The 113,425-nt window shown below is 71.8% G+C and carries 96 protein-coding genes and 1 pseudogene (1 of these 97 cut by a window edge); 42 read left to right on the top strand and 55 right to left on the bottom strand.

All coding sequences use genetic code 11. The features are described from left to right. Positions 1-51: the beginning of a bifunctional lysylphosphatidylglycerol synthetase/lysine--tRNA ligase LysX gene (gene lysX, locus ACWGKQ_RS21125; protein WP_453293458.1), read on the bottom strand. The gene continues 3,222 nt to the left of window position 1, outside the view; the window shows 51 of its 3,273 coding nt (coding positions 1-51); its start codon is at positions 49-51; the stop codon falls past the left edge of the window. Positions 52-319: 268 nt separating this feature from the next. Here lysX and ACWGKQ_RS21120 point away from each other — a divergent pair, with 268 nt between their 5' ends. Continuing rightward, the gene (locus ACWGKQ_RS21120; RefSeq protein WP_453293457.1) at positions 320-775 is read left to right on the top strand and encodes a universal stress protein; all 456 of its coding nucleotides are present in this window, start codon (positions 320-322) and stop codon (positions 773-775) included. On the opposite strand, the gene ACWGKQ_RS21115 is transcribed toward ACWGKQ_RS21120, so the two are convergent. Further along, positions 711-1,958, bottom strand: a complete 1,248-nt coding sequence (locus ACWGKQ_RS21115) for an MFS transporter (protein WP_453293456.1) — start codon at positions 1,956-1,958, stop codon at positions 711-713. The genes ACWGKQ_RS21120 and ACWGKQ_RS21115 overlap by 65 nt on opposite strands. 102 nt (positions 1,959-2,060) lie before the next feature. Here ACWGKQ_RS21115 and ACWGKQ_RS21110 point away from each other — a divergent pair, with 102 nt between their 5' ends. Next, positions 2,061-3,011: a LysR family transcriptional regulator gene (locus ACWGKQ_RS21110; RefSeq protein ID WP_453293455.1), complete on the top strand. Its 951-nt coding sequence runs from the start codon at positions 2,061-2,063 to the stop codon at positions 3,009-3,011. A gap of 60 nt (positions 3,012-3,071) precedes the next feature. Beyond that, positions 3,072-4,484 carry an amino acid permease gene (locus ACWGKQ_RS21105; RefSeq protein WP_453293454.1) on the top strand — a complete coding sequence of 471 codons (1,413 nt, stop codon included), beginning with the start codon at positions 3,072-3,074 and terminating at the stop codon, positions 4,482-4,484. On the opposite strand, the gene ACWGKQ_RS21100 is transcribed toward ACWGKQ_RS21105, so the two are convergent. Next, a complete protein-coding gene (locus ACWGKQ_RS21100; protein WP_453293453.1) occupies positions 4,481-5,296 on the bottom strand; it encodes an alpha/beta fold hydrolase in 816 nt (271 codons plus the stop codon). The genes ACWGKQ_RS21105 and ACWGKQ_RS21100 overlap by 4 nt on opposite strands. Before the next feature lie 98 nt (positions 5,297-5,394). On the opposite strand from ACWGKQ_RS21100, the gene ACWGKQ_RS21095 reads away from it, so the two are divergent. Next, a complete protein-coding gene (locus tag ACWGKQ_RS21095; protein ID WP_453293452.1) occupies positions 5,395-5,868 on the top strand; it encodes a MarR family winged helix-turn-helix transcriptional regulator in 474 nt (157 codons plus the stop codon). Between the two features lie 6 nt (positions 5,869-5,874). Here ACWGKQ_RS21095 and ACWGKQ_RS21090 read toward each other — a convergent pair whose 3' ends face one another. Beyond that, entirely contained in the window at positions 5,875-7,023 is a 1,149-nt protein-coding gene (locus tag ACWGKQ_RS21090) for a CapA family protein (RefSeq protein WP_453293451.1), read from the bottom strand. Positions 7,024-7,245: 222 nt separating this feature from the next. Here ACWGKQ_RS21090 and ACWGKQ_RS21085 point away from each other — a divergent pair, with 222 nt between their 5' ends. The 3 genes from ACWGKQ_RS21085 to ACWGKQ_RS21075 all read left to right on the top strand — a co-directional run bounded on the left by ACWGKQ_RS21085 (position 7,246) and on the right by ACWGKQ_RS21075 (position 9,259). After that, positions 7,246-7,794, top strand: coding sequence for a sigma-70 family RNA polymerase sigma factor (locus tag ACWGKQ_RS21085; RefSeq protein ID WP_453293450.1), 549 nt, complete (start codon positions 7,246-7,248; stop codon positions 7,792-7,794). Positions 7,795-7,938: 144 nt separating this feature from the next. Beyond that, a complete protein-coding gene (locus ACWGKQ_RS21080) occupies positions 7,939-8,454 on the top strand; it encodes a hypothetical protein (protein ID WP_453293449.1) in 516 nt (171 codons plus the stop codon). Positions 8,455-8,602: 148 nt separating this feature from the next. After that, positions 8,603-9,259: a zf-HC2 domain-containing protein gene (locus ACWGKQ_RS21075; protein ID WP_453293448.1), complete on the top strand. Its 657-nt coding sequence runs from the start codon at positions 8,603-8,605 to the stop codon at positions 9,257-9,259. A 7-nt stretch (positions 9,260-9,266) separates the two neighbouring features. On the opposite strand, the gene ACWGKQ_RS21070 is transcribed toward ACWGKQ_RS21075, so the two are convergent. Together ACWGKQ_RS21070 and ACWGKQ_RS21065 are read right to left on the bottom strand one after the other, a co-directional pair. Then, positions 9,267-10,130, bottom strand: a complete 864-nt coding sequence (locus tag ACWGKQ_RS21070) for an Fpg/Nei family DNA glycosylase (protein WP_453293447.1) — start codon at positions 10,128-10,130, stop codon at positions 9,267-9,269. A gap of 159 nt (positions 10,131-10,289) precedes the next feature. Then, entirely contained in the window at positions 10,290-12,389 is a 2,100-nt protein-coding gene (locus ACWGKQ_RS21065; RefSeq protein ID WP_453293446.1) for a SpoIIE family protein phosphatase, read from the bottom strand. A gap of 155 nt (positions 12,390-12,544) precedes the next feature. Between ACWGKQ_RS21065 and ACWGKQ_RS21060 the strand changes: the two genes are divergently transcribed. Next, on the top strand, positions 12,545-13,966 hold the full coding sequence (locus ACWGKQ_RS21060) for a lipase maturation factor family protein (protein ID WP_453293445.1): 1,422 nt from the start codon (positions 12,545-12,547) through the stop codon (positions 13,964-13,966). On the opposite strand, the gene ACWGKQ_RS21055 is transcribed toward ACWGKQ_RS21060, so the two are convergent. From ACWGKQ_RS21055 to ACWGKQ_RS21020, 8 genes are read right to left on the bottom strand one after another with little or no spacing between them, the layout of a single operon-like run. After that, positions 13,954-14,784 (bottom strand): amidohydrolase family protein, encoded by an 831-nt coding sequence (locus ACWGKQ_RS21055; protein WP_453293444.1) that lies wholly within the window; start codon positions 14,782-14,784, stop codon positions 13,954-13,956. The genes ACWGKQ_RS21060 and ACWGKQ_RS21055 overlap by 13 nt on opposite strands. Then, complete coding sequence (locus ACWGKQ_RS21050; protein ID WP_453293443.1) at positions 14,781-15,095, bottom strand: L-rhamnose mutarotase; 315 nt, start codon at positions 15,093-15,095, stop codon at positions 14,781-14,783. The genes ACWGKQ_RS21055 and ACWGKQ_RS21050 overlap by 4 nt, the downstream gene beginning before the upstream one ends. Continuing rightward, positions 15,092-16,078 (bottom strand): aldo/keto reductase, encoded by a 987-nt coding sequence (locus tag ACWGKQ_RS21045; RefSeq protein ID WP_453293442.1) that lies wholly within the window; start codon positions 16,076-16,078, stop codon positions 15,092-15,094. Before ACWGKQ_RS21045 ends, ACWGKQ_RS21050 begins: the two co-directional genes overlap by 4 nt. After that, entirely contained in the window at positions 16,075-16,830 is a 756-nt protein-coding gene (locus ACWGKQ_RS21040) for an SDR family NAD(P)-dependent oxidoreductase (protein WP_453293441.1), read from the bottom strand. The genes ACWGKQ_RS21045 and ACWGKQ_RS21040 overlap by 4 nt, the downstream gene beginning before the upstream one ends. After that, positions 16,827-18,176 carry an L-fuconate dehydratase gene (locus tag ACWGKQ_RS21035; RefSeq protein WP_453293440.1) on the bottom strand — a complete coding sequence of 450 codons (1,350 nt, stop codon included), beginning with the start codon at positions 18,174-18,176 and terminating at the stop codon, positions 16,827-16,829. Before ACWGKQ_RS21035 ends, ACWGKQ_RS21040 begins: the two co-directional genes overlap by 4 nt. 39 nt (positions 18,177-18,215) lie before the next feature. Further along, positions 18,216-19,241: an ABC transporter permease gene (locus ACWGKQ_RS21030; RefSeq protein WP_453293439.1), complete on the bottom strand. Its 1,026-nt coding sequence runs from the start codon at positions 19,239-19,241 to the stop codon at positions 18,216-18,218. Further along, the gene (locus tag ACWGKQ_RS21025) at positions 19,234-20,748 is read right to left on the bottom strand and encodes a sugar ABC transporter ATP-binding protein (protein ID WP_453293438.1); all 1,515 of its coding nucleotides are present in this window, start codon (positions 20,746-20,748) and stop codon (positions 19,234-19,236) included. Before ACWGKQ_RS21025 ends, ACWGKQ_RS21030 begins: the two co-directional genes overlap by 8 nt. Continuing rightward, the gene (locus tag ACWGKQ_RS21020; protein ID WP_453293437.1) at positions 20,745-21,830 is read right to left on the bottom strand and encodes a sugar ABC transporter substrate-binding protein; all 1,086 of its coding nucleotides are present in this window, start codon (positions 21,828-21,830) and stop codon (positions 20,745-20,747) included. Before ACWGKQ_RS21020 ends, ACWGKQ_RS21025 begins: the two co-directional genes overlap by 4 nt. Positions 21,831-21,993: 163 nt before the next feature. Between ACWGKQ_RS21020 and ACWGKQ_RS21015 the strand changes: the two genes are divergently transcribed. Next, entirely contained in the window at positions 21,994-22,695 is a 702-nt protein-coding gene (locus ACWGKQ_RS21015; protein WP_453293436.1) for a FadR/GntR family transcriptional regulator, read from the top strand. A gap of 91 nt (positions 22,696-22,786) precedes the next feature. On the opposite strand, the gene ACWGKQ_RS21010 is transcribed toward ACWGKQ_RS21015, so the two are convergent. Genes ACWGKQ_RS21010 through ACWGKQ_RS20985 form a run of 6 tightly spaced genes read right to left on the bottom strand, consistent with a single transcriptional unit; the run spans position 22,787 to position 32,196 of the window. Further along, positions 22,787-25,801 carry an alpha-mannosidase gene (locus tag ACWGKQ_RS21010; RefSeq protein WP_453293435.1) on the bottom strand — a complete coding sequence of 1,005 codons (3,015 nt, stop codon included), beginning with the start codon at positions 25,799-25,801 and terminating at the stop codon, positions 22,787-22,789. Positions 25,802-25,829: 28 nt separating this feature from the next. Beyond that, complete coding sequence (locus ACWGKQ_RS21005) at positions 25,830-27,854, bottom strand: endo-beta-N-acetylglucosaminidase (protein WP_453293434.1); 2,025 nt, start codon at positions 27,852-27,854, stop codon at positions 25,830-25,832. Further along, positions 27,851-29,098: a glycoside hydrolase 5 family protein gene (locus ACWGKQ_RS21000; protein ID WP_453293433.1), complete on the bottom strand. Its 1,248-nt coding sequence runs from the start codon at positions 29,096-29,098 to the stop codon at positions 27,851-27,853. The genes ACWGKQ_RS21005 and ACWGKQ_RS21000 overlap by 4 nt, the downstream gene beginning before the upstream one ends. A 26-nt stretch (positions 29,099-29,124) precedes the next feature. Beyond that, entirely contained in the window at positions 29,125-30,012 is an 888-nt protein-coding gene (locus ACWGKQ_RS20995) for a carbohydrate ABC transporter permease (protein ID WP_453293432.1), read from the bottom strand. Beyond that, on the bottom strand, positions 30,009-30,896 hold the full coding sequence (locus tag ACWGKQ_RS20990) for a carbohydrate ABC transporter permease (protein ID WP_453293431.1): 888 nt from the start codon (positions 30,894-30,896) through the stop codon (positions 30,009-30,011). Before ACWGKQ_RS20990 ends, ACWGKQ_RS20995 begins: the two co-directional genes overlap by 4 nt. A gap of 7 nt (positions 30,897-30,903) precedes the next feature. Beyond that, entirely contained in the window at positions 30,904-32,196 is a 1,293-nt protein-coding gene (locus tag ACWGKQ_RS20985; RefSeq protein ID WP_453293430.1) for an ABC transporter substrate-binding protein, read from the bottom strand. A gap of 263 nt (positions 32,197-32,459) precedes the next feature. Here ACWGKQ_RS20985 and ACWGKQ_RS20980 point away from each other — a divergent pair, with 263 nt between their 5' ends. Further along, positions 32,460-33,470: a LacI family DNA-binding transcriptional regulator gene (locus ACWGKQ_RS20980; protein WP_453293479.1), complete on the top strand. Its 1,011-nt coding sequence runs from the start codon at positions 32,460-32,462 to the stop codon at positions 33,468-33,470. Positions 33,471-33,609: 139 nt separating this feature from the next. Then, positions 33,610-34,104: a hypothetical protein gene (locus ACWGKQ_RS20975; protein ID WP_453293429.1), complete on the top strand. Its 495-nt coding sequence runs from the start codon at positions 33,610-33,612 to the stop codon at positions 34,102-34,104. A gap of 91 nt (positions 34,105-34,195) precedes the next feature. On the opposite strand, the gene ACWGKQ_RS20970 is transcribed toward ACWGKQ_RS20975, so the two are convergent. Further along, positions 34,196-36,589 (bottom strand): alpha-L-fucosidase, encoded by a 2,394-nt coding sequence (locus ACWGKQ_RS20970; protein ID WP_453293478.1) that lies wholly within the window; start codon positions 36,587-36,589, stop codon positions 34,196-34,198. Between the two features lie 288 nt (positions 36,590-36,877). Here ACWGKQ_RS20970 and ACWGKQ_RS20965 point away from each other — a divergent pair, with 288 nt between their 5' ends. Continuing rightward, positions 36,878-38,221: an amidase gene (locus tag ACWGKQ_RS20965; RefSeq protein WP_453293428.1), complete on the top strand. Its 1,344-nt coding sequence runs from the start codon at positions 36,878-36,880 to the stop codon at positions 38,219-38,221. A gap of 169 nt (positions 38,222-38,390) precedes the next feature. On the opposite strand, the gene ACWGKQ_RS20960 is transcribed toward ACWGKQ_RS20965, so the two are convergent. After that, the gene (locus ACWGKQ_RS20960; protein ID WP_453293427.1) at positions 38,391-38,969 is read right to left on the bottom strand and encodes a TetR family transcriptional regulator; all 579 of its coding nucleotides are present in this window, start codon (positions 38,967-38,969) and stop codon (positions 38,391-38,393) included. Positions 38,970-39,083: 114 nt separating this feature from the next. Here ACWGKQ_RS20960 and ACWGKQ_RS20955 point away from each other — a divergent pair, with 114 nt between their 5' ends. Beyond that, entirely contained in the window at positions 39,084-40,067 is a 984-nt protein-coding gene (locus tag ACWGKQ_RS20955) for an aldo/keto reductase (RefSeq protein WP_453293477.1), read from the top strand. A gap of 46 nt (positions 40,068-40,113) precedes the next feature. Beyond that, positions 40,114-41,073 (top strand): SDR family NAD(P)-dependent oxidoreductase, encoded by a 960-nt coding sequence (locus tag ACWGKQ_RS20950; RefSeq protein WP_453293426.1) that lies wholly within the window; start codon positions 40,114-40,116, stop codon positions 41,071-41,073. A 16-nt stretch (positions 41,074-41,089) separates the two neighbouring features. Here the strand turns inward: ACWGKQ_RS20950 and ACWGKQ_RS20945 are convergent, their stop codons facing one another. Next, the gene (locus tag ACWGKQ_RS20945) at positions 41,090-41,572 is read right to left on the bottom strand and encodes an N-acetyltransferase family protein (RefSeq protein ID WP_453293425.1); all 483 of its coding nucleotides are present in this window, start codon (positions 41,570-41,572) and stop codon (positions 41,090-41,092) included. A 59-nt stretch (positions 41,573-41,631) separates the two neighbouring features. After that, positions 41,632-41,805, bottom strand: coding sequence for a hypothetical protein (locus tag ACWGKQ_RS20940; protein WP_189267454.1), 174 nt, complete (start codon positions 41,803-41,805; stop codon positions 41,632-41,634). Positions 41,806-42,290: 485 nt separating this feature from the next. On the opposite strand from ACWGKQ_RS20940, the gene ACWGKQ_RS20935 reads away from it, so the two are divergent. Then, entirely contained in the window at positions 42,291-42,668 is a 378-nt protein-coding gene (locus ACWGKQ_RS20935; RefSeq protein WP_453293424.1) for a hypothetical protein, read from the top strand. A 25-nt stretch (positions 42,669-42,693) separates the two neighbouring features. Beyond that, positions 42,694-43,464: an SDR family oxidoreductase gene (locus ACWGKQ_RS20930; protein WP_453293423.1), complete on the top strand. Its 771-nt coding sequence runs from the start codon at positions 42,694-42,696 to the stop codon at positions 43,462-43,464. Between the two features lie 203 nt (positions 43,465-43,667). Here the strand turns inward: ACWGKQ_RS20930 and ACWGKQ_RS20925 are convergent, their stop codons facing one another. From ACWGKQ_RS20925 to ACWGKQ_RS20915, 3 genes are all read right to left on the bottom strand, one after another. After that, positions 43,668-45,170, bottom strand: coding sequence for an SDR family NAD(P)-dependent oxidoreductase (locus ACWGKQ_RS20925; protein WP_453293422.1), 1,503 nt, complete (start codon positions 45,168-45,170; stop codon positions 43,668-43,670). Positions 45,171-45,273: 103 nt separating this feature from the next. Next, positions 45,274-46,605 carry a wax ester/triacylglycerol synthase family O-acyltransferase gene (locus ACWGKQ_RS20920; RefSeq protein WP_453293421.1) on the bottom strand — a complete coding sequence of 444 codons (1,332 nt, stop codon included), beginning with the start codon at positions 46,603-46,605 and terminating at the stop codon, positions 45,274-45,276. 149 nt (positions 46,606-46,754) lie between these two features. Continuing rightward, positions 46,755-49,088, bottom strand: a complete 2,334-nt coding sequence (locus tag ACWGKQ_RS20915) for a GH92 family glycosyl hydrolase (protein ID WP_453293420.1) — start codon at positions 49,086-49,088, stop codon at positions 46,755-46,757. 345 nt (positions 49,089-49,433) lie between these two features. Here ACWGKQ_RS20915 and ACWGKQ_RS20910 point away from each other — a divergent pair, with 345 nt between their 5' ends. Further along, positions 49,434-50,306 carry a menaquinone biosynthetic enzyme MqnA/MqnD family protein gene (locus ACWGKQ_RS20910; RefSeq protein ID WP_453293476.1) on the top strand — a complete coding sequence of 291 codons (873 nt, stop codon included), beginning with the start codon at positions 49,434-49,436 and terminating at the stop codon, positions 50,304-50,306. 97 nt (positions 50,307-50,403) lie between these two features. Here the strand turns inward: ACWGKQ_RS20910 and ACWGKQ_RS20905 are convergent, their stop codons facing one another. Together ACWGKQ_RS20905 and ACWGKQ_RS20900 are read right to left on the bottom strand one after the other, a co-directional pair. Beyond that, positions 50,404-51,381: an aldo/keto reductase gene (locus ACWGKQ_RS20905; protein ID WP_453293419.1), complete on the bottom strand. Its 978-nt coding sequence runs from the start codon at positions 51,379-51,381 to the stop codon at positions 50,404-50,406. 191 nt (positions 51,382-51,572) lie between these two features. Then, positions 51,573-52,175 carry a TetR/AcrR family transcriptional regulator gene (locus ACWGKQ_RS20900; protein ID WP_453293418.1) on the bottom strand — a complete coding sequence of 201 codons (603 nt, stop codon included), beginning with the start codon at positions 52,173-52,175 and terminating at the stop codon, positions 51,573-51,575. A gap of 164 nt (positions 52,176-52,339) precedes the next feature. On the opposite strand from ACWGKQ_RS20900, the gene ACWGKQ_RS20895 reads away from it, so the two are divergent. From ACWGKQ_RS20895 to ACWGKQ_RS20875, 5 genes are all read left to right on the top strand, one after another. Beyond that, a complete protein-coding gene (locus ACWGKQ_RS20895; RefSeq protein WP_453293417.1) occupies positions 52,340-53,539 on the top strand; it encodes a cytochrome P450 in 1,200 nt (399 codons plus the stop codon). 12 nt (positions 53,540-53,551) lie between these two features. After that, positions 53,552-53,749, top strand: a complete 198-nt coding sequence (locus ACWGKQ_RS20890) for a ferredoxin (RefSeq protein ID WP_453293416.1) — start codon at positions 53,552-53,554, stop codon at positions 53,747-53,749. After that, positions 53,746-54,918 (top strand): NAD(P)/FAD-dependent oxidoreductase, encoded by a 1,173-nt coding sequence (locus ACWGKQ_RS20885; protein WP_453293415.1) that lies wholly within the window; start codon positions 53,746-53,748, stop codon positions 54,916-54,918. The genes ACWGKQ_RS20890 and ACWGKQ_RS20885 overlap by 4 nt, the downstream gene beginning before the upstream one ends. Beyond that, a complete protein-coding gene (locus ACWGKQ_RS20880; RefSeq protein WP_453293414.1) occupies positions 54,915-56,258 on the top strand; it encodes an MFS transporter in 1,344 nt (447 codons plus the stop codon). The genes ACWGKQ_RS20885 and ACWGKQ_RS20880 overlap by 4 nt, the downstream gene beginning before the upstream one ends. A 108-nt stretch (positions 56,259-56,366) precedes the next feature. Further along, entirely contained in the window at positions 56,367-57,686 is a 1,320-nt protein-coding gene (locus ACWGKQ_RS20875) for a carboxylesterase family protein (protein WP_453293413.1), read from the top strand. Positions 57,687-57,785: 99 nt separating this feature from the next. On the opposite strand, the gene glgC is transcribed toward ACWGKQ_RS20875, so the two are convergent. From glgC to ACWGKQ_RS20860, 3 genes are all read right to left on the bottom strand, one after another. Further along, complete coding sequence (gene glgC / locus ACWGKQ_RS20870) at positions 57,786-59,006, bottom strand: glucose-1-phosphate adenylyltransferase (RefSeq protein WP_453293412.1); 1,221 nt, start codon at positions 59,004-59,006, stop codon at positions 57,786-57,788. A gap of 130 nt (positions 59,007-59,136) precedes the next feature. Beyond that, a complete protein-coding gene (gene glgA / locus ACWGKQ_RS20865) occupies positions 59,137-60,288 on the bottom strand; it encodes a glycogen synthase (protein WP_453293475.1) in 1,152 nt (383 codons plus the stop codon). A gap of 38 nt (positions 60,289-60,326) precedes the next feature. Next, entirely contained in the window at positions 60,327-61,130 is an 804-nt protein-coding gene (locus ACWGKQ_RS20860; protein ID WP_453293474.1) for a (2Fe-2S)-binding protein, read from the bottom strand. Positions 61,131-61,371: 241 nt separating this feature from the next. On the opposite strand from ACWGKQ_RS20860, the gene ACWGKQ_RS20855 reads away from it, so the two are divergent. Continuing rightward, entirely contained in the window at positions 61,372-62,520 is a 1,149-nt protein-coding gene (locus tag ACWGKQ_RS20855) for a DMT family transporter (protein ID WP_453293411.1), read from the top strand. Here the strand turns inward: ACWGKQ_RS20855 and ACWGKQ_RS20850 are convergent. Beyond that, complete coding sequence (locus ACWGKQ_RS20850) at positions 62,510-63,706, bottom strand: transglycosylase family protein (protein ID WP_453293410.1); 1,197 nt, start codon at positions 63,704-63,706, stop codon at positions 62,510-62,512. The two genes, ACWGKQ_RS20855 and ACWGKQ_RS20850, sit on opposite strands and share 11 nt — an antisense overlap. Positions 63,707-64,061: 355 nt before the next feature. On the opposite strand from ACWGKQ_RS20850, the gene gndA reads away from it, so the two are divergent. Continuing rightward, a complete protein-coding gene (gene gndA, locus ACWGKQ_RS20845; RefSeq protein WP_453293409.1) occupies positions 64,062-65,504 on the top strand; it encodes an NADP-dependent phosphogluconate dehydrogenase in 1,443 nt (480 codons plus the stop codon). A gap of 466 nt (positions 65,505-65,970) precedes the next feature. On the opposite strand, the gene ACWGKQ_RS20840 is transcribed toward gndA, so the two are convergent. From ACWGKQ_RS20840 to ACWGKQ_RS20815, 6 genes are all read right to left on the bottom strand, one after another. Continuing rightward, complete coding sequence (locus ACWGKQ_RS20840; protein WP_189267465.1) at positions 65,971-66,315, bottom strand: GNAT family N-acetyltransferase; 345 nt, start codon at positions 66,313-66,315, stop codon at positions 65,971-65,973. A 21-nt stretch (positions 66,316-66,336) separates the two neighbouring features. Continuing rightward, a complete protein-coding gene (panD, locus tag ACWGKQ_RS20835; RefSeq protein ID WP_453293408.1) occupies positions 66,337-66,756 on the bottom strand; it encodes an aspartate 1-decarboxylase in 420 nt (139 codons plus the stop codon). A gap of 85 nt (positions 66,757-66,841) precedes the next feature. Further along, the gene (locus tag ACWGKQ_RS20830) at positions 66,842-67,726 is read right to left on the bottom strand and encodes a TIGR03619 family F420-dependent LLM class oxidoreductase (RefSeq protein WP_453293407.1); all 885 of its coding nucleotides are present in this window, start codon (positions 67,724-67,726) and stop codon (positions 66,842-66,844) included. Between the two features lie 268 nt (positions 67,727-67,994). After that, complete coding sequence (locus tag ACWGKQ_RS20825) at positions 67,995-68,441, bottom strand: ATP-binding protein (RefSeq protein ID WP_453293406.1); 447 nt, start codon at positions 68,439-68,441, stop codon at positions 67,995-67,997. Positions 68,442-68,530: 89 nt separating this feature from the next. Next, on the bottom strand, positions 68,531-68,890 hold the full coding sequence (locus ACWGKQ_RS20820) for an STAS domain-containing protein (protein ID WP_453293405.1): 360 nt from the start codon (positions 68,888-68,890) through the stop codon (positions 68,531-68,533). Positions 68,891-69,403: 513 nt separating this feature from the next. Then, on the bottom strand, positions 69,404-69,838 hold the full coding sequence (locus tag ACWGKQ_RS20815; RefSeq protein WP_453293404.1) for a MarR family transcriptional regulator: 435 nt from the start codon (positions 69,836-69,838) through the stop codon (positions 69,404-69,406). A gap of 215 nt (positions 69,839-70,053) precedes the next feature. Here ACWGKQ_RS20815 and ACWGKQ_RS20810 point away from each other — a divergent pair, with 215 nt between their 5' ends. After that, on the top strand, positions 70,054-71,226 hold the full coding sequence (locus tag ACWGKQ_RS20810; protein ID WP_453293403.1) for a PP2C family protein-serine/threonine phosphatase: 1,173 nt from the start codon (positions 70,054-70,056) through the stop codon (positions 71,224-71,226). Between the two features lie 49 nt (positions 71,227-71,275). Here ACWGKQ_RS20810 and ACWGKQ_RS20805 read toward each other — a convergent pair whose 3' ends face one another. From ACWGKQ_RS20805 to ACWGKQ_RS20795, 3 genes are all read right to left on the bottom strand, one after another. Beyond that, complete coding sequence (locus tag ACWGKQ_RS20805) at positions 71,276-71,722, bottom strand: MarR family winged helix-turn-helix transcriptional regulator (RefSeq protein WP_453293402.1); 447 nt, start codon at positions 71,720-71,722, stop codon at positions 71,276-71,278. Positions 71,723-71,939: 217 nt separating this feature from the next. Then, positions 71,940-72,167: a DUF5133 domain-containing protein gene (locus tag ACWGKQ_RS20800; RefSeq protein WP_453293401.1), complete on the bottom strand. Its 228-nt coding sequence runs from the start codon at positions 72,165-72,167 to the stop codon at positions 71,940-71,942. A 69-nt stretch (positions 72,168-72,236) separates the two neighbouring features. Next, positions 72,237-72,686 (bottom strand): ATP-binding protein, encoded by a 450-nt coding sequence (locus tag ACWGKQ_RS20795; RefSeq protein WP_453293400.1) that lies wholly within the window; start codon positions 72,684-72,686, stop codon positions 72,237-72,239. A gap of 250 nt (positions 72,687-72,936) precedes the next feature. Here ACWGKQ_RS20795 and ACWGKQ_RS20790 point away from each other — a divergent pair, with 250 nt between their 5' ends. From ACWGKQ_RS20790 to ACWGKQ_RS20770, 5 genes are all read left to right on the top strand, one after another. Beyond that, the gene (locus ACWGKQ_RS20790) at positions 72,937-73,260 is read left to right on the top strand and encodes an STAS domain-containing protein (protein ID WP_453293399.1); all 324 of its coding nucleotides are present in this window, start codon (positions 72,937-72,939) and stop codon (positions 73,258-73,260) included. A gap of 325 nt (positions 73,261-73,585) precedes the next feature. After that, entirely contained in the window at positions 73,586-77,569 is a 3,984-nt protein-coding gene (locus ACWGKQ_RS20785; RefSeq protein WP_453293473.1) for a HAMP domain-containing protein, read from the top strand. Positions 77,570-77,646: 77 nt separating this feature from the next. Next, complete coding sequence (locus ACWGKQ_RS20780; protein WP_453293398.1) at positions 77,647-80,058, top strand: SpoIIE family protein phosphatase; 2,412 nt, start codon at positions 77,647-77,649, stop codon at positions 80,056-80,058. A gap of 44 nt (positions 80,059-80,102) precedes the next feature. Continuing rightward, a complete protein-coding gene (locus ACWGKQ_RS20775; protein ID WP_453293397.1) occupies positions 80,103-80,459 on the top strand; it encodes a PRC-barrel domain-containing protein in 357 nt (118 codons plus the stop codon). Between the two features lie 27 nt (positions 80,460-80,486). Next, the gene (locus ACWGKQ_RS20770; protein ID WP_453293396.1) at positions 80,487-80,660 is read left to right on the top strand and encodes a hypothetical protein; all 174 of its coding nucleotides are present in this window, start codon (positions 80,487-80,489) and stop codon (positions 80,658-80,660) included. Between the two features lie 22 nt (positions 80,661-80,682). On the opposite strand, the gene ACWGKQ_RS20765 is transcribed toward ACWGKQ_RS20770, so the two are convergent. Beyond that, a complete protein-coding gene (locus ACWGKQ_RS20765; RefSeq protein ID WP_453293395.1) occupies positions 80,683-81,483 on the bottom strand; it encodes an acetoacetate decarboxylase family protein in 801 nt (266 codons plus the stop codon). Between the two features lie 123 nt (positions 81,484-81,606). Here ACWGKQ_RS20765 and ACWGKQ_RS20760 point away from each other — a divergent pair, with 123 nt between their 5' ends. From ACWGKQ_RS20760 to ACWGKQ_RS20750, 3 genes are all read left to right on the top strand, one after another. Further along, on the top strand, positions 81,607-82,236 hold the full coding sequence (locus ACWGKQ_RS20760; RefSeq protein WP_453293394.1) for a TetR/AcrR family transcriptional regulator: 630 nt from the start codon (positions 81,607-81,609) through the stop codon (positions 82,234-82,236). A 110-nt stretch (positions 82,237-82,346) separates the two neighbouring features. After that, a complete protein-coding gene (locus ACWGKQ_RS20755; RefSeq protein ID WP_453293393.1) occupies positions 82,347-82,811 on the top strand; it encodes a MarR family winged helix-turn-helix transcriptional regulator in 465 nt (154 codons plus the stop codon). Positions 82,812-82,927: 116 nt separating this feature from the next. Further along, positions 82,928-84,586: an MFS transporter gene (locus ACWGKQ_RS20750; RefSeq protein ID WP_453293472.1), complete on the top strand. Its 1,659-nt coding sequence runs from the start codon at positions 82,928-82,930 to the stop codon at positions 84,584-84,586. Positions 84,587-84,649: 63 nt separating this feature from the next. Here the strand turns inward: ACWGKQ_RS20750 and ACWGKQ_RS20745 are convergent, their stop codons facing one another. The 3 genes from ACWGKQ_RS20745 to ACWGKQ_RS20735 form a co-directional block, all read right to left on the bottom strand. Then, entirely contained in the window at positions 84,650-86,836 is a 2,187-nt protein-coding gene (locus tag ACWGKQ_RS20745; protein ID WP_453293392.1) for an RICIN domain-containing protein, read from the bottom strand. 38 nt (positions 86,837-86,874) lie between these two features. Beyond that, positions 86,875-88,239, bottom strand: coding sequence for a lectin (locus ACWGKQ_RS20740; RefSeq protein WP_453293391.1), 1,365 nt, complete (start codon positions 88,237-88,239; stop codon positions 86,875-86,877). A gap of 196 nt (positions 88,240-88,435) precedes the next feature. Continuing rightward, the gene (locus ACWGKQ_RS20735; protein WP_453293471.1) at positions 88,436-90,301 is read right to left on the bottom strand and encodes an ABC transporter ATP-binding protein; all 1,866 of its coding nucleotides are present in this window, start codon (positions 90,299-90,301) and stop codon (positions 88,436-88,438) included. 210 nt (positions 90,302-90,511) lie between these two features. On the opposite strand from ACWGKQ_RS20735, the gene ACWGKQ_RS20730 reads away from it, so the two are divergent. Then, a complete protein-coding gene (locus tag ACWGKQ_RS20730) occupies positions 90,512-91,480 on the top strand; it encodes a lysylphosphatidylglycerol synthase transmembrane domain-containing protein (protein ID WP_453293470.1) in 969 nt (322 codons plus the stop codon). A 42-nt stretch (positions 91,481-91,522) separates the two neighbouring features. Then, positions 91,523-92,287, top strand: coding sequence for a crotonase/enoyl-CoA hydratase family protein (locus tag ACWGKQ_RS20725; protein ID WP_453293390.1), 765 nt, complete (start codon positions 91,523-91,525; stop codon positions 92,285-92,287). Position 92,288: 1 nt separating this feature from the next. Here ACWGKQ_RS20725 and ACWGKQ_RS20720 read toward each other — a convergent pair. The 3 genes and pseudogenes from ACWGKQ_RS20720 to ACWGKQ_RS20710 form a co-directional block, all read right to left on the bottom strand. Continuing rightward, a pseudogene (locus ACWGKQ_RS20720) lies at positions 92,289-93,275 on the bottom strand (NAD(P)/FAD-dependent oxidoreductase); the annotation flags it as partial. Continuing rightward, positions 93,272-94,654 carry an FAD-dependent oxidoreductase gene (locus ACWGKQ_RS20715; RefSeq protein ID WP_453293389.1) on the bottom strand — a complete coding sequence of 461 codons (1,383 nt, stop codon included), beginning with the start codon at positions 94,652-94,654 and terminating at the stop codon, positions 93,272-93,274. The gene ACWGKQ_RS20715 and the pseudogene ACWGKQ_RS20720, both read right to left, overlap by 4 nt. Then, a complete protein-coding gene (locus tag ACWGKQ_RS20710; protein ID WP_453293388.1) occupies positions 94,651-96,114 on the bottom strand; it encodes an FGGY family carbohydrate kinase in 1,464 nt (487 codons plus the stop codon). The genes ACWGKQ_RS20715 and ACWGKQ_RS20710 overlap by 4 nt, the downstream gene beginning before the upstream one ends. A 139-nt stretch (positions 96,115-96,253) precedes the next feature. Between ACWGKQ_RS20710 and ACWGKQ_RS20705 the strand changes: the two genes are divergently transcribed. Continuing rightward, entirely contained in the window at positions 96,254-97,345 is a 1,092-nt protein-coding gene (locus tag ACWGKQ_RS20705; protein ID WP_453293387.1) for a mechanosensitive ion channel family protein, read from the top strand. Between the two features lie 22 nt (positions 97,346-97,367). On the opposite strand, the gene ACWGKQ_RS20700 is transcribed toward ACWGKQ_RS20705, so the two are convergent. Beyond that, positions 97,368-98,951 (bottom strand): M1 family metallopeptidase, encoded by a 1,584-nt coding sequence (locus ACWGKQ_RS20700; protein ID WP_453293386.1) that lies wholly within the window; start codon positions 98,949-98,951, stop codon positions 97,368-97,370. A gap of 225 nt (positions 98,952-99,176) precedes the next feature. Here ACWGKQ_RS20700 and ACWGKQ_RS20695 point away from each other — a divergent pair, with 225 nt between their 5' ends. Next, entirely contained in the window at positions 99,177-101,393 is a 2,217-nt protein-coding gene (locus tag ACWGKQ_RS20695) for an NADP-dependent isocitrate dehydrogenase (protein WP_453293385.1), read from the top strand. Between the two features lie 82 nt (positions 101,394-101,475). On the opposite strand, the gene ACWGKQ_RS20690 is transcribed toward ACWGKQ_RS20695, so the two are convergent. Both ACWGKQ_RS20690 and ACWGKQ_RS20685 read right to left on the bottom strand, forming a co-directional pair. Further along, the gene (locus ACWGKQ_RS20690) at positions 101,476-102,582 is read right to left on the bottom strand and encodes a DNA glycosylase AlkZ-like family protein (RefSeq protein ID WP_453293384.1); all 1,107 of its coding nucleotides are present in this window, start codon (positions 102,580-102,582) and stop codon (positions 101,476-101,478) included. Positions 102,583-102,692: 110 nt separating this feature from the next. Then, entirely contained in the window at positions 102,693-103,274 is a 582-nt protein-coding gene (locus ACWGKQ_RS20685; RefSeq protein ID WP_453293383.1) for a hypothetical protein, read from the bottom strand. Positions 103,275-103,658: 384 nt separating this feature from the next. On the opposite strand from ACWGKQ_RS20685, the gene ACWGKQ_RS20680 reads away from it, so the two are divergent. The 4 genes from ACWGKQ_RS20680 to ACWGKQ_RS20665 all read left to right on the top strand — a co-directional run bounded on the left by ACWGKQ_RS20680 (position 103,659) and on the right by ACWGKQ_RS20665 (position 108,370). Next, positions 103,659-105,023 carry a bifunctional o-acetylhomoserine/o-acetylserine sulfhydrylase gene (locus tag ACWGKQ_RS20680; protein WP_453293382.1) on the top strand — a complete coding sequence of 455 codons (1,365 nt, stop codon included), beginning with the start codon at positions 103,659-103,661 and terminating at the stop codon, positions 105,021-105,023. Beyond that, positions 105,020-106,171, top strand: a complete 1,152-nt coding sequence (gene metX / locus ACWGKQ_RS20675; RefSeq protein ID WP_453293469.1) for a homoserine O-acetyltransferase MetX — start codon at positions 105,020-105,022, stop codon at positions 106,169-106,171. The genes ACWGKQ_RS20680 and metX overlap by 4 nt, the downstream gene beginning before the upstream one ends. 74 nt (positions 106,172-106,245) lie before the next feature. Then, positions 106,246-107,037, top strand: coding sequence for an N-formylglutamate amidohydrolase (locus ACWGKQ_RS20670; protein WP_453293381.1), 792 nt, complete (start codon positions 106,246-106,248; stop codon positions 107,035-107,037). Positions 107,038-107,095: 58 nt separating this feature from the next. Further along, positions 107,096-108,370, top strand: coding sequence for a cytochrome P450 (locus ACWGKQ_RS20665; protein WP_453293380.1), 1,275 nt, complete (start codon positions 107,096-107,098; stop codon positions 108,368-108,370). 6 nt (positions 108,371-108,376) lie between these two features. On the opposite strand, the gene ACWGKQ_RS20660 is transcribed toward ACWGKQ_RS20665, so the two are convergent. Genes ACWGKQ_RS20660 through ACWGKQ_RS20650 form a run of 3 tightly spaced genes read right to left on the bottom strand, consistent with a single transcriptional unit; the run spans position 108,377 to position 110,978 of the window. Then, positions 108,377-108,904, bottom strand: coding sequence for a hypothetical protein (locus ACWGKQ_RS20660; protein WP_453293379.1), 528 nt, complete (start codon positions 108,902-108,904; stop codon positions 108,377-108,379). Continuing rightward, the gene (locus tag ACWGKQ_RS20655) at positions 108,901-109,500 is read right to left on the bottom strand and encodes an RNA polymerase sigma factor (RefSeq protein WP_453293378.1); all 600 of its coding nucleotides are present in this window, start codon (positions 109,498-109,500) and stop codon (positions 108,901-108,903) included. Before ACWGKQ_RS20655 ends, ACWGKQ_RS20660 begins: the two co-directional genes overlap by 4 nt. A 35-nt stretch (positions 109,501-109,535) precedes the next feature. Continuing rightward, on the bottom strand, positions 109,536-110,978 hold the full coding sequence (locus ACWGKQ_RS20650) for a S8/S53 family peptidase (protein WP_453293377.1): 1,443 nt from the start codon (positions 110,976-110,978) through the stop codon (positions 109,536-109,538). 149 nt (positions 110,979-111,127) lie between these two features. On the opposite strand from ACWGKQ_RS20650, the gene ACWGKQ_RS20645 reads away from it, so the two are divergent. Continuing rightward, the coding region (locus tag ACWGKQ_RS20645; protein ID WP_453293468.1) for a CHAT domain-containing protein at positions 111,128-113,425 on the top strand (2,298 nt) is incomplete at its 3' end.

The raw sequence follows: 113,425 nt of genomic DNA, 5'->3' as shown, positions 1-113,425 counted from the left end.
TATCGGCCCCGCCGGCTCCCGGCCCGCGGCGGGCTCCACGGCGGCACTCATGTTCCGACTGTAGGAAGCGCCCGCCCGGCCCGCCCGTCGAGCGGCCTGGGCCCGGCCGGACCCAGCTCGCCCGGCGTACGGGTGCGGGCTGTGGGTGGTTGCTCGCGCAGTTCCCCGCGCCCCTTTCAGGGGCGTACACCTGGCGCCCCTTCAGGGGCGCGGGGAACTGCGCGACCAGCCCCCACCGGCCCGCACCCTACGGCGCGCGGTCGGGACCGGCGGGGCCCCTGACACCCACCGGACCTGCGTATTCCGATAGCCTCGGACCGTGGCGGAACAACATGAGTTCGAGCGGGGCACGGACGGCCCCAAGGTCATCGTGGTCGGCATGGACGGCTCGGACTCCTCGTGGCGGGCGGCCTCCTATGCCGCCGGTCTGGCCCGGCGGCAGCACGCGCTGCTGGCCGTCGTGTACGTCCAGCCGCTGCTGGCGGCCGGGGCGGCGCTCGGGGCGCCGGTCGCGGAGACCACCGACGAGATCGCGGAGGAGCTGGTCACGCAGATCCGGGACGCGGCCGAGCGGCTCCGGGGGATATTCGAGGTGCGCTGGGAGTTCCACACCTTCCGCGGCGACGCCTACAGCGGACTGGTGAAGGCGGCGGACGAGCTGAAGGCCGACGCGGTCGTGGTGGGCGCCTCCGAGCAGGCCGGCCACCGGTTCATCGGCTCGGTCGCGATCCGTCTGGTGAAGGCGGGACGGTGGCCGGTGACGGTCGTACCGTAGCGGTCTCCCGCAGGAGCAGCAGCGGAGTCGCAAGGAGCAGGATCCCGGCGAGGGCGATCGCGGTGCGCGGGCCGGTGAGGCTCGCCAGCAGGCCCCACAGGGCGGTCATGGCGGCCGTGGTGGCCTTGCCGGTGATCGACCAGGCGGACAGGGTGCGGGCGACCCGGTCGTCCGGGGTGTGCTCCAGGCGGCGGGTGGCGTACACCGGGCTGTAGACGGCCGAGCAGGTGATCACCCCGAACTCCAGGAACATCACCAGCAGCAGTCCGGGCAGCCCCGGCCCGATGAAGGCCAGCCCGAGGGGCCAGACCGCGCGCAGGGCGCTCGCGGTGCGCAGCACCCGCCACTGCCCGTACCGGGCGACCAGCGGCCGGGCCAGCCGGGAGCCGAGGAGGCCGCCCAGGCAGGGCACGGCGAAGGCGAGGCCGTACTGCCAGGGGGTGAAGCCGAGCGGGCCCAGCATCAGGACGGCCAGCGGTGGTGCGGCGACCATGATCAGGGCGTTGCCCGCGAGGCTGTTGAAGAAGAGGGGCCGCAGGGCCGGGCTGGTGAGGATGTACCGCCAGCCGTCGAGCAGGTCGCCGGCGCGCAGGCGCTGCGTGTCCCTGGGTGCGGGGCGGGGTTCGCCGCCGCCGACGGCCCGGATGCCGAGCGCCGACAGCAGGAAGCTGACCGCGTTGGCCGCGACGGTCGTGACCGGGCCGAACAGGCCGATCGCGGCGCCGCCGAGGGGCGGGCCGAGGACCAGCGCGGTCCAGTTGGCGGATTCGAAGCGGGCGTTCGCGGTGAGCAGCCGGTCGGCCGGGACGAGGGACTTCAGGAAGGCGCCGGAGGCCGCGCCGAAGGTGATGTCGGCGGCCGCGACGATCACCGAGACCAGCAGCAGCTGGCCGACGCCCAGGGCGCCGAGCGCGTAGGCGGCCGGGACGGTGAGCAGTGCGGCGAACCTGATCAGGTCCATCGCCATCATCACCGGCCGCTTGCGCCGGAACTCCACCCACGGCCCGAGCGGCACCGCCGCCACCGCGCCCACGGCCGGCCCGGTCGCGGCGATCAGCGCCACCTCGGCGGAACTCGCGTGCAGCGCGATGACGGCGATCACCGAGAACACGTCGAAAGCGAGCCAGGTGCCGAGCGCACTCACCGAGTACGCGGCCCACAGCCACCCGAACCGCCGTCCCATGCACAACCTCCCGTTGACCCGGGACATGAAAACGTGCAGGTGGCCCCCGGATCAAACAACTTCCGGGCCCGCTGCCACAACCACTGGTTGTACGGTGTGGACGTGGACCTCACCGCCGTGCGCACCTTCGTCACCGTGGCCGAATCCGGACAGTTCCAGGAGGCCGCGGCCGTGCTGGCGGTCACCCAGCAGGCCGTGTCCAAGCGGATCGCGGCGCTGGAGAAGGAGCTGGGGGTGCGGCTGTTCACCCGGACCGCCCGGGGTGCCGAGCCGACCGTCGACGGCCGGACCTTCCTGCCGTACGCCCGCGAGCTGCTGCTGGCCGAGGAGCGGGCGGCCGCCTCGGTACGGCGCGGGCGGCGCCCCCTGCGGGTGGACGTGGTCGGCGCCCGGCTGGCCCCGGCGGCGCTGCTGCGCGGCTTCCACGAGGCGCACCCGGACCTTCCGCTGGACGTCGTCACGCTCTTCGACGTGGACTCGGCGCTGACCGCGCTGCGCTCCGGTGCGGTCGACGCGTCCTTCCGGGCCGTCGCCATGCCCGGCCGACCGCTGCCCAGGGGCGTCGAGGCAGCCCGGGTGTACGACGAGCCGGTCCAGCTGCTCACCGGCCCGGGGCACGCCCTGGCCGGCCGGACCTCGGTCACGCCCGGGGAGCTGGCCGGGCACCGGATCTGGATCCCGGGGATCGTGGACGGCACCGAGTGGGCGGCGTACTACGCCTCCCTCGCGGACGAGTTCGGGCTGGCCATCGACTCCTCCGGCGCCAACTTCTCCGGGGCGTTGCAGGACGCGCTCGCGGGCTCCGACACCCTGGCGACCCTCGTCAGCGAGCAGACCGGACTCGGCTGGCCGGACGGCCACGATCTGCGCCGGATCCCGCTGCTCGACCCGACCCCCCTCTACCCGCACTCGCTGCTGTGGGCCGCCGCCAACCCGCACCCGGCGCTCACCGCCCTGCGCGCCCATCTCGCGGACACCCGACCGCCGCGCACCGCGGCCCGTACCTGGATGCCGGGCTGGGCCGAGACCGTGCGTGGCGTCTTCCGTCCTTGACGCCCCTGGGCCATCATGATCGGCCGTCAGCCGTTCGCGATCGGCGAAGAGGTGAGGCACATGGCCAAGCTCCGTATGGGTGAAGGAATTCTCCGTCGCAAACCCATCGAACACTTCGAGGAGACCGAGGTCACCGAGGGACCCCGGCTGGACAGGTCGCTGGGGCTGTGGCAGCTGACCGCGATCGGCGTGGGCGGGATCATCGGCGCGGGCATCTTCACCCTCGCCGGCACGGTGGCCAACGAGACGGCCGGACCCGCCGTCCTGGTCTCGTTCCTCATCGCCGGGCTGGCGAGCGCCTGCGCCGCGCTGTCGTACGCCGAGTTCGCCGGGCTGATCCCGAAGGCGGGGTCGGCGTACACGTACGGCTATGCGGTGCTCGGCGAGTTCGCGGGCTGGTTCATCGGCTGGGACCTGCTCCTGGAGTACACGGCGATCGTGGCGGTGGTCGCGATCGGCATCTCTGGGTACTTCGGCTTCCTGGTCGAGGAGATGGGCGCGAACCTGCCGCACTGGATGCTCGGCGCCCCCGGCACCGGGTCCGGCCACCGGGTCGACCTGTTCGCCGCGATCCTCTGTCTGCTGATCGCCTACCTGCTCAACCTCGGCATCCGCAGCGCGGCCCGCTTCGAGACGTTCGTGGTGGCACTCAAGGTGCTGGTGGTACTGCTGGTGATCGGCGTCGGCGTCTTCCACATCAGCTCGGCGAACTACCACCCCTTCTTCCCGTTCGGCATCAGCGGCGCGTTCACCGGTGCGGCGACCGTGTTCTTCGCGGTCTTCGGGTACGACGCGATGTCGACGGCGGCCGAGGAGTCGAAGGACGCGCAGCGGCACATGCCGAAGGCGATCATCTACTCGCTGGCGATCTCGATGGTGCTGTACGTGGCGGCCTGTCTGGTTCTGACGGGCATGCAGAACTACAAGGACATCGACCCGGAGAGCGGCTTCTCGACGGCGTTCAAGTCGGTGGGGCTGAGCGGTCTCGCGGACGTGATCGCGGTGGGCGCGATCATCGGCATCCTCACGGTCATGTTCACGTTCATGCTGGGCGTCACCCGGGTGTGGTTCGCCATGTCCCGGGACGGGCTGCTGCCCGCCTGGTTCGCGAAGACGCACCCGACGCGGCACGTGCCGACCCGGGTGACATGGATCGTCGGGGCGGCCTCGGCGCTGCTCGCCGGGTTCGTGCCGATCGGCGAGGCGGCCGAACTCACCAACATCGGCATCCTGCTGGCGTTCGTGGTGGTGTGCGCGGCGGTGATCGTGCTGCGCTACCGGCAGCCGGACCTGCCGCGCACCTTCCGCACCCCGTGGATGCCGTTCCTGCCGGCGCTGGGTGTCGTCTTCTCGGTCTGGCTGATCACGTTCCTGAAGTGGGAGACCTGGGTGCGGTTCGCCGTCTGGTTCGTGGTCGGGTGCGTGATCTACTTCGGCTACTCGTACAAGAGGTCGCGGCTGGCCGGGCGTTAGAGGCCGCGCAGGAAGCCGAGCAGGATCGAGTTGAAGATCTCGGGCTGCTCCAGGTTCGGATAGTGGCCCGTGCCCTCGATGATCTCGGCGCGGCCGTTCGGGACCTCGCGGGCCAGGCGGTCGGCGGCGGCGAGCAGGTCGGCGGGTTCCAGGTCGCCGTTGATCGTGAGGACCGGCACGTCGGTCTTCGGCACCCGGGACCAGGAATCGGTCACGCGCACCAGCCGGTCGGGCTCGTCGGGCGTGTGCTTGGAGATGGAGTGCAGGGCCAGCTCCCGCAGCCGGCGCGGGATCTCCGGGTCGACGGCGTCGAGGGTGCGGTGCGCGCCCGGTACGACCTTCACGAAGGCGTCGAGCCAGCCCTCGATGTCACCGGCGCCGAGAGTACGGGCGTACTCGGCCTGGAGTTCGGTGTGCCAGGGGTCGGTGAACCGGAAGTCGCCGGTGGCGGCACCGCAGGTGACCACCGCGCGGACCAGCTCGGGGTGTTCGAGCACGGTGTCGGTGGCGATCACCCCGCCCATGGAGACGCCGACGAGGACGGCGGGTCCGGCGCCCAGGTGGCGCAGGAGTCCGGCGAGGTCGTCGGCCCAGCGGAACGGCTCGCTCGCGTTGGCGGAGAAGCCGTGGCCGCGCGCGTCCGGGGCGATCACCCGGTACTCGGCGGCGAGCGCCGGGATCTGCGGGTACCAGAAGCGGTGGTCGACGTACCCGGAGTGCAGCAGGACCACCGGGTCACCGGAGCCGGTGTCGAGGTAGGCCAGGTCGCCGTCGGAGGACGGGAAGAAGCGGACGTCCGCAACATCGTTCATGACAACCAAGGTGTCATCTCGTGTGAACTTTGACAACTGGGTTGTCATGATGGGTTCGACACCCCGGTTGCCATGACGGCCCGGTGCATGATGGCCGGGTGAACGACATCGACAAGCCCCTCGCCCCCGACGAGCTGGGCGAGCGCATCACCGAGGTGTTCGATCTGATCGGCCCGCTCTACCGGCGCGCCTTCCGCAAGATCGAGCAGGGCGAGCAGATCGAGGGGGCCTCGGTCGGGGTGCGCTCGGTGCTGGACCTGCTGCGCCGGTACGAGCCCATGACGGTGCCCCAGATGGGCCGGATCATGGCGTTGAGCCGGCAGTTCGTGCAGCGCATGGTGAACGACGCGGTGGCGCGCGGCTGGGCCGAGGTCACCCCCAACCCGGCACACCAGCGCTCCTCCCTGATCCGGCTCACGGACGAGGGACGGTCGACCGTCACCGCGGTCCTGGCCCGCGAGCACGCCCTGAACCGGCAGGTCGGCGGCGACCTGACCGACGCCGAGATCACCGCGTGCGTACGGGTGCTGAAGCAGTTGCTGGTGACCTTCGACCACGTCGACGTCGAGTGACCGCCGCTACTCCCCCATGGTCAGCCCGTCCTTGGCGGCGCCGCGGCTGAGCACGACGTCCCGGATGGCGTCCCGGTCGGCGGTGTAGTCGGCGCCCTGACCGATGGCGGCGTTCAGGTCGACGACCCGGCCGGCGTCGAGGTCGTAGAGCTGGGGGATGAACTCGGCCTTGGCCACCTCCCAGCGGCCGCCCGGCCGGGCGGGCGGGGTGAAGGTGAAGCGGGCGAGGGTGGACTGGTTGCCGCGCGGGTCCAGCCGGCCCTGGCTGTTGTGCATCTCGCCGGCCAGCTGGTCGCCGAGGCCGTAGACCACCCAGGTGCCGTTGATCTTCTCGTACGCCTGCGGGATGTGCGCGTGGGTGCCGAGCAGCAGGTCGATGTCGGGGCGGCCGCCGGTGCGCGCGGCGGTGAGGCTTTTTGCGAGGCTGAGCTGCTGCTGGTCGGGGGCGTCCGTGCCCTGGGTGCCCCAGTGCACGGAGACGACGACCACGTCGGCGCCGGCCTGCCGGGCGGCGCGGGCGTCGGCGAGGATGCGGTTCTCGTCGAGGAGGCCGACCGCCCAGGGCTGGCCGGGCGGCAGGGAGTTGCCGTTGACGTCGTAGGTGTAGGAGAGCTGGGCGACCTTGGCGCGGCCCGCGTTCATCAGGGTGAGCGTGCCGGCCTCGGCGTCGGTGCGGGCGGTGCCGGAGTGCCTGAGGCCCGCCCGGTCCAGGGCGTCGAGGGTGCGCTGGATGCCGGCGGCGCCGTCGTCGAGGGCGCGGTCGGAGGCGGTGGAGCAGCCGTCGTAGCCGGTGGCGGCGAGGGCCTCGGCGAGCTGCGGCGGGGAGGTGAGGCCGGCGTGGCCGCCGTCCGCGCCGGTGACGGTCGCCAGGTGACAGAGCGCCAGATCGGCGCGGGAGACCACGGGTGCCACGCCGGCCAGCATCGGGCGGAAGTCGTAGCCGTTGCCGCCCGCGTCGAAGTTCGCGTGGTCGATCGCGGAGCTCAGCGGCATGACGTCACCGGAGGCGACGAGGGTGAAGCCGGTGGCGGGCACGGCGGGCGCCGGCTGGCCGGGCGGGGCGGCGTTCTCCGCCCGCACATGGTTCTGACAGGCGGCCGCGGCGGCGAGCAGGGCGGTCAGGGCCAGGGCCGCCTGGCGTCTGCGATTGATCATCAGGAGCACCCCACAGTCGCAAGCCTTGTCCGATTTACAGATCAATGGGTACGAAGGTGAGGGCGACCGCAAACAACTCAGGCGCCTCGATTGACCCATCCGGGTCGGGTTCGGGGTGTGACGGACCGTTCGTCGTACCGTTCGCCGACGCGATCGACCGTCCGCCGCACCATCTCTGTGCGCCCCCTGTCCCCCGGCCCGCCCCTGCGATGCCATACGGCCATGACGGCCGGAACCACCCTTCCCCACGGGACGACGACCGCCGAGCACGAGCTCGTCGCACTCCAGCGCGAGCACGGCCGACCGCTCTTCGCGCTGCTGCTGCGGCTCAGCGACGGGGACCGGCAGCGGGCCGAGGACCTCGTCCAGGAGACCCTCGTACGCGCCTGGCAGCACCCCGAGGCGCTGCGCGCCGACGCCTTCGACTCCGTGCTGCCCTGGCTGCTGACCGTCGGCCGGCGGCTCGCCATCGACGCGCGGCGGGCCCGGCAGGCGCGGCCCGCCGAGGTGCACGACGCCGTCCTGGAGAACACCCGCGCGATCGGCGACCACGCCGAACGCGCCGCCGCCACGCTCGACGTCCGGGAGGCTGTGAAGACTCTCACCCCCGAACACCGTGAAGTCCTGGTGCTGGTGTATTTCCAGGGGGCGAGTGTTGCGGAAGCCGCCGAAGCCCTCGGGATTCCACCCGGTACCGTGAAGTCGCGCGCTTACTACGCGCTGCGCGCCCTGCGCCGGGTTCTGCCCGGTTATGCACCCGACCTGCGATGAAACCGTAAGCCAGGTCAAACCTCGGTAAAGCGCCTTGCTGAGTACCGTGTTTGGGCCATCAGCTGTCTTCATCCGTGTTCCGCACCGGGAGAGGGACGGACCCGGGGTCGGGGCCACGCGCGCACCGGAGGAAGGCAGGACGGGATGCTGCACAGAGGTCAAGAGAGCACGGGCGGGGCCGGGAGCGGGGAACTGGCGGTCCCGATGGCGTGGTTGTACGCCGAGTACATCGCCGACGAGCTGCTGCGCACCGGCGATCTCATGCCACCGACGTCCTTCGAGTTCCGGGCCGGCCGCGACGCGCTGGCGCTGACCATCTTCCTCTCCGACACGGACGGCGAACTGTCGGGCATCCGGGTCGTGTCCCAGTTGGAGACCTGGCTTTCGCTGACGGCGTACGACCAGCCGTGGCAGGACTGGGTTCGGGAACGTATGGCTGTACTGGGTGCCGAGGCGACCCGGTCGGGCGGGCCGTCACCGGACCTGGATCTGGCCGCGGCCGCCTGGCGCTGGCTGGAGGAGACCGAGCTGCTCGCGCCCGACCTGGACGCGGTACCGGGCGGCGGTTCGGTGTTCGGCGAGGACGACGGACCGAAGGTGTGGACGGCCGCCTGGCGGCTCGGTCTGCCCCTCGGTCATCTCGCCATCCATCTTTTTTGATTCAGGACCAATCCGCGGGCCCGGCCGCTCCGAATCCGTTGATTACGATTCTGTACGTGGCTTGAGTGAAACGGCTGCCGACTGCGTACGGGTGGGAGCAAGGAACAACGAGTAACCCCCACCCGCACCTTCGGCACGAGGATTCGGCATGAGGTCCCTGGAACGGCATCGCGACGTCGGCGCGTACGCGCTCGGCGTGCTGGACGAGGCGGAGGCGTTCCGCTTCGAGGACCATCTCATGGAGTGCCCCAGCTGTACGGCACACGTGACCGAGTTCGGCCCCGCGGCACGGCAGTTGATGCTGTACCGCAGGGCCACGCCGCGCTTCGTGCACCCCATGGCCCAGCCCGGCCCCCGGCTCCTCGACCGGCTGCTCGCCGAGGTCGCGAGCAGGCACCGCGCCAAGCGCCGCAAGCTGCTCTACGGCCTCGCCGCCTCGGTGGTCTTCGCGGTCGCCGGCCCCGGCATCGCGGTCTACGCCGGTCACGACGCGGCGCCGACCGTGCAGGTCACCGCGGCCACCGACGCGCAGTCGGGCATCTGGGCGCAGGTGAAGTCGGAGGACACCGACTCGGGCAGCTCGATCGTGCTGGAGGTCAAGGACCCGAACGGGCCGCGCTCCTGCCGTCTGGTCGCCGTCGGCCAGGACGGCTCCGAGCAGGTCGTCACCACCTGGGCGGAGCGGGACCACGACGGCCGGATGAGCACCATGACGGGCGGCTCCTCGATGCACCCGGACGAGATCGACCGCTACGAGGTGCGCAACTCGGACGGGCAGCGCCTGGTGACGCTGGACCCCAAGTGACCGCCGGCTACCGGAGCAGCCGCGACATCCGGCGGTCCGCGAGCGGCTTGCCGCCGGTCTGGCAGGTCGGGCAGTACTGCAGCGAGGAGTCGCTGAAGGACACCTCGCGGATGGTGTCGCCGCAGACCGGGCAGGGCTCGCCGGTCCGGCCGTGGACGCGCAGCCCGCTCTTCTTCTCGGCCTTGAGCCGCCCCGCCGCCAGGCCGTGGGAGCGCTCCACCGCCTCGGTGAGGGTGGCGCGCAGCGCCTCGTACAGGCGGTGCAGCTCCTCGGGCGTCAGGGACGCGGCCAGCTTGAACGGGGACATCTTCGCCGCGTGCAGGATCTCGTCGCTGTAGGCGTTGCCCACCCCGGCGATCAGGCTCTGGTCGCGCAGGGCGCCCTTCAGCTGCCGTCGCTCGGCCTTCAGCAGGGCCCCGAGGCGGTCCTCGTCGAAGTCCGCGGCGAGCGGGTCGGGGCCGAGCCGGGCGATACCGGGGACGTCCCGCGGGTCCCGGACGATGTACACGGCCAGCTTCTTCTGGGTGCCGGCCTCGGTGAGGTCGAAGCCCGCACCGGTCTCCAGAGCCACCCGCAGCGCCAGCGGTCCCTTGCCGGGACGCGGCAGCCCGTCCGGCAGCCGGTCCTTCCACTGGAGCCAGCCCGCACGGGCCAGGTGCGTGACGAACCGCAGTCCGCGGTCCCCCTCGATCTCCAGGAACTTGCCGTGCCGGTGCACGGCGACGACCTCGCTGCCCTCGAAGGCGCCGACCGGCGGGTCGTACGTCTTCAGGACGCTGATGGCGACCGGCAGCACGCGCACGGCCTGGTGGCCGACCAGGTTCTCGGTCAGGAAGTCCCTGAGCGCTTCGACCTCGGGCAGTTCGGGCATGCGTCCAGGGTGCCACCCCGGGGCCCGGACGCTCCGCCGGAAGTGCTGCATCAGGTCGTCCGGCGTCTGCGGCGCCGTGGGGGCTGGCCGCGCCCACGCGGCGGAGCCGCACATGTCTCGGCCCCGCGCCCCTTCGGGGCGCTGCCGCTTGGCCAGGGATCAGGTCCCGTCCTCCTTCTCCGGCATCCGGAACTCGCACCAGACCGCCTTGCCGCCGCCGCGTGCCTCCACGCCCCACACGTCGGCGATCTCGTCGACGAGCAGCAGCCCCCGGCCGGACACCCCGTCCTCGCCCGCCTCGCGGCGGCGCGGCAGGGCGCTGGAGGAGTCCTCGACCTCGACGCGCAGCCGGCGGTCGCTGCCGCCGAGGACCCGGAGGGTGACGATCGCGGAGCCCTCGGTGTGCATCAGCGCGTTGGTGATCAGCTCGTCGGCGACCAGCTCGATCTCGTCGGCGCGGTCCCCGGCGCCCCAGGCGCGGACGGCGGCGCGGACCATGTGCCGGGCCAGGGCGAGCGCCTCCGGGTCGCCGGAGGCCACGTGCTGCTGGAGGCGGCCGACGGCCTGCGCGGGGTCGGTGCCGCGGCGGCGCAGCAGGAGCAGGGCCACGTCGTCGTCGCCGCCGCGCTCCTCGGCGATCTCGATCAGCCGGTCGGCGAGGTCGCGGACGTCCTCGGGCCCCTCGGCGACCTGCTCGATCAGGGCCCGCATGCCCTCCCCGAGGTCGGTGCCGGGCTGCTCGACGAGCCCGTCGGTGCACAGCAGCAGCGTCTCGCCGGGGTCGAGCTCCAGGGTGGACACCGGGTATTCCAGGCTCTGGAACTCGGCGGAGAGACCGAGCGGGAGCCCGCCCTCGACGGGGACCCGGCGGCAGCCGCCGTCGGCGGCGCGGACCAGCGGGTCGATGTGCCCGGCGCGGACCACCTGGAGGACGCCGGTGGCCAGATCGGCCTCGGCGTACAGGCAGGTGGCGAAGCGGTCGGTGTCGAGCTCGTCCAGGAAGACGGAGGCGCGGGCCATCACGGTGGCCGGGGCGTGGCCCTCGGCGGCGTAGGCGCGCAGCACGATGCGGAGCTGGCCCATGACGGCCGCCGCGTGCGTGTCGTGCCCCTGGACGTCGCCGATGACCGCGCCGACCCGGCCGCCGGGCAGCGGGATCAGGTCGTACCAGTCGCCGCCGATGTCCCGGCCCAGGACACCGCCGGCGGTCGGGGAGCGGTAGCGGACGGCGATGTCGGCGCCGCGCACGCTGGGGATGGTGCGCGGCAGCATCGCCTGCTGGAGGCCCTGGGCGAGGTCTTTCTCCTGCTCGTAGAGCATGGCCCGCTGGAGGCTCTGCGCGATGCTGCTGCCGAGGGCGACCAGCACGGCGCGCTCCTCGGCGGAGAAGCCGTGCCGGTCGTTGTAGAGCAGGCCCATGGCGCCGATCGGGCGGGCCTGCGCGATCAGCGGCAGGTAGGCGGCCGAGGTGATGTGCAGGTCGGTGATGTGCGGCCACAGTATCGGGTAGCCCTCGGCGAACTCCTCCGGTGACTCGATGAAGCACGGGCTGAGGGTCCGCACCACCTCGCCCATCGGGTACGGCTCCTCTATCCGGGTGATCCGGGTGCCGGGCACGAAGCTGCCGGCCGGCCCCTCGGCGACCAGCCGGATCCGGCCGGCCTCGACCAGGCCCATCACCAGGCTGGTGGCGCCCAGGTTGGGGATGCCGTGGGTGTCCTTGAGGACGTCGATGACCTCCTGGACGCTGCGGGCGTGCGCGAGGGCGGCGGTGACCGCCTGGACGACCCCGGTCTGCCGGCGCAGCGCCTGCCCCTGGGCGTCCCGCAGGTTCCGCGCCTCGCCGTCCTCCAGCTCCTGGGTGGCGTCCCGGACGATCCCGACGACCCGGCGCGGGCGGCCGGTCTCGTCGCGCCGGATGTAGCCCTGGGTGTGGGTCCAGCGCGGGGTGCCGTCGCGGCGCCGGATGCGGAAGTACGTGCCGTAGTTCTCGCTGCCGTCCTTGATGGCCTGGGACACCACCGCGTCCAGTCTGCTGGACTCCGCGGGGGGTACCCGGGCGGCGAGGGTCTCGGGGCGGCCGTCGTACTCCTCGGGGGTCAGGTCGAACACCTCGTACGCCTGGGCGTCCATGTGGAAGAGGCCGGCGTCGAGGTCCCAGTCGAAGGTGCCCAGGTGGTTGAGCGCCAGGATCGGGTGGTCCGGGTGGGCGGGCCAGTCGTCCGGGAGAGACGGAGCGCGCGCTCCCCGATCAGCCATGGGGCCACCATGCCAGGGGAACCGATAACGGGCAATTCCTCCCTTATTGTCTGCTTCACTCGCTCGGGTTACGCAACCGGGGAGGCGCGGTACACAGGGTGACAGGCCCTGCCGATCCGGGGCCGCACAATGGAGACAGGCAGGAGCGCACGGCCGTGGACTGGTTCACCGCACCCGGGTACTGGCTGAGCCGGCTGGTCTTCCAGCGGGCCCTGGCCGGCGTGTACCTCGTCGGCTTCCTGGCGGCGGCGCTCCAGTTCCGGGCCCTGCTGGGCGAGCGCGGGATGCTGCCGATCCCGCGGTACGTCGCCCGGGTCCCGTTCCGGCGGGCCCCCAGCCTCTTCCACCTGCACTACTCGGACCGCTTCTTCGCGGGCTGTGCCTGGGCGGGCTGCGTGGTGTCGGCCGCGCTGCTCGCGGGAGCGGACGCCGAACTCCCGCTGTGGGCCGGGATGGTGCTGTGGCTGATCCCCTGGGCCCTGTACCTGTCCATCGTGAACGTCGGGCAGACCTGGTACGCGTTCGGCTGGGAGTCGCTGCTCCTGGAGACCGGCTTCCTCGCCGCGTTCCTGGGCAACGACGAGGTGGCCCCGCCGGTCGTGGTGCTCTTCCTGCTGCGCTGGATCCTGTTCCGGGTGGAGTTCGGGGCGGGCCTGATCAAGATGCGCGGGGACGCCTGCTGGCGCAAGCTGACCTGCCTCCACTACCACCACGAGACCCAGCCGATGCCGGGCCCGCTGAGCTGGTTCTTCCACCACCTGCCGGGGCCGGTGCACAAGGCGGAGGTGGCCGCGAACCACGTCACCCAGCTGCTGGTCCCCGTGCTGCTGTTCACCCCGCAGCCGATCGCGACGGCGGCCGCGTCCCTGATGATCCTCACCCAGCTGTGGCTGGTGGTCTCCGGGAACTTCTCCTGGCTGAACTGGATCACCATCGTGCTGGCCCTGTCGGCGCTCCGGCTGCCCACCGACCACACCGGGGCGCCGCCCGCCCCGCTCTGGTACGAGGTGGTCGTGCTCACCGTGGCCGCGCTGCTCCTCTACCTGAGCTACCACCCGGTGGTGAACATGGTCTCCCGCCGCCAGGTCATGAACCGCTCCTTCGACCCGCTCCACCTGGTCAACACCTACGGCGCGTTCGGCAGTGTCAGCCGGATCCGCTACGAGGTGGTGGTCGAGGGCACGCTGGACGGCACCCCGCGCGAGGACTCGGACTGGCGGGAGTACGAGTTCAGGGGCAAGCCGGGCGATCCCCGGCACTGGCCACGCCAGTTCGCGCCCTACCACCTCCGCCTGGACTGGCTGATGTGGTTCGCCGCGCTCTCCCCCGCGTACGCCGGCGACTGGTTCGGCGGCCTGGTGGAACGCCTCCTGGAGAACGACCGGGACACGCTGCGGCTGCTGCGCCGCTCCCCCTTCCCGCCCGACGAGCCCCCGCGCTTCGTCCGCGCCCGCATCTTCCGCTACCGCTACACCAGTTGGCGGGAGCTTCGGGAGACGGGCGCGTGCTGGGAGCGGACCTACGTACGGGAGTTCCTGCCGCCGACGCGGCTGGCGGGGGCCGCTCAGAGGCCGTAGACGCGGGTGGCGGTGGTCTCGAAGACGGCGGTGCGGTCGGCCGGGGCGATCAACTCCGTTGCCGCGTCGAAGACTTCGCCGTACGTCCCGGCCAGGACGCACACCGGCCAGTCCGAGCCGAACATCAGGCGGTCCGGGCCGAAGGCGTCCAGGACCGTCTCGGCGTACGGGCGCAGGTCGTCGACGGTCCAGGAGGCGGCGTCGGCCTCCGTGACCATGCCGGAGAGCTTGCACACGGTGTTGGGCAGGGCGGCGAGGGCGCGGACGGCGGTGGCCCAGGGTTCGAGGGTGCCGTCGGCGATGGGGGGTTTGCCCAGGTGGTCCAGGACGAAGGTGAGTTGCGGGTGGGTCTCCGCGGCCTTGGCGGCGGCCGGGAGCTGGTGGGCCTGGACGATCAGGTCGTAGACCAGGCCCGCGTCCGCGAGCGCGGCCAGGCCGCGGCCGACGTCCGGGCGCAGCAGCCACTCCGGGTCGGGTTCGCCCTGGACCTGGTGGCGGATGCCCTTCAGGTAGGAGCCGCCGGGGAGTGCGCGCAGGCGGGCGAGTTCCTCGGTGACGTCCGGGCGGGTCAGGTCGGTCCAGCCGACCACCCCGGCGACCAGGTCGTGGGTGTCGGCGAGGGCGAGGAACTCGGGGGTCTCCTCGGGGACGGTGATCGTCTGGACCAGGACCGTGCCGGTAACCCCGGCCGCGGCCGCCTCGGGTTCGAGGTCCTCGACGGTGAAGTTCCGCCTGAGCGGCTGGAGTTCGGGTCCGGCGATCCAGTCCTGGTCGCGTACCGAGAGGTCCCAGACGTGGTGGTGGGCATCGACGGTCATGGCAGCTCCCATACGACGGGCAGACCGGCCTCCGAGCCCGCCTCGGAGTAGTCGTGGACGCCGTCGAGAAGCTCGGCCATCCGGGCCTGCCAGGCCACGTTGACCGGGAGCTTCTCCAGTTCGGCGAGGAGGTGACCGTAGTCCGCGCAGTCGAGGACGTGGAAGAGGTCGGTGCCGCTGCGCCAGATGGTCCAGGAGGTGGCGCCGGCCGCGCGGATGGCGTCGGTGAGTTCGGCGGGGACCTCGCGGTGGGCGGCCTCGTACGCGGGGATGCGGTCGGCGTGCACCTTGGTGTGCAGGGCGACTCTCATGACGGGTCCTCCGTGGGCACGGGGACGTCGGCGGGCAGCAGGCCGGTGGCGTGCAGCTCCTGCCAGAAGGCGGCGGGGACGTGGGTGGCGAACTGCCTGGCCCCGTCCTCGATCTCCGCCGCGGAACGGGCCCCGACCAGGACGCTCGCCACGGCCGGGTGGGCCGCGCAGAAGGCGAGGGCGGCGGCGCGCAGGGTGGTGCCGTGCTGCTCGGCGAGTTCCTTCAGACGCAGGGCACGGGACAGCAACTCGCCCGACACCTGGGCGTAGTTGTAGGTGGCGTCCGGCTTCGGGTCGGCCAGCAGGCCGGAGTTGAAGGCCCCGCCGATCACCACCGAGGTGCCGCGTTCCTCGGCCGCCGGGAGGAGGTCGGCGAGGGCGCTCTGGTCGAGGAGGGTGTAGCGGCCCGCGCACAGCACCACGTCGATGTCGGTGTCCCGGACGAACCGGGTGAGCATGGCCGTCTGGTTCATGCCGGCGCCGATCGCGCCCACGATCCCCTCGGCGCGGAGCTTCTCCAGGGCCGGGTAGCCCTCGCGGAAGGCCTCTTCGGCGTGTTCGTCGGGGTCGTGCAGGTAGACGACGTCGATCCGGTCGAGGCCGAGCCGCTCCAGGCTCCCCTCCAGGGTGCGGCGGATACCGTCGTCGGTGAAGTCCCAGACCCGGCGCAGCGTGTCGGGCACGGCGAAGCCGTTGGCGAGGTCGTCACCGTCGCCGGGCCCGGGCTCCAGCCGGCGGCCGACCTTGGTGGAGAGGGTGTACGCGTCCCGGTCGTACGGGCTCAGGGCCTCGCCCAGCCGCCGCTCCGACAGCCCCAGGCCGTAGTGCGGAGCGGTGTCGAAGTAGCGGATGCCCTGCTGCCAGGCGGCGGTGACGGTGTCGTGCGCCTGCTGGTCGGGGATTTCGGTGTAGAGGTTGCCGATCACGGCGGCGCCGAGGCCCAGCGGGCCGACCTGGACGCCGCTGCGGCCGAGGGCGTTCACTGGCCCACCGGGCGCAGCCTGAGGCCCTGCATGCCGCCATCGACGGCGAGGGAGGTGCCGGTGGTGGCGCCGGACAGCGGGCTGGCGAGGTAGGCGATGGCGCCGGCGACCTCGGCGGCGGAGACCAGACGCCCGGCGGGCTGGCGGGCCTCCAGGGCGGCGCGTTCGGCGGCCGGGTCGGACGCCCTGTCGAGGAGCCGGCCGATCCACGGGGTGTCCGCCGTGCCGGGGTTGACGCAGTTGACCCGGATGCCCTCGCGGACGTGGTCGGCGGCCATGGCCAGGGTGAGCGAGTACACGGCGCCCTTGGTGGCGCTGTACAGGGCGCGCTGCGGCAGGCCCGCGGTGGCGGCGATGGAGCAGGTGTTGACGATCGCCGCGTGCTCCGAGCGGCGCAGGTGCGGCAGGGCGGCGCGAGCGGCGCGGACCATGCCGAGGACGTTGACGTCGAAGACCCGGCGCCATTCGTCGTCGTCGTTGTCCTCGACCGTGCCCTGGGCGCCGATGCCGGCGTTGTTGACAAGCACGTCGAGGCCGCCGAGCGCTTCCACGGCGCTCGTCACGGCCGTCCGCACGGACGCGTCGTCGGTGACGTCTGCCTGGAACCCCAGCAGCGGCTTCTCGACGGAGGACGGGTCGAGGTCGAGGACGGCGACCTGCGCGCCGCGCTCGGCGAGGAGGTCGGCCGTGGCCCTGCCGATCCCGGAGGCCCCTCCGGTGACCAGGGCCTTCAGCCCCTCGAAGTCGGTCATGCCGCCTGTCCCTTCTGCGTTTCCGGATCGGCGGCCCAGAAGGTGCCGCCCGGATAGGTGTACTCCGCGACGGACTCCGGTCGCATGGCGGCCGAGTAGCCCGGTGCGGTGGGTGCCGTGTAGTGACCTTCGCGGATCACCACCGGATCGAGGAAGTGGTCGTGCAGATGATCGACGTACTCGATCACCCGGTCCTCGGTGGTGCCGGAGACGGCCAGGTAGTCGAACATCGAGAGGTGCTGGACGAGTTCGCACAGTCCGACGCCGCCCGCGTGCGGGCAGACCGGGACACCGAACTTGGCCGCGAGCAGCAGGATGGCGAGGTTCTCGTTGACGCCGGCGACCCGGACCGCGTCGATCTGGACGACGTCGATGGCACCCGCCTGGAGCAGCTGCTTGAAGATGATCCGGTTCTGGACGTGCTCGCCGGTGGCGACCTTGACCGGGGCGACCGCCCGGCGGATCGCCGCGTGGCCGAGGATGTCGTCCGGACTGGTGGGCTCCTCGATCCAGTACGGGTCGAACTCGGCGAGGGCCTTGGTCCAGCGGATCGCCTCGTCGACGTTCCAGCGCTGGTTGGCGTCGACGGCCATCCGGATGTCCGGGCCGACGACCCGGCGGGCGACCCGGCAGCGCCGGATGTCGTCCTCGATGTCGGCGCCCACCTTCAGCTTGATCTGCTTGAAGCCGTCGGCGACCGCCTGGGCGGCGAGCCGGGTGAGCTTCTCGTCGTCGTAGCCGAGCCAGCCGGCGGAGGTGGTGTAGGCGGGGAAGCCGCGCTCCAGGAGCCGGGCCCGGCGTTCGTCCGCGCCCTCGCGGCCCCGGCGCAGGATGGCCAGGGCCTCCTCGGGGGTGAGGGCGTCGGTGAGGTAGCGGAAGTCGATCTGGCTGACGATCCACTCGGGTTCGGCGTCGGCGAGCAGCTGCCACAGGGGTTTTCCGGCGCGGCGGGCGGCGAGGTCCCAGACGGCGTTGGTCACCGCGCCGATCGCCATGTGCATCACGCCCTTCTCGGGGCCGAGCCAGCGCAGCTGGCTGTCGCCGATCAGGTCCCGGTAGAGGGATCCGGGGTCGTCGCAGATCTCGTCGACCGCGCGGCCGAGCACATGGTTCCGCAACGCGTCGATCGCGGAGACCTGGACGTCGTTGCCCCGCCCGATGGTGAACGTGAACCCGTGCCCCGCGTGCCCGTCGCCCGCGTCGGTGCGCAGCACCACGTAGGCCGCCGAGTAGTCGGGGTCCGGGTTCATCGCGTCGGAGCCGTCGAGCTCGCGCGAGGTGGGGAAGCGGATGTCGTAGGTCTCGAGCGCGATGACGCGACTGGAGGGGCCGGGGCTCGGGGACACGGATTGCCTTTCCGTCGGGGGATTTCGGACGCGGACCGGTCAGTCCTGGGCCCGTCCCGTGGTGACACGGGCGATCATGAGGGCGACGAGGATGATGCCGCCGTAGATGGCCTGGATCCAGAACGACGGCACCTGCGCCAGGGTGAGCAGGTTCTGTACGACCCCCAGAAGGAGTACGCCGGTCAGGGCGCCGAACATGGTGCCCTTGCCGCCGTCCAGGCTGATGCCGCCGATCACCGCCGCGGCGAAGACCGTGAAGATCATGTTGTTGCCCTGGTTGGCGCTGATCGCGCCCACGTACCCGGTCTGCATGATCCCGCCGACGGAGGCGAGGACCCCGGCCACCACGAACACCCCGAGCATCACCCGGTCGACGCGGATGCCGGCGGCGCGGGCCGCGTCGGCGTTGCCGCCGATGGCGTAGAGGGCGCGGCCGACCCGGTGGTACTTCAGCACAAGGCCGGTGACCGCGAAGGCGACCGCGGCCAGCCACACCGACATGGGGACGCTGAGGAACGTGGAGGTGGCCAGGGTGAAGAAGCTGTCGGGCATCCCGAACAGGGTCTTGCCCTTGGTGGCGCCGACCAGCACACCGCGCAGCACGATCAGCATCGCGAGCGTCACGATGAACGCGTTGAGCTTGAACTTGACGACCAGGATCCCGTTGAAGGCGCCGACCGCCGCGCCGACGACCAGGATCGCCACCATGGCGAGGGCGGCGGGGAACTCGGTGCCCCAGCCGGACTCGGCCGACGGCAGGACGAGCAGGGCGCCGACGGCGGGGGCGATGCCGACGACCGACTCCAGGGAGAGGTCGAACTTGCCGGTGATCAGGACCAGCGACTCAGCGAGCACCACCATCGCGAGCGCGGCGGAGGCGCCGAGGATGGAGATCAGGTTGCGCTCGGTGAGGAACGAGTCGTTGACCACCGCGCCCAGCACCATGAGCAGCAACAGGGCCGGGACGAGGGCGAGTTCACGGGCCCGGCGCAGCAGGACGGTACGGGCCGCGCGCGGGTCCGGGGAGCGCACCGGGGTGAGCGGCGGGGCCTTGGTCTCAGCCATGGTTCACTCCTTCGGGCATGGAGTCCACTCCTTCTATGGAGGCGATCAGCTCGTGGTCGTGCCAGCCGGCCGGGTGCTCGGCGACGATCCGGCCGTGGAAGAGGACGAGGACGCGGTCGCAGCGGCGCAGGTCGTCCAGTTCGTCGGAGACGACCAGCACGGCGGTGCCGTCCTCACGGGCGCTGTCCACGCGGGCCAGCAGCGATTCCTTGGACTTCACGTCGACGCCCGCGGTGGGGTTGACCAGGACCAGCAGCCGGGGGTCGGAGGCGAGCGCGCGGGCCATCACGACCTTCTGCGCGTTGCCGCCGGACAGGTCGGAGACGGGCTGGTCGGGGCCCTCGGCGTGGATGTCGAGGCGTTCGATCAGGCCGGTGGCGAAGCCGCGCTTGCGGTCGGTGCCGACGAACCCGCCGCGGCCGAGCCGGTCAAGGACGGTCATGGTGGCGTTGTCGCCGATGCTCATGCCGGGGACCAGGCCCTGGTCGTGCCGGTCCCGGGGCACGAAGCCGACACCGGCCTTCAGCGCGGCGTGCACATCACCGAACGGGAGCTTCCCGTCGGCCAGTCGAGCCGAGCCACCGGTCGGGGTGCGCAGGCCGGCGATGGTCTCGGCGAGTTCGATCTTGCCGCTGCCGCTGGTGCCGGCGAGGCCGACGACCTCGCCGCCGCGGACGGTGAGGTCGATCCCGTCGTACGACTCGGAGGTGAGCCCGCTGGTGCTGAGGACGACGGGCGCCTCGGCGGCCACCGCGTCCCGTGCCGCCTGTTCCTGCCGGGTCACGGCCTCCCCCGCCATCGCCTCCACCAGGGCGGCCCTGGGCAGGTCGGCGACGGGGGCGGTGGTGATCCAGCGGGCGTCGCGGAGCACGGTGACGGTCTGGCAGACCTCGTAGACCTCCTGGAGGTGGTGCGAGATGAACAGGAAGGTCACGCCCGAGTCCTGGAGCGCCCGCATCCGGCCGAACAGCCGCTCGATCTCCCGGTTGTCGAGCTGGGCGGTCGGTTCGTCGAGCACGATGAACCGGGCGCCGAAGCTCAACGCCCGGGCGATCTCGACCATTTGGCGGTCCTCGACCTTGAGGTCGGCGGTGCGCGCCTCGGGGTCGACGCGGACGTCCCAGGTGTCGAGGAGCGCGGCTGCCTCGCCGCGCAGCCGGCGCCAGCTGATGAAACCCCGGTGCAGGGGCTGCCGGTTGATGAACAGGTTCTCGGCGACCGTCAGCTCCGGTACGACCGTGGGCTTCTGGTAGACGCAGGCGACCTTGCGCCGCCAGGCGTCCCGGTCGGCGAGCGGGGGCGCGGGTTCGCCGTCGAAGCGGACCGTGCCCTCGTCCGGGGCCTGGAGGCCGGTGAGGACGTTGACCAGGGTGGACTTGCCGGCGCCGTTGCGGCCGACGAGGGCGTGGGACTCGCCGGGCAGGACGGTGAGCCGGCCGTCGGCGAGGGCGACGGTGGGGCCGTACCGCTTGACGATGTCCCGGGCCTCAACTAGTGGCGTGATCATTTGACCGTGTTGCCCCACAGCTTCGGGTCGTCCACGTTGTCCTTGGTGACCAGGGGTGCCGGGAGCTGGTCCTCCAGGATGCCGCTCGCCAGCTTGACGATCGTGGAGTCGTGGTCGGTCGGACCGGGCTTGAAGGTCTTCCCCTCCATCGCCGCCTTGATGTAGTACATGCCGTACTTGGCGTAGGCGTCGGCGGGCTGGGAGACGGTGGCGTCGATCTGGCCCTTGCGGATGGCGTCGTACTCCTGCGGGATGCCGTCGTTGGAGACGATCACTATGTGCCCGCTCTGCCCGGCGGTCTTGAGCATGCCCTTGGACTTGAGGGTCTGCAGGGTCGGGGCGAGGTAGACGCCGCCGGCCTGCATGTAGATGCCCTTGATGTCGGGGTTGGCGTTGAGCAGGGTGCTCAGCTGGGAGGCGGCCGTGTCGGACTCCCACTTGGCGGGGATCTCCAGGACCTTGAGCTTGGGGTACTTCTTCTTCACGCAGGTACGGAACGCCTCGGAGCGGTCCCGGCCGTTGACCGAGGCCAGATCGCCCATGATCTGCACGACCTTGCCGCTGGTGACGTGCTGGCCGAGGTAGTCGCAGGCCTTGGTGCCGTAGGCGACGTTGTCGGCGCGCACCACCATGGCGACCTTGCCCTTGTCGGGCGCCACGTCCACGGCGACGACCGGCACACCCTTGCGCTCGGCCTGGTCCAGGCCCGCCTCGATGGCGGCGCTGTCGAGCGGCGCGACGACGAGCCCCTTCACGCCCTGGTTGAGCTCGTTGTTGATGTCGGTGATCTGCTGCGAGGGGTCGCTGTTGGAGTTGACCGTCTTCAGCGCGTCCACGCCCTCGGACTTCGCCATCTTGGGCACGTAGTCGTTGTACGACTGCCAGAACGGCGAGGTCAGCAGGGGCAGGATCACCCCGACCTTGCCGGTGCCGCCGCCTCCGGCGCTGCCGCTGCCGGTGTCCTTGGTGCTGCCGCATGCCGTGAGCACGAGGGCGCCGCACGCGGCCACGGCCGCCGTACGCACCGCCCACGCGTTCACTCGCCTGTTGTGCCGTCCGTTCCGCGCCGTCCAGCCGGCCATCTGTCAGCTCCTCATCGAGCGTGATCGAGCAGTTGTCCGCATACTTATCAGACCACTCAGCGATTTCAACACCCCGCGGACGCGATTTTCCCGTCGAACGAGCCATAGTGGTCCGACCACATCACTGACTAGACTTCGGCGCACCGGCGACAGGAGGAGCAGTGTGGACGAGACGGTCCCGCAGAAGGGCACGGTGACGCAGCGCGCCATCGAGCGCATCAAGGCGATGATCGCGGAGGGCCGCCTGGAGCCGGGCCAGCGGCTGCCGACGGAACGGGATCTCGCCGCCCAGCTGGGCATGTCCCGCAGCTCCATGCGCGAGGCGATCCGCGCGCTCACGGTCCTGGGCGTCCTGGAGGCCCGGCACGGCTCGGGCATCTATGTCACCCAGCTGGAGGCGGGCGACCTGCTGGAGACGTTCGGTGTGGTCGCCGATCTGTCACGCGGGCCGCAGCTGGTGGAGCTGCTGGAGGTGCGGCGGGTCCTGGAGTCGACGGCGACGGCACTGGCCGCGGCGCGGATCACGGCCGACCAGCTGGCGGAGGTGGAGAAGCACCTGACGGCCATGAACGCGACGGAGGATCCCGAGGAGATCCTCGCGCACGACCTCGCCTTTCACCGGGTGATCGCGGGCGCCGCGGGGAACGACACGATGGCCGCGATCCTGGAGGGGCTGTCGTCGCGGACCTTCCGGGCCCGGGTGTGGCGGGGGTACGAGGAGGAGGGTGCGTTCGCTCGGACGCGCCGCGAGCACGCCGCCATCCACCGGGCGCTGGTGGCCCGGGATCCGGAGGCGGCGCGTGCGGCGGCGGCCGCGCATGTGGGTGAGGTGGAGGAGTGGCTGCGCGCACAGTTGGCCGGGTAGGCCGATGCTTTCGACTGCGGGTGCGTTGTGGCTGGTCGCGCCCACACGGCGGAGCCGCAAATGGATACAGCCCGCGCCCCTGACGGGGCGCTCAGGCTCGCCGGAGTCGCAGAGTCACCAGCTCGAACGGGCGCAGGCGCAGTCCGACACTGTTGCCGACGTGCTCCGGCGCGTCGGCCGACGGACGCTCCAAGAGGTCCGTCGCCGTGACGCCCCCGACGTCGAAGCCCGCCGTCAGCGTCGCGCGGGCCCGGCCGCCGTGGGCCTCGTGCAAACGGACCACCACATCGCCGCTGCCGTCGTCCGCAAGCTTCACCGCCGTGATCACCACCGCGTCGTTGTCGACCGTGACCAGCGGGGCGACATCGCTCGCGCCCGTCACCCGGCGCTCGGGCAGGTTGATCCGCCAGCCCTCGCGTACCGCGTCGCCGATCCCCGCGCCCGGCACCAGCGCGTGCCGGAAGCGGTGGATGCCCTGGTCGGTCTCGGGGTCCGGGAAGCGGGGCGCCCGCAGCAGCGAGACCCGGACCGTGGTCGTCGTACCCCGGTCGCCGTCCGTGCGGACGCTGCGCGTCACGTCGTGGCCGTACGTCGAGTCGTTGACGACCGCCACGCCCCAGCCCGGTTCGCCCAGTTGGACGAAGCGGTGGTTGCAGGCCTCGAACTTGGCCCACTCCCATGAGGTGTTGGTGTGGGTCGGGCGGTGGAAGTGCCCGAACTGGGTCTCGGACGCGTACCGCTCGGCGTGCAGGTCAAGGGGGAAGGCCAGCTTCAGGAACTTCTCCGTCTCGTGCCAGTCGACCTCCGTCTCGATGAGCAGCCGGCGTTCGCCCGGCGGCAGCGACAGCACCTGGGTGACGCGGGAGGAGCCGAAGGACCGTACGATCCGGACGGACCGGCCGTCCTCGCCGGAGGCCAGCTCGTCGGTGTCCGTGAGGTCGGTGACCGCGTTGCGGTAGAAGGCGTCGACGTCCCAGGCGTCCCACATGTTGGGGAAGTCCGGGTGGAGCTGGAGCAGGTTGGCGGCCGTGCCGGGGGCGATGGTCTCGCGGTCGGCGGCCGGGTCGTAGGCGGACACGACAAGGCCGCGGGCGTCGATCCCGATGCGCAGGAGGCCGTTGTCGAGGACGTATCCGCCCTCGGGCCGCTCCGAGACCGTCACCTCCCCGGACGGCTGCTCCGGCCCCGCGCCCCCGGCGGGGACGCCACCCCGGCTGTGCGGTGCCGCGTTGAAGAACAGCGTCCGGTCGCCGTCGCCCGCCAGCGCGCGCTGGGCGGCGTCGATGATCCCGTCGAGTTCGGCGGCGACCCGCTGGTACGTGGCCCGGGCCTCCCGGTGCACCCAGGCGATCGACGAGCCCGGCAGGATGTCGTGGAACTGGTGGAGCAGGACCGTCTTCCAGATGCGGTCCAACTCCTCGTAGGGATAGCGGAATCCGGCGCGCACGGCAGCGGTCGCCGCCCACAGCTCGGCCTCCCTCAGGAGGTGTTCGCTGCGCCGGTTGCCCTGTTTGGTCTTCGCCTGGCTGGTGAGGGTGGCGCGGTGGAGTTCGAGGTAGAGCTCGCCGACCCAGACCGGCGGGTCCGGGTATTCGGCCTGCGCCTTCGCGAAGAACTCCCGCGGGGTTTCCCAGACGACCGTCGGCGAGCCTTCCAGGTCCCGTACCCGGGCCGCCTTGGCGACCATCTCGCGGGTCGTGCCGCCACCCCCGTCACCCCAGCCGGTGGGTGCGAGGGAGTGCCGGGCGCGGCCCTTGTCCTTGAAGTTGCGGGCCGCGTGGGCGAGTTCGCTGCCCTTCATGGAGCAGTTGTAGGTGTCGACCGGCGGGAAGTGCGTGAAGATCCGGGTGCCGTCGATGCCCTCCCACCAGAAGGTGTGGTGCGGGAACCTGTTCGTCTGGGACCAGGAGATCTTCTGGGTCAGGAGCCGTGTCGAGCCCGCCGCCCTGATGATCTGCGGGAGCCCGGCGGCGAAGCCGAAGGTGTCGGGCAGCCAGGCCTCGTCGTTCTCGATGCCGAACTCGTCCAGGAAGAACCGCTTGCCGTGCACGAACTGACGGGCCATCGCCTCCGAGCCCGGCATGTTGGTGTCGGACTCCACCCACATCCCACCCGCCGGCACGAACCGCCCGTCCGCGACCGCCTTCTTCACCCGCGCCCACACCTCGGGCCGGTGCTCCTTCACCCACGCCCACTGCTGGGCCTGGGACATGGCGAACACGAAGTCGGGCTCGTCCTCGATGAGGGCGGTCATGTTGGCGGTGGTGCGGGCGACCTTGCGGACGGTCTCGCGCAGCGGCCACAGCCACGCCGAGTCGATGTGGGCGTGCCCGACCGCGCTGATCCGGTGCGCGGAGGGCGCGGCGGGGACGGCGAGGACCTCGGCGAGACACGCACGCGCCCGTTCCGCCGTGCCGTTCACGTCCTGGAGGTCGACGGCGTCCAGGGCCCGCTCGACCGCGCGCAGGATCTCGTACCGGCGCTGGGCGTCGGCCGGCAGCTCGGCCATCAGCTCGCCGAGCACCTCCAGGTCGATGACGAGCTGCCACACGGTCTCGTCGAGGACGGCGAGGTCCATCCGGGTGAGCGTGTACTGCGGTTCCTGCCCGGCGGTGTCCTTGTCGCCGAGCCAGGTGGGCCGGAAGGGGTGGTAGTCGAGGATGACCGGGTTGGAGGCGGCCTCGACGTGCAGCCGTACCTCCTCGCCGCCGGCCACCGGGGCGCCGACCCGCACCCACTGGTTGCGCGGGTTGAGGCCCTTCACGGGGGTGCCGTCGGGCCGGTAGACCAGGCCCTCGCACTGGAAGCCGGGCATGTTCTCGTCGAACCCGAGGTCCAGGAGGGCCTCCACGGTCCGCCCTGCCCACTCCTCGGGGACGGTCCCGGTCACCCGGAACCAGCTGGTGCCCCACGGAGCACCCCACCGGGCGCCCACGGCGATCGGCTCGGGCTCTGCCGCGAGTCCCTCGGCGACCGGCACGGGCTCGCCGGGCGCGTGCCAGACCGCGACGTCGAGCGGTACGGACTCGGGGTACACGGCGGGGCGGATGCGCTCGTCGAGGACGCGCCGGAGGCGGGCTTCGACCAGGCTGCGGTCGTCATGCATGTGGGGTGCTCCGTTTGTTGGTTACCGGTTACCAGGTGTGCGTGACGGTGACGGGGTCCGACGAGGTGTACAGCTCCCCTACCGCGCGCACTTCGAACCGTGCCGTCGTCTCTCCCTGCTCCGGCTGGAGGCCGGTCAGGAAACAGGCCCGCTGGCCGGTGGCGCCGAGGAAGCGCCGGGTGCCGTCGGGCAGCAGCCGGTGCAGGGTGTACTGCCGCACGCCACCCGGCGCGGCGTCCCAGACGAGCCGCAGGCTGCCGCCGTCGGCCCCGGTGATCTGCGCGGCGGCGGGAGCGGCGGGGGTGCTCGGCTCCTCCCGTACGGCGATGCCGCCGAGCCGCCACTGGACGGGCCCCTCGGTCGCGGTGAGGCGGACACCGAGGGCGTGGACGGTGCCGGAGAGACCGGTCAGCGGGACGGTCGCGGTCGTCCAGCCGTCACCGCCGGAGTCCACCGGCAGGTAGCTGTACGGCGGCGCCGCACCGGCGCTGCCCGGTTCGGCGGTGGCGACGGCGAGTTCGACGTCCACGCTTCCTGCGTCGGTCCGGTACGTCAGCTCGACGACCGTCCGGTCCGTGATCGGGAGCTGGGTCGCGTAGAGGTCCAGGACCGCGGGCTGGTCCAGTGCGCCGTTGACCAGCACGCTGCTGCCGCCCCGCCAGGCGGCCGCGAAGTCGAAGGTCACGGCCGGTCCGGTGCCCGTCGTGCGGACCGCCCACCGCCGCGAGGGCAGCCGGTCCTGCAGGCCGAGGTGATTCCAGGGCGCGTCCGAGGCGACCTCGCCGTCCTCGTACCAGCGCAGCCCGTGCCCCGTGTTGAAGACGCTGGCGAACGGCACCGCCGACACCGTCGACCGGTCCGCCACCGAGACCGCCGGCGCCCGCCAGGGATCCGTGCTGTCGGGCCGGGACGGGTCCAGTGACCGTCCGGTCCAGAACCGGTCGTCGGCGGCGTGGAAGTCGCCGGGGGTGCGGCTCGCGGGCAGGTGGTTGCGGGTCCACTCGGGCCGGTAGAAGCCGACGGACGTGACGTGCGCCGAGCCGCCGGGCACCATCGCGTCCCAGTTCACGGAGGTGTTGGAGCCGTTGGACTCTACATCGACCCCGGCCCACAAGTCGTAGCGGCTGCGCCCGAGTTGCACCGCATTCGTGCCCGACGCGGCGAGCGTCGAGGCGCTCCACCGGAAGTCCACGAACATGTCGTCGGCGGCCTGGAAGAACGACTGGTTCTGGCTGTTCAGCGCGCCCTGCCAGCTGACCGTGCCGTTGACGGTCATCGCGTCGTACCAGGTGACCCGCTGTCCCCGGGCCGTCGCGAGGGACTTGAGTTCGGTGACGAAGCCGAGCATGGCGGTGCCGAGGGCGGTGTTGCCGCCGCTGGTCTCGGCGTTCACGAACCAGCCGTCGAAGCCGTAGGCGGCGGCCAGGGCGACGAGCTGGGCCGCAAGGGGGTAGTGCCCGGTGGTGTCCGTCTGGACCAGGTCGCGGGTCCACTGGAGCTGGCCGCCGTAGGCGGTGGGCGGCAGGAAGATGTTGCCGAGGACGGGCACGCCGTGCCGGTGGGCCGCGTCGACGATCGGCGCGTTCGGGGCGAGGATCAGCCCCTCTCCGGCCGAGCCGCCCCAGAAGACCAGCTCGTCGAGGTACGCCCAGTGGGTGAGGGCGTAGTAGTCGGCGGTGGCCGAGCCCTGGGAGGGGTTGCTGGAGGTCGGTCCGAAGGACACCAGCGACTGGATGCGGGCCTGCCCGGAGCGGGCGGTGGTGTTGGCGGGGGTCGGGGTGAAGCGGGCGGCGAGCGGCACGGAGGCGGCGTTGAAGGCGAGGTCGGTGTCGCCGGCCGCCGTCCAGGCCTTCAGGCTGCGCCAGGTGATGCCGGTGCCCGGGCTGCCGGAGGGGAACGAGTCCGGGTAGAAGTAGGACGCGTACGGCGGGGCGGCCGTGGTGGCGGCAGCGGTGGCCTTCGGGGTGGCCTTCGGGGTGGCGGCCGTGGCGGGGGTGGGCAGGAACGCGGCCGCGGTGGCGGCGACGAGGACGGTGCGTCTGCTGGGGTTCACGAGCGGGTGCCTCCTTGTGGGGTGGGGAGAACCTGTTCGGGGCTGACGACTTCGGTGATGCCGCGCGCGGTGAGATGGTCCCGGTCGGCGGCACGGCTGTCGAGGACGGTGGTGGGCCGGGCGCCGTCGGCGGCGAGCCGGAAGTACGCGTCGAAGACGGGGCCGCCGGGCGCGCATCGGGAGCGCAGGGCCGGCTCGGAGGGCACGACGAGTGCCGTGCCGCGCGTCGTCGCCGCTCCGGACTCGGCCGCCGCGAGGACGTGGGCGATGTCCTTGGGCTTGCGGTCGTTGGTCAACAGGCCGAGCCCGTATTCGAGTTCGGGGAAGTCGGCGAGGCTCCGGCTGACGTCGTGGGAGCACCACCAGGTGATGCCCCACAGGTCGGGGCAGTCCAGTGCGGCGGTGATCGTCGCCTCGGCGAAGGCGGCCGCGTGCTCGGCGGGGATCAGCGGCGCGGGGGCACCGACCTCCTGGAGCCAGACGGGCCGGTGTGCGTCCTCGGCCCAGGCCTTGCTCAGCTCCACCAGGTACGCGGCGTGCTGCTCGGTCTGCGGGGCGGTGCGGCCGTGCCGCTGGGCGGTGCCGTTGAACACCCAGGAGTGCACGGCGGTGACGTCGCCGAGGCGGGCCGAGTGGGCGGGGGTGAAGGGCTGGTCGTCCTGGTACCAGGCCGCGTCGTAGGAGGCGTGCAGGTGCAGCCGGCCGGGGGCGGCCTCGGCGCAGGCGGCCAGCAGCCGTCCGAGCCACTGTTCCGCCTCCGCCGCGCTGATCCGGTCCGGATCGGGGTGCGGTCCCGCGGCGAACTGGTTGACCTCGTTGCCGATGGTCATCCCGATGAAGTTGGGCCGGTCCGCGAGGGCCGCGGCGAGGGTGCGCAGATAGGCGGCCTCGCCCTCGACGACCTGCGGGTCGGTGAAGAGGTTGCGCCGGTGCCAGGTGCGGGTCCAGGCGGGCAGGAAGTCGAAGCTGCTCAGGTGCCCCTGCAGACCGTCGACGTTGACGTCCAGGCCGCGTTCGGCGGCCGCGTCGGCGAGGGCGAGGAGCTGCTCGACGGCGCGGGGGCGGATCAGGGTGCGGTCGGGCTGGAAGTAGGGCCACAGCGGGAAGACCCGGATGTGGTCCAGGCCGAGTGCGGCGATCGAGTCGAGGTCGGCCCGTACTGAGTCCAGGTCGAAGTCGAGCCAGTGGTGGAACCACCCTTCGCTCGGGGTGTAGTTGACGCCGAAGCGCACGGCCTCAGGCATGCGGTCTCCTTGCGGGAACGGGGTGTTCAGCCTTTGACGGCGCCTTCGCCGACCCCGCGGAAGAAGTACCGCTGCAGGCAGGCGAACAGGGCGATGAGCGGGGCCACGGCGATCACGGTGCCGGCGGCGACGAGCCGTTCGTCGTTGGCGAAGGTGCCGTGCAGGTAGTTGAGGCCGATGGTGAGCGTGAACCTGGAGGGGTCGCTGAGCACGATGAGCGGCCACAGGAAGTCGTCCCAGGCACCCATGAAGGCGAAGATCGCGACGACGGCGAGGGTGCCCCGCACCGACGGCAGGGCGATCCGCAGGAACCGCTGCCAGGCGTTGGCCCCGTCGACGTAGGCCGCCTCCTCGATCTCGTAGGGCAGGTTGAGGAAGGCGTTGCGCATCAGCAGCACGTTCATGGCGCCGATCGAGCCGGGCAGGACGACGCCGATCAGGGTGTTGTTCAGGCCGAGTTCGCGCATGGTGGTGAACTGGGCGATGATGATGCCCTCCACCGGCACCAGCATCGCGAGGATGAACACGAGGGTGGCGATCCGGCGGCCGCGGTAGCGCAGCCGGGCCAGGGCATAGCCGGCGAGTGCCGATCCGACGCAGTTGGTGACGACGCTCGCGCCCGCGACCTTCAGGGAGTTGAGGGCGTAGTCCCAGACGGGGATGGTGTCGGCGACCCGCCGGTAGTTGTGCAGGGTGGGGTGTTGCGGCAGGAAGCTGGGCGGCGAGCTGAAGATGTCCTCGGTCGGGCCCTTGAGCGAGGTGGACAGCTGCCACAGGAACGGGCCGACGGTGACCGCGAGGACGAGCAGCAACAGGGCGTAGCGCAGGACCAGTTCGCCGATCCGGATGCGGCGCCCGTGCTCGTCGGTGACCCGGGGCTTCTTGGCGGCGCGCACGGGTGGAGCAGTGCTCATGGGCGTTCCCTGCGGTCGGCGCGCAGCACGAGGAGCATCAGCGCGACGGTGACGACGAAGACGACGACGGAGAGCGCCGAGGCGTAGCCGACGCGGCCGGTGAGACCGGTGCCGGTCTGCTGGACGAGCATCACGAGGGTGGTGTCCTCGCCGGCCGGACCGCCGTCCGGGCCTGCCAGCAGGTAGACCTCGGAGAACGTCTTGAAGGCGGCGACCGAGGACAGCGCGGCGACCAGGACCATCGTGGAGCGCACGGCGGGCACGGTGACGGTGAGGAAGCGGCGGACCGCCCCCGCGCCGTCCACGGCTGCGGCCTCGTGCAGCTCGCGCGGCACGTTGGCGAGCGCCGCCAGATAGATGATCATGTAGTAGCCGAGGCCCTTCCACACCGTGACCGCCATCGCGCTCAGCAGGAGCAGCCACTGGTCGCTGAGGAAGCCGACCCGGCCGATTCCGATGCTCTCCAGCAGGGAGTTGACCAGGCCGCGTTCGTCGAGCAGCCACACCCAGATGAGCCCGACCACGACGATCGAGGCGACGACGGGGGTGTAGAAGGCGGACCGGAAGAAGGCGATTCCGGGGATGTTCTTCTGCACCAGCAGGGCGAGCAGCAGCGGCAGGACGACGAGGGCGGGCACCACCCCGGCGATGTACAGCGTGCTGTTGCGCAGGCCGGTCCAGAACATGTCGTCGTGGATCAGCTCACGGAAGTTGGCGAGGCCGACGAAGTGCCCGGGGATCAGGGTGCGCCGGTCGGTGAACGAGTTGACGATCGTGGAGACGAACGGATAGAGCACGAAGGCACCGACGACCAGCAGCCCGGGGGCGGCGAACAGCCAGGGGCTGACGGGCAGTTGGCGCCGCACGCGGGACACGCCGGCCATCGGTTCGTCAGCCCTCCTGCTGGAGCAGCCGGTCGCAGGCCTTGACAGCGTTGTCGAGGGCCGCCTTGGGGCTCTCCTTGCCCTGCAACGCCTTGGCCACCTCGTTGCGCAGCGCGGTCTTCATCTGGTCGCTGAACAGCACCGGCGTGTAGTTGACCGCGCTCTTCAGCGACTTGGCGGCGGCGATGCGCACCCGGGTCTCGTCGGTGCCGTCCTCCTTGGTGAAGTACGGGTCGTCCAGGGAGCCCGCGGTGCTCGGGAAGATCGCGACCTGCTTGGCGAACGACATCTGGTTCTGGGCGTCGGTCACGTAGTGCGCGAAGGCCACGGCGGCCGCGGTGTGCTTGGTCTTCGAGTTGACCATCACACCCATCACGTACATGTTGACGTGCCCGGTGCTGGTGATCTGGTCCGTGATGCCGATGTTCTTGTACAGGCTGGGCGCCTGCTTCTTGAAGTTGTCGAGGTCGAGGGCGCTGCCGGGGTTCATGGCGACGGCCCCGGTGAGGAACTTCTTGCCGGTGGACTCGGGGGTGGCGGTCAGCGCCTGCGGGTCGAGCGCCTTCGCGTCGTACAACTCCTTGTACTTGGTGAGCAGTTCAACGCCCTTGGCGTCGTTGAAGGCGAAGCCGGTGCCCGCCTTGTCCATCAGCTCGACGCCGTAGCGCCCGAAGTCCTCGATGGTCGGGACGTTGGCGAGGGTGGCGACCTTGCCGCCGCTCTGCTCGGCCATCTTCAGGGCGTCGGCGAAGAGTTCGTCGTACGTCTTGGGCGGCTGGTCGGGGTCGAGTCCGGCCTGCTTGAACAGTGTCTTGTTGTAGAAGAGCGGCCCGGTGTTCAGGTACCAGGGGAAGGCGTACGTCCCGCTCGTCCCCGGTATCTGGTGGCTGGCCCAGGCCCCCGCCAGGTACTCGGACTTGTACTTGCTCGCGGCCTTGTCGAGGTCGAGCGCGAGGCCGGCCTTGGCGAGCGGGGCGACCAGGTCCGGGGAGACGTTGACGACGTCGGGCAGGGTGCCGCCGGCCGCGTCCGCGCTGATCTTGTCGGCGTAGCCCTCGGCCGGCTGGTCGATCCACTTCACATGGGTGCCCGGGTACTTCTTCTCGAAGTCCGCGACCAGGCCGTCGAAGTACGACTTGAAGTTCGCGCGCAGGTTCCAGGTCTGGAAGGTGATGTCGCCCTCGACCTTGCCCGAGGCGTCGGTGGAACCGCCGTCGTCTCCGCCGGAACCGCAGGCGCTCAGCGGCAGGGCGAGGACGGCGGCAGCGGCGAGGGCGAAGGCTCTGCGGGAGATACGCATGGTCCGTTGCTCCTTTGCAGCGGGGTCGGCCGAAGGTGCCGCGCCAGACCTTGCACGCCGTTTCCGCACCACGTCAATGGATTCGGCGGAGCTAAAGTCATTAGTGGCTCAAATCCCCTGCTCAGCAAGGTGTCACGAGCGTATTGCGGTCGATCACTAATACGCTTTAGGGTGTTTGGACTCAAGCGCATTAGCAGATCGCCGTCCAGACCGAATGGGGAAGTGAGTTGGCGGAGAAACGCGTCCCCGCGCGCCGGCCGACGATGAAGGACATCGCGCGCCGGGCCGGAGTCTCCGAGAGCGCGGTCTCCTTCGCGCTCAACGGCCGCCCCGGGGTCTCCGAGACGACCCGGGCCCGGGTCCGCCGGGTCGCCGAGCAGCTCGGCTGGCGGCCCAGCACGGCCGCCCGCGCCCTGTCCGGCGAGGGCGCGGCCACGGTCGGCTTCGTCCTCGCCCGCCCGGCGCACTCCCTGGGCGTGGACTCCTTCTTCCTCCAACTGGTCTCGGGCATCCAGGAGGTGCTCGCCGAACGCCATCTCGGTCTGCTCTTCCAGATGGCGGAGGACGTGGCCGACGAGTGTGCGGTCTACCGCCGCTGGTGGGCGGAGCACCGCGTCGACGGCGTCCTGGTGGTGGACCCGCGCGCCGACGACCCCCGCCCCGACCTGCTGGACGAACTCGGCCTGCCCGCCGTGGTGATCGGCGGCGCACCCGACGAACGCCACCCCGAACTCTCCACGGTCTGGGCGGACGACGCGGCCGCGATGGCGTCGGTGGTCGACGAACTGACCGGCCTCGGCCACCGGCGCATCGTCCACATCGCGGGCCTGCCCGGGCTCGCCCACACCCAGCGCCGCATCCGCACCCTGCGCGCCGAGGCCGACCGGCGCGGCCTGGGCGAGGTCCACTCGGTGACCACCGACTACTCGGACGCGCAGGGCGCGGCCGTCACCCGCCGCGTCCTGCGCGCGACGCCGTCGCCGACGGCCCTGATCTACGACAACGACGTGATGGCGGTGGCCGGTGTCGCGGCAGCGGCGGAACTGGGCTACGCCGTCCCGGACGACGTCTCGGTCGTCTCCTGGGAGGACTCGGCCCTGTGCCGCATGGTCAAGCCGTGGCTCTCCGCCCTCTCCCGGGACAGCACCGAGTTCGGCCGAACGGCGGCACGGGAACTGACGGCCCTGCTGGACGGCGGTACGGCACGGGCGGTGCGGGTACCGGTGCCCCGGCTGACGGTCCGGGGCAGCACGGCACCGGCCGCCCGTCCTTAGGGCCTGCCCGGCGGATGCTGCCGCCGCGTGCGCCGACGTTCTGTACCTGCCCTGCACGCAGTGGGACATTGAAGCGCCCGGGGGGGAACGAACCGGTCCCAGGCCCCAGGCCTTCCACTCGCCGTCGAGAGGATCGACCGTGCCCGCCGACCACGACATGCTGTGGCGTCGTTGCGCTCATCTGGGCCGTGTCCTGCTGCCGTTGGTGGACCAGGAGCCATGGCGGCAGGCCCGTCGCCACGAGAACCTACGAGCGTGGGGCATCGACACCGCGGCGGGCGAGCGGCTGATCGAGATCTTCGCGGCCCTGGCGGCCCATGCCGTCGCGGTCGACACTTCGTTGTCCGCCGCGGAACTGGATCAGCTGTCCCTCGGAGCCGTGGCCGACGCGGCGACCGGCAAGCGCGACTACGAACTGCTCGCCGGGCTGCCGGAAACCTTCGCCGACGAGCGTGACGGACACGCCGTCGACGTCTTCCGTCTGCACGTCTACAGGGGCGGGCAGTACAGCCACCGGCTCGCCCGGCTCGGCACGGAACTGCGCCATGCGCTCCTCGTCCTCGCCGAACGCGCGCCGATACGGTCACCCACGTGCGGGGACGTCTTCCGCCGGGCCCTGACGGGTCCCGCCTGATGTCCGGCGTGACGAGCATGCCCGGCACCTGGGTCGAGGGCGGGCCGGCGCTGCCGCGGCCCCGAGGAGCCGCGGCAGCCGTTGTCCGAGCTCACGTATGCCATTCCACCTTGAACACCCACGCGTGCTGTCCCGCCTTGCGGGCGGCCGCGGGTACGTCGATCACCAGGGCCCCGTTGGTGAGGGTCCAGGTCAGCGGCCGGTCGTGGCCGAGCAGGGTCACCTTGTCGCCGGCGCGGACCGGCACCGGGGCCTCGACGGTGAGCCTGGCGCCGGGCCGGGTCAGGGAGTGGATGTAGAAGGCCTCGTCAGGGCGGACCGTGAACCGGAGGTCGTCGCCGAGCTGGGGCATGCGCGACCAGTACGTGGTGCCGTAGACGGCCTCGCCGTTGACGGCGAGCCAGGCGCCCGTCTCGCGCAGCCGGGTCTGCATGATCTCCGGGATGGTGCCGTCGGCGCGCGGGCCGATGTCGAGCAGGAAGTTGCCGTTCTTGGAGACGATGTCGACGAGGCTGTGCACGACCTCCTCGGCGGTCATGTAGGCGTCGTCCGGGGTCTCCCGGTTGTAGCCGTAGCTACGGGGGTCGAGGCCGCGGCTGGCCTCCCATTTGGCGACGACGGTGTCGGCGTACGTCGTGTACTCGGGCGTGGTGTAGTCGTGGAAGCCGATGCCCGAGCGGTCGTTGACGGTCACGTCGACGGGGCGGCCCCGGTTCTTGGCGTGGTTGAAGTACTCGGCGAGGACATGGACGCTGTCGTTGTCGCCGCCGATGTCGCACCAGATGATCTCCGGGTCGTAGCCGTGGATCAGTTCGAGCATCTGCGGGGCCTGGTAGTCCCGCACGAAGTCCTTGCCCGCCGTGTAACCGGTGTACGGCAGCGGCTCCAGGGTGTACGGGTTGCGCGGGGCGTGGCCCATCCAGGGGCTGTCGGGGTTGAACCACTCGGGCATGGAGAAGTAGAGGCCGCGGTGGAGTTCGGGGGTGTAGCGGCGGGACGCCTCGAACAACTCCCTGACCAGGTCCCGCTTCGGGCCGAGTTTGACGGCGTTGCGGTCGGAGACCTTGGTGTCCCACAGGGCGAAGCCCTCGTGGTGCTTGGAGGTCAGGACGTGGTACTGGGCACCGGCGTCCCGGAACAGCTCCACCCAGGCACGCGGATCGAACTTCTCGGCCGTGAAGCGCGGGATGAAGTCGTCGTAGGCGAAGTCCGCGCCGTAGGTGTCCCGGTGGTAGGCGTACGTCGGGTTGTTCGGGTCCTGCATCTGGTCCCAGTACCACTCGGCGTACTGCACCCCGACCGGCGCCCAGGCGGGCACCGAGTAGACGCCCCAGTGGATGAAGATGCCGAACTTGGCGTCGTTGAACCAGTACGGCGCCCGGTGGCCGGCCAACGAGGTCTCGGTGGGCTGGTAGTCGGCGGTGCCGAGCGTCAACGTGCCGTGCGCGGACGCCACTTGGCTGCCGCGGCCGCGCACGCTGACCGTGCCGTCCTGCGTGGTGCCGGGGGCGGTGCCCGTGCGGTTGCGGATGCCGACGTGGACGCGTGCCTGTTCGCCGGGGTCGAGGCGGCGGATGCGGGCGGGCTCCACGGTGCGGGCGCCGGGGACGTCGACGCGCACGGACACCGCGTCGCCCGCCAGGATCGCGACGGTGCCCGCGTTGACGACGGTGGCCTCGACGCTCTGGGCGCCGGTGGCATCGAGCAGCGAGCTGGTGGACCGGGCGTCGCGCAGGGCCAGCGCCCGGCCCTGGGCGACGGGCTGGAGGGAGAGCGCGAAGACGTGCAGGGCGGCCTTGCCGGCCTCGGCCGGGTTGGTGACCGGCAGGGTGAGGGCGACGGCCTCGCGCTGCGGGTCGAACCACACCTCGCAGGTGCCGATGCCGACGCTGTGCGCGTCCTTGCCGCCGTCCGGCTGGTAGCGGTACGGCGCAGACAGCGGTCCGCCCACCGAGTACCAGTCGCCGCCGCTCAGCCCGGCGGTGCTGGTCGTGCCGTCGGCGTAGTGGACGGTGGCCGGGCCGGCCGCGTTGCCGTAGCTGCCGGAGGTGAGGAAGACGGCCGACAGGTAGCGGCCCTGGGGAAGGTCGATGCGCTGGCCCAGCGCGACAACGTTGTTCTTGGCGCCCGCCGTCGCCGCGGGGAAGTCGAAGGGGATGCCGTCGACCTCGATCCGCCCGGCCGGGAGTTCCTCGCCCGGGAACGTGTAGCCGGAGCCGTCGAAGTCACCGCCCCGGGCGGCGGCGGTGTCGATGCCGTCGTTGTCGTAGAGGGAGTCGAGCGGTACGGGAATCGCGTCGGGGACGGGGACCCAGGACGACGCGGCCTGCTCACCGGCGGTCCGCTCACCGGTGGTCCGGCCGTCCGCCGGTTCCCCGGCCCGCCCGGCGGCATGGGCCTCGGCCGGTACGGCGAGGGGCAGTGCGGCCGCCGCGGCGGCCCCTGCCGCGACCCCCAGGACCTGACGTCTCGGATACGGAGACATGCTCATTGCGCGGCTCCATTCATCGGATGTCTGATGATTGAGCGGGCCCGGAAGCCTGTCAATGGGGCGTGCACAGACGGGAGATGACCCAGTCGTCGGATGACCCGCGAGAAGAGCACTGACCTAGGCGACCGGTCCGCAACGCACCCGGCCGACATCTCCGGGACCGGACACTCTCGACGCGGAGCCCGCGGCCGGGCAGAGTGCCCTTTCGTACCGACGAGTAAGCCGCTTTTCCGCCAAGCCGCTTTCCCGTCAAGCCGCCTTTCCGCACCCCGAGGAGCGCCCGTGACCGACTGGGCCGGCCGGACCGCCGCCGAGATCGCCGCCGCCGTACGCGAGAAGCGGGTCACCCCCCGGGAGGTGGTCGCCGGGCATCTGGAGCGGATCGCCCGCCTCGACGGGCGGATCGGCGCGTTCCGCAAGGTCCGGACGGACGCGGCGCTGGCGGAGGCGGACGAGGTCGCGACCCGCGCCGATCTCGCCGAACTCCCCCTCGCCGGGGTGCCGTTGGCGGTGAAGGACAATCTGGCGGTACGCGGCGAGGCGCACCTGGACGGTTCGGCCGCGATGCCGGACACACCGGCCGACGCCGACCATGCCACCGTGGCACGGCTGCGAGCGGCGGGCGCGGTGGTCATCGGGCTGACGAACGTGCCCGAGCTGTGTGTCTTCGGCACCACCGAGGGGATCCACGGCATCACCCGCAACCCCTGGGACACCCGCCGCAGCGCGGGCGGCTCCTCGGGCGGCAGCGCCGCCGCGGTCGCCGCCGGGCTGGCGCCGATCGCCCTTGGCAACGACGGCATGGGCTCACTGCGGATCCCGGCGGCCAACTGCGGCCTGGTCACCATCAAGCCGGGGTTCGGCGTGGTGCCGGCCGGGATCGGCAACGGCGACTGGTTCGGCATGTCGGAGAACGGGCCGCTGGCGACCACCGTGACGGACGCCAGGCTGATGCTCGCGGTACTGGCCGAGAGGGAGTTCGAGAGCGCCGGGCAGCACACCCCGCGGAAGATCGCCGTCTCGTTGCGCAGCCCGCTGGCCGGGGTGACCGTGAGCAGGCCGTATACGAACGCGGCGACGGAGGCGGCGAAGTTGCTGGCCGGCGCCGGGCACCAGACGCGGCGCGCCGAGCCGCCGTACCCGGCGTCGATCGGGGTCACCGCGCTCCGGCACTGGACCGCCGGGACCGCCGTGGACGCGGCCGGCCTGGACCCCGCCCTGCTGGTCCGGCGGACCCGGGTGCACGCGGCCGTCGGGCGCCGTTTCCTGCCCGGGGTCCGGGCGGGCGACGCCCGCGAGCGGCTGCGCGCCCGGCTCGCCCCGTTCTTCGCCGAGTACGACGTGCTGCTCACCCCGGCGCTGGCCCGGCACGCCCCACATGCGGCCCCCTGGCACGAGCGGGGCTGGCTGCGCAACGCCCTGGCCGGTTCCAACTACTCGCCCATGACCCCGGCCTGGAACCTCACCGGCTGGCCGGCCATGTCGGTCCCGTTCGGCACCCTGCCCTCGGGCGCCCCCTGCGCCGTACAGCTGGTGGGCCGGCCGGGCTCGGAGGCGGCCCTGCTGGAACTGGCCCAGCAGCTGGAGACACTGCGACCGTGGCAGCGGACGGCGCCGCTCGACTGAGCGCTCCGCTGGAAGTGCCGCGATATGCCGTCAGTCGACTGCGGCACCGTCGTGGCTGGTCGCACCCACGCGGCGGAGCCGCACAGGGATACAGCCCCCGCCCCTTCGGGGCGCTGTCGAACCGCGGCGGACTTCGCCGGACCCGCTCAGGGCTCCCCCCGAACCGGGGCTACCGCTTCGGCTCGGTCATCCGGCGGGCCGCCTCGACGACCGCCGCGCGGTGCAGGGCCAGCCGGTCCTCGGGCCAGGACTCGCTGACCTCCTTGGGGTCGACGCCCTCGGCGGCCCAGAACCACGCCTGGGCCGCGGCGAGCACCATGGTCAGGAGGTCGTCGGGGGCCATGGCCGGGTCGAGGTCGCCGCGCCGCTGCGCCTCGGCCACCAGTGCCGCCTTGTTCCGGAACGCGTCCTGTTCGAGCCCGGTGGCGGAGGGGCGCTCCAGCAGCTTCCACAGGCGCAGGCGCATCAGGTCCGGCCGCGCCACCAGGTGGTCGAAGATCGCGCTGGCGTATCCGGGCAGGTCCTCGACGTCGAACGGCACGGACTCGGCGCCCGCCGTCATCGCCCGTTGCAGCACCGCGTCGAAGAGCTGTTCCTTGTTGCCGAAGTAGACGTAGATCAACCGCTTGTTCGCCCCCGCGGCCTCGGCTATCCGGTCCACCCGGGCACCGGCGATGCCGTAGGCGGCGAATTCGCTGAAGGCCGCGTCGAGCAGCCGGGCCTTGGTGGCGCTGGAATCCCGTGACATGGCCACTACCCTAGCAAGTAACTATCCAGTTATTGACATAGTCGGCGAGCGGGCCTACGGTCTAGGTATCTATCCAGTTAGTTATGGAGTCTGGTCATGGAACCGAAGAACCTCATGGAACAGCGCGCACTGGGCGGCCAGGGCCTGACCGTCGGCGTCCAGGGCCTCGGCCTCATGGGTATGAGCGTCTTCTACGGCGCCACCGACGAGACCGAGTCGCTGGCCACCGTCGACCGGGCGCTGGAGCTCGGCGTCACCCTGCTCGACACCGCCGAGAGCTACGGCCCCTTCGTCAACGAGCAGCTGCTCGGCAAGGCGCTGGCCGGGCGCCGGGAGTCCGCCGTGGTCGCGACCAAGACGGGGGTGGAGATCACCGACGACGGCCGGATGGTCGGCCTGAACGGCACGCCGGAGTACGTGCGCCACGCCCTGCACCGGTCGCTGCGCCACCTCGGCACCGACCACGTCGACCTCTACTACCTGCACCGCATCGACCCCCAGGTGCCGATCGAGGACACCGTCGGCGCCCTGGCCGAGCTGGTCGCCGAGGGCAAGGTGCGGCACATCGGTCTCTCCGAGGCCTCCGCGCAGACCATCCGGCGGGCCCACGCCGTCCACCCGGTCACCGCTCTCCAGATCGAGTACTCCCTCTTCGAGCGCGGCATTGAGCACGACGGCGTCCTGGACACCCTCACGGAGCTGAACATCGGCCTGGTCGCCTACTCCCCGCTGGGGCGCGGCTTCCTCTCCGGCGCGATCACCAGCCCGGACGACTTCGCCGCGGACGACTGGCGCCGTACCGACCCGCGCTTCCAGGGCGAGAACTTCCGGCGCAACCTCGACGTCGTCCGCGAGGTCCGCCGGCTCGCCGCCGACAAGGGCGTCACCCCCTCCCAGCTGGCCCTCGCCTGGGTCCAGCACCAGGGCGCGGTCGCCATCCCCGGCACCAAGCGCCGCCGCTACCTGGAGGAGAACATCGCCGCCACCGGGGTCACCCTCACCGCGGACGACCTCGCCGCCATCGAGACGGTCGCCCCGCACGGCGCGGTCACCGGCGACCGCTACGCGCCCGAGCACATGGGAACCCTGAACGGCTGACCGCCGACGGCACCCACCCCCCACACACCCACAGGAGACACTCCTCATGTCCGTATCCCAGACCCCCGGTACCTTCGGGGCCACCACCACCGCCGCCGAGATCGTCGACGGCGTCGACCTGCACGGCCGCCGGGCCGTGGTGACCGGAGCCAGCTCCGGAATCGGCGTGGAGACGGCCCGCGCGCTCGCCTCAGCCGGCGCCGACGTCACCCTGGCCGTGCGCGACACCACGGCGGGCGACCGTGTGGCGGCCCGCCTGGCGGCCGAACTTCCGCCCGGTTCGGGCGAGTTGGCCGTAGGACGACTCGACCTCGCGGACCGGTCGACGGTCGCGGCCTTCGTGGCCGACTGGCAGGGCCCGCTGCACATCCTGGTCAACAACGCCGGTGTGATGGCCCCGCAGCAGATCACCCGCACCCCCGACGGCCGCGAGCAGCAGTTCGGCGTCAACCACCTCGGCCACTTCGCCCTCACCACCGGCCTGCACCGGGCGCTGGCGGCGGCGGACGGCGCCCGGGTCGTCTCGGTCAGCTCCACCGGCCACCTCTTCTCCCCCGTCGTCTTCGACGACCTGGACTACCGGTTCCGGCCCTACGACCCGTGGACCTCCTACGGCCAGTCGAAGACCGCCAACATCCTGTTCGCCGTCGCCGCCGCCGAGCGCTGGGCCGACGACGGGATCACCGCCAACGCCCTGATGCCGGGCAACATCGCCGACACCAACCTGGCCCGGCACATGGACCTGAAGCAGGTCGAGGAGTTCATCGCCTCGGGCGAGCTCACGCTGCCGCCGCAGAAGACCGTGGAGCAGGGCGCCGCGACCTCGGTGCTGCTGGCCGGCTCGCCGAAGGTGGCGGGTGTCAGCGGCCGCTACTTCGAGGACTGCGCGGAGGCCGAGCCGGTCACCGAGCGGCGGGCCGACGCCGTCGGCGGGGTCGCGCCGTACGCCCTGGACCGGGACAACGCGGCCCGGCTGTGGCAGGTGTCGCAGGCGCTGATCGGCTGAGCCGGGCCGGGCCGGGTCACAGGGCGCGGTACATGATGTGCAGGCCGACCGGTCCGTGCTTCGGGTGGTCGAAGGCCTGCGGGACCGTGCCGAGGATCGTGAAGCCGAGGGAGGTCCACAGGGCCACGGCGGGGTTGGTCTCGACGACGGCGTTGAAGACCATCGCCCGGTAGCCGTGCGCCCGGGCCTCGGCGAGGATGTGCTCGGCGAGCGCCCGCCCGATGCCCTGGCCGCCCCGGTCGGGGTCGACCATGAAGCCGGCGTTGGCGACGCCCGCGGCGGGGCCCCCGTAGTTGGGGGTCAGGTAGGCGGAGCCTACGACGGCTCCGGTGGGGTCCTCGGCGACGTAGACACGTTTCGCCGGGCTCATCCACAGGGCGCGGGCCGCCTCCTGAGAGGTGTCGGGGTCCCAGCCGTAGGTCTCGGCGGCGGCGACGATCCGGTGCCAGAAGGGCCAGATCTGCGGCCAGTCGTCCGCGGTGGCTTCTCTGATCAGCATGGGCGTGAGTCTCGCACGCCCATGCGCGTCGAACGATCGCGACGGGACTGACTGGCTGGTCAGTCCACGCTCGGCAGGATGTGGGGCTCGGCGAGGTCCTCCTCGTAACCCGCGAGGCGGATCGGGGCGGACCGGGCCCACACGTCGAGGCTACCGAGCTGTCCGGGCCGGCTGCCCGCGCGCTCCGTGCGTTCCTTGGGGCGCTGCTCGCGATTCGTCTTCTCAGGTGTCACCGCGCACTCCTTTTGTGTCGGTCACCCTCGGGGCGTACCGGACAGTCTGCGTTCCGGTGCTCGACGCCCGCTCGGGTCTGGATGGAAGGCCAGTTCGGACGCGGTGGCGCCGGTAACTCACAAGAGAGCAGGCCGTTGTCGACCGGCTTGTCCCGGGACGGACCGTGGGTGTGGGTGGGACCCCTTGTTGCTGTCCGTCCCCTACAGATTAACCAAATGAGCGGGGGTCCGCTCGATAGGGAGTGCAAACAAGGTGTAACTATCGCGAGTCGTTGCGCACTTCGACGACCCGGAAATGCACCTGTTCGTAACATGATGCCCCGTTTACGCTCCACCCGCTCGACCTATCCACACGAACACGCCTTCGAACAGGCGGGGCGCCGCTCCCTTCACTGGCTTTGCAGTTCAGGTTGCGTTGGCCGGGTCGAAAACTCGACATGATCCGATGCCCCAGGACAACGGCTGTCTCGCGGAAGGACTGACGCATGGAGTTGCGCAGCGTCGAGGAGCTGATGGATCTGCTGTACGCCTGCCGGCACCAGCACGCACTGCGCACCGCGGCACTGCTGCGCCGCGGCCGCCCCGCCGACAAGGAGCTCCAGGTGGCGGGCCTGGTGCACGGCATCGAGGAACTGCTCGGCCCCGCCGACGGCGCCGCACACGCGGTACGCCACCTGCTCGGGGAACGTGTCTACCACCTCGTCCGCGGGGACGGCGCCGCCACCGACGACGATGTACACCGACTGCGCCAGGCCGACGAGGAGAGCCGCACCGCGGGCTTCGACGCGGGCGTCCTGGAGGACTGGCGGACCGTCCTGGAACTGGTCGCCGCCCGCAACTCCCGCCTGGGGGCTGTCGACTGACGTTCCGTCATGAGACGGTACGGCGATGACGTCATCGTACGGGCTGTCGTACGGCCTCCGGGGCCGGGCGGCCGTCGTCACCGGCGCCACCCGCGGGATCGGGCGTGCGGTCGCCGAGGCGCTCGCGGCGGCCGGTGCGCTGGTGTGCGTGAGCGCGCGGGACGCGGACGAGGTGCGGCGTACGGCCGCGGAGCTGGGCGGAATCGGCCTGGCCGGCAGCGTCGCCGAGCCGGAGCACGCCCGGGAGCTGACCCGGCTGGCGCTGACCCAGTTCGGGCGGCTGGACATCCTCGTCAACAACGCGGCGACCAACCGCCCGTACGGCCCGCTCATGGACGCCGACCTGGGCCTGTGGCGGGAGGCGTTCACGGTCAACGTGGAGGCACCGCTGCGGCTCACGCAGTGCGCGTGGCGCGGCTGGATGCGGGAGCACGGCGGCTCGGTGGTCAACATCTGCACGGAGGGCGCGGAACATGTCGGCCCCCAGGTGGGCGCGTACGGCACCAGCAAGGCCGCACTCCTGCACCTGACCCGGCAGCTGGCCGGCGAACTGGCACCCCGGGTCCGGGTCAACTCGGTCTCACCGGGCCTGGTGCGCACGGAGATGGCCCGCTTCATGTGGGAGCCCCGGGAACGGGAGATCGCCGCCGGCCTGCCGCTCGGGAGGATAGGAGAGCCGGAGGACGTGGCGGGGGCGGTGCTGTGGCTGTGCTCGGACGCGGCAGAGTGGGTGACGGGAGCAGACCTGGTGGTGGACGGCGGCACCCGGGTACGAGCGGCACGCGCAACGACCTAGGGCCTGTCGTTTGACGCCGGCATGATCCAGACGACAGGCCCTAGGGGCGCGGGACCGCCCCGATCTCCGGCCACCACCGCCTGAGCGCGACCGACAGCATCTCGCAACGCCGCAGGCGCGACCCCCAGGGGCGCGGGGAACTGCGCGACCGGCCACGACGCACCCGCACCCGTCCCACAACCCGCCCGGTCATCCCACCGGGCTCACCACTTGCCCGGCGCGTAGTCCTTCAGGAAGACCCCGTACACGTCCTCGCCCTGCTCGCCGAGCACGATCGGGTCGTAGACGCGGGCCGCGCCGTCGATCAGGTCGAGGGGGGCGTGGAAGCCCTCCTCGGCCAGCCGCAGCTTGTCGTAGTGCGGCCGTTCGTCGGTGATCCATCCCGTGTCGACGGAGGTCATGAGGATGCCGTCGGTCTGGAACATCTCCGCCGCGCTGGTCCGCGTGACCATGTTCATGGCCGCCTTGGCCGCGTTGGTGTTGGGGTGCCCGGCGCCCTTGTAGCCGCGGCCGAAGACGCCCTCCATCGCCGAGACGTTGACCACGTAGGCCCGCCCGCGTGCCGCCCGCTTCGCGGCCGCGGCCATGGCCGGCCGGAGCGCGCTGATCAGGATGAACGGCGACGTGTAGTTGCAGAGCTGGGTCTCCAGGAGCTCCACTGGGGAGATCTGGTCGATGGTCTGCACCCAGGTGTTGGTGTCGACGACGTCCGGGACCAGGCCGCCCGCGTCGATGGCGGTGCCGTCGAGGTGCCGGGCCACGCTGGCGTTGCCCCCGACCAGTGCGAGGTCGGCGACCTGCTGCGCGTCCAGGCCGCTGATGCCCAGCGGCAGCGCGGCGATGCCGTCGACGGCGCCCGAGTTGAAGGCGCCGATGACCTGGTGGGCGGGGAGCTCACCGGCGGGCAGCGGGGCGCTCTCCCCCTCGACCAGGGCCGCGTACGCGGAGGGCAGCCGGCGGACGGTCTGGGTGGCGTTGTTGATCAGGATGTCCAGCGGGCCCGCCGCGCCGACCTGCTCCGCGAGGGCGACGGACTGCGCCGGGTCGCGCAGGTCGATGCCGACGACCTCCAGGCGGTGCAGCCAGTCCGCCGAGTCCTCCATCGCCTTGAAGCGGCGGATGGCGTCCTTCGGGAAGCGCGTGGTGATCGTCGTGTGGGCGCCGTCGCGCAGCAGCCGCAGCGCGATGTACATGCCGATCTTGGCGCGGCCGCCGGTGAGCAGGGCCCGCTTGCCGGTCAGGTCGGCGCGGACGTCGCGCTTGGCGCGGTTCAGGTCGGCGCAGTCCGGACAGAGCTGGTGGTAGAAGTAGTCGACCTCGACGTAGCGGGTCTTGCAGGTGTAGCAGGAGCGCGGGCGCTGGAGTATCCCCGCGACTCTGCCCTCCTCGGTCCGGGAGGAGGGCAGCAGGCCCTCGGTCTCGTCGTCGATGCGCTGGGCGGAGCCGGTCGCGGTGGCCTCGGTGACCGCCTTGTCGTGGGCGGTCTTGGCGGCCCGGCGCTCCTGGCGGCGGCGCTGCTTGACCGTGCGGTAGATGCCGGCGGTGGCCCGGCGCACCGCGATGGCGTCCGGGTGGTCCACGTCCAGCTCGTCCAGCTCCGCGAGCACACCGAGGCAGACGGCGAGCCGCTCCGGGTCGATGCCGGGGCCGTAGACCACGGCCTCCACCGCGTCCTCGGCCGTCGAGCCGTCCTGTGTCACCGTCATCGCGCTGCCGCTTCCCTGGTCCACCAGCGGCGCTCCGACTCACGCCCGCTTTCGAAGAGGGAATTTTACGGAGCGCCGGGCCGTACCTCCAAACCCGTCCGGATCACGGATCGCAGACCGAGATCAGCGAGTCCACCTCGTCGGTGACCGCGCGGGCGAGCACTTCGAGGTCGGGGACGGCGCTCGCGTCGGCGACCAGGCCGTAGTGGACGTGGTTGCGGTAGGTGGAGATGGCGACGGCCAGGGACTGGCCGGGCGCGAGCGGGGCCAGCGGGTAGACGGCGGTGAGCGGGTGACCGCCGAGGCGCAGGCCGACGCCGGGCAGCGGCACGCTGGTGACCAGGATGTCGAACCAGAGCCGGGCGGCCTGGCCGACCAGCGGTCCGCCGAGCCGGTGCCCGAGCGCGGGCACGTGGTCGGCGAGCAGGGCGACGGCACCGGCGCCCCGGTTGGGGCCGGCGTCCTTGTTGCGGGACATCGCCGTGCGGACGCGGTCGAGGCGGGCGAGCGGGTCCGGGTTGTCGACCGGGAGCCGTATCAGGTACCCGGAGAGCCGGTTTCCCTGTGGGGTCGCGGTGCGCGGGCGGCGCTTGGCGACGGGGATCAGGGCACGCGGGGCGACGCCGTCGGTGCCGTCGCCGCGCTCGTCCAGCCAGCGGCGCAGGGCGCCGGCGACGACGGCGATCAGGACGTCGTTGACGGTGCCGCCGACGGCCTTGCGGACGCGGTGCACGTCGTCGATGTCGAGGTCGACGCCGGCGATGCTCCGGGTGCCGGTCGGCTCGGACTTCAGCGCGGTCGAGGAGCTCACCCCGAGGGCGGACAGAGCGACGGAGGCGCCGATGTCGAGGGCCCGGCCCACGTCCGCGAGGGCGCCGCGCACCAGCTCGGGCAGCCTGCGCACGTCGGGCAGCGCCGGCATCGGGCGCGGCGGCTCGATCGAGCGGGGGGCGCGCACGGGCAGGTCGAGCGGGTCCATGACACCCGCGGCCAGCTTGAGGGCGCGCAGCCCGTCGGCGAGGGCGTGGTGGAACTTGAACAGCACCGCGAAGGACACCCCGTCCTCGCCGGGCAGCACATGCGCCTCCCACGGCGGCCGGCCGCGCTCCAGCGGACGCTCCATCAGCCGGCCCGCCACGGCCTGGAAGTCCGCGGTCGGGGCGTGCAGCCGGACGTGGTTGAGGGGGTCGAAGTCCGGGTCGGTCTCGCGGGCGGCGCCGCCGAACGCGAGCGGCTGCCAGACGTCGCGGATGCGCATGCGCAGTCCCGGCACGGCGGCGGCCCGGGCCGCGAGCAGGTCGGCGGCGTGCGCGCCGGCGGTCGGCGAGTGCGCCGAGAACACGCCGAGCGCACCGAGGTGCATCGGGTGTTGTTCGGACTCGATGTTCCAGAACGCCAGATCGAGCGGAGCGAGCAGGTCAGCAGTCTCAGTCATCTAAGGGGGTGCCTCGCGTCGACGGAGGGTGGATCAGCAGTCAAACGCCGACTCATGATTACGGTCAAGTACGATCACGCTACGCTCAGTTAACAGCAGATTAAGTCCCGCCTCCTCCGAAAGAGGCGGGACTCCTGCGACACCTGAGGTCACTTCAGCGCCGGTGGCCCCGCCTCGGGTGACGTACCCCACTCTGACGGGCGCGAGCCGACCGTGAACGCCAACGACCGCAGGGAGCGCAGGGCACCGGTCGTCAGATAGGTACGGCCGTACTCCGATCCGTCCTTGCGGGCCGACTGCACGTACCGGTCGGCGGCCGAGGTGCCCGGCGCGGTCACCGTGAACCCGCCGCTCGGCCAGTAACGGCGGTCGAGACGGACGTCGGCCCGGTCGAAGACGGGCGTGGACAGGCCCCAGGTGCCGTAGCCGGGCTGCACCGGGAAGAGGCCGAGGGACGACAGGACGTTCCAGGCGGACATGGTGCCGAGGTCGTCGTTGCCGGTCATCCCGGTCGGGCCGTCGGTGAACAGGGTCAGCGCCGCGTGCACCACGTCGGTGGTCTGCCAGGGCCGGCCGGTGGAGAGGTAGGTGTACGGGGCGATCAGGTCGGGCTCGTTCATCGGGTTGTAGACGGCCGCGTTGTAGTACGCGTACGCGTTGCCGTGCACCCACACCTCGCGGGCGGTCTTCGCCGGGTCGGCGAGCAGTTTGTCGTAGGCGAAGAAGGAGTCGAGCCGGGCGTTGGTGGCGCGCTCGCCGCCGATCAGGGAGATCACGCCGGGCAGGTCCTGCGGGACGAGCCACTGGTACTGCCAGGCGGTGCCCTCGTGGAAGCCGATGCCGCGGGCCGGGTCGGGGTTGCCGGTGAAGGCGCCGGAGGCGTCGCGGGCCCGGAAGAAGCCGGTGGAGGGGTCGAAGACGTTGCGGTAGTTCTGCGCCCGGGTGGCATAGCGGGCCGCGTCCTCGACATGGCCGAGGTCCCGGGCCATCTGCCCGAGCATCGCGTCGGACAGCGCGTACTCCAGGGTGACGGAGGCGCCGTGGTCGTAGTCGGAGTCGCCCACCTTGGTGTGCTGGCGGCCCTTGAGGTACGGCGCGAAACCGTCGGCGAGGTACTCGGCGTCGGCCTCGCGGCCGACCCCGGCGTTGGCGGCCGGCGGCACGCCGTCGGCGTTCTTCTTCAGGGCCCGGTAGGTCCGCTCCTCGTACCCCTTGAGCAGGCCCATCTGGTAGGCGGTGGTCAGGAACGGGGTGACCGGGTCGCCGGTCATGATGTTCGTCTCGACCGTGCCGTAGCCCCACTTGGGCAGCCAGCCGCCCTCCTCGTCGATCTTCAGCACCGACAGCGCCATGTCCCGGGCCTCGCGCGGGGCGAGCAGGGCGAGCGCCTGGGCCTGGGTGCGGTAGGTGTCCCAGAGGGACCAGTTCTGGTAGTAGGTGAACCCCCGGGCACGGTGGATCCGGCGGTCCCAGCCGGCGTAGCGGCCGTCCGCGTCCCCGCCGACGTTGGGCGCGAGGAAGGTGCGGTACAGGGACGAGTAGAAGGTACGGCGCAGGGTCGGGGAGCCGCCCTGGACGCGGATGCCGCCGAGCCGCCGTTCCCAGGCGTCCCGGGCCTGCCGCCGTACCGTGTCGAACGGACGTCCGCCCTCGGCGCGCAGATTGACCTCGGCGCCCTGCGCGTCGACGTACGACAGGGCGGTGGTCGCCTCGACCGTACGGTCCCGGGTGGTGTCGAAGCGGACATAGGCGCCGTCGGCTCCGGTGCGGGAGCCGGGAGTGACCGTGGCGCCCTTCCAGGTGCCGTACGCGGTGAAGGGGCGGCTGAAGCGGGTGACCGTGTACACGGTGTAGGGGGCGGTCTCGCGGCAGAAGCCGTGGCCGGTGATCCTGGTCCGGACGGTGTGGTCGTCGAGGATCTGGACGTCGCTGCTGACCGGTTTGTGCAACGCCTGGTGGGCATTGAGCAGGACGTTCGCCTTGCCGGTGGCCGGGAAGGTGTAGCGCTGGACGCCGGTGCGGGCGGTCGCGGTCAGCTCGGCCGTCACGCCCGAGTCGAGGCCGACCCGGTAGTAGCCGGGGCTCGCCGCCTCGTCGGCGTGGCTGAACCCGGCGGCGTACTTGGCGTAGTCCGTCTGCGTGACGTCACCGGTGGTGGGCAGCACGGGCAGGTCGCCGCCGATGGCGCAGCCGACGCCGGAGAGGTGGACCAGGGAGAAGCCGCGGATCCGGCGCTGTGTGTAGTCGTAGCCGGTGCTGTGCCCGGTGTCCGGGGAGAGCTGCACCATGCCGAAGGGCACGGCCGCGCCGGGGAACGTGTTGCCCTCGTCCTGGCTGCCGATGAAGGGGTTCACCAGGTCGGCGAGGTGGCCGTCGGCCGGTTCGGCGGCCCCCGCGGCGGGGGCGGCGAGCAGCGTGGACGCGGTCAGTACGCCGGCGAGGCACAGCCGGGTGCGCCGGAGAGCCGCGGTGGTATGTGACATACCACTGGTCCCTCTCATGTCGGATGACCTCCGAAGTTCGACATTGCTGTCTGCATCGTGAGGGGAGAGTGCCGCAAAGTCCGGCAAATGAGGGTTATTCACTCGCAGCGCGTCGCGCCCGAGTTGGCGCGCACACGGGTCGGACCCGACACGGGAACGGCGCCGGGCCCATGCCGAACGGGGAAGTCCCATCGGCTGAACCGAGGTCCACGTATGCGCAGTTCAGAGGCCGTTCCTGCCAGCTTCCCCGCAATGCTGCAACCGCCGTTGGCCTGTCCGGTCCCTGACCGGGTGTCCCTGGCAGCGGGCAAAGGCGGACTGAAGTACTAGCCTGCGGATGTGGATATCTCACACGAAGCTCGCGTCCCGCATGAACCGGGGAAGCGTCCCCGGGTCGGGCACATCCAGTTCCTCAACTGTCTGCCGATCTACTGGGGACTGGCCCGCACCGGCACCCTGCTCGACCTGGAGTTGACCAAGGACACTCCGGACCGGCTGAGCAGTCTGCTGGTCGGCGGGACCCTGGACATCGGTCCGATCGCCTGCATGGAGTACCTCAAGCATGCCGACGACTTGGTGCTGCTCCCGGACATCGCGGTGGGCAGCGACGGTGCGGTGACCTCGTGCCTGATCGTCAGTCAGGTCCCACTGCGCGAGTTGGACGGGCGCCGGGTCGCCCTGGGTTCCACCTCGCGCTCGTCGGTACGCCTGGCTCGACTTCTGCTGGAGGAGCGGGAAGGGGTCCGCCCGGAGTACTTCACCTGCCCGCCGGACCTGCCGGTGATGATGCAGGACGCGGATGCCGCGGTCGTCATCGGTGATGCCGCGCTGCGTGCCTACCTTCATCAGGCCGAGGATCTGGGACTGCTGGTGTACGACCTGGGCGAGATGTGGAAGGCGTGGACCGGCCTGCCGTTCGTTTTCGCGGCCTGGGCCGTCCGCAAGGACTACCTGGAGCAGAACCCTCGCATCGTGCGCGAGGTACACCGGGCCTTCCTGGAGTCCCGGGACCTCTCGATGACCGAAGTCGACAAGGTGTGCGAGCAGGCCGCGCGGTGGGAGGCGTTCGACGCGCAGGCGTTGCGCCGCTACTACACCGAGGCTCTGGACTTCTCGTTCGGCGAACGCCAGCTGGCGGGTGTTCGCGAGTTCGCTCGCAGGGTTGCTTCGGACTCCGGATTCGATCCTGAGCTGGAGATCTCGGTCCTCCAGCCGTAGCGGAGCGGCTGCGGCTGCCGGCGCGGGGGCGGACCCGCTCGGAACCGCGGCCGGGTGACCTTCCTGTTCCGAGCGGGCACAATGGAGCGGGCGCGGCTCAGAAGCCTGAGGCGGGGCGTGTGGTGTAGTGCTCCTCCAGCCGGGTGAGCTCTTCGGTGCTGAGACTGAGCTCGGTGGCGGCGACGGCGTCGGTGAGGTGGTGCGGCTTGGTGGTGCCGACGATCGGCGCGGTGACCGCCGGCTGGTGCATCACCCAGGCCAGCGCCACCTGGGCGCGGCTGACGCCGCGCTCTGTGGCGACGGCGGCGACCGCGTCGATGATTCCCCGGTCGGCCTTGGCCGTCCGGCCGTAGAGGATCTCCTCGGCGCTGTCGGTGCTGTTGCGCGTGGTCTGCTCGTCCAGGTCTCGGGTCAGCCGGCCGCGCGCCAGCGGGCTCCAGGGCATCACGCCGATGCCCTGGTCCAGGCAGTACGGCAGCATCTCCCGCTCCTCCTCGCGCTGAAGCAGGTTGTACTGGTCCTGCATGGACACGAACCGGGTCCAGCCGTGCAGGTCAGCGGTGTGCTGGAGCTTGGCGAACTGCCAGGTCCACATCGAGGACGCACCGAGGTAGCGGGCCTTGCCGGCCTTCACCACGTCGTGCAGCGCCTCCATGATCTCCTCGGCCGGCACATTCGGGTCGAGCCGGTGGATCTGGTAGAGGTCGATGTAGTCGGTGCCCAGCCGGCGCAGACTCTCGTCCACCTGGGTGAGGATCGCCGCCCGGGACAGGCCACCGCCCTTCGGGCCGGGGCCCATCGTGGCGTTCACCTTGGTGGCGATGACCACCTCGTCCCGCTTGGCGAACTCGCGCAGCAACCGGCCGGTGATCTCCTCGCTGGCACCACGGCTGTACATGTTGGCGGTGTCGAACGTGGTGATGCCGGACTCGATGGCCTGCTTGAAGTACGGACGGGAGTCGTCGACGCCGAAGGACCACTGATGGGTGCCGCCGGCCGGGTCGCCGAAGCTCATGCAGCCCAGCACGACCTTGGAGACCGACAGCCCGCTCTTGCCCAACCGGAGGTATTGCATGGCGAGAAATCCTTACCAGGTGACGGAAAGCGAGTGGACGCCGTACACGAAGGTGCCGTGCCGGAACGGGGAAGGCGGTCAGCGCTTCGACAGGGCGACACCCCATGACTGAACGTTTGTTTAGTGATGGAGGGTAGCCTACGCCGCCCGCCGGCGTGCGCAGCGTGCGCGCCGGCGACATACGGCCGAGGTCACTGGGTGACGAGCCAGACCACTTCGTCGACGAAGTCGACGAGGGCTTCGACCGCTGCGGAGTCCCCGGAGGAGTGCCAGAGCGCGACCCGGCCGTGGGCGGCCGTGAAGACCAGGACCGCAGCTCGCCGGGGCGGCATCCGCAGCCGCACACCGGCCTGCCCGCAACGCTCGAACGCCGTGGCCACCTTGGTCACGAGGTCGGTCATCGGCCCGGTCGGAGGTGCTGTCAGCGGCTGATGGTTGATCAGCAGGCGGTAATGGCCGGGGTTGTCCACCACGAACTGGCAGTAGGCCCGCACCTGGGCCCGCACCCGCTCCAGCACGGCGTCCTGCTCGCACGACTCATCGGCCTTGGCCATGGCCTGCGAGATCTGCTCGTAGTCGTACTCGATCAGCCCTTTGACCAGTGCGGACTTGTCTGCGAAGTGCTGGTAGATGGCGGCCGGCGAGATGCCGGCGGCGCGTGCGACGCCGCGGATCGTCAGCCCCTCCTCGCCGCCCAGCTCGGACAGCAGGCGCGCGGCCCCCTCCAGGATCTCCAGGCGCAGCCTGTCACCTTGCCCTCGCGGGTTGCGCGCACGCTGCGATGTCTCGGCCACAAGAAACTCTAACCGGTGGCGGCCGGACCTGTCGGACACCTCGCAAGGCTCGACGGGCTTCCGGTTGCCGACGACCGCGCCTGCCGATGCGCAAGCCGCGTGCGTCGGCAGGTAGCGTAGGCTACCCTCATAACTAAACGAACGTTCAATCACGGAGGGTAGTCATGCCCGAAGCGATACCCGCCTTCCCCATGGCCCGGGCGGCCCAGTGCCCCTTCGACCCGTCCCCGCAACTGCGTGAGGTCGGGCCGATCAGCCGGGTCAGGATCTGGGACGGCAGCACGCCGTGGCTGGTCACGGACTACGACGTGCAGCGCGCGGTGTTGGCCGACCAGCGGTTCAGTGCCGACAGCGGCAAGCCCGGCTATCCCGCACAGACCGAGGCGATCCTGGTCCAGCGCGAGAAAGCCAAGTCGTTCATCAGCATGGACGACCCGAAGCACGACAAGCAGCGCAGGATGCTCACCCGAAACTTCGCGGTCAAGCGGATGGAGGAGATGCGGCCACGTGTTCAGCACATCGTGGACGGCCTGATCGACGACATGCTCGCCGGCCCCCGGCCCGTCGACCTGGTGACCGCGTTCGCGCTGCCGGTGCCGTCGCTGGTGATCTGCGACCTGCTCGGCGTGCCGTACTCCGCCCACGACTTCTTCCAGTCCCGCAGCACCAAGTTGGTCGCCCGCGACACGACGATGGACGAGGCGGTCAAGGCCGGCGACGAGCTCAAGGCCTACCTGTTGGAGCTGGTGGCGGCCAAGGAGAAGCAGCCGGCCGACGACATGATCGGCCGGCTGGTCACCGACCAGCTCCCGGCCGGCGAGCTGACCCGCGAAAAGATCGCCGCCATGGCCGTGCTGATGCTCAGTGCGGGCCATGAGACCACCGCGAACATGATCGCCCTGGGCACACTCGCGCTGCTGCGCAACCCCGCCCAGCTGGCCGGGATCCGTGACACCGACGACCCGAAGCTGATCGCCAACGCGGTTGAGGAACTGCTGCGGTACCTCAACATCACGACCGGCGGACGGCGGCGTGTGGCCACCGAGGACATCGAGGTCGCCGGCCGGCTGGTGCGCGCGGGCGAGGGCATCATCCTGGCCAACGAGGCCGGCAACCGTGACGAGGGTCAGTTCCCGGAGCCGGACCGGCTGGACATCCACCGCCAGGCCCGGCACCACATCGCCTTCGGCTATGGCGTGCACCAGTGCCTCGGACAGCCTCTGGCCCGCATGGAGCTGCAGGTCGTCTACGGCACGTTGTACCGCCGGATCCCGACGCTGGAGCTGGCGATCCCGTTCGAGGACGTCCCGTTCAAACACGGCAACTTCGTGTACGGCGTCCACGCGCTTCCCGTCACCTGGTAAGGATCTCTCGCCATGAAGGTTGCTGTCGATCAGGACAGGTGCGTCGGCTCCGGGCAGTGCGTGCTGATGGCCCCCGACGTGTTCGACCAGCGCGACGAGGACGGCATCGTCGTGCTCCTCGACGCGTTTCCGCCCACTGAGCTGCACGACGACGTACGTCAGGCGGCCCGGGTGTGCCCGGCGCTGGCCATCGAGCTGGACGAGTCGTGATAGCCGTTGTCGGCGCGTCGGCCGCGGGCCTCACCGCGGCCCGGACGCTCCGGTCCGAGGGTTACGACGGGCCGCTCACGGTCATCGGCGACGAGGATGCGATGCCGTACGACCGGCCACCGCTGTCCAAGCAGATCCTGTCCGGCGCATGGGAACCGTCGAAGACCGCCCTGCCGTGCGCCGTGGAGGACGTCGAGTGGATGCTGGGGGTGCGAGCCACCGGACTTGATGTCGAGGGCCGACGGCTCACCCTGTCCACCGGGGACGAACTGGCCTACGACAAGCTGGTCATCGCCACCGGGGTCAGGCCGCGGCGGCTGGCGTTCGGGCAGGAACTGGCTGGCGTGCACACGCTGCGGACCCTGCCGGACGCGCTGGCGTTCAGGGAGGATCTCGCGTCGGCCCGGTCGGTGGTGATCGTCGGGGCCGGCTTCACGGGCTCCGAAGTGGCCGCCGTGGCCTCGGGTACGGGCGCGGACGTCACCGTCGTCGATCCTCTGCCGGCGCCCATGATCCGCCAGTTCGGGCCGTGGCTCGGTGGCCTGGTCGCGCAGCTGCACGCCGGCCACGGCGTGCGGATGCGGCTGGGCGTGGGAGTGACCGGGCTGTCCGGCAGCTCTCGTGTGGACGGTGTGGAACTGGCCGACGGCACCGTACTGCCGGCCGACGTCGTGCTCGTCGCCATCGGGTCCGTACCCAACACCGACTGGCTCGTGGGCAGTGGGCTGTCGCTGACCCACGGCGTCGACTGCGACTCGTCGTGCCGGGCCGCGCCGAACGTCGCCGCCGCCGGAGATGTCGCGTCGTGGACGCATCCCGTGCACGGCAGGCGGACTCGGGTCGAGCACCGGATGAACGCCACCGAGCAGGGCATGGCCGCCGCCCGCACCCTGCTCGGCAAGGGCGAGCCGTACGCGCCGATCCCGTACTTCTGGACCGACCAGTACGACGTGAAGATCCAGGCGTACGGCGACTTCCCGGCAGGCGCCGTGCCCTCGTTGGCCGCCGGTGACATCCGCGCCGAGCGGTTCGCGGCAGTGTACGCAAGCGATGGCCGGATCACCGGCGTGCTCGGCTGGAACCTGCCCAGCGACACCCGCCGGCTGCGCGCCCGCATCGGCGAGGTCCTCGACCCGCTCGGCCCCGGCAGCGAATGGAAACTCTCGTGAGCGTCCACACCGGCACGCCCCGTGGCGTGCGCTCCCCCGGGTGGATCGCCGCCCTCCTCGGAATCCTCTACGGACTCGCCACGACCGGCACGTCCGCGGTCACGGTGAGCCTGCCCCGGCTGGCAGGCGAGCTCGGCATCGGCGCGAGCGGCGCCGCCTGGACGATCAGCGTGTACACGGTGGTGCTTGCCGTCGCGACCCCGCTGCACGGACGGCTGGCCGACGCGTACGGACTGCGGGTCCCGCTGGTCGTCGGGGTGGTCACGATGGCGGTCGGCGCGGTCGGGTCCGCACTGGCCCCGACCTTCCCGGTCCTGATCGTCGCCCGGGTCGTGCAGGGCTTCGGCGGGGCGAGCATCGCGGTGCTGGTCACCGCTCTGGTCTCGGCGATGTGGGACGGCCCGCAGCGTGGCGCGGCGCTCGGCCGGGTGGCCGGGGTGGGGGCCACGTTCAGCGCACTGGGCCCTCTGATGGGCGGTGCGCTGGAGGATGCCGGCGGTTGGCGGCTGGCCATGACGCTGCCCGCACTCGGGCTGCTCACCCTCCCGTACCTGGCGCGGCTCGCGCCGTCCGGCGGGTCCCGCGAACGCATCGACCGCACGGGGGCCGTGCTCATCGCGATGGCCGCGTCCGGGCTCGTACTGCTGCTCCAGTCGCCGTCGTCCGGCGCGGTCACGGCGATCGTCGGCGCGGTGCTGCTCGCCGCGGGCGCGCCGGCCGTCGTCGCCCGGGTGCGGGCGCAGCCACACGGGTTCCTGCCCCGCTCCGTCGTGACCAACCCGGTGGTGCTGCGCAGCTCGTTCGCGGCCGCCGCCATCCCCGCCAGCTGGTTCGCACTGCTCGTCGGGGTGCCCGGCGTGGCCGCGGGCTGGGGCTGGACCCCGCTCGCCACCGGTCTGCTGATGCTCCCCGCGGCTGCCGTCGGGCTGGTGGCGCCGTGGTTCTGCCGAAGGGCGCTCGCCCGGCTGGGTGCACGGCGCGCCATCGCCGTCGCGTGCACCATCGCGGTCCTGGCACTGCTCGTCGCCGCGGCCGGCGCCGCCACGGACTCCCCAGCGTTGCTCGCGCTGGGCGTGGGGCTCATCACGGTGGCCTTCGGGCTGGGACAGCCCGCCATGATGTCGGCCGTCGACTCGGCCGTGACCGCCGCCGATCGTGGCGTCGCCATCGGTGCTGCGACGCTGGTGTTCCTCATCGGTGCCAGCGTCGGCGCCGCCCTGGTCGGCGGTCTCGGCGGGGTGGCGAGCCTGTCCACAGTGTTCCTCTTGCTCACGGCACTGCCGGTGGCAGGGCCGGCCGTCCTGCTGCTGGCCGGCCGCCGGCACGCCGCAGTCGCCTGACCGCGCCGATGCCGCGACGGCCGGATCTACGGCCGCTGGTAACCCTCGCAGGAATACCGCGCCCTGCCCTGCGCAGCCGAACCACCCCCGACGACAAGGAGCCGACCTATGACCACCGACACCGGATCCGTTCTCGCCCGCCCGGGGTCCGGGCCCGTCACCGGCATCCGTGGAGCGGACCAGATGCTGCGGTTCCCCGGGATCCGCTACGGAACGGCCGAACGGTTCGCACGGCCGGTCCGGGCCGACCGGCACACCGACACCGTCGATGCGACCCGGCCAGGCCCGATCTGCCCGCAGCTGCCGTCCCGCCTGGAACCGGTCTACGGCCCGCAGTGGAACGAACCGCCGCAGTCCGAGGACTGCCTCTTCCTTGCGATCACCACACCCGGCCTCGCCGGGAACCGACCGGTGATGGTCTGGGTGCACGGCGGCGGGTACGTGACCGGTGGCGGCACCCTCCCCATAAGTGACGGTGGACGGCTCGCCGCCGACGGGGATGTCGTCGTCGTATCGATCAACTACCGGCTGGGGGCGCTGGGCTACCTGGTCCACAAAGGGGTCAGCGACGGCAACCTCGGCCTGTACGACCAGATCCTCGCGCTGGAATGGGTGCACGACAACATTGCCGCGTTCGGCGGTGATCCGGCGAACATCACCGTCTTCGGCCAGTCCGCCGGCGCGAGCTCGGCCATCGCGCTCCTGTCGGTCCCACGCAGCCGGCGACTGATCCGCCGGGTGATCGCACAGAGCGCACCGACGCTCGCGACGCTCCCCACCCGCAGCGCGGCACTCGCGGCCGGGCCCTACTTCGCCGAGGCAGCCGGTGGCGACCTGACGACACTCCCGGTGCAGCGGATCCTCGATGCCCAAGCCCGCACCGGACAGTGGAATGCGGACATGTCGCCGAGGCCGGGGACGGTGCCGTTCCGGCCCGCGCTGACGGATCCGCTCGCGGACCCCGAGACGAACCACCGCACCTTTCGGTCCGAGCCCATGCCGGACCTCCTCATCGGCCATACCTCCGCCGAGGGCAGGGCGTTCGCCCTTGGCACCCCGACCCCGGTACCCGAGGAAGCCGTCGTGGCGATGTCTCGCAGGGTGTTCATCGAGCCGGCGCACGAGATCGGGCGGCAGGTCCTCGACGCCTGCGGAGCGGCCTTTCTCTACGAGTTCGGCTGGGCGCCGACGGAGGGGGGCCTGGGCGCTGTGCACGGTGTCGAGATGCCCTTCCTCCTGGGGACGCGGGAGGCGTGGACCGGCAGCCCGGTGCTGGGCAGGACCGACTGGGCCACCGTCGAGGCCAAAGGAAGGACCCTCCGCCAGAGTTGGGCACATTTCGCGCGGTACGGATCGCCGAGCACCGCCGAAGCCGAATGGCCGCAATGGAATGGCGACGAGATGTCCGTCCACCGGATCAACTGGTGACCGAGCGACTGGGCCGTGGATCTTGGCGGGGCAGTCTCTGTACCCTGCCGACCCAGTGGCCGGGGCAGGCCATGGTCTCCGGGGTCGCACCCCCGCTGGCTACGAGACCAGCTGGCCCTTCCCCAGGCCGATGACCCCGCCCTTGGAGACGGTGTACAGCTCCGCGTCCCGGTCCGGGTTGACGCCTATCGTCGCGCCGGGCGGAACCTCCACGTTCTTGTCCAGGACCGCGCCGCGCACCACCGCGCCCCGGCCCACGATGACGTTGTCGTGCAGCACCGATCCCTGGACCACCGCACCCGGGTCGACCCGCACGCCCGGTGACAGCACGGACCGGGTGACCTGGCCCCGGATCAGGCAGCCGGCGCTGATGATGGACTCGCTCGCCATGCCGCCCGAGTTGAAGCGGGCCGGCGAGAGCTGGTACGAGTGGGTGTAGATCGGCCAGCTGCGGTTGAAGAGGTTGAAGGCGGGCCGCTCGGCGATCAGGTCCATGTGGGCGTCGTAGTACGCGTCGAGGGTGCCGACGTCCCGCCAGTAGCCGCGGTCGCGGCTGGTCTCGCCGGGGACGTGGTTGGTGCCGAAGTCGTAGAGCTGGGCCTCGCCGCGGGCGGTGAGCTGGGGCAGGATCGAGCCGCCCATGTCGTGCACCGACTGGTCGTCCTCGGCGTCCCGGTGCAGGGCCTCCACCAGCGCCTTGGTGGTGAAGATGTAGTTGCCCATGGAGGCGAAGACACAGTCCGGGGAGCCCGGCAGGCCCGGCGGGTCGGCGGGCTTCTCCAGGAAGGTCTCTATCGTCTGCCCGTCCGAGCCCGGGGTGATCACACCGAACGCCGAGGACTCCACGCGCGGGATGCGGATGCCCGCGACCGTGACCCCGGCACCGCCCTCGATGTGCTGCTGGAGCATCTGGCGCGGGTCCATGCGGTAGACGTGGTCGGCGCCGAACACCGCGACGTAGTCGGGCTGTTCGTCGTGGACGAGGTTGAGGGACTGGAGGATGGCGTCGGCGCTGCCCAGGTACCAGCGCGGGCCGAGCCGCTGCTGCGCCGGGACCGGGGTGACGTAGTTGCCGAGCAGGCTGGACATCCGCCAGGTGGTGGTGATGTGCCGGTCCAGCGAGTGCGACTTGTACTGGGTCAGCACGCAGATGCGCAGCACGTCCGCGTTGACCAGGTTGGACAGCACGAAGTCGACCAGGCGGTAGGTACCGCCGAAGGTGACAGCTGGTTTGGCTCGGTCGGCGGTCAGCGGCATCAGGCGCTTGCCCTCTCCGCCGGCGAGCACGATCCCGAGTACCGACGGTCCACCACGACGCATGGCCGCTCCCCTCACCCTGGTGCTCCATGCCTGCCCTGGGAGCACATCCACTAAGCCTGCACCGGGATCACGTCGAACAGACGGCCTGTTCGTTACGCCTGTCGTTACTCCTGTTTGAGGATCTCCTCCGTCACGCCTGTTTGAGGATCTCCTCGTAGAGCCCGGCCGTGCGCCGGGCCACCGCGTCCCAGCCGAACTCCCCGACGGCGCGCTCGCGTCCGGCCTCGCCCATCCGCCGGGCCGTCTCCCGGTCGCCGACGACGGCGTCCAGGGCCCGCGCCAGGCCGCCCTCGAAGTCGTCGTCCAGGTCGACCAGCAGACCCGTCTTGCCGTCCTCGACGACCTCCGGGATACCGCCGACCCGGGACGCCACCACGGGCGTGCCGCAGGCCATCGCCTCCAGGTTGACGATGCCGAGCGGCTCGTAGACCGAGGGGCAGGCGAAGACGGCCGCGTGGGTGAGGAGCTGGATGACATCGGCGCGCGGCAGCATCTGGGGGATCCAGTGCACGCCCTCGCGGACCCGGCTCAGCTCCTCGAAGAGCTCGCGGAACTCCCGGTCGATCTCGGGGGTGTCGGGTGCCCCCGCGCACAGCACGACCTGCGCCGCCGGGTCGATGTCCCGTACCGCGCGCAGCAGATGGGGGACGCCCTTCTGGCGGGTGATACGGCCGACGAACAGCACGTACGGGCGGGCGGGGTCGATGCCGATCCGGGCCAGGACGTCGGTGGAGCGGTCCGGGCGGTAGAGGGCGGTGTCGATGCCGTTGTGCACGACGTGGACCTTCGCCGGGTCCAGGGCCGGGTAGCAGCCGAGGATGTCCTCGCGCATCGCCCCGGACACCGCGATCACCGCGTCGGCGGCCTCGATCGCGCTGCGCTCGGCCCAGCTCGACAGGGCGTAGCCGCCGCCGAGTTGCTCGGCCTTCCAGGGGCGCAGCGGCTCCAGCGAGTGGGCGGTCACCACGTGCGGGACGCCGTACAGCAGCTTGGCCACATGGCCGGCGAGGTTGGCGTACCAGGTGTGGGAGTGCACGAGGTCGCGGCCTTCGAGGCCCGCGGCCATGGCCAGGTCCACGGAGAAGGTGCGCAGCGCGTCGTTGGCGGTGTCCAGCGCGGACCAGGGGCGGTGCCGGACGACGCCGACCCCGCGGCCCTCGCCCCAGCAGTGCACCTCCAGGTCGACCAGGGGTCGCAACTCCCGGGCGAGGAACTCCACATGAACACCCGCACCGCCGTAGACGTCGGGGGGATACTCCCGGGTCAGCAGTCCGACTCGCACCCGCAACCCCTCGCTCTCCACGGCCGGTTGTTCCATGGTCACCCAGATGCGGCGCGCGGGGAAGAGCGCGGTGGTTGTGTGAAACAACAGTCACCGCAGACCCCGCCGCCCGGTACCCGGTAGTAGAGACAGCAGCTGCGACGCCGGAAGGCCAGGCCGGCCCGGGTGCCGGTGGCGTTCAGCAGGGGGTGTGCGAAGAGAGCGTCGGCGAGGGCGCGGGTCCGGGCGGCCGTATCGGCACAGTCGTTCGCACGTGCCCAGCGGTCCAGTTCCCGTGCGGCACCGGCCAGCGCGGAGCCGGCATTGCCCCACAACAGGCCGGCGGCGAGACCGTAGCGGTCCCTCAGGGCCTCCCCTAGGGGTTCGAGATGGCCGCGCACGACGGCTTGCACGAGGGCTTGTACCGCTGCTCGTACGGCGGTGTCGGCGTCCGCGGCCGGGTCGGTGGCGCCGGGCAGCGGGCGCACCTCGGTGAGCCAGAGGTCGTCGGGGGCGGTGGCACCGGGGTCCCAGCGCAGCAGGCCCGGGTCGAGGTCGGGGAGGCGGCCGTAGCGGACGGCGCAGCCGAGGGCGACGGACCAGAGCCGGGCGGCCAGCGCCTGGTGGGCGATGGAGGCGGCGACCCGGGGCTCGGCGGTGCGCAGACGCCCCGCGACGGCCTCCACACGGAAAGTCAGGAGATCTCCATATACATCCGATCTAAGTTTTTTATAGGCCTTTGCCAGAGTTGCCGGTTCGCCGGTCCGCGCCGCACCGGGGCCTCCTACCTCCCCTCGGACCGTCCGCAGGACGAAGAAGCCGCCGAGCGGGCGGAGCGCGGCGAGATCGGGGTCCAGGTCCACGAACAGGTCCACGAACAGCAGTAGTACCAGGGTTCCCGGAGCCCCTGCGCACGCCGCCTCCACCCGGCGGCCCCCCACCCTGGGGATGATCAGGATCCCGTCGTACTCCATCGGTAGTAGGACCCATTAGGTGCTCAGGTACGACGACGGGAAGCAGACGGGCGGGCAGAGTGTTGCTCATGGAAGCCGACCGATCACCGCGCGGGGCCAAGCGGCACCGCCTGACGCAGAGGAGCCGAGTATGAGTGCCCTCGCGTTGTCCGTGATGCTTTCCTTCGTGTCCGCCGTCGCCTACGCCGGCGGAGCCATCGTGCAGGAGCAGGTGGCGGTCTCCTCCCCCGACGAGCAGTACGCGCCGCTGCGCCGCCCGAGTTGGTGGGGCGCGATGGCGCTCAACGGCCTCGGCGGCCTGCTGCACGTGGTGGCGCTGGCCTACGGCCCGCTGAGCCTGGTGCAGCCGCTGGGCGCGCTCACCATCGTGTTCGCACTGCCCATGGCAGCCCTCTTCGTCGGCCGCAGGGCCGGGGCGACCGCCTGGCGGGGCGCGATCATGGCCACCGTCGGTCTGGCGGGTCTGCTCTCCCTGGTCGGCTCCTCCGACGCGCACTCCCTGGACTCCGCCGGACGGATCGGCGTCGCGCTGGTCACCGGTGGGGCGGTGGTCGCGCTGATGATCGCGGGCCGGGCCGCGCACCGGCACCCGGCGGTGCGCAGCGTGCTGCTCGCCACCGCGTCCGGCATAGCCTTCGGCATGTCCTCGGTGTTCACCAAGGTCGTGGCGATCGACTGGGACGGCGGGATCGCCACGGCCGACGTGCTCTGGCTGTCCGTGATCGGCGCCTACGCCGTCGCGGGCGTCATGATCTCCCAGGCCGCCTACCGCGGCGGCGGCCTCGCCGCGCCGCTGGCCACGCTGACCATGGTCAACCCGGTCCTGGCCGCGGCGGTCGGCATCACGATGTTCGGCGAGACGTTCCGCTACGGCGCGACGGGCACCCTGCTGGCACTGGGCTGCGGAGTGGTGGCGGCGGGCGGCCTGATCCTGCTGACGACCGAGCGCATCGAGCGGACCCCGCACCCGGCCCAGCCGGAGCCGGCGGCCGCCGTGGCCGAGGTGTCGCCCGAGCCGCTGGTCGAGGCGCTGGTGGAACTGGCCGAGGCGGATCTGGAGGTCCTGTCCGCGGACGTCCTTTCGGCAGGAGCCGGTTCGCCGGGAGTCGGTTCGCCCGGCGACGGCGACGCGCGTCCCGCGCCGGCCCCGCTGGCCGCGATGCCCCAGCAGCGGTCGGGGTCCGCGGCGCCGGACGTGGCCGAAGTGCTGCTGCCCGCCGCCGACTACGTGCACGGTCCGCTGCTGGACCGGCGCCGCCGTACGCGGGTCAAATCCTGACGCCGCCGGCCCGGAGATAGGCGACCGGGTCGATGTCCGTGCCGAAGCCGGGCCCCGTCCGCACCTCGAAGTGCAGATGCGGGCCCGTGGCGTTTCCGGTGGAGCCGGAGCGGCCGATCCGCTGGCCCGTGGACACGCTCTGCCCGGCCCGCACGGAGATCGCCGACAGGTGCCCGTACTGCGTGTAGCGGCCGTCGGCGTGCCGGATCACCACCTGGTAGCCGTACGAGCCGCCCCAGCCCGCCGTGACGACCTGCCCGGCCTCGACCGCCTTGACGGAGGTGCCGGTGGGCGCGAGGAAGTCGACGCCGGTGTGGTAGCCCTTCGACCAGTGCGAGCCGGACGCGTGGTAGGGGGTGCCGATCGGGGCGTCGACGGGGGCGACCAGGGAGTGTCCGGTGCGGGTGCCGGCCTTCGTGGTCTCGGCCTTGGCCTTGGCCTTGGCCTTGGTTTTCGTCCTGGTCTTGGCCGCCGCCTTCTTCGCCGCCGATTCGGCCTTGGCGGCCTGACCGGTGAGGCTGAGCCGCTGTCCCGGCAGGATCAGGTCGGGGTCGGAACCGACCGTCGTACGGTTGGCCGCGTACAGCCGGTGCCAGCCCCCGGTGACGTCGTGTTCCTCGGCGATGCCGGAGAGCGTGTCGCCGTGCACCACGGTGTACATCTCGGCCTGGCCGGCCCGGGACTGCGGCGTCGTCTGCGGCTGTACGTCCCGTACGGAACTCTTCGCGGAGCTCTTGGCTGAACTCTTCGTGGTGTGCGCCGCGGGGCGGGTGGCCGCGCTCTCGGTGTGCACGTCGGGGGTGCCGCCGCCGCGGGTGAGCCCGGCCCGCACCGAGCAGACCGGCCAGGCGCCCGGCCCCTGGCCGGCGAGGACCTTCTCCGCGACCGCTATCTGCTGGTCCTTGGTGGCGAGGTCGGCGCGCGGCGCGTACCTGGTGCCCCCGTAGGCCTCCCAGGTGGACTGGGTGAACTGGAGCCCGCCGTAGAAGCCGTTGCCGGTGTCGATGCTCCAGTCGCCGCTGGACTCGCAGGCGGCGACCTTGTCCCAGGTGGACACGGAGGCCGCGTCGGCGCTGCCGGCGGCGGCGAGCGGGAGCGCGAGGCCGGCGCCGCCCGCCGTGACGGTCAGCGAGGCGCGGTTGATCCTGTTCGGCTGGTACCGGCGGTGCCGGCCGCGTTCGGCCATGTCTGGAGCCCCCCTCGCCACACGCGTCAGGAAGGCCAAAAGTAAGTGCCCCGAACAGGCCATGACAAGACAGCAATCAGCCGCCTCTCGCTCCTCGGGGGCACGGCCGTCACCTTCCGAAGGGCAGTGGGGCGGAAGCATGTTGACGTGCCATCAGTCCTGCGGGCCGTACGGCGCCCCCGGGAAGCGTTTCACGAGGTTACTGAGCCGTCGGGCCCGTGCGGTCCGTATCTGCATGTGCGGCCGGTCGGACGGCGGGTCAGGATGGCCTTTGGGCAATACTGGCGGGCATGAGCGGCAGCAGCATCCCTTGCACGTGCTATGGGATCGACTTGATTCTTGAGGAGCAGTCGGTATGAGCACTTCGGCGCAGATCGGCGTCACGGGTCTCGCGGTCATGGGCCGCAACCTCGCCCGGAACTTCGCGCGCAACGGCTACACGGTGGCGTTGCACAACCGCACGGTGTCGAAGACACACGAGCTGGTGGAGAACTTCGGGGACGAGGGCGACTTCATCGCGGCCGAGACCGCCAAGGAGTTCGTCGAGGCGCTGGAACGGCCCCGTCGGCTGGTCATCATGGTCAAGGCGGGCGGTCCGACGGACGCGGTGATCGAGGAGTTCGCACCGCTCCTGGAGCCCGGCGACATGATCATCGACGGCGGCAACGCGCACTTCGCGGACACCCGGCGCCGCGAGAAGGCGCTGCGCGAGCAGGGCATCCACTTCGTGGGCATGGGCGTGTCCGGCGGTGAGGAGGGCGCGCTGCACGGGCCGAGCATCATGCCGGGCGGCCCGAAGGAGTCGTACGACTCGCTGGGCCCGATGCTGGAGAAGATCTCGGCGAAGGCGGCGGCCGACGGCGCGCCCTGCGTGACGCATGTCGGCCCCGACGGGGCCGGGCACTTCGTGAAGATGGTGCACAACGGCATCGAGTACGCCGACATGCAGCTGATCGGCGAGGCGTACCAGCTGCTGCGCGATGTCGCCGGGTACTCCCCCGCGGAGATCGCGGACATCTTCCGTACCTGGAACACCGGCCGGCTCGACTCCTACCTGATCGAGATCACGGCGGAAGTGCTGGCGCACGTGGACGCGGCGACCGGCAAGCCGTTCGTGGACGTGGTGGTGGACCAGGCGGAGCAGAAGGGGACCGGCCGCTGGACGGTCCAGATCGCGCTCGACCTGGGGGTGCCGGTGTCGGGCATCGCGGAGGCGGTGTTCGCGCGCTCGCTGTCGGGCCACGCGGACCTGCGGGCGGCCTCCCGCGGGCTGGCGGGGCCGAAGCCGACGGCGCTGTCCAAGGCGGAGGCGGCGGCGTTCGCGGACCGGGTGGAGCAGGCGCTGTACGCGTCGAAGATCGTGTCGTACACGCAGGGCTTCCACGAGATCCAGGCGGGCAGCGACGAGTACGGCTGGGACATCGACCTCGGGGCCGTGTCCTCGATCTGGCGGGGCGGCTGCATCATCCGGGCGGCGTTCCTGGACCGGATCCGGGCGGCGTACGACGCGCGGGCGGACCTGCCGAGCCTGCTGTCGGACGAGACGTTCGCGCAGGAGATCGCTCAGGCGCAGGACGACTGGCGTGAGGTGATCATCGCGGCGACGCGGGAGGGGGTTGCCGTGCCCGGGTTCTCGGCGGCGCTGGCGTACTACGACGCGCTGCGGGCGGAGCGGTTGCCTGCGGCGCTCACGCAGGGGCAGCGGGACTTCTTCGGGGCGCACACCTACCGGAGGGTGGACCGGGAGGGGGCGTTCCACACGCTGTGGGGCGGGGACCGCTCGGAGGTCACGGCGTAGGGGTGACCGTCTGTGGGGTGCGGGTGGGCTGTGGTTTCGCGCAGTTCCCCGCGCCCCTGGGAGTGGGCTGAGTTCAGTCGTCGGGTGCGGGTGCGTGGTGGGTTTCGCGCAGTTCCCCGCGCCCCTGGGAGTGGGCTGGGCTCAGTCGTCGGGTGCGGGTGTGTGGTGGGTTTTCAGGTTAGGGGTGGGCCCGGTTCGGGGTTGGGGACGGGTTCTGGGGGTGGGGGGATGGGGGGTGGGGTGGGGGTTGGTGGGGTGGGGATCGGGGCGGGGGGTGGTTGGGGGGCTGGGGATGGTTCGGGGGTGGGGACGGGGCTGGGGTAGGGGTCCGGGGTTGTCATGGTGGCCTCCGGGCAGTGGCTCGACGTCGCCTCTGGGGTCTATGCCCCGCCTACCCGACCGGCGCTCGTGCACTCCCCCGTACGGACCGCCGCCGCGGAGGCGTGCTGCGGGAGGGCGAGGATGCTCAGAAGCGGCCGGGGTGGGCGACCAGCCATTCCTTCGCCGCGCGCAGCAGCTCGGGGTCCGGCGTCGGTGCCACGTCGGGGTGGCGCTCGGCCCACACGACGACGTACGGGCAGAGCGGGGCCACCGGGGTCCCCTCTCGCTCGGAGATCGCGTACAGCTCGCGGGCGAGGGAGCCCGCGATGCCCTTCCCCTCGTGCTCGGGTTCCACGATGGTGTGGACCGGCACGAGGGCCCGGGAGGGCGACTCCAGGACGAAGTACTCGATGTGGCCGACGACTTCGTCGCCGGCGACCGCCTCCAGACGGCCCGCCGCCCGGTCGTCGCGGATCTCGATGTCGCTCATGTCGCCCTCCTGGTCCGTCGGTCAGGCCGATACGGCCTGCGGGCTGCGCTCCTGGTCCGAGCCCGGTACCGGCTCGGACGGGTCGGCGCCGAGGGCCACGATCCGGTTGTCGTGGTCGACGTGCACGACCCGCGGCCGAAGCGTACGCGCCTCGGCGTCGGTGACCTGAGCGTAGCTGATGATGATCACCAGATCGCCGGGATGGACGAGATGGGCGGCCGCCCCGTTGATCCCGACGACACCGGAGCCCCGCTCGCCCTCGATGACGTACGTCTCCAGCCGGGCGCCGTTGGTGATGTCGACGATGTGGACCAGCTCACCGGGGAGCAGGTCGGCGGCGTCGAGGAGGTCGGCGTCGATGGTCACCGATCCCACGTAGTGCAGGTCGGCCTGGGTGACGGTGGCACGGTGGATCTTCGACTTGAACATGGTGCGCAGCATGAGGAAACTCCCGGTTCGTCTGCTCCCTGCCTGCTTCTGCAGGTCAAGGGCTGTCCCCGGAGGCTACATCGCCTCGCATGTCCGGTCAGGCGAGTCGCGGTGCCACCTCGGCTGCCACCCATTCCATGGCCTTCTCGACATGTTCAGCCGCGACAGGCAGCCACAGGGTGCAGGCGGTGAGCCCTGCCTCGGCGAGCCGCCCGAGGTCGTCGGCGACACTCGCTGCGGTGGGCGCGGCGCCGCCGAGCGGCCGTCCCGGTGGCGGAATCTCCGCGGGGAGACCGGGCGGAGTGAGGAACGCGGCCGAAGCGAGCGTCAGCCGGTCGGCGTTCTCTGCGCCCCCGAGGTCACTCAGGCGGCGCCGGACGCCGGTGACCTCTGCGGCGTCGACGCCGGTGCCGTACCAGCCGTCGCCGAGACGCAGCGCACGGCGCAGGGCGGCGTCGCTGTGGCCGCCGACCCACACGGGCGGACCGCCGACGGTGACCGGAGGCACTCCCAGGTGCGCGGCGTGCAGTTTCGTGTACGGCCCGTCGAAGTCCGCGGGCCGCCGGGCCCACAGGGCCCTGGCAGCGGCGAGGTGGTCGTCGGTGCGTGCACCGCGTTCACGGGCGGGTACACCGAGGGCGGCGAATTCGTCGGGGTTCCAGCCGGTGCCGACGCCCAGGATCAAGCGGCCTCCGGACACGACGTCCAGGGTGGCCGCCTGGTTGGCGAGCACCAGCGCCGGGTAGTACGGCGCGACGAGTACGGATGTCAGCAGCCGCAGGCGGGTCGTCGCCCCTGCGACAGCCGACAGCAGAACAAGCGGGTCCGTGTCGAGGCCGAAGCCGCTGTCCAGCAGGCGGTTGCCGACCGCAACGTGGTCGAAGCCGAGTTCTTCGGCGTGCCGTGCGGCGCGGAGCGCGCCGGCTCCGTCGTCGAGCGGCCAGCGCGGCTGAAGAGAAACACCGAGGCGTAACAGGGACATGAGGTAGCCCTTCGACGGCAGTCCGATGGCGACACGACGATCACCGACCGCCCTGTCACCACACCCAACCCCCACTCCGCCCTCATTTCATCCCCGGCCGGGACACGGCGGGTCGACTGTCACAGTCGAGGCTCCGGGTGAAGCGGGGCGACCAGAGGCTCCCCGGCAGTACCTCGTACGCGGCCGCGAGCCGTCGGCAGCCCTCTTCGGCAGCTTTCTTCGGCCGCCCCGACGGGCGGCGCGGACGCGCGCTGCGAGCGGCTGACCGCTATCTGTCCCCGCGCAGGTCCAGGACGGCCATGACCCGTTTTCCGGGCGGTTCGGGAACGGTCCACAGCCGGCTGCACAGGAGTCCGACCAGCCGCAGTCCGTGGCCGCCCACACGTGCCGGGTCGGCCTCGCGCAGGCGGGGCGGGGACGGGGAGCAGTCGCGGACGGCGATCAGCAGGCGGCCCGTGCCGGGCTCGAGTTCCAGGAGCAGCTCACCGGGGCCGGGGGCGTGCCGGACCGCGTTGGTGACGAGTTCGCTGACCACGAGCTGGGCGTCCTGGGTCGCCCGGTCGTCGGGGCCGCGTGCCTGGCGGGCCAGGAAGGTGCGTACCGCGCGCCGGGTGTCCGCAATGGGTGCGCAGGCCGCACCCCAGGCCACGCTGCACCGCGCAGGTCGCTGCAGTGGTTGTTCATCCTCTTCCTGCTCCCTGATCGGGACGGCCATGGGAGTGTCTCCGGGCAGGCTTCGTCTGTGTCGTGGTGATCACCCCGCGTGCTGGTGATTCGTGGATCAGGTACCCGGTACGGCGTCCTTCATGAGGGGCTCGCCCCGTCTGCGCCGGGACGGATGTCGGTGACGGTGAACAGTTCCCTGGTACCGCTGATCTCCAGAAGCCGGCTGACGGCGGGCCGCAGGGGGCCGATCAGCACGAGGGTCCTGCCGTCCGCCTGGTGGCGGTGACGGGCCCTGACGAGCGCGTTGAGCAGCATGCTGTCGGCGAAGGTGACCCCGGCGAGGTCCACCGCCGTGACGGGCATCGCCGCCCGGTCGGCCGCCTCCCAGGCCCGGCCGAAGTCACCGGCGTCGTCGTAGTCGATCTCGCCTCGTACGGTGAGCACGAAGGTCTGCTCACGCTGGTCGATGTGCACACTCAGGTCGGGAGCCGCGTGCATGGCGCCATCCTCACGTCACGGATCTCCGGAAACGGTCGTCATACGGCCCGCTGTGGCGGGTACACGGATGTCTGCAAGGTTCGCCGACGGGCGAACGCGACCCTTCGAGGGCGGCGCGTGGATGGCCGGTACGACCACCGCGGAGGCGCGGCCGCCGTGGCGGAGGCGAGACGTTCCGGCCCGGACCGTGTGCGGTCCGGCGTACGCGCGGCACCGCAGCGCGCCATCCCTCCTGCGGGTCATTGTCCGACCGTTTCCGATCACTTCCGAGCCTCCGACGTTCGCGACGTACCGCGCAGCACCTACGGATCACACCGACAGGAGGTAACCGAAGAGAGCGAAGGCAATCCCCAGAACAGTTGTCGTTTGACAACAATAGCCATGAGGCAACAGAGTAGCCGAGTCGGACGTACACGGGGAAGGACCTGGAATGATCCGGTGGACGGAGACCGCTCCGGGCACCGTTCGCCATCGTCGTGAAGCGGTGGTGACACCGGTGCCGTGAAGGTTCTTTCAGGCGGTCCGGCTGTCGGATTCCGGTGCCTCGTCGTGTATCTGCGCGGCCGCGGTCGTGCAGAACGCCTCCAGGCCCTCCAGCAGAGCGACACGCTTGGCCGCGGGCATGTCCGCCAGCACCTTCTGCAGCTCGCTCTCGCGGCGGGCGCGCAGATCGGCAAGGAAGGAACGCCCCCGGCCGCTGAGATGGAGCCGTACCTCGCGCCGGTCCTCCGGGCTCACCACACGCTCGACGAACCCCGCGGCCTGGAGCCGGTCGCAGAGCCGGCTCGTCGACGGAGGAGTGGAGGCGAGGAATTCGGCGAGAGTGCGCAGATTGATGCCGTCGTGGTGCTCGAGGATGTGCAGCACGCGCAGCTGGGAGGCGGAGGTGGGCGCGGTCGAGGCCCGTCCCCACACGACCTCCAGCAGCTCGACGGCCCGCGTGGTCACGCGAGCGACCTCATCGGGCTCTGGGCGGCGGCGGAAGGCAGTCACGATCACACTCTCGCAGGCACTGGGGCGCCCCTCAGCGTACTAGCAGCCGACGCCGGCACGGACGCCTACGGGCACACGGACACCTCGGGACGACAGACGCGGCTCTTCGCGGAGCCCGGCCGCAGCCGGGCCCGCACGTTGTCAGGAGAAAGAATGGTGCACTCCCCATCGTGAACAGATTCGAAACCGCTGAACGCGCTCTGCGCACGGCGGCTCCCCACGAACTGCTGGACGCCGTCCGCGTCGTGCTGATCGAGCGGTACGACGCGGAGGACGTCGAGCTGTTCATGGCCGACTACGGCCTGACGGTGCTTCAGCCGGTGTCGGTGGCGCCGCACAACCTGGAGCCGGTCCCGGTGCACGGCAGCCCGGCCGGCCGGGCCTTCGGCTCCCAGACGCCCTACTGCGAGGACGGCCGGGGCCGGCCGGCGCGTGTCCATCTGCCGGTGAGCGTGCGCGGCGACCGGCTCGGCGTGCTGTCCGTGACCCTGCGGGGCAACGAGGCGGCATCCGAATGCGTCGCCGAACTCGCCGAGATCGCCGATGCGCTGGCGCACGAGGTGATCGTGGCCGAGCGCGACACGGACCTGTACCTCCAGGCCCGGCGCAAGGACCGGCTCACGCTGGCCGCGGAGATGCAGTGGCACCTGCTGCCCGGCCGCTCCTGCTCCCGGCCCGAGTACGACCTGGCCTGCCAGCTGGAGCCGGCCTACGCCGTCTTCGGGGACAACTTCGACTGGTCCGCCACGGCCGACCAGCTGATGCTGTACGTCACCAACGGCATGGGCGAGGGCATAGAGGCGGCCCTGCTGACCAACCTCGCCGTCAGTGCGCTGCGCAACGCGCGGCGCGCCGGCATCCCCATCGCGGACCAGGCGGCCCTGGCCGACCAGGCCGTCTACGCCCACTACCGGGGCCGCCGCTACCTGTCCGTCCTGATGCTGGACTTCGACCTGGTGACCGGCCGGGCGAGCGTCGTGGACGCCGGCTCCCCGCAGTTGCTGCGGCTGCGCGGCGGCACCGTCGAGCGCGTACCCTTCGACGCCCAGCTGCCGCTGGGGATGTTCGAGGAGACGGACTACGTGGCGCAGGACTTCTCCGTCGCGCCCGGGGACCGGCTCATCTTCGTCAGCGACGGCGTCCACGCGGTGCACTCGCCCAAGGGCGAGACGTACGGCGAGCGGGCACTCGCCCGGGCCATCCACTCCACTCGGCTGCTGCCCGCCGCGGAGGTGCCGCGTGCCATTCTGCGCGAGCTGGCGGGTCATCGCGGCGAGGCCGCCGTGGCCGACGACGACGCGTTGGTCGTATGCCTGGACTGGCGGGGGCGTCAGCCGTCGTGACGCGGTGGCGCCGTGACGTGTGTGGAGCCGCGGTGCCGCTCCACACACGTCAGGATCCGGTGCCGTCCTCCGGTGCCTTCATGCCGTCCCGCGCGGCCAGGAATCCCTCGAGCCCCTGCTCCAGGGCCTCCCGCTCGGCCGGCTCCATGGCGCCCAGCACGGCGGCCAGCCTCCGCGATCTGTGCCACGCCACTTCATCGAGCGCCTGCCGGCCCTGCCTGGTCAGGCGCAGTCGCACCGCACGCCGGTTGCCCGGATGCAGTTCCCGCTCCAGCAGACCGGCCGCCTCCAGCCGGTCGCACAGCCGGCTGGCTGCGGGCATCCCGATGTCCATGCCCACGGCCAGCGCGGTGAGGTTGAGTCCCGGTCTCCCTTCCAGGATCCGCAGGGCGCGCAGCTGGTGCGGCGACAGCGGCAGACTCGCGGCCTGTGCGGCGGCCGACCACAGGTTCATGAGGCTGTCCACGGCGTCGGCCATCGACAGGGCCAGTGCCATGGGGTCGTCCCCGGAACCACTGAGACCAGTCACGAGGCATCGCTTTCAGACGTCGCCTGCCCATACGGGTACCACCTTTGTTCCACGCGGTACCCGGCCGACGGCCGGACAAGCCCCGTGCCGGACAAGCGGTTCGCCGCCCGTCCGGTATCTGCACGAAACAAACACCCTTGCGCCGGGTACGACCGGGGCAGGGCGCGGCAGCGGCCGTATGCGGTCAGGCGGAGAGCAGGGAGTCGTCCTCGACGCGGGCACCGGGCAGGCGGTACCGGGCCGCGACGAGAGCGGCGTCGATGTCACTGGTACCGGTCGCCACGCACAGCGTGTAGGCCACGTCGGCCATCCGCCGGCGCCCGGCCTCATCGCCCTCGTCCGCATGCAGCGTGCGCAGCGCCTCGTACCTCTGGACGAGGTCCGTCAGCACGACGGGGTGTGCCATGAGCATCGCAAGCCTCCTGCGTGTCGGCAGTCCACATGGATCATGCACCGGCCCGTCTGCCCCCGGCCCCGCCCTTCATTCGTTCGTTCCCGGCCGTCCGAAGCCCAGCAGCGGATCGTCGAAAAGCGCGAGCCGGGCGGTGACGCACTTGCCGACGGGCTCCCGGCGCGCCTCGAAGCCCTGCACCACGGCGAGCACGATCTCCAGTCCGTGCTGGCCCACCCGCCCGGTGTCCGCGGCCCGGGCCAGCGGCAGCGTGGGATCGGTGTCCCAGATCTCCATCTCCACCATGCCGTCGACCACGCGCAGGTGCAGCAGCACCGGTCCGGGCGCGTATTTCAGCGCGTTGGTGACCAGTTCGCCGACCACCAGCTGCGCCAGGTCCAAGGTGCGCGCGGTGACCGGCAGCCCGTGCTCGGACTGGGCCCTGGTCAGGAACTCCCGCGTCCGGTCCCGGGCGCCGGCGATACAGCCGTCCGCCCCGTCCATGGCGACGGTGACGTCGGCGGGTGCGGCATCCGGCATCCGGGAACACTCCTCGGGCGGGACGGGCTCCGCCCTGCCGCTGACATGCGATACCCCGTTCATGGGCGCGCGTCTACCCGGTCCCGCCGGCGGTATGCCTGTGCGCCGGGAAGTCGGTCGGAACATTCGGGGCATCACCCCGGGGATCCGGGGCAGCGTTGACCACAGGAAGGGGGCTCAGCCCGGACCGAGGGTGCAGGGGACTGATGTGACAGACAATCAGGAAGCTTTGGGTCGAGGCCAGTTGTCCGTGGTGCGCGCGGATGTCGGCGGTGTCGTCGTGCTCGGCCTCCGCGGGGAGATCGACTACCAGAGCGCGGGCGCGCTGACGCGGGCGATGCCTCCGGCGGACCCCACGGCCGGGTCCCGGGTCGTCGTCGATCTCGGCGGGGTCACCTTCATGGACTCCAGCGGCGTCAACGCGATCGTCGCCGCCCACCACGCCACGCGGGCCGCACAGGGGTGGCTGCGCCTCGCGGGCGCCCACGGCCCGGTGCTGCGCACCCTGCAACTGGTGGGGCTCGACACCGTCGCCCCCTGCCACCCCACCGTCGAGGAGGCCCTCGCGGCGTGACGACCGGGACCTCGTGAGCATCCCGGCCCGCTCCGGACACGGCCGCGACGACGGCCCGGTCCGCGGTCGGCAAACCCGTTCGGGTTCCCCGGCGCGGCCTCGCCATGCCCCCTGTTTCCCAGGTCTCCCCGATGGGCGGCGGCTTTCCGGCCAGGCTTTTGTTGCTGCACGACAACTGAGTTAGTCTGCGACGGATTTCTCGTCGGCCGGAGCCGTCGAACGCGGTGTCGCCGCTCTGGTGGAGCCGCACGGTGCCGGCCTGGTTCCGGGTCCTCGGGGCGGGGCCCTGCGAAGTGGAACGAGGGTGGGCATGACCGACACGGCGATGGAACCCGAGGTGCAGGGCCCGGGCGAACAGGAGCTCCGGCAGCTGCTCGCCGGGCTGACGGCGGTACGCGACGGTGACTTCGGCACCCGCCTGCCGTCCGACGGACCGGGTCTGCTCGGCGACATCGCCACGGTGTTCAACGGCATGGTCGACCAGCTGTCCCTGTTCACCTCCGAGGTGACACGGGTCGCCCGGGAGGTGGGCACCGAGGGCACCCTGGGCGGTCAGGCCGAGGTGCCCGGGGTCTCCGGCACCTGGGCGGACCTGACCGAGTCGGTCAACGCCATGGCGGGCAACCTCACCACGCAGGTCCGCGACATCGCCCAGGTGGCGACGGCGGTGGCCAGGGGCGACCTGTCCCAGAAGATCGACGTGCCCGCGCGCGGCGAGATCCTTCAGCTGAAGGAGACCGTCAACACGATGGTCGACCAGCTCTCCGCCTTCGCCGACGAAGTCACCCGCGTCGCCCGCGAGGTCGGCAGCGAAGGGCGCCTGGGCGGCCAGGCGCAGGTGCCCGGGGTCGGCGGTGTCTGGCGTGACCTGACGGATTCGGTCAACTTCATGGCCGGCAACCTCACTTCCCAGGTCCGCAACGTCGCCCAGGTGACGACCGCGGTCGCACAGGGCGACCTCTCCCAGAAGATCACCGTCGACGCCCGCGGCGAGATCCTCGAACTCAAGAACACCATCAACACCATGGTCGACCAGCTCTCCGCCTTCGCCGACGAAGTCACCCGCGTCGCCCGCGAGGTCGGCACCGAGGGGAACCTGGGCGGCCAGGCGATCGCCCGGGGGGTGTCGGGGACCTGGAAGGACCTCACGGACAACGTCAACGTGATGGCGTCCAACCTGACCGGGCAGGTCCGCTCCATCGCCCAGGTCGCCACCGCCGTGGCGCGCGGCGACCTCTCGCAGAAGATCACCGTGGAGGCCAAGGGCGAGGTCGCCGCGCTGGCGGACGTCATCAACACCATGGTCGACACGCTGTCGGCGTTCGCCGACGAGGTCACCCGGGTGGCCCGCGAGGTCGGCACCGAGGGGCGCCTCGGCGGCCAGGCGCACGTGCCGAACGTCGCCGGCACCTGGAAGGACCTGACGGACAACGTCAACTCGATGGCCAACAACCTCACCGGGCAGGTGCGCAACATCGCCCTGGTGACGACCGCGGTGGCCGGCGGCGACCTGTCGAAGAAGATCGACGTGGACGCCCGGGGCGAGATCCTGGAGCTCAAGACCACCATCAACACCATGGTCGACCAGCTGTCGTCGTTCGCCGCCGAGGTCACCCGCGTCGCCCGCGAGGTCGGCAGCGAGGGCCGGCTCGGCGGGCAGGCCGAGGTGGAGGGCGTCGAGGGCACCTGGAAGCGGCTGACGGAGAACGTCAACGAGCTGGCCGGGAACCTCACCCGGCAGGTCCGTGCGATCGCGGAGGTGGCCAGCGCCGTCGCCGAGGGGGATCTGACCCGCTCGATCACCGTGGAGGCCTCCGGCGAGGTCGCGGAGCTCAAGGACAACATCAACTCCATGGTGGGGTCCCTGCGCGAGACCACCCGGGCCAACCAGGAACAGGACTGGCTCAAGACCAACCTCGCCCGCATCTCCGGCCTGATGCAGGGCCACCGCGAGCTGCCCGTGGTGGCCGAGCTGATCATGGACGAGCTGACCCCGCTGGTGTCGGCCCAGTACGGCGCGTTCTACCTGGCGGAGGACACCGAGCGCGGGCACGGGCTGCGCCTTGTGGGGTCGTACGGCGCTCCGGACGACGCGGAGCGGCCGACCCGGATCCCGGTCGGCCGCTCCCTGGTCGGGCAGGCCGCGCGCAACCGGCGTCCGATCACCGTGGACGAGCTCCCGGAGGGCTACGTCACGATCTCCTCCGGCCTCGGGCAGGCGCTGCCCCGCGCCCTGGTGGTGCTGCCGATCGTGGTCGAGGAACAGGTGCTGGGCGTCATCGAACTGGCCTCGCTGACCCGCTTCACCCAGATCCACCAGGACTTCCTGTCCCAGCTGATGCCGACCATCGGCGTCAACCTGAACACCATCGTGGCCAACGCCCGTACCGACGAGCTGCTGGAGGAGTCCCAGCGCCTGACCGCCGAACTCCAGTCCCGGTCGGAGGAGTTGCAGGTCCAGCAGGAGGAACTGCAGCGCTCCAACGCGGAGCTGGAGGAGAAGGCGTCCCTGCTGGCCGAGCAGAACCGGGACATCGAGGCGAAGAACCTCCAGATCGAGCAGGCGCGGCAGGAGCTGGAGACCCGGGCGCAGCAGCTGGCGCTGGCCTCCAAGTACAAGTCGGAGTTCCTGGCCAACATGAGCCACGAGCTGCGCACGCCGCTCAACAGCCTGCTGATCCTCGCCCAGTTGCTGGCGCAGAACCCGTCACGCAACCTCACGCCCAAGCAGGTCGAGTACGCGGGCATCATCCACTCGGCGGGCTCGGACCTGCTGCAGCTGATCAACGACATCCTCGACCTGTCCAAGGTGGAGGCCGGCAAGATGGACGTCGCTCCCGAGCGGGTCCCGCTGCGCCAGCTGCTGGAGTACTTCGAGGCGACGTTCCGGCCGATGACGTCCCAGAAGAGCCTGGAGTTCACGGTGGCCACCGCCACGGGAACGCCCGCCGACCTGCTCACCGACGACTCCCGGCTCCGTCAGATCCTGCGCAACCTGCTGTCGAACGCGGTGAAGTTCACCGAGCAGGGCGGGGTGCAGCTGCGGATCGAACCGGCCGCCGACCGGGAGGTGCCGCCGGGTGTCCACCGCGGTGGACCCGTGGTGGCCTTCCGGGTCGTGGACACCGGTATCGGCATCCCCCAGCAGCAACTGGAGACGATCTTCGGCGCGTTCCAGCAGGCCGACGGGACCACCAGCCGCAAGTACGGCGGCACCGGGCTCGGCCTGTCCATCACCCGGGAGATCGCCCACCTGCTCGGCGGTGCCGTCACCGTCGACAGCACCCCCGGCCAGGGCAGCACGTTCACGCTGTTCCTGCCCGTCGCGCGGGCCGACTTCGAGGAGCTCCTGGAGGCCGGGGGCCGGCCCGCGGAGACGCCCCACGCCGAGGCCGACGCCGACCGGCCGCCGGCCTCCCGTGCGCTGTCCGCGCCCGCGGCTGCCGCCGAGCCGCGCAGGCGCCGGCTGCTGGTCATCGAGGAGCGGCCGCGCGGTCTGCTCACCCTGGTCGCCGAGCGGGCCGTGGCGGACATCTCGCACGGCCCGGACGACCCGCACGGCGCGATCGACATCATCACCGCGGTCGGGGCGCAGGAGGCGGCGAGCACCCTGGCGGCGCAGGCCTGCCACTGTGTCGTCCTGGAACTCGGCATGCCCGGCCAGGAGGGCGCGGGCTTCCTGGAGGCCATGCGCGGTGACTCGGCGCTGGCCAGCGTGCCCGTCCTGGTGCACACCGGGCACCGGGTGGATCTGGCCCAGGAACAGGGACTGCGGGCCCTCGCCGGCGACCGGCCGCTGGACTTCCTGGCCAGCCTGGACGAACTGCGCGAGCGCATCACGCTGCACCTGTCGGCCGAACAGCCCGGCGACGTGCTGTCGCTGGTGCGCGCCGAGGAGTCGCACCAGCCGGCCGCACAGGTCATCGACGACGCCTTCCGGGGGCGGACGGTCCTGGTGGTCGACGACGACGCCCGCAACCTCTTCGCGCTCAGCGGGGTGCTGGAACTGCACGGCTTCCAGGTCCTGCACGCCGACAACGGCCGCAAGGGCATCGAGATGCTGGTCGCGCACCCCGGCATCTGCCTGGTCCTGATGGACGTGATGATGCCGGAGATGGACGGCTACGCCGCCACCGCGGAGATCCGCGCCATGCCCCGGTACGCGGAGCTGCCCATCATCGCCGTCACCGCCAAGGCCATGCCGGGCGACCAGGAGAAGAGCCTGGCCTCGGGCGCCAACGACTACGTCACCAAACCCGTCGACACGGGCGACCTCATCGGCCGCGTCCGGCGCTGGCTGCCCGAGTGACCGCGCGCCACGGCCGCATCGTCCACCAGCCGCCCGCGTGACACCCCGGGGCGTCCCAGCCGAGGAACAGACTGACCGTGAGTGATCTCCGCCAACCGCCCGACCCGTCCGTCACCGCCACCGGCTTCCCGGCCGCGCCCGGGAAGCCGTCCCCCGTCGGCAGGCTCACGGCGACCGTGGAGCGGCTGCGCCGTGAGGTGCGGGCGGCGCAGGCGGAGGCGGACGGGCGTGCCCTGATCGAACTGGCCAAGGGCATCCTGGTCGAACGGCTGCGCTGCGGCCCGGCGCAGGCCGCGCGGCAGCTGGCCGAGCTGGCCGGACAGGCGGGGGTGACACCGCTCGAGTTCGCGGTCGACGTCATCAACCAGGCGGCCCGCGACCGGCTCTCCGAGGTGACCGCGGCCTTCCTCGCGGCCACCGCGGCGGCCGAGGCCGCGGAGCCGGCGGACGGCCACTCCTCGGCCGTACGGCTGCGGGCCGCCGAGAGCGGGGCGCTGGCCGCCCATGACACCCAGGCCGTCGCCGACTCGCTGCTCGAACACGCCCTGACCCCGCTGGGCGCGGAGGCGGTGGCCATCTGGGCGCTGGGCACCGACGGTTCGCTCGCCCTGGCGGGCACCGCGGGATTCTCCGCCGCCGAGGCCGGGCGCTGGCGGCATGTGCCGCCCGGTGTGACGACCGTGGCCCGCCGGGGACTGGCCGAGCGCACGGGCCACTGGATCCGCAGTCTGGCCGAGACCGGGATGCCCTCCATCGGCCAGCACCACCATCCGGAGGGCGGCCGGGTCGCCGTACCCGCCGGGGCCGGCGGACGGATCCACGGTGTGCTCGAGATCGCCTGGCCCACCCCGCTGGAGCCCCCTCCCCCGCCCGTCGTCCGGCAGATCGAGGCGCTGGCCGAGCTGTGCGCGCACACCCTGGAGACCTACGCCCGGCAGTATCCGGACGGTGCCGAGGGCCCGCGCGTGCTGCCCGACGTGACGGAACTGATGGACCTGGCCGACGGTCTCCACGACCCCGCGCTGGTGCTCGTGCCGGTGCTGGACTCCGCCGGGGACCTCGCCGACTTCCGCATCCACCACGTGAACAGCCGCTTCCTGGACCCCGCCGGACGCCCCCGGGGAGTCGTCAACGGGTCCCTGCTGCTGGAGACGTACCCGACGGCCGCCGGCCGCAGCGAGCTCTTCGAGCGGATGGAGCGCGTCCACGCCACCGGCGAGCCCTACCGTGCCCACCGCATGCGGCTGACCGCCCTGGTCGACGACGTGCCGCTGGCAGCGGTCGCCGACATCAACATCAGCCGGCACGGCACCAGCGTGCTGCTCGTCTGGCGCATCGAGGACGAGACGGCCCGGCTGGCCAGCCTGCTCCAGCACGCCCAGCGCCTGGGCCGGATCGGCGGCTTCGAGGAGAACCTGCTCACCGGCGAGATCACCTGGAACAGCCAGCTGTACCAGCTGTACGGCAAGCCCGCCTCCGCCGCCCCGGTGGCGCTGGAGGAACTGCCCGCGCACGCCCATCCGGACGACGCCGTGGCCATCGGACGGTTCCTGCGCACCCTGCTGCACCACCGACGGGCGGCGTCCACCTCCTTCCGCCTCCAGCGGCCCGACGGGGTCACCCGGCACATCCGGGTGGTGGCCGAGCCGGTCCTGGACTCCGCCGGCCAGCTGTACGTCGTACGCGGCGCCTACCAGGACATCTCCGCCCAGCACTGGACCGAGGTCGCCCTCGCCGCCACCCGTGACCAGCTGGCCCACACCGAGCAGCAGGCCAGTGAACGCGACCGGCTCACCCTCCAGTTGCAGCACGCCATCATGCCGCCCGCGCAGACCCCGCAGGCGGTGCCCGGGCTGGACCTCGCCGTACGCTACCGGCCCGCGGAGACCCAGCACCTGGTCGGCGGCGACTGGTACGACGCGGTGGTGCTGCCGTCCCGGCAGGTGCTGCTGTGCGTGGGGGACGTCGCCGGACACGGAATCGACGCGGCCACCAGCATGGTCGTCCTGCGCAACGCGCTGCGCGGGCTCGCCGTGACCGGCGCCGGGCCGGGGCAGCTGCTGTCCTGGCTGAACATGGTGACCCACCACCTGACCGGCTCCGTCACCGCCACCGCGGTGTGCGGCCTCTACGACCCCGACCGGCACACCCTGCGCTGGGCCCGGGCCGGACATCTGCCGCCCGTCCTGGTGCGCGGTACGGAGGCGGAGCCGCTCCCTCTGGTGCAGGGCCTGCTCCTTGGCGCGCTACCGGAGGCCGGCTACCAGGAGCACGAGGTGCAGCTCGCGGTCGACGACACCCTGCTGATGTACACGGACGGCCTGATCGAACGCCGTGACCGGTCCGTGGAGGAGTCCCTCGCGCAGCTCCTGGCGGTGGCGCGGACGGTGCCGCCGACCCTGGACCAGCAGGTGGACCGCCTGCTGACGCACAGCCGCTCCGACACCGACGACGACACCTGCATCGTGGGCATCCGCGTCGCTCCGTGACTGTCGGCGGCTGCATCGGGTACCCGCGCCGTGGGAGGTGTCCGATGTTCGAAGCAACCGACATCCGGGAGTGGCGCGGGCACGACGTCGTGGACGCCGGCGGTCACAAGATCGGCGTTCTGGAGTCGGTCTACGTGGACACCACGACCGACAGGCCCTGCTACGCCACCGTGACGGTGGGGCTGCCGACCCGTCGCCGCCTGGTGTTCGTCCCGCTCGCCGAGGCGACCGTCGGCCCGGCCTACCTGAAGGTCGCGTACGGCAAGGACATGGTCAAGAAGGCTCCGTCGATCGACACGGACGGCGAGCTGCCCGCCGCTCGGGAGCCGGCGGTCTTCGCGCACTACGAACTCGAATACGTCCCGGGGGCGGGCGGCGAGCGCCGCCTGGCCCGCCGCTGAACCCGCCGAGCCCGCCCGGGAGAGCCGATGAGTCTGTTCCTGTTCCTGATCCTCGTGGCCCTGGTCCTGGGCATCGTCGGATTCGCCGTCCACGGACTGTTCTACCTGCTGGTCATCGGCGCCGTGGTGCTGCTCGCCGACCTCGGCTACGCGGCGGTCCGGCTGCGGCACGGCGTCCGGCGGCACCGCGTCGCCCGCTGACGCCCTGTACCCGCATGGCGGCTCACTGCTGGTCGCGGTCGCCGAGGGTCTTGAGGTCGGTGACGGTGTAGGCGAGGTCGAAGTGGAATCCGGTGCCGGTGCGCCGGATGTCCAGGTCGGCGAGTTCCTCGCCGTGGGCGGGGAGGAAGGCGAGGTCGGCGGTGCCGGTCCAGGCGTCGCTGATCGCGGGGTTGTCCAGGACGGACATGACCAGTTCGTGGACGGCGGGCTTGTCGTGGAGTCCCGCGGCCAGGCGGGGGAAGTGGCGGAGGTTGACCATGGGGCGGTTCATGAGGGTGGTGGGGTCGGCGACCGGCTGTTCGAGGGTCACGCGGGCTTCGGCGATGCGCTGACCGGCGGCGGAGGCGGTGGCGCCGAACTGTCCGCCGGGGCCGAGGACCGGGGTGCCGGGTCCGCCGACGGAGTAGGCGCGGGTCTGGTGGACGCTGCCGAGTTTCTTGGGGAAGCCCTGGACCCAGCCGCGGGCCATGGCGGAGTCGTTGTCGACGTAGATGTAGGGGCACCAGGCGACCGGGGTGCCGTCGTGGCGGGCGTCGAGCGTGACGAGGAACTCGCGGTACTGCGAGCGGGCGGGGTCCAGGTACTCCAGATCGGTGGCGGAGTACTGCCAGTCGATGAACATGGCGACACCGCGGCCGGCGGAGTCCGGGTCGAGGGTGAGTCCCTCGGGCAGGGTCGCCGCGGCGGCGGCCGGGTCGGCGAAGAACTCCGCGCCCACCACGGTGCCGGCGTAGTGCCAGGGCGGAGCGGGCGCCAGGTTCGCGATGCCGCGCGGAGACAGGGGGACGGTGTAACCCTTCATGACAGCTCCTTCGAGAAGTTCTCCATGACCGGGATCTATGAAACGAAACGTATCGTTTCATCCCAACGGCTCGAAGGTAGCACGCGTTGACCCGTAAACGAAACGATGCGTATCGTTTCGCTCATGACATCCGTCTTCTCCTCGGGTCCGGTGGCCGGCGGCCCGCGCTCCCACTCGAAGATCCTCGGCGCGGCCCGCGAGGTCCTGTCGGCACAGGGATACCCCTCGCTGACCATCGAGGCCGTCGCGGCGGCCGCGGGCGTCGGCAAGTCGACCATCTACCGCTGGTGGCCCAGCAAGGAGGCACTGGTGGCCGACGCGCTCGCCGAGGTCTTCCGGGCCGAGGAGATCCCCGACCTCGGCGACACCCGCGCGGAACTCCGCCACGCCGTCGCCATGACCGTCGACAACTACGCCAACGAGGACATGGCCACCTCGCTGCCCGCGCTCGCCGCCGGTCTGCTGCCGCACCCCGAGCTGATGAGCCGGTTCCGGGAAGCCTTCCTGTTCCGCAAGCGCGAGAACATCGCCGTCGCACTGCGCCGCGCGATCCGGCGCGGCGATCTGCCCGAGGACCTCGACACCGACCTCGTCCAGGACATCTGGGCCGGCACCATCCTCTACCGACGGCTCATGACCGGCTCCCCACTCGACTCCGGCCTCGCCGAACACCTGGTCGACCTCGTCGTCGACTCACCCCCGCACCTTCCTCACCAGGGCACGGGCGCACAGCCGACGCCCTCAGCCCACTGACACCGTGTTCACCGCCAGACGGTCCAGCGCCCACGGCGGCACTCGGCCGCCACCCGATTTACTTACGATTGGTTGAGCAGCCCAGACTGATAAACCTAGTGTTAGTACATGTGAAGGCAGACATGGCCGCCGACGGCGGCATACGCGATCTGAGCGACGCCACCCGGCTCGCGACCGACCTGCGGCTCGCGGTGGGCCGGGTGACACGGCGGCTGCGGCAGGCGCACGCCGTGGGGGACGTGTCCCTGTCGGGCGTGTCCGTGCTGGCGCGGCTCGCGGCCGAGGGCCCGGACTCCCCGACCGCCCTCGCCGAATTGGAGCGGGTACGGCCCCAGGCGATGGCGAGCACCCTCGCCCAGCTCGAACAGCGCGGTCTGGTCCGTCGTAGCCCCGACGTCACGGACGGGCGGCGGAGCATCCTGGCCGTCACCGACGAGGGGCGGGCCGTGCTCGCCGAACGGCGCTCCGAGTCGGTGCAGCGGCTCGCGGCCGTCCTCGACGGCTTCTCCGCCCAGGAGCGGGCGACGCTCGGAGCGGCCCTGCCGCTCCTCGACCGGCTGGCGGAGCGGCTGTGAGCGGGCACCGGTGGTCCGCCGCCCTGCGCTCGGCCCGCCACAAGGAGACCCCGGCCGGGCCCGGTTACAAGTGGGTCGCGCTGTCGAACACCACGCTCGGCGTGCTGATCGCCACGATGGACGCGTCGATCGTGATCATCTCGCTGCCGGCGATCTTCCGGGGCATCGGGCTCGATCCGCTCGCGCCGGGCAACATCGGCTATCTGCTGTGGATGATCCTCGGCTATCTGCTGGTGTCCGCCGTGCTCGTCGTCGTACTCGGCAGGCTCGGCGACATGTTCGGGCGGGTGAAGATCTACAACCTCGGCTTCCTGATCTTCGCGTGCGCCTCGGTCGCGCTGTCGCTCGACCCGTTCCGCGCCGGGGCCGGTGCCCTGTGGCTGATCCTGTGGCGGATCGTGCAGGCCTTCGGCGGGTCCATGCTCACCGCCAACTCGGCCGCCATCCTCACCGACGCCTTCCCGGCCCGGCAGCGTGGCATGGCCCTCGGCATCAACCAGATCACCGCGCTCGCGGGCCAGTTCCTCGGTCTGCTGGCGGGCGGTCTGCTCGCCGTCGTCGACTGGCGTGCGGTGTTCTGGGTGAGCGTCCCGGTCAGCATCACCGGCACGATCTGGTCGTACCTGAGCCTGCGCGAGACCTCGGCGGGCCGGCCCGGCCGGATCGACTGGCTGGGCAACCTCACCTTCGCGTCCGGCGCCGGCATCCTGCTGGCCGGGATCACCTACGGGATCCAGCCCTACGGCGACAGCGCCACCGGCTGGGGGAACCCGTGGGTACTGACCGGCCTGATCGGCGGCGTCGCCCTGCTGCTGGCCTTCTGCGTGATCGAGACGCGGGTCGCCCAGCCCATGTTCGACCTGGCGCTCTTCAAGAACCGGGCGTTCGCCGCGGGCAACGTGGCCGCCCTGCTGACCTCGATCGCGCGCGGCGGCCTGCAGTTCATGCTGATCATCTGGCTGCAGGGCATCTGGCTGCCGCTGCACGGCTACGACTTCGAGGACACCCCGCTGTGGGCCGGCATCTTCATGCTCCCGCTCACCCTCGGCTTTCTCGTGGCCGGTCCCGTCTCCGGGTACCTGTCGGACCGGTTCGGCGCCCGGTTCTTCTCCACCGCGGGCCTGGTGGTCGTCACCGCGTCCTTCCTGGGGCTGCTCGCGCTGCCCGTCGACTTCGACTACGAGCTGTTCGCGGCGCTGCTGCTGCTCAACGGCATCGGCCAGGGCATGTTCTCCGCCCCGAACACGTCCTCGATCATGGGGAGCGTGCCGGCCGAGTACCGGGGGGTCGCCTCGGGCATGCGCTCGACCTTCCAGAACTCCGGTACGGCGCTGTCCATCGGCGTCTTCTTCTCACTGATGGTGTCCGGGCTCGCCTCCTCGCTCCCGGACACGCTGAAGAGCGGCCTCATGGCGCACGGCGTGCCGGCCGCCTCCGCCGCGCACGCCGCGTCGCTGCCGCCGGTGAGCACGCTGTTCGCGACGTTCCTCGGCAACAACCCCATCCAGCACCTGCTCGCCTCGGAGGGCGTCCTGGACCATGTCACCGCGGCCCAGCGGTCGGTCCTGACCGGGCACACCTTCTTCCCGCAGCTGGTCTCCGGTCCCTTCCACCACGGCCTGGCCATCGTCTTCGGCGTGGCCGCGGGGATGGCCCTGGTCTCCGCCGTGGCCTCCGCGCTGCGCGGCAGCCACCGGCCCGGACCGGAGCGCCAGGAGCCGAAGGACCGGCCCGCGGCGCGTACGACGCAGTCCCGGCACAACGCGGCGCCGTGACGAAAGGCGGGTGCCCCGGCGGAGATCCGCCGGGGCACCCGCTGTCCGCTCACCGGGCGACGGTCACGGATACGAGTTGAGGTTCGCGACGTTGGTCGAGGAGTTGGACGGTCCTCCGCTGTTGTTGATGACATGGGTGATGGTGCCGGTGCCGCCGAGGGAGACCGTCACCATGCTGGTGAACTTGACGTTCGAGTTGGTCGGCGCCTCGATGGCGTGATCGGCGACGACGCTCGAATTGCTGCTGAAGTAGCAGTAGCTGCCGAGTCCGTACGCCTGGTGGCTGGTGACCGAGTCGGCGACCTTGTAGGCCGCGTAGCCCTTGGTCGAGCCGTTCATCCAGGACGACTGGTTCGGCGGGTCGTAGGGCATCTCGTTCTGGTAGAAGTACGTCTTGCCGCCGTTGCCGTTCCAGATGGTCTGGTACTTCTGGAAGTGCTCGACGAACAGGCCGTACATGGTCACGTTGTCGCCGTTGACGACCAGTCCGGTGTCGGCGGTGTTGCTGGTCCAGCCGACTCCGCTGCCGTGGTCGGCGCGCCAGATCCACATGTGGTCGCCGATGACGTTGTCACTGTTGACGACCAGGCTCGTGGTCGCCTTGCCGACGCCCGCGCCGCCGACGCGGAAGTACACGTCGTGCAGCGAGGTCGGGTCACTGGCGTGCGAGGCCGAGGAGCCGCTCGGGCCGACCTCCACCAGGGTGGAGGAGTTGGTGGTGCCGGCGTCGAAGAGCAGGCCCGCGATGTTGACGCCGTCGACGTCGGCGACCTTCATGGCGGTGATGCCGTTGTCCGGGACGAAGGTGGCGAGGCCGAGGCCCAGCACGACGGTGTCGGCGCGGTTGATCTGCAGGGTCTGGTCGAGGTGGTAGACACCCGGGGTGACCAGGAGGTTCTTGCCCGCCGTCAGGGCCGCGTTGATCTGGGACGCGGTGGCGCCCGGCTTCACCACGTAGAAGCTGTCCAGCGACAGCGAGGTACCGGCGGCGGAGCCTGAGGTCCAGCTGGCGCCGGAGGTGTTGGTGCGCGTGGACGGCACGAACACCTGGTAGTTGCCGGAGCCGTCGACGTACAGGAACGGCTTCTCCCGGGTCACCGGGCTCTGCGCGACCGCGGTGTCCGGCGGGCTCGGGAAGGTGGTGGACGGCACGCCCGTGCTGCCCACGAAGACCATGTTCCAGTTGGAGCCGGTCCAGCTGCCGAGCTGGGAGTTGCGGGTCAGCCACTGCTGCTGGGTGCCGGAGTTGACCTGGCCGTTGATCTGGCTGTCGGCGATCAGGCCGCCGCTGGACCAGCCGCCGTCGTCCAGGGCGAGGTTGCCGCGCAGGTGCATGCGGCGGTAGGCGGACGCCTGCGAGACCGCCCACCGGTCGCTGCCGCTGGTCGGGTTGACGGAGAGGTTCTCGGCGCCGCGCCAGAAGTTCTGCGTGGCGTTGCCCTGGAACCAGTCCGCCTCCGCGTGCACCGCACCGTTGATCGAGACCGCGTCGGGCGACAGGCCCAGGCCGAGCACCTGGGTGTAGAAGCCCACGTTCACGTCCGCGCTGTAGGCGCCGGGCTTGAACATCACGGCGTAGCGCTGGGAGCCGAACTGGTTGGTCTGCTGCTGCGCGAAGATCGAGTCCAGCTTGCTCTGGATGGTCGACGCGGACATCGACGGGTCGAAGATGACCACGTTGGAGCCGAGGTCCGGGTTGCTCGACTGGGTCACCGGGACGACCTGGAAGCGCTGGGCCGCCGTGCCGTTGCAGGTGTACTGCACGAACTGCACGCTGTCCGCGGTCGAGGCGGACGGGTCGTCCAGGCACTTGCCGCTGTTGCGGTTGACGAAGTGGTAGGCGCCGCCGCCGTCGTCGACCGGCAGCCACTGCTGGTTGTTGCCGCCGCCGTAGGTCCACATCTGGACCAGCGCGTTGTCGGCCGTGGAGACCCCGGTGACGTCCAGGACCTCGTTGGCGTTGTTGCCGTTGTTGATGCGGACGTAGCCGTCGCTGGTGGCGGTGAAGCTCCACTGCTGGGCGGTGGTGTTGTTGCAGGCGTACTGCTGGACGACGGTGCCGTCGGCGGTGGCCGCGGCCTTGGCGTCCACGCACTTGCCGCTGGCCGCGTTGAGCAGGGTGGTGTTGCCGGTGGGCAGCGTGGCGGCGGACGCGGGCGACGAAGCACCCGCCGCGGTGAGCAGGGAGGCGGCCACAACGGCCACCGCTGCGGCGGCCGTTGATCTGCGGCGCCGGGGAAGGCGAAGCACAGGTTCTCCTAATTCCGAAGAGCGCGAAGAGTGCGGGGTCAGCCGGTGTATCCGGCGAAGACGCGCGTGTAGTCCCAGTTGGACTGGCTCACGCCGGAGCAGCTGTCGGCGGAGCCGCCGGTGCAGGGCCGGTCGCGGTTGGCGGACCAGAAGGTGAGCCGGGCCAGGTGGTGCTGCTGGGCGTAGGCGAGCATGGTCCGGAAGTCGGCCACCGTGACGGTCTCGTTGTTGTCGGTGATGCCGTTCATGGACGAGATGCCCATGTCCCGGTAGGCGGTGTCGTCGCTGTAGCCGTACGCGTTCTTCAGCGCGTTCTTGAGGCCCTCGGCCGCCTGGGTGGTGAGGTTGCCCATGTTCTGGCCCGCGCCGCCGAAGTCGAACGGCATGATGGTCCAGGCGTCGACGGTCAGACCGGAGGACGCCGCCCGGTTGATCAGGCTGGTGTCGGGGCCGCTCTGGTTGGTGCCGATGGTGATGTACACCTTCAGGCCGGAGTTGTTGGCCTTCACCGTCTTCAGCGCGTCCACGACCCGCTGCTGCACGGTCCCGTTGCTGTAGGCGTCGGCTTCGAGGTCGATGTCGATGGCCTTGAGACCGCCGTAGGCGTTGATGACCTTCTGGTAGGCCGCCGCCAGCTCGCCCGCGCTGGAGCAGGAGCTCTCCAGCTTGTTGCCGCTGTAGCCGCCGAAGGACGGGATCACATCACCGCCGTTGGCGCGCACGGTGTTGATGGTGCTCTGGTCGACGCCGCCGGTCAGCGCCCGGCTGCCGTCCCACTGCGGGTTGCAGTAGCCGTTGCTGAGGACGAAGGCGAGCGTGTAGTACTTCACGCCGGTCGCGTTGGTGATCGTGGTCGGGCTCGGCGGGTCGCCCCAGCCGTTGTAGAGGTACGGCGCCACGGCCATCGGCGAGGACGGGGTGGTGCCGCCGCCGTCGGCCGCGGGGGCGGTCCACTTCTGGTTGGCGGTGCCCGCGCAGGTCCAGATCTGTATCCGGGTGCCGTTGGCGGAGGTGTTGCCGGTGACGTCCATGCACTTGTTCGCCTGCGGATTGACGATGTCGTTCGCGGACGAGACGGTCCACTGCTGGTTGGCGCCGCCACTACAGGTCCACAGTTGCAGCTTGGCGCCGTCGGCGGTCGAATTGCCGGTCACGTCGAGACACTTGCCGAGGGCGCGGAGGGTGCCGTCGCTGCCGCGGGTCCACTGCTGGGCGGAGGTCCCGTTGCAGTCGTAGAGCTGGACGGCGGTGCCGTCGGCGGAGCTGGCTCCGGCGACGTCGAGGCACTTTCCGGCGAGGCCGGTGATGGTGCCGGTGGCGGCCTGCGCCGGAGCGGCGGTGAGCAGGCCTGCGGAGAGCGTCAGCGCGGCTATGGAGACAGCCGTGGGGAGGGTTCTGGCCATATGCGGGGGGTGGCCTTTCACGCGGGGGGGGTGGCAGCACGGTGTTGCCCAACACCCGTTGGTCAGGTGGGTGTTGGCTACACACGTGAGACTTTGTTTAAGGCGTGAAGCTAAAGGTCCGGACCACAGTCGTCAAGTAGGGGAGCGCTCCCCTCCTCGACTCATAGGAAAATGTGACGGGGATGTGAACGCTCTGTCAGGACGCCGTCACTTCTGTGAACTGAGTGCGGTGCAGTTCGGCGTATCGGCCGTCCGCCAGCAGGAGTTCGTCGTGGGTGCCGCGCTCCACGATCCGGCCGGCCTCGACCACCAGGATCTGGTCGGCGGCCCGGACCGTGGACAGCCGGTGGGCGATGACGACGGCCGTGCGCCCCTGGAGCGCCTCGGCCAGGGCTTCCTGGACGGCCGCCTCCGAGGTGTTGTCGAGATGGGCGGTGGCCTCGTCGAGGATGACCACGCGCTGACGGGCCAGCAGCAGCCGGGCGATGGTCATCCGCTGCCGTTCGCCGCCGGAGAGCCGGTAGCCGCGCTCGCCGACCACCGTGTCCAGGCCGTCGGGCAGCGACCGGACCACCTCGCCGAGGCGGGCGCGGTCCAGGGCGTCCCACAACTCCTCTTCCGTGGCCGCCGGTCGGGCCAGCAGCAGGTTGGCGCGGACGGTGTCGTGGAAGAGGTGGCCGTCCTGGGTGACCATGCCGAGGGTGGCGCGCAGCGATCCGGCGGTCAGGTCGCGGACGTCGGTGCCGCCGATGCGCACGGTGCCCTCGTCGGTGTCGTAGAGACGCGGCAGCAGCTGGGCGATGGTGGACTTGCCGGCGCCGGAGGAGCCGACCAGGGCGACGGTCTGGCCGGGTTCGGCGCGGAAGGAGACGCCGTGCAGGACCTCGCTGCCGCCGCGCGAGTCGAGGACCGCCACCTCTTCGAGGGAGGCGAGGGAGACCTGGTCGGCGGCCGGGTAGGCGAAGCGGACGTCCTCGAACTCGACGGCCACCGGGCCCTCGGGGACCTCACGGGCGTCGGGTTTCTCCTCGATCAGGGGCTTCAGGTCGAGCACTTCGAAGACCCGCTCGAAGCTGACCAGCGCGCTCATCACCTCGACGCGGGCACCGGCGAGCGCGGTCAGCGGGGCGTAGAGGCGGGTCAGCAGCAGGGCGAGGGAGACCACCGCACCCGGCTCCAGGCTGCCGCGCAGCGCGAACCAGCCGCCGAGGCCGTAGACCAGGGCGAGCGCCAGGGAGGAGACCAGGGTCAGCGCGGTCATGAACACCGACTGGGCGGTGGCGGTGCGCACCCCGATGTCCCGGACCCGGGCGGCGCGGGCGGTGAACTCGGCCGACTCCTCCTCGGGGCGGCCGAAGAGCTTGATCAGGGTGGCGCCGGGGGCGGAGAAGCGCTCGGTCATCCGGGTGCCCATGTCCGCGTTGAGCGCGGCGGCCTCGCGCTGCATCCGGGCCATCCGGCCGCCCATCCGGCGGGCGGGCACCACGAACAGCGGCAGCAGCACCAGCGCGAGCAGGGTGATCTGCCAGGACAGGGTGAGCATCACCGCGAGCGTGAGCACCAGCGTGACCAGGTTGCTGACCACACCGGAGAGGGTGCCGGCGAAGGCCCGCTGGGCGCCGATCACGTCGTTGTTGAGACGGCTGACCAGCGCTCCCGTACGCGTACGCGTGAAGAACGCGACGGGCATGCGCTGCACATGATCGAACACAGCCGTGCGCAGGTCGAGGATGAGCCCCTCCCCGAGCGTCGCCGAGAGCCGCCGCCCGAGCACCCCGAGCGCCGCCTCCGCGACCGCGACCAGTGCGATCAGCAGGGACAGCCGGACGACGGTGCCCCTGTCGTGCCCCGACACGATCGCGTCGACGACATGGCCGGCGAGGACGGGGGTCGCGACGGCGAGCAGGGCGGTGACCACCCCGAGCAGGACGAAACGGACGATGCCGCCCCGGTACGGGCGGGCGAAGGCGGCGATGCGGCGCAGCGTGGCCCGTTCGAACGGGCGCCGCTCCTGCTGGGCGGTCATCACGCTGTGCAGCTGCATCCAGGCGGTGGTCTCCATACTCATGGAGGAGAACCTAGGACCTCAAGCTTCGTTGAGGTCAATGTCCGCCCCTCTTCTCGGCTCGGTGCGGCCCCGTGCGGCCTCCTGCGGCCGGCCCCGTGCGGGCCTCCCCCTCACCCGCTTCCCGTCCGTCATCCGGTGTCTCCTCTTCCGCCACCCGCAGTTGGGGCGGCATGGAGAACCTCTCCCGGTGTGACAACGGTAAGAATCCCCGGCTTCCGTGAGAGCCGTCTCCCCCGGCTCGCCCGCCGTGTCCCCTGGCGGCATGTCCTCACCCTGATTCCGCTCGTGCTGGTCGCGGTCATCGCGGTACAGCACTGGCCGGTCCTCGTCGAGGGCTTCGGCCATCTGCGCGACGCCTCCTGGCCCTGGCTGCTGGCGGCCGGCGGTGCCACCTGTCTGACCTGGGTGGCCGCCGCCTTCACCCGGCAGGGTGCGGTCGTCCAGCGGCTGCCCCGCTGGCGGCTGCTGGCCACCCAGCTCGCGGCGGGCTCGGCCAACCATCTGCTGCCGACGGGGCTCGGCTCGGGCGCGGTCAATCTGCGGTTCATGGCCGTGTGCGGGGTGCCGCTCGCCACCTCCTCCGCCGCGCTGGCCCTCTACCTGCTCGCCGAGTCGATCGCCCGGGTGGGCCTGATGGCCGTGTTCTTCGTCGCCTTCCCGGACGCGCTGCGGCTCGACGGCCTGCTGCCCGACGGGGATCTGGGACCGGTCCTGGCCGTCGCCGGTGCGCTGGTCGCGGTGGCGCTGGCCGTGCTGTTCCTCGTCCGGCGGGTGCGCGAGCCGGTGTTCCGCTTCGTGCGCGCCGCCCTGGGCGAGGCCCGTTCGGTGCACACGCGTCCGTCCCGGGCGCTGGCGCTGTGGGGCGGCTCGCTCGCCTTCCCCGCGCTCCAGGCGGCCGGTCTGGTGGCGGTGGGGCAGGCGCTGGGCCTCGACGTGCCGCCCGCGCACATGGCGCTGGCGTACCTGGCGGCCACGGTCGCCGTCGCCCTGATCCCCACGCCGGGCGGCCTGGGTTCGGTGGAGGCGGCGCTGATCGTGGCGCTGGTGGCGGCCGGCGGCCCGGTGGCGGTGGCCACGGCCGTCGTCCTGGCGTACCGGATCATCACCGTGTGGGTGCCGTTGCTGCCGGGAGCGCTGACACTGGGAGCGCTGGTACGACTGAAGGTCATCTGACGGTCATCCGACGCCGGGTGGCCTTCCCAGGGAAGGAAACACATGCCGGTCCGCCTCGAACGCCAGGGTCCTGTCACCACGGTCGTCCTCTCCAGGCCCGGGGTGCGCAACGCGGTGGACGGGCCGACGGCGGTCGAACTGGCCGCCGTTTTCCGGGAGTTCGAGGCCGATGACGAGGCCCGGGTGGCGGTGCTGTGGGGTGAGGGCGGCACGTTCTGCGCGGGCGCCGACCTCAAGGCGATGGGCGGCGAGCGCCGCAACCGGGTGGCGGAGGACGGCGACGGCCCGATGGGCCCGACCCGGCTGCGCCTGTCCAAGCCGGTGATCGCGGCGATCGCCGGGCACGCCGTGGCCGGGGGCCTGGAGCTGGCGCTCTGGTGCGATCTGCGGGTCGCCGAGGAGGACGCGGTGTTCGGCGTCTTCTGCCGCCGCTGGGGCGTGCCGCTGATCGACGGCGGCACGGTGCGGCTGCCCCGGCTGATCGGCACCGGCCGGGCCATGGACCTCATTCTCACCGGCCGCCCGGTCCCGGCCGCCGAGGCGTACGAGATGGGCCTGGCCAACCGGGTCGTCCCGGCCGGCCGCTCCCGCGCGGCGGCCGAGGAACTGGCCGCGTCCATCGCGGCTTTCCCGCAGGCCTGCCTGCGCAGCGACCGCGCGTCGGTGCTGGACCAGGAGGGGCTGACCGAGACGGCGGCGATGGACGCCGAGATCCGGCACGGGACGGGCGTGCTGGCACAAGGCCTGGAGGGGGCCGCGCGGTTCGCGTCGGGGGCGGGCAGGCACGGGTCCTTCACGGACGACTGACCAGCCACTCCAGCACCGCCCGCGCCGCCTCGGCGCCCTGGCGGGTCGCCGTGCGGGCGTCGAGTCCCGGCTGCCGCAGACCGCCGACGGCGAAGACACCCGGGCGGTCGGTGTACGGCCCGTGGGTGAGGGCGATCCGGGCCCGGCGGGCGAGCTCGTTCTCGGCGGCGAAGTCCCCGGTGAAGACGACGGTGTCGCAGGCGAGGACACCGGTACGCCCGTCGCGGTGCCGGATCCGCACGCCGGACAGCCGCCCGTGCCCGAGGATCTCGGTGACGGTCGTGCCGGTGAGCAGCGGGACGCGGGAGCGGAGCCGGGCGTCCAGGGCCCGGACGGATCCGGGGCGCGGCCGGTCGGTGACCATCGCGACCACCTCGGCGCCGGCCGCCCGTACGGTCCCGGCCGCCGCGTACGACACGTCCTCGGCCCCGACCACCACCGCCCGCTCGCCGATCGGTTGCCGGTAGCGGTGCACGGCCTGCTGGAGCTCTCCCCCGGTGCGGACCCCGGCGGGCCGGGTGCCCGGGACCAGCCGTGCCGCGCGGGGGCGTTCATAGGCGCCGGTGGCGAGGACCACCGCCCGTGCGGTGACCGTCTCCGGGCCCCGCTCGCCGACGGTGGCCAGGCCCAGGCGCTCCGCTTGCCGTGTGCCGACTGCGGCGCCGTCGTGGCTGGTCGCGCAGTTCCCCGCGCCCCTTTGGGGCGCTGTCGAACCGGCCCAGTCCAGGACGGTGACCCCGGTACGGACCACCGCTCCCGCCCGTGCCGCCGCCTCGACGAGCAGGCCTGCGTACGCCGCTCCGCTCAACGGCCGGGTCCAGGTGCCGAACCCGCCGTGGGCGCAGTACCGCGGCACTCCCCCGGCCTCCTGCTCCCGCTCCAGCACCTCCACCCGGCCGGCTCCGGCGACGGCGAGCCGGGCGGCGGCCGCGAGTCCGGCGGGACCGGCACCGACAACCAGGACGTCGACCTGGCGTTCCGTGGTCACGGTCTGCCCGCCCTCTCGAACAGCGCCCGCACCGTGGCCCCGCAGTGGAAGCCCTGGCAGCGGCCCGCCCCGGCCCGGGTGCGGCGGCGCAGGCCCGGCAGGCCGCGCGGCGGGATGGTGCCGGCGAGGGCGTCCCGGATCTCGCCGAGGGTGACGTGCTCGCAGTGGCAGACGACGGTGTCGCCACCCTGCTGGTAGGGGCGGGGAAAGGCGGCACCGAGGTTCGGCATGCGCACCGGTTCCAGGTCGGCGGGGTCCTGCAGGACGAGGCCCGAGTCGCCCAGCAGTCCGGTGACATGAGCGGCGATGGCGAGCGATGCGGTGAGGCCCGTGGAGCGGATCCCGCCGACGGTGACGTACGCCTGGCCGGGGTGGGCGGAGATGCGGTAGTCGTCGTGTTCGGTGGCGGCACGCAGTCCGGCGTAGACGGCGGTGACCTCCTCGTCGAGGAGCGCGGGCAGGATCCGGCGGCCCTGCGCGCGCAGCGCCGCGAGCCCCGGTGCGGTGGACTGGGTGGCGGCCTTGTCGTCGAGGTCCTCGGCGGTGGGGCCGAGCAGGACGTTGCCGTAGACCGTGGGGGCGACCAGGACGCCCTTGCCGAGGGCGGTGGGGACCGGCAGCAGGATGTGCCGGACCAGGTCGCGGGCGAGCCTGTCGTAGACGATCAGCTGGCCCCGGCGCGGGGTGACGGTGAAGGCGCGGTGGCCGAGGAGGCGGTCGAGGGTGTCGGCGTGCAGGCCGGCCGCGTTGACCAGGTGGCGGGTGTGCAGCGGGCCGCGCGTGGTGGTGAGGGTGTGCATGCCGTCGCGTCGGCTCGCGGCCGTCACACGGCAGTCGAGGTGGAGGTCGACGCCTGCCCGCACCGCCTGGGTGGCGTAGGCCAGGGTGGTGCTCCAGGGGCAGACGATGCTCTCGCCGGGCACGTGCAGCGCGCCGAGGGCGCCGGGGCCGAGGCGGGGTTCGCGGGCGTACAGCTCGGCGGCGTCCAACTGGCGGGTGTCGTGGTACGCGTTGCGTGCGGCCTTCCGCGCCAGCCCCGGCAGGGCGGCCAGTTGCTCCCGGTCCCAGGCGACCAGCAGCGCCCCGACCGGCTCGACCGGGATGCCGGACGCGGCGGCGTACCCGGCGAGGAGGCGGGAGCCCTCGCGGACCAGGCGGGCCTCCAGGGTGCCGGGGTGGGCGTCGAAACCGGTGTGCAGGATGGCGGTGTTGGCCTTCGAGGTGCCCTGCCCGACGTCGTCCTGGGCCTCCACCAGGGCGACTTTGAGGTGCGGGTGGCGGGCGAGTTCGCGGGCGATCGCGCTGCCGACGACCCCGGCGCCGACGACCGTCACGTCGTACGGGACGGAAGGCGGCGGCCCCTCGGCGGTGACCGTCATGCGGGGGCTCCGGAGCCGACGCCGGAGCCGGAGCCCGTCACCGGTCCTTCGAGGAGCGTGGCGACGGCGGTCCGGAAGACGCCCAGTCGGTCGGCCGCCTCGGCGGCGGAGATGCGCGGCTCGTAGACGGCGGAGGGTCTGTCGTCCGGCAGGAAGTCGAGGGGGTCGCTGCCGAGGTGGGCCAGCGCGCCCACGCCCAGGGCGGTGGCGTCGGGCACCGTGGACACCTCGACGGGGCGTTGCAGCAGGTCGGCCTGCGTCTGCATGAGCAGGGCCGAGCGGGTCAGGCCGCCGTCGACGCGCAGCGCGGTCAGCGGTGTGCCGAGGTCGGTCCCGGCGGCTTCGGCGAGCTCCGTCACCTGGGCGGCGAGGCCCTCGCACAGGGCCCGCACCAGGTGCCCGGGGCCGGTGTCGAGGCCCAGACCGGTGAGGGAGCCGCGCAGGTCGCCGCGCCACCAGGGGGCGGCGAGCCCGGCCAGCGCGGGGACGAAGGTGACCCCGCCGGTGTCGAGGACGGTGCCGCCCACCCGGTCCAGGTCGGCGGGGCCGGAGATCACGCCCAGGTCGGTGAGCCAGCGCACGGCGGAGGCCGCGGTGTACACCTGGCCGTCCAGGCAGTAGCCGGGCTCTCCGGCGAGGCGCCAGGCCACACAGCTGACCAGCCCGGAGGTGCTGTGCCGGGGTGTGTCACCGGTATGGGCGAGCAGGAAGGCCCCGGTGCCGTAGGTGCACTTGGCGCCGCCGGGGCCAGTGATGCGCTGGGCGAGGAGGGCGGCCTGCTGGTCCGTGGCGAGCCCGGTGAGCGGGATCTTCTCCCCGAACTCCTTGGTGGTGCCGACGAGTTGGGCGTTGTCGACGATCTCGGGGAGGTGTTCGGCGGACAGCCCGTAGAGGTCGAGGGCGCGGGAGGACCACTGCACCCGGTCCAGGTCGAGGAGGTGGGTGCGGCCGGCGGTGGCGGCGTCGGTGACGTAGGCGCCGGTGAGCCGGTGGACCAGCCAGGCGTCGGTGGTGGTGACGACCCCCTCGGTGGTGAGATGGCGACGGATCCAGGCCATCTTCGGCGCGGCGAAGTAGGGGTCGAGCGGAAGGCCGGTGAGGGTGCGTAACTCCTGTGCGTGCTCCGTGAGTTCGGTGCAGACGGACTCCGCCCGGCGGTCCTGCCAGACGATGGCGTCGGTGAGCGGGCGCCCGGTGCCGGGGTCCCAGGCGAGGACGGTCTCGCCCTGGTTGGCCAGGCCGAGCGCGGTCACCGGTTCGCCGGCCTCGGCGAGCGCCCGGCGGCCGGCGACCAGCACCGATTCGTAGAGCTCCAGAGGGTCGGCCTCCACCAGGCCGCCGGGCAGGTGCCGGGTCCTCACGGCGACGAATCCGGTGCCGATGACGCCCCGTTCGGGGCAGATCACCAGGGCCTTGGTACCGGACGTGCCCTGGTCGACGGCGAGCACCGGACCTGTCATAGAGCCTCCCCTGACGATCACTGCGCGACAGCCTGCCGCAGTGGCGAGGGGCAGCACAAGCGCCCGCGGTGCGGCCGGTACGAACCTCCGTGCGGATACGGCAGGATGAGCGGTTGCACAATCGAATGGGAGGTAACCGGTGAACCGAGCGCTCACCGTCGATGACCTGGTCCTGGCCGGAATCGCCCTGGCGGCGGGTCTGTTGCTGGCCTTTCTGTCGCGGGGTCTGCTGCGCTGGCTGGCCAAGCACGCGAAGCGGACCCGCTGGAGCGGTGACGACGTCGTCGTGGACGCGCTGCGCACGGTGGTCCCGTGGGCGGCGATCGCGGGCGGCGCGGCGGCCGCGGCGGCGGTGCTGCCGCTGACGAAGACGGTCCAGCACCACACCGACCAGTGCCTGAAGGTGCTGCTCATCTTCGCGGTGACGGTGTCCGCGGCGCGGGTGATCGCGGGGCTCGTGCAGTCGGTCACCCAGTCCCGCTCCGGGGTCGCCGGTTCGGCCACGATCTTCGTGAACATCACCCGGGTGCTGGTGCTGGCGATCGGCTTCCTGGTGATGCTCCAGACGCTGGGCATCTCCATAGCACCCCTGCTCACCGCCCTGGGCGTGGGCGGTCTGGCGGTCGCGCTGGCCCTCCAGGACACGCTGGCCAACCTCTTCGCGGGCATCCACATCCTCGCCTCCAAGACCGTCCAGCCGGGCGACTACATCCAGCTGAGCAGCGGTGAGGAGGGCTATGTCGTGGACATCAACTGGCGCCAGACGACGGTGCGCCAGCTCTCCAACAACCTGGTGGTCATCCCCAACGGGCAGCTGGCGAAGACCAACATGACCAACTACACGCGTCCCGAGCAGCAGTTGACGGTCCTGGTGCAGGTGGGGGTGGGCTACGACAGCGATCTGGACCACGTCGAGCGGGTCACGCACGAGGTCATCGCGGAGACCATGACCGAGATCACCGGCGCGCTGCCGGAGCACGAGCCCGCCATCCGCTTCCACACCTTCGGGGACTCGCGGATCGGCTTCACGGTGATCCTGGGCGTCGGCGAGTTCAGCGACCAGTTCCGGATCAAGCACGAGTTCATCAAGCGTCTGCACCGCCGCTACCGCGAGGAGGGCATCCGCATCCCCGCTCCGGCCCGCACGGTGGCGCTCCAGCAGGGGGCCGTGGTGATCCCGCAGCAGCGCGTCACGGACGACCTGCCCGCGGGCCTGCCGCGCACCGACTAGCCCCCTGCTCTCCACTCCTTGCTCAGAGCGTCGCCGAGTTGTCGTGGTGGTGGCCGCCGCGCAGGCTGTGCGGGGTGGCCAGGGACGGCGTCACCGGGGTGACCGTCCAGTCCGGGTGGCCGGGCATGCGCGGGGTCGTCGTGCCGTAGAGCCAGTCGCGGAGGAAGCCGGACCGGTCCTGGCCGGTGACCTCCGTGGCCACCGCGATGTAGTCCGCCGTCGACGCCGAGCGGTACCGGAAGCGGTCCAGGAAGGTGCGCTCGACCGTGTGGAAGGCGTCCTCGCCGACCAGTTCGCGGAAGGCGTACAGGACCAGGACGCCGCCGAGGTAGCGCTGGTCGTCGAAGAGGTCGACCTCGTTCGGGGCGGCCACCGGGCCGGAGTCGTGGCGCCACTGGTCGCCGCGCGCGTAGGTGTCCTTCATCCGGGCCTCCATGGTGGTCAGGCCCAGGGAGTCCGGCCAGCCGCGTTCGTAGCGGTAGAGCAGCCCGTAGAAGTCGGCGTGGCCCTCGTTCAGCCAGAGGTCGGCCCAGGTGGCGGGGCTGACCATGTTGCCGAAGTACGAGTGGACGAGCTCGTGCATCATGTGCGAGCCGATCTTCGCCTCCGGCTGGAGCAGGAAGTTCGGCTTGTAGAGGGTGAGGGTCTGGGTCTCCAGGCCCGTGAAGTCGAAGGCGTCCGGGTCGTCGGAGTTGCAGGGCAGCAGGCCGTACGTCTCGAACGGGAAGGCGGCACCGAGCCGGTCCTCCAGCCAGGCGACCTGGCCCGGGGTGAGGGCGAGCGCCGGTTCCAGGGCGGCGGCGCGGGCCGTGGGGACGATGTCCCGCAGCGGCAGGCCGTGCGGGCCCGGCCGGTCCTTGACCACGTAGTCGCCGACGGTGATCTGGACGAGTTCGGTGGCGATCGGCGCCCTGGAGCGGTACGAGTACGCCGTCCGGTCGCCCGGGAGGTCCTCGGTCCGGGTGAGCAGGCCGTTCGCGACGCCGCGCAGGCCGCTCGGGACGGTGATGCGGAAGGTGAAGTCGGCCTTGTCCGAGGGGTGGTCGTTGCACGGGAAGACGGTGTGCGCGGAGTTCGGCTGCGGGCAGATCGCGAAGCCGTCCGGGGTGGGTATCCAGGCGGTGTGCGGGAGGGTGCGGTGCGGGTCGGCCGTGTAGGTCACGCACACGGTGACGTCGTCCCGCCCGTCCAGCGGCCGGGCCGGGGTGATCCGCAGCTTCTCGTCCGCCTGCTCGAAGGCGGCGTCCCGGCCGTCGACCCGCACGGCGGAGACGTCCAGGCCGAGGGCGTCCAGGGAGAAGCGGGACAGGTCCTGGGTGGTACGGATGCGCAGGGTCGCGGTGGCGTCGACCAGCAGGGTCGCGGCGTCGTACGCGAGGTCGAGGTGGTAGGCGAGGACCCGGTAGCCGTCGTTGCCGAGGGCCGGGTAGACGGGGTCGCCGAGGGTCTCCGGGCCCGGGGAAGCTGTGTCGCCCCCGGCCCTCGCGGCGCCGCTTTTCTCCCCCGCGGAGAAGGGACGCGCGAGGGCCGGGGCCCCCGTGGCCAGTACGGTCGCGGTGCCGAGCAGGGCGGCCGCCGGGGCCGTCACTCTGGTGCGATATCTCATGGTCCGCTTTCGCTCGGGCGGGCCGGGTGGTCGGTCCGGCCGCCGGGTCGGTGGTGGCTCGTGAGGTGGCTCGTTCGTCATGACCACCCTTTTGACCGATCCGGTTGCCCGTCGTATGACAACCGGACAACCGGATCTTCCGAGTCGCGGACCCCTGTCGAGCATGGGTCGATCACGAGATATCTTGATGTCGAGCAATGTTGCAGACGTGGAGCGGAGCACCCGGTGACTGACTCGACCATCATCTACACCTACACAGACGAGGCCCCGGCCCTCGCGACGCACTCGTTCCTGCCGGTGATCCAGGCGTATGCCTCGCAGGCCGGTGTCGCCGTGGACATCCGCGACATCTCGCTGGCCGGCCGCATCATCGCCCACTTCCCGGAGTACCTGAACGAGGACCAGCGCATCCCGGACGCCCTGGCCGAGCTGGGCGACCTCGCCAAGACGCCCGAGGCCAACATCGTCAAGCTGCCGAACATCTCGGCGTCGATCCCGCAGCTGAAGGCCGCCGTCGCCGAGCTCCAGGGCAAGGGCTACGCGCTGCCGGACTACCCGGACGACCCGAAGACCGACGAGGAGCGCGAGATCCGCGCCCGCTACGACAAGATCAAGGGTTCCGCCGTGAACCCGGTCCTGCGTGAGGGCAACTCGGACCGCCGCGCCCCCGCCTCGGTCAAGAACTACGCCAAGACCCACCCGCACCGCATGGGCGCCTGGACCTCCGAGTCCCAGACCGACGTGGCGACCATGGGCGAGAACGACTTCCGTTCCACCGAGAAGTCCGCGGTGATCTCCGAGGCCGGCAAGCTGAAGATCGAGCTGGTCGCCGAGGACGGCACCACCACGGTCCTCAAGGAGTCCGTACCGGTCCTCGCGGGCGAGGTCGTCGACGCCTCCGTGCTGCATGTCGCGCAGCTCAACGACTTCCTGGCCGCGCAGGTCGCGCGCGCCAAGCAGGAGGGCGTCCTGTTCTCCGTGCACCTCAAGGCCACGATGATGAAGGTCTCCGACCCGATCATCTTCGGTCACGTGGTGCGCGTCTTCTTCCCGAAGACGTTCGCGAAGTACGGCGAGACGCTCAAGGCGGCCGGCCTGTCCCCCAACGACGGTCTGGGCGGCATCCTCAAGGGCCTGGAGAACCTGCCCGAGGGCACCGAGATCAAGGCCTCCTTCGACGCCGAGATCGCCGAGGGCCCGGCCCTGGCGATGGTCGACTCCGACAAGGGCATCACCAACCTGCACGTGCCCTCCGACGTCATCATCGACGCCTCAATGCCGGCCATGATCCGCACCTCCGGCCACATGTGGGGCCCGGACGGCCAGGAGGCCGACACCCTCGCGGTCATCCCGGACTCCTCCTACGCCGGTGTCTACCAGGCCGTGATCGAGGACTGCCGGGCCAACGGCGCCTACGACCCGTCCACCATGGGCTCGGTCCCGAACGTGGGCCTGATGGCGCAGAAGGCCGAGGAGTACGGCTCCCACGACAAGACCTTCGAGATCGCCACCGCCGGCACGGTCCGCCTGGTCGACGCGGCCGGCAACGTCGTGATCGAGCAGCCGGTCGCCGCCGGTGACATCTTCCGCGCCTGCCAGACCAAGGACGCGCCGATCAAGGACTGGGTGAAGCTGGCCGTCACCCGCGCCCGCGCCACCGGCGACCCGGCCGTCTTCTGGCTGGACGAGGGCCGCGCCCACGACGCGCAGCTGATCACCAAGGTCGAGCAGTACCTGCCGGAGCACGACACCGAGGGCCTGGACATCCGGATCCTCTCCCCCGTCGAGGCCACCAAGCTCTCGGTGGAGCGCATCCGCCGCGGCGAGAACACCATCTCCGTCACCGGCAACGTGCTCCGTGACTACCTGACCGACCTGTTCCCGATCCTGGAGCTGGGCACCAGCGCCAAGATGCTGTCGGTCGTCCCGCTGATGGCGGGCGGCGGCCTGTTCGAGACGGGCGCCGGCGGTTCCGCGCCGAAGCACGTCCAGCAGCTGGTCAAGGAGAACTACCTGCGCTGGGACTCCCTCGGCGAGTTCTTCGCGCTCGTCCCCTCCTTCGAGCAGTACGCCGACTTCACCGGCAACACCCGCGCCAAGGTCCTCGCCGACACCCTCGACCGCGCCACGGCGACCTTCCTCAACGAGGACAAGTCCCCGACCCGTCGCGTCGGCGGTATCGACAACCGCGGCAGCCACTTCTACCTGTCCCTGTACTGGGCGCAGGAGCTGGCCGCCCAGACCGACGACGCCGACCTGGCCAAGGCGTTCGCGCCGTTCGCCGAGTCGCTGGCCGCCGACGAGCAGAAGATCGTCGGCGAGCTGCTCGCCGTCCAGGGTTCCCCGGCCGACATCGGCGGCTACTACCAGCCCGAGAAGGCCAAGGCGGACGCGGTGATGCGCCCGTCGGCCACCTGGAACGCGGCGCTCGCGGCCCTCTGAGCCGCAGCCGCGTCCTGAAGTCTCCGCAGTCTCCGCCCCGGCAGGCACCCCGCCCGCCGGGGCGGAGCCCTGTCCGGCCGCGTCACTCCGCCGGCGTCTCCAGCTCCAGCTCCAGCCATCGCGCCAGATCCTCGATCTCCCGGCCGATCCCGGCGCTCATGGCCTTGGTGAACGGCACGTCCTGATGGACGGCGGCCACCCGCAGGCGCCCGGCCTTCCGGTCGGCGGTGGCGTCGAGTTTCCCGACCAGCCGGTCGCCGTACAGGATCGGCAGCGCGAAGTACCCCCAGCGGCGCCTGGCGGCCGGCTTGTACATCTCCAGCTGGTACTCGTACTCGAACAGCTCGGTGGTGCGCCTGCGGTCGTGGACCAGCCGGTCGAAGGGCGACAGCAGGGCCGCGCGCCCCTCGAACGGCAGCCCCAGCTGGGCGGGGTCCACCCGCCAGGTGCCCCGCACCCCCTCGACCACGGCCGGCTCGCCGGCCTCGCCGACGTCCGCCGGTTCGACCGGGCACTCCGGGCCACGGGCACGGGCGATGCCGAGGGCGCGCAGCCGCCGCTCGGCGCGGACGCGCAGCGCCTCCTCGACCGGGACCGACGGCATGGCGGGGTAGACGCGGTCGGCGAGATCCCACAACCGGTCGCCGCCGGCCCGCCCGGCGACGGCGACCTCGCCGCGCTGCACCATCAGCTCCAGGAGCTTGGTGACGTTGCGGTTGTTGCTCCAGCCGCTCGACCGCCACGGCTCGGCGCAGGTGTCCGGCAGGGCCCGCGAGGGCAGCGGCCCATCGGCACCGAGCCGGGCAAGGATGTCCCGGCGGCAGGCGTCGTTGGCCGCCGCCCACGTCCGGTGGTACTCCCGCCAGGACGCCGGCGTCCCGCGCTCCGGCCACTCGGCCATCTCCGCGCGGTAGAGCGCGAGGTCCTCACCGGGACGGATCATGGCCTGCAGCTCCAGCAGCGCCCGTTTCCCGAGTGCGCCGGTCAACTCGGCCGGTGCGTACGACGATCCGAGCCGGCTCCACGCCACGAGGTCGGCGTTGGGCGCGACGGCGGCGGTCGGGTCGATCTGCAGCAGGGTCAGTCCGCGCACCACGTCGAGCAGACCGTCCGGCCGTGCGGCGTCGAGGAGTTGGGCCCGGACGGCGATACGGCGGGCGTCGGCACGCGAGAGCTGGTGGACGGCCATGGTTCCGAGACTAGGCGCAGGGTCTGACAGTGCGGTGTACGTGGCATCGCCCGGGGGTCCGGCTCCGGGGAGCATCCCGACGGCCGGTCGGGCGCACGGACCCGAACAGGTCAGAACGGCTCGAAGCTCGGGTCGACCGGGCCGATCTCGCCACGTTCTGCCAGTTCGTCCAGGTCTTCCGGCTCAAGGAACTCCAGGGCATCCGGATCGATCCCGTGATACGGATCCACATCGCGCAGGCGCTTGACGAAGGAGAGAACGAAATCGGTGAAAGGTCCGTCGAAGACCTCGGGGTCGGCTCCGTTGATGTTGGTGACGACCTTCCAGCGGTCCGGCTCCGGGGCGCACGGCCAGAAGAAGTGCTCGTCGCCCGAGTGGTCGTATCCCCAGGAGATCAGGCCGCCCGGCTCGGGATGGAACCGGAACGGATACGCGCCCGGCTCACGTCGCCACGACCGGCCGAACGACTCGTGGATCTCCCGCATCCGCGTCATCAGCGGACTGGATCCTCGCGGGTGGAAGACGACCAGCTCGCCGCAGATCGAGCCGGTGCCGTAGGCGTCCAGGAACGCCTTGAAGTCGCGGGGCAGGGCCGAGCCGACGTATGCCTCCACCTCGGCCCAGTCCTCCGGAGACGGTTCACGTGCCGGAGGCGGGCCGAACAGCTGCACAAGTTCGTCCAACCCGGCCATGCGCCAACCCCCACCTGATCGTCCGTCGCCGACCGCAAACCTAGTGCCACGCCGGGACGGACGGGCACCGAACGTGGGAGTCGGCCGCGGACCGGTACGAGTCGTCCGGCACGACGCAGGTATGCCGTTCGTGAAGTCTGCGTGTCACGCGTGGCGCGCGGCTGGTCCGCCGTGACCCGCTGTGGTTCGCTCTCCCCATGACGGTGCTTGTGACCCGACGTCATGTCGACCACGTACGTGTCACCACCACAGGGTGTCGCGCCGAGAGCTGACGCTCCGCTCCGGCCCTTCCCACGCCCTCGCTGTTCCCCCGGTCCGCCCTGTTCCGCCGACGCGTGCGCGTACCCGCGCGCGGTCCTGCCTTCCCGCACGAGGAGCACCACCATGAGCCAGCCCATCGACTCCGTCACCGCCGGCCACACGCCCGAGGAGCCGCCCGCCGGGCCCGACACCTCGGCCTGGTCGTTCGAGACCCGCCAGATCCACGCGGGAGCCGTGCCGGACCCGACGACCGGGGCCCGGGCGACGCCGATCTACCAGACGACGTCGTTCGTGTTCCGCGACACGCAGCACGCCGCCGACCTGTTCTCCCTCGCCGAGCCCGGCAACATCTACACCCGCATCCACAACCCCACCCAGGACGTCTTCGAGCAGCGGATCGCCGCCCTGGAGGGCGGGGTCGCGGCGGTCGCGCTGTCGTCCGGGCAGGCCGCCGAGACGCTGGCCATCCTGACGCTGGCGAGCGCGGGCGACCACATCGTGTCGAGCACGTCCCTGTACGGCGGCACGTACAACCTGTTCCGGCACACCCTGCCGAAGTTCGGCATCGAGGTGTCCTTCGTGGACGACCCGGACGACGCCGAGGCCTGGCGGGCGGCCGTCCGCCCGAACACCAAGGCGCTGTTCGCGGAGACGCTGGGCAACCCGCGCGGCAACGTGCTGGACGTGCGCGCGGTCGCGGACGTGGCGCACGCGGCGGGCGTACCGCTGATCGTGGACAACACGGTCCCGACTCCCTACCTGCTGCGGCCCCTCGAGCACGGCGCGGACATCGTGGTGCACTCGGCGACCAAGTTCCTCGGCGGGCACGGCACGACGATCGCGGGCGTGGTCGTGGACGGCGGCAGCTTCGACTTCGGCGCGCACTCCGACCGCTTCCCCGACTTCACCGAGCCCGACCCCAGCTACCACGGCCTGCAGTACTGGCCGGCGCTCGGCCCGGGCGCGTACGCGATCAAGCTGCGGGTGCAGCTGCTGCGCGACCTCGGCCCGGCGCTCTCCCCGCACTCGGCGTTCCTGCTGCTGCAGGGCGTGGAGACGCTGAGCCTGCGGCTGGAGCGGCACTCCGCCAACGCGCAGGCGCTGGCCGAATGGCTGGAGCAGCGCGACGAGGTCGCCGCCGTCCACTATCCGGGCCTGCCGTCCAGCCGCTGGTACGAGGCGGGGCAGACGTACCTGCCGCGCGGCGCCGGCGCGATCGTCTCCTTCGAGCTGCGGGACGGGATCGAGGCGGGCAAGCGGTTCGTGGACGCGGTCGAGCTGTTCAGCCACCTCGCCAACATCGGTGACGTCCGCAGTCTGATCATCCACCCGGCGTCCACCACCCACAGCCAGCTGGACGAGGAGCAGCTGGCGGCGACCGGGACCACGCCGGGCCTGGTGCGCCTGTCGGTCGGCATCGAGAACCTCGCCGACCTCAAGGCCGACCTGGAGGCCGGATTCCGCGCCGCCAAGGGCGCGGCGTCCTGAACGCCGTACCGCATCCGGAGGTTCCTCTCCCCCTTCCGCACGCCGACGGGGCCTGGCGGGAGGGGGATCCGCCGGGTCGCCGGCAGTGGTACGCGGCGGAGAAGCCACTGTCCCTGGAGGCCGGCGGTGAACTCCCCGGCGTACGGCTGGCGTTCGAGACCTGGGGCCGGCTCGCCCCCGATGCCGCCAACGCCGTGCTCGTGCTGCACGCGCTCACCGGTGACAGTCATGTCGCCGGGCCCGCCGGTCCGGGGCATCCGACCCCGGGCTGGTGGGAGGGCCTGGTCGGGCCGGGGCTGGCGCTGGACACCGACCGCTGGTTCGTCGTCGCCCCGAACGTCCTGGGCGGCTGCCAGGGCAGCACCGGTCCGGCCTCGCGGCGAGCCGACGGGCACGGCTCCTGGGGCGGTGCCTTCCCCTTCCTGACCCAGCGCGACCAGGTCGCCGCCGAGACGGGGCTGGCCGACGCCCTGGGCATCGGGCGGTGGGCGCTGGTCGTCGGCGGGTCGATGGGCGGGATGCGGGCCGTGGAGTGGGCGGTGTCGTACCCGGAGCGGGTCGGGGCGCTGCTGCTGCTCGCCACGACGGCGGCGGCGAGCGCCGAGCAGATAGCCTGGTCGGCCGTGCAGCTCACCGCGATCCGCACCGACCCGGGCTGGCAGGGCGGCGACTACCACGGCACCGGGCGCGCCCCGCACACCGGCCTGGGCCTGGCCCGCCGGATCGCCCATGTCACCTACCGCAGCGAACCCGAGCTCGCGATCCGCTTCGGCCGGACCGCGCAGGGCACCGAGAACCCCTTCGGCGGCGGCCGCTACCAGGTGGAGTCCTACCTCGACCACCACGCCGCCAAGCTGGTACGGCGGTTCGACGCGGGCAGTTACGTGGTGCTGTCGGAGGCGATGAACGCCCATGACGTCGGCCGCGCCCGGGGCGGGGTAAGCGCCGCCCTCGGCCGGGTCACGGCCCGCACCCTGGTGGCGGGCGTGGACTCCGACCGTCTCTATCCCCCGGCCCAGCAGGCCGAGTTGGCGGCGCTGATCCCGTCCGCCGACCGGCTCCGGGTGATCGGGTCGCCGTACGGCCACGACGGCTTCCTGATCGAGACCGAGCAGGTGGGCGCGCTGGTGCGGGAGCTGCTCGGCTGAGGGCTCACCCGTCCGGCACCGATGTGACACCGTGATCCCGCACCCTGCCACTGCCAACGCCCCGGGAGCCGCCCGTGTCCCAGCCATCGTACGAACTCCTGCCCGGCGCCGCCGAGTCGCCCGTGATCCTGCACGTGCCGCACTCGTCCAGGACGATCCCGGCCGGGGTACGGGCCGGGATCGTGCTCGGCGACGCCGCGCTGGAGCGGGAGCTGGACCACATCACGGACGCCCACACCGCCGAGCTCGCCGAGGCCGCGGCCGCGCTGGCCGGGGTGACCCCCTGGCGGTTCGTGAACCGGCTGTCGCGGCTGGTGGTGGACCCGGAACGGTTCCCGGACGAGCGGGAGGAGATGCTCGCCGTCGGAATGGGGGCCGTGTACACGCGGACCACGCACCGGGATGTGCTGCGGGACGAGCCGTGCGACCCGGGGCCGCTGGTCGAGCGGTACTTCCGGCCGTACGCCCGGGCGATGACGGAGGCCGTCGCCGGGCGGCTGGCGGCGACCGGGCGGGCCGTGGTGATCGACGTGCACTCCTATCCGAGCCGGGCGCTCCCCTACGAGCTGCACGGGACGGGGCCGCGGCCGCCGGTGTGTCTGGGCACGGACGCCTTCCACACGCCGGCCGGGCTGACCCGGGCGGCCCGCGAGGCCTTCGCGGGGTGCGGGGAGACGGGACTGGACAGCCCGTTCGGCGGGACCTACGTACCGCTGGAGTTCTACGGGACGGACGCGCGGGTCGGCGCGCTGATGGTGGAGATCCGGCGGGACCTCTACATGACCGAGCCCGGCGGGCCGGCGGGACCGGGAGCGGACCGGCTCGCCACCGCTCTCGCGACGCTCGTGGACACCGCCGGCCGCTGACCCTCCGGCTGGAGCATTCCGGCAGGACACCGGGTGCGGGCCGTACGACCGTGGAGGCATGACCACGGAGACGACCGCGCCCACGCCCACGGAGACGACCGCGCCCGCGGCGGCGGAGCCGCTCCCGCCCGTCTGCGAGGCCGCTCCGCCGGTGCGGGACTGGCCCGCGCTCGAACTGGCGGGGACGGACTTCGACCCGGTCCTCGCCGCCCTGATGAGGGAAGGACCGGTGACCCGGATCCGGCTGCCGTACGGCGAGGGCTGGGCATGGCTCGCCACCCGGTACGAGGACGTCAGGACCGTCACCAACGACCCGAGGTTCAGCCGGGCCGAGGTCACGCGGCGCCAGGTGACCCGGCTGGCCCCGCACTTCAAGCCCCGGCCGGGCTCGCTGGCCTGGGCCGACCAGCCCGACCACAACCGGCTGCGCAAGCCGCTCGCCGGTGCCTTCACGGTCGGTGCGATGAAGCGGCTGCGGCCCCGGGCGCAGGAGGTCCTCGACGGACTGGTCGACGGGGTGGTGCGGGACGGGCCGCCCGCCGATCTGGTCGAGCGGGTCCTGGAGCCGTTCCCGATCACGGTGGTCAGCGAGGTGATGGGGGTGCCGGCGGCGGACCGGGAGCGGGTGCACGCCTGGACCCGGCAGATCATCTCCACCTCGGGCGGCGTGGAGGCCGCCGAAGCGGCCAAGCAGGGGCTGTACGGATGGATCACCGAGGCGGTACGCGCGCGTGCCGGCAGTCCGGGCGAGGACGTCTACTCGCTGCTCGGGGGTGCGGTGGCCCGCGGCGAGATCGGCGAGGAGGAGGCCGTCGGGCTGGCCGGTCCGCTGCAGATCGGCGGCGAGGCGGTCACCCACAACTGCGGGCAGATGCTGTTCCTGCTGCTGACCCGGCCGGAGCTGATGGCGCGGATGCGGGAGCGGCCGGCGGAGCGCGGGCCGGTCCTGGAGGAGCTGCTGCGCTGGATCCCGCACCGCAGCACGGTCGGGCTCGCCCGGATCGCCCTGGAGGACGTCGAGCTGGGCGACGGCACCCGGATCGCGGCCGGCGATCCGGTGTACGTCTCCTACCTCGCCGCCAACCGGGACCCGGGCGTCTTCCCCGGCCCGGACCGCATCGACCCGGACCGCGACCCGAACCCGCACCTCGCCTTCGGCCATGGGGCGCACTACTGCACGGGCGCGGTCCTGGCCCGGCTGCAGACCGAACTCCTGGTCGACACCCTCCTCGACCGGCTGCCGAAGCTGCGGCTCGCGGTGCCGGCCGAAGGGGTGGAGTGGCGCCGCAGGACGATGATCCGGGGACCGCGGACACTGCCGGTCGCCTGGTGAGGCTCCTCAGGCCCGCAGCCACTCCGTCACGATCACGTCCCCGCCCGTCCGCAGCCGGAGTGCGAACGGCCCGGTCGGCGCGGTGTCGCTGGCGAAGCGGCCCATGCCGTCGACCGTGAGCGGGCGGGCCACCGCCGGACCGCCGAGCACCTCGATCCCCGCCGGCTGCGGGGGCAGCAGCTGGCCGAGCAGTCCGTCGTCGGTGACCTCGACGTCCACGGTCAGCTCGCCCGCCTGGAAGGTCAGCATCCGGGGCGGGTCCTCGGCGCCTCTGACGGGGATGGCGTCGGTCAGCGAGTCGAAGGTCAGCTCGGCGACCCGGGCCTCCAGGTCGTGCAACAGGTAGGCGTCCATGGCCAGTTGGAGCAGCCCGGCCGGGAGCGGGTCGAGCACGGCGGCCGCACCGCGCAGTTCCTCCTCCAGGAGGTCCGCGTCGAATCCGGCGTCGCCGGCGACCTCGCCGAGGCCGTCGTCAAGGCCATCGTCAAGACCGTTCTCGATGCCGTCGTGGGACAGGAACTCGTCGTCGCTCACACCGCACCCCTCGCGTCGAGCCGGGCCCGCAGCCGGCGCAGACAGCGCTGGCGCAGCGGGCCGATGCTGCCCACGGCGATGCCCAGCGCGACGGACACCTCGACATAGCTGGGTGGCGGTGAGGCCATCAGGACGCGCAGCAACTGCCTGCACCGGTCGCCGAGTTCCTCGAACTCCTGCCACAGCAGACGGATCCGCTGGGCGTCGTCGGCCCGGTCCTCCGCGTCGATCAGGGACTGTTCGGGCGTGCGGTCCTCGCTGATCCGGTCCAGCACCTGGGGATCGTCGGTCGGCAGCAGCCGGGTCAGGCCCCGGATCACCTTCAGGCACTCGTTGCGTGCCGTGCTGGCCAGCCAGGAGCCCGCCTTGTCGGGCTCCCGGATCCGGCCCAGGTGCTGGGCGAACCGGAACCACACGGTCTGGTAGACCTCGTGCCCGTCGGCGTCGGAGAGCCGGTGCGCGCGCACCACCGACCACACCAGCGGGCTCAGCCCTTCCACGAGCGCCTTCCAGGCCGCCGCGTCGCCGTCGACGGCGGACTGGACCAGCGCGCCGACCTCTGCTCGGTCCACTGTCCCACCCCTCGTGTACGGCAAGTCATCGTACGCCGTGGAGGGGAGTGTTCCGGAACTCAGGCCGTCGCAGCCAGACTTACGACCGGGACCGGCTGCCAGCTCGCCGGGCGGAGCGCCGGTACAGGGGTGCCGCGCACCTCGGCGTACTCCGAGATGTCCGCGAGGAGCCGGGCGGCCGCCGTGCGCGGGTCGGACTCCTGGTGCGTGGTCATCCGGTCGGCGACGAGGCCGGCCACGATGGGGGTGGCGAACGATGTTCCGCTCCACTGTGCGAACCCTTCGAACATCACTTGGTCCGGTTTGCCGGGGCCGGTCGTCCCGGTGTCGGTCAGCACGCCGGTGTGGCGTGGGTACTGGCAGGTGCAGGCGTAGGTGAAGCCGAACCGGCAGGCGTCGTAGGTGGTGTGCTGGTACACGTACGGCACGGGCGCGTCGAAGCCGGCCATGGCGCCGATGAGGTGCTCGCCGGGCGCGTAGACCTTGACCCAGCCGCCGTGGTTGGTGAAGCAGGCGCCGTACTCGCCGTCGCTGCGCAGCGCGCCGACCGAGAGGACCGTGTTCTCGTAGCCGGCCAGGTCGGCGCAGGCGGCGGGCCAGAAGTAGCTGGCGCTGCCGTTGTTGCCGGCGGCGGCGACGAGCAGGGTGGACTGGTCGCGCAGGGCGTCCATGAAGGCCTCGACGGCGAGGAGTCCGTCGGCGCTGCCGTTCGGGGTGCCGGCGGAGAGGCTGATGACGTCCGGCCAGCCGTGCTGGTCGATCGCCTCGAAGAGCTTGGCACCGAACTCGGACTCCAGGATCGCGCCCGCGTCGTTGAGGGTGTTGGTGACGGTGATGTCCGTGTTCGGGGCGAGGGCGGCGATGAGGCCGGCGATGAACGTGCCGTGGCCGACGTACTGCTGGAGGATGCCGTCGGCGTCGGTCTCGTGGAGCTGCGGGTCGCCCTGGACACGGGCGAGGACCGGGTAGGAGCGGTAGTCGTGCACCAGACCGGTGTCCATCACGAGGACGCTGACGGCGGTGTCCGGGTCGTGACTTCCTGCCACGGCCTGCGGGTTGGGTGTCTGGGTGAGCAGGGCGGGCAGCGGCTCGCAGGGGTTGCAGGAGTTGGCGTTCGGGGTGGTGGACACCACGTGGTTGCGGCTGACCATGCGGCGGCCGGCGCGGCCCTCCGCCTCCCGCAGGGCGCGCAGCGCGTGGCCGACGGCGCGGTCGCCGGTGCGGTCGCCGTGGTTCGGGTCGCCGACCCGGATGCGGGTGACCCCGGTGCGGTTGGTCTCCGGTCCGGCCCTGCGCACGTGGTCGGCGACCAGGTCCGGGGTCGCGGTGAAGTGGGCGCGCACGGCGTCCTCGACGATCCGTGCCTCCTCGCCGTCGCGGGCGAGGACCACCCCCTTCTCGTACAGGAACTCGGCGGCGTCGTCCGGCCCCATCGCCAGTGGTACGTCCGGCATGGAACGCTGGATCTGATCGAACTGCTCATGGAATCGATGCGGTGCCATGGCCTGTCCTCCCCCGGTAACGGCGTTCTTCAGTCAGAGTCGCGGGCCCGCCGCTTGATACAGCGTCAAACCTGTGGGGCATGTATGCCCAGGCCACTACCATCCGAGGGGTGACTGCGCGAAGCGATTCGGTTACGGAACTGCTGCCGATGGTGTTCGCCGCCCCCGGCGAGGCCCTGGCGCGGGCGGAGCGTGTCCTGCGGTCCGATCCGTCGCCGCTGGACGCGTCCGTCGCCCACCAGGTCATCGGCATCTGGCAGCGGGACTTCGGGGACCTTGCCGTGGCCCTCGACCATCTGCGGCGCGCCCGGGACTTCGCGGCCCGCGCGGACTCGGCGGACCGGGAGGCGGATGTCCTCGCCGCCCTCGGAGTCGCCCTGGTGCATGCGGGGCGCACCCGGCAGGGGCTGGCCGCGCTGGACCGCGGGGTGGCCCGGGGCAGCGGGCACACCAGGGCCCGGGTGCTGTACCGGCGGGCGTTCGCCTCCTGGGTGCTGGGCCGGCACAAGGAGGCCCTGGAGGACCTGCGGCGGGCGATACCGGTACTGCGGCAGGCCGGCGACGTCATCTGGACCGCGCGGGCGCTGAGCGTGCGGGCCACCGTGCATCTGGCGATGGGCGCGGTGGAGCGGGCGGACGCGGACTTCACGGCGGCGGAGCTGTTGTGGGAGACGACGGGCCAGGAGCACGACAAGGCGGTCGCCGTGGAGAACCGGGGCCTGGCCGCGTACCGGTCCGGCGACATCCCGGCGGCGCTGCGGCTGCTGGCCGCGGCCAAGGAGCGGTACGACGAGCTGGGCACGCCCTCGTTCATGCTGTACATCGCGCGCTGCGACGTGCTGATGGCGGCCGGGCTGGCCCCGGAGGCGCTGGCCGAGGCGGACGCGGCGATCGCGACCCTGGACCGGATCGGCGGGCAGTCCACCCGCAAGGCCGAACTGCTGCTGACCGCGGCCCGGTCGGCGCTGTCGACCGGGGACCCGCAGACCGCGATCGCCCGGGCCGCCGTCGCCGTACGGCTGTTCTCGGGGCAGCGGCGCAGCTGGTGGGAGACGCATGCGCGGCTGGTGCTGATCGAGGCGCGGGTGGCGGGCGGGGCCGCGTCCGGGCGGCTGGTGCAGGACGCGGCGGCGGTCGCCGACCAGCTGGCGTCCTTCGGTTCGCCGGCCGCGCCGGAGGCCTCGCTGCTCGCGGGGCGGATCGCGCTGGCGCTGGGCTGGACGGCGGACGCGGAACGGCATCTCGCGGTGGCCGCGCGCGGCAGGCACGTCGGTCCGCCGCTGACCCGGATGACCGGCTGGGCCGCGCAGGCGCTGCGGGCCCGGGCGGCCGGTTCGGGCCGGGGTGTCCTGGAGGCGTGCCGGCGCGGCCTGGACGTGCTGGACGACCACCGGATGACGCTGGGCGCCTCGGAGCTGCGGGCCCGGGCCACCGCGCAGGGTGCCGAACTGGCGGCGCTGGCCCAGCAGGCGAGCCTCGCGCACGGCGGCCCGCGCCGGCTGCTGGAGTGGAGCGAGCGCTGGCGGGCCACGGTCCTGGCCGCTCCGCCGACCCGGCCGCCCGCGGATCCGGCCCTGCTCGCCTCCCTCACCGCGTTCCGGGAGATCGCCTCGCGTGCGGAGGAGGCCCGCCGGGAGGGCCGTCCGGTGCCCGCCCTGGAGCGTGAACAGCGGCGCCTGGAACGGGAGATCCGCGCCCACACGCATCACACCCGGGGCGACGCCCCCGGCGGCGGCGACCGCTTCGACCCGGCCCGTGTCCTGGACCGGCTCGGCGAGGCCCGGTTGGTCGAACTCGCCGTCGTGGACGGCCGGGTGCACATCCTGCTGTGCGGACAGGGCCGGGTACGGCGCTTCGCGGGGGGCCCGCTGGCGGAGGCGGTCGCCGAGGCGGAGCACGTCCAGGCGGGGCTGCGCCGGCTCGCGCACCCGGGGGCGGAGGCGCGGTTGCCGGTGGTGGAGGCCGCCGGGAAACGGCTGGAGGAGCTGCTGCTGGGCGCGGCGGCGGACCAACTCGGCTCCGGGCCGGTGGTGATCGTCCCGCCGGGGGCGCTGCACCGGGTGCCCTGGGCCCTGCTTCCCGCCCTCCGGGAGCGGGTGCTGAGTGTGTCACCGTCGGCGGGGAGCTGGCTGCGGGCCCGGGAGACCGAGCCGCCGCCGGGCGGCCGCCATGTGCTGGTCCGCGGGCCGGGGCTGGCGACCGGGGGCGCGGAGGTGCCCGAAGTGGCGGGCCAGTACGCGACGGCCCGGATCCTGGAGCACGACGACGCCCAGGTCCCGCGGGTACTGGAGGAGTTGGACGGCGCCGCGCTGGCCCACATCGCCGCGCACGGCATGTTCCGCGCGGACAGCCCGCTGTTCTCCTCGCTGCGGATGGCCGACGGCCCGCTGATCGTGCACGACTTCGAACGCCTCGCCCGCAGCCCCTACCGGATCATTCTCTCCAGC

The sequence above is a fragment of the Streptomyces sp. NPDC054770 genome (assembly GCF_053611985.1).
This window is presented reverse-complemented; position numbering and strand designations above follow the sequence as displayed.

Bases quoted from the DNA above. Each gene is read 5' to 3' on its own strand.
- ACWGKQ_RS20830 (WP_453293407.1), bottom strand. From the start codon at position 67,726: ATGTCCCTGTTACGCCTCGGTGTTTCTCTTCAGCCGCGCTGGCCGCTC.
- ACWGKQ_RS20875 (WP_453293413.1), top strand. From the start codon at position 56,367: ATGACCACCGACACCGGATCCGTTCTCGCCCGCCCGGGGTCCGGGCCC.
- ACWGKQ_RS20700 (WP_453293386.1), bottom strand. From the start codon at position 98,951: ATGAGATATCGCACCAGAGTGACGGCCCCGGCGGCCGCCCTGCTCGGC.
- ACWGKQ_RS20825 (WP_453293406.1), bottom strand. From the start codon at position 68,441: ATGGCCGTCCCGATCAGGGAGCAGGAAGAGGATGAACAACCACTGCAG.
- ACWGKQ_RS20840 (WP_189267465.1), bottom strand. From the start codon at position 66,315: ATGAGCGACATCGAGATCCGCGACGACCGGGCGGCGGGCCGTCTGGAG.
- ACWGKQ_RS20920 (WP_453293421.1), bottom strand. From the start codon at position 46,605: ATGACTGAGACTGCTGACCTGCTCGCTCCGCTCGATCTGGCGTTCTGG.
- ACWGKQ_RS20690 (WP_453293384.1), bottom strand. From the start codon at position 102,582: ATGGCCGTCCACCAGCTCTCGCGTGCCGACGCCCGCCGTATCGCCGTC.
- ACWGKQ_RS20785 (WP_453293473.1), top strand. From the start codon at position 73,586: ATGGAACCCGAGGTGCAGGGCCCGGGCGAACAGGAGCTCCGGCAGCTG.
- ACWGKQ_RS21075 (WP_453293448.1), top strand. From the start codon at position 8,603: ATGAGGTCCCTGGAACGGCATCGCGACGTCGGCGCGTACGCGCTCGGC.
- ACWGKQ_RS20905 (WP_453293419.1), bottom strand. From the start codon at position 51,381: ATGCAATACCTCCGGTTGGGCAAGAGCGGGCTGTCGGTCTCCAAGGTC.
- ACWGKQ_RS20765 (WP_453293395.1), bottom strand. From the start codon at position 81,483: ATGAAGGGTTACACCGTCCCCCTGTCTCCGCGCGGCATCGCGAACCTG.
- ACWGKQ_RS20820 (WP_453293405.1), bottom strand. From the start codon at position 68,890: ATGCACGCGGCTCCCGACCTGAGTGTGCACATCGACCAGCGTGAGCAG.
- panD (WP_453293408.1), bottom strand. From the start codon at position 66,756: ATGCTGCGCACCATGTTCAAGTCGAAGATCCACCGTGCCACCGTCACC.
- ACWGKQ_RS20980 (WP_453293479.1), top strand. From the start codon at position 32,460: ATGAAGGACATCGCGCGCCGGGCCGGAGTCTCCGAGAGCGCGGTCTCC.
- ACWGKQ_RS20775 (WP_453293397.1), top strand. From the start codon at position 80,103: ATGTTCGAAGCAACCGACATCCGGGAGTGGCGCGGGCACGACGTCGTG.
- ACWGKQ_RS21085 (WP_453293450.1), top strand. From the start codon at position 7,246: ATGACGGCCGGAACCACCCTTCCCCACGGGACGACGACCGCCGAGCAC.
- ACWGKQ_RS20915 (WP_453293420.1), bottom strand. From the start codon at position 49,088: ATGTCACATACCACCGCGGCTCTCCGGCGCACCCGGCTGTGCCTCGCC.
- ACWGKQ_RS20925 (WP_453293422.1), bottom strand. From the start codon at position 45,170: ATGACGGTGACACAGGACGGCTCGACGGCCGAGGACGCGGTGGAGGCC.
- ACWGKQ_RS20855 (WP_453293411.1), top strand. From the start codon at position 61,372: ATGAGTGCCCTCGCGTTGTCCGTGATGCTTTCCTTCGTGTCCGCCGTC.
- gndA (WP_453293409.1), top strand. From the start codon at position 64,062: ATGAGCACTTCGGCGCAGATCGGCGTCACGGGTCTCGCGGTCATGGGC.
- ACWGKQ_RS20960 (WP_453293427.1), bottom strand. From the start codon at position 38,969: ATGTCACGGGATTCCAGCGCCACCAAGGCCCGGCTGCTCGACGCGGCC.
- ACWGKQ_RS20995 (WP_453293432.1), bottom strand. From the start codon at position 30,012: ATGAGCACTGCTCCACCCGTGCGCGCCGCCAAGAAGCCCCGGGTCACC.
- ACWGKQ_RS21115 (WP_453293456.1), bottom strand. From the start codon at position 1,958: ATGGGACGGCGGTTCGGGTGGCTGTGGGCCGCGTACTCGGTGAGTGCG.
- ACWGKQ_RS21050 (WP_453293443.1), bottom strand. From the start codon at position 15,095: ATGAGAGTCGCCCTGCACACCAAGGTGCACGCCGACCGCATCCCCGCG.
- ACWGKQ_RS20990 (WP_453293431.1), bottom strand. From the start codon at position 30,896: ATGGCCGGCGTGTCCCGCGTGCGGCGCCAACTGCCCGTCAGCCCCTGG.
- ACWGKQ_RS20955 (WP_453293477.1), top strand. From the start codon at position 39,084: ATGGAACAGCGCGCACTGGGCGGCCAGGGCCTGACCGTCGGCGTCCAG.
- ACWGKQ_RS20680 (WP_453293382.1), top strand. From the start codon at position 103,659: ATGAGCCAGCCCATCGACTCCGTCACCGCCGGCCACACGCCCGAGGAG.
- ACWGKQ_RS20710 (WP_453293388.1), bottom strand. From the start codon at position 96,114: ATGACAGGTCCGGTGCTCGCCGTCGACCAGGGCACGTCCGGTACCAAG.
- ACWGKQ_RS20985 (WP_453293430.1), bottom strand. From the start codon at position 32,196: ATGCGTATCTCCCGCAGAGCCTTCGCCCTCGCCGCTGCCGCCGTCCTC.
- ACWGKQ_RS21100 (WP_453293453.1), bottom strand. From the start codon at position 5,296: ATGAACGATGTTGCGGACGTCCGCTTCTTCCCGTCCTCCGACGGCGAC.
- ACWGKQ_RS21000 (WP_453293433.1), bottom strand. From the start codon at position 29,098: ATGCCTGAGGCCGTGCGCTTCGGCGTCAACTACACCCCGAGCGAAGGG.
- ACWGKQ_RS20850 (WP_453293410.1), bottom strand. From the start codon at position 63,706: ATGGCCGAACGCGGCCGGCACCGCCGGTACCAGCCGAACAGGATCAAC.
- ACWGKQ_RS20740 (WP_453293391.1), bottom strand. From the start codon at position 88,239: ATGGCCAGAACCCTCCCCACGGCTGTCTCCATAGCCGCGCTGACGCTC.
- ACWGKQ_RS21020 (WP_453293437.1), bottom strand. From the start codon at position 21,830: ATGGCCGGCTGGACGGCGCGGAACGGACGGCACAACAGGCGAGTGAAC.
- ACWGKQ_RS20770 (WP_453293396.1), top strand. From the start codon at position 80,487: ATGAGTCTGTTCCTGTTCCTGATCCTCGTGGCCCTGGTCCTGGGCATC.
- ACWGKQ_RS21040 (WP_453293441.1), bottom strand. From the start codon at position 16,830: ATGACCGACTTCGAGGGGCTGAAGGCCCTGGTCACCGGAGGGGCCTCC.
- ACWGKQ_RS21030 (WP_453293439.1), bottom strand. From the start codon at position 19,241: ATGGCTGAGACCAAGGCCCCGCCGCTCACCCCGGTGCGCTCCCCGGAC.
- ACWGKQ_RS21065 (WP_453293446.1), bottom strand. From the start codon at position 12,389: ATGGCTGATCGGGGAGCGCGCGCTCCGTCTCTCCCGGACGACTGGCCC.
- ACWGKQ_RS20650 (WP_453293377.1), bottom strand. From the start codon at position 110,978: ATGGCACCGCATCGATTCCATGAGCAGTTCGATCAGATCCAGCGTTCC.
- ACWGKQ_RS20735 (WP_453293471.1), bottom strand. From the start codon at position 90,301: ATGGAGACCACCGCCTGGATGCAGCTGCACAGCGTGATGACCGCCCAG.
- ACWGKQ_RS20800 (WP_453293401.1), bottom strand. From the start codon at position 72,167: ATGCTCATGGCACACCCCGTCGTGCTGACGGACCTCGTCCAGAGGTAC.
- ACWGKQ_RS20795 (WP_453293400.1), bottom strand. From the start codon at position 72,686: ATGCCGGATGCCGCACCCGCCGACGTCACCGTCGCCATGGACGGGGCG.
- ACWGKQ_RS21105 (WP_453293454.1), top strand. From the start codon at position 3,072: ATGGCCAAGCTCCGTATGGGTGAAGGAATTCTCCGTCGCAAACCCATC.
- ACWGKQ_RS20935 (WP_453293424.1), top strand. From the start codon at position 42,291: ATGGAGTTGCGCAGCGTCGAGGAGCTGATGGATCTGCTGTACGCCTGC.
- ACWGKQ_RS20665 (WP_453293380.1), top strand. From the start codon at position 107,096: ATGACCACGGAGACGACCGCGCCCACGCCCACGGAGACGACCGCGCCC.
- ACWGKQ_RS20895 (WP_453293417.1), top strand. From the start codon at position 52,340: ATGCCCGAAGCGATACCCGCCTTCCCCATGGCCCGGGCGGCCCAGTGC.
- ACWGKQ_RS20715 (WP_453293389.1), bottom strand. From the start codon at position 94,654: ATGACGGTCACCGCCGAGGGGCCGCCGCCTTCCGTCCCGTACGACGTG.
- ACWGKQ_RS21010 (WP_453293435.1), bottom strand. From the start codon at position 25,801: ATGCATGACGACCGCAGCCTGGTCGAAGCCCGCCTCCGGCGCGTCCTC.
- ACWGKQ_RS21055 (WP_453293444.1), bottom strand. From the start codon at position 14,784: ATGACCGTCGATGCCCACCACCACGTCTGGGACCTCTCGGTACGCGAC.
- ACWGKQ_RS20950 (WP_453293426.1), top strand. From the start codon at position 40,114: ATGTCCGTATCCCAGACCCCCGGTACCTTCGGGGCCACCACCACCGCC.
- ACWGKQ_RS20760 (WP_453293394.1), top strand. From the start codon at position 81,607: ATGACATCCGTCTTCTCCTCGGGTCCGGTGGCCGGCGGCCCGCGCTCC.
- glgC (WP_453293412.1), bottom strand. From the start codon at position 59,006: ATGCGTCGTGGTGGACCGTCGGTACTCGGGATCGTGCTCGCCGGCGGA.
- ACWGKQ_RS21070 (WP_453293447.1), bottom strand. From the start codon at position 10,130: ATGCCCGAACTGCCCGAGGTCGAAGCGCTCAGGGACTTCCTGACCGAG.
- ACWGKQ_RS21080 (WP_453293449.1), top strand. From the start codon at position 7,939: ATGCTGCACAGAGGTCAAGAGAGCACGGGCGGGGCCGGGAGCGGGGAA.
- ACWGKQ_RS20945 (WP_453293425.1), bottom strand. From the start codon at position 41,572: ATGCTGATCAGAGAAGCCACCGCGGACGACTGGCCGCAGATCTGGCCC.
- ACWGKQ_RS20890 (WP_453293416.1), top strand. From the start codon at position 53,552: ATGAAGGTTGCTGTCGATCAGGACAGGTGCGTCGGCTCCGGGCAGTGC.
- ACWGKQ_RS21025 (WP_453293438.1), bottom strand. From the start codon at position 20,748: ATGATCACGCCACTAGTTGAGGCCCGGGACATCGTCAAGCGGTACGGC.
- ACWGKQ_RS20750 (WP_453293472.1), top strand. From the start codon at position 82,928: ATGGACGCGTCGATCGTGATCATCTCGCTGCCGGCGATCTTCCGGGGC.
- ACWGKQ_RS20805 (WP_453293402.1), bottom strand. From the start codon at position 71,722: ATGGCACTGGCCCTGTCGATGGCCGACGCCGTGGACAGCCTCATGAAC.
- ACWGKQ_RS20970 (WP_453293478.1), bottom strand. From the start codon at position 36,589: ATGTCTCCGTATCCGAGACGTCAGGTCCTGGGGGTCGCGGCAGGGGCC.
- ACWGKQ_RS20930 (WP_453293423.1), top strand. From the start codon at position 42,694: ATGACGTCATCGTACGGGCTGTCGTACGGCCTCCGGGGCCGGGCGGCC.
- ACWGKQ_RS20685 (WP_453293383.1), bottom strand. From the start codon at position 103,274: ATGGCCGGGTTGGACGAACTTGTGCAGCTGTTCGGCCCGCCTCCGGCA.
- ACWGKQ_RS20725 (WP_453293390.1), top strand. From the start codon at position 91,523: ATGCCGGTCCGCCTCGAACGCCAGGGTCCTGTCACCACGGTCGTCCTC.
- ACWGKQ_RS21090 (WP_453293451.1), bottom strand. From the start codon at position 7,023: ATGATCAATCGCAGACGCCAGGCGGCCCTGGCCCTGACCGCCCTGCTC.